We start from the raw sequence: 115,343 nt of genomic DNA, 5'->3' as shown, positions 1-115,343 counted from the left end.
GCCCAGGACCCAGGCATGGCAGCGGAAATGTACCTGGCCAGCGTAATGCTGGTGGATGACCAGCAGGACGCAGAGCGGGCCTACCTTGACGAACTGGCCGGCGCGCTGCAGATCGATCCGGCCTTGCAGGTGCATCTGGAACAGCAGGCCAAGGGAAACGCCTGACGCCGCTCAACTGATGAAGATGATCTTCGACACCAGCTCTGCGCTGTTCTTGGCCTGAAGCTTCTTCATTAGCCGGGCGCGGTGGACTTCCACGGTGCGGTGGGAGATACCCAGCTTGCGCGCCACCTCTTTGCAGGTCAGGCCGTTGACGATATGCAGCGAGATCTCGCGTTCGCGCGGGGTCAGCTGGATGGTCGGCGCCGGCTGGCGGTCCAGGCGCTCGAAATGCCAGACCATCAGTTTGAACGGGTCCTCGACCGTCAGCGAAAAGCCGTGGGCCCGGGCCCAGAACACCTCGCCATTACGATGCTGCATGAAGCGCTCGTCGGAGTAGAAGGCGCCGGGGCCGTTGCGCAGCCAGTGCTCGCTGCGTTCGCCGATGCTCTGGTAGTCGGCGTGGGAGGGGTACAGCAACAGGGTCAGGTTGCCTTGCAGATGCTCGCGCTCGTAGCCGAACAGGCGCTCAAAGGCCTGGTTGCAGTCGAGCATGCGCCGATGGCCGGTGATCATCTGCGGCGCGGGGGAAACCTGGAAGGCCAGGCGCTCAAGGTCCTGGAAGTGCGGGGCGTCTTCGATCATCGGGCGTCCTGCCTCGGGTTTGTCGGTGTGCACCGGGTTGGCGGGCACTACTTACTGGCGTAAGTAGTTGCCCCAACTAGCGTGGGATTCGGGCGCTGAATCATTGTATGGAATACGCGCTTCAAGGACAGAAGAAAATCACCATGACACACGATTCCGTATCCATCGTCGCGGCTGCCCACAGCCCTTTTGGTCGCCTGGATGGCCTCAACCTCGAAGACCTGATCGTCAAGGTCACCCGCGAAGCCCTGGCAGACGCCGAGATCGACGCCGGTGAGATCGACGCGCTGTTTCTCGGGCACTTCAACTCAGGCCTGGTGGCCGACGGCTTTCCTGCCTCGCTGATGCTTCAGGCCGACCCGCAACTGCGCTTCAAACCCGCCACCCGCTGCGAGAACGCCTGCGCCTCGGGCTCGGCGGCGATCCAGGCCGGCATCAACGCGATTCGCAGCGGCGCCGCCGACCTGGTGCTGGTGGTCGGCGCCGAGAAAATGACCGGCAACAGCACCGTCGAAGTCACCCGCGCCCTGGCCGGTGCCGGCTACCAGAACGCCATGCAGGAGGCCGGCCTGAGCTTCGCCCAGCTGTTTGGCCAGGTGGCCCAGCAGTATGCCGAGCGCTACCACAGCCCGTTGGCCTCGATGGCCGCGATTGCGGTAAAGAACCACGCCAATGCCATGGCCAACCCGTTGGCGCAGATGCACCGGCTGATGGATTTCGAACACTGCAACAATGTTTCCTCGGGCAACCCGCTGATCGCACCGCCCCTGCGCCTGACCGACTGCTCGCTGATCAGTGACGGCGCGGCGGCGATCATCCTCGCCTCGCCGCAGCGTGCACGTTCGATGCGCCGCCAGGTGGCGATTCGTGCCATGGTCCAGGTCAACGACTTCCTGCCGCTGTCGCGCCGCGATGTGCTGGCCTTCGAGGGGCCGCAGCGGGCGATTCAGGGTGCCTTGCGCGAAGCCGGGGTGACCCTAGGCGACCTGAACTTTGCCGAGGTCCACGACTGCTTCACCATCGCCGAGTTGCTGATTTACGAAGCCATGGGCCTGGTCCCCCGCGGTGAAGGCCATCGCGCCCTCGACGACGGTATCGTGCGCCAGGGCGGGCGCCTGCCGGTCAATCTGTCCGGTGGGCTCAAGGCCAAGGGCCATCCGGTCGGTGCCACCGGGGTTTCGATGCATGCCCTGGGCTTTGCCCAGCTGACCGGCGAACCCATCGGCCTGGGCGTACCCGGTGCTGAGTTCGGCTTGCTGTTCAACATGGGCGGCATGGCCGTGGCCAACTACGCCAGTGTCCTGCAAGCGGTCAAGGCCTGAGGATGAACATCGCCCATTGGCTGCGCGATGCGGCCCAGCGCTGGCCGCAGCGCCCGGCGTTGTTCGAGGGGCAGCGCCAGGTTGCCGACTACCAGGCGTTCGCCGCCCAGGCCCGGGCCCGCGCCGTGCAACTGCGCGAGCAGTACGGCATTGCGCCGGGCGAGCGGGTGGCGCTGTTGATGAAGAACAGCTGCCGCTATCTCGAACTGCTGTACGCCATCTGGTGGAGCGGCGCGGTGGCGGTGCCGATCAACAGCAAGCTGCACGCCCTGGAAGCCGCCTGGATTGCCGCCAATGCCGGCGCCCGGCTGGTCTACACAGATGACGGCCAGGTGTTCGCCAGCAGCGCGTTGCCGAGCGGCTGCCAAGAGCTGGCGGCGCACACGCCGAGCCCGCAAGGCCCCTTGGCGGATGAGCAACTGCCCGAGCCGTACCCGCGCCAGGACAGCGACCTGGCCTGGCTGTTCTACACCTCCGGCACCACCGGGCGCTCCAAGGGCGTGATGCTGTCCCATGGCAATTTGATCGCCATGTCCCTGTGCTATCCACTGGACGTCGATGCGGTGGCCGCTGGTGACGCGGTGGTGTACGCCGCGCCGATGTCCCATGGCGCCGGCCTGTACAACTTCATTCATGTGCGCTGTGGTGCCCGCCATGTGGTGCCGGCCTCGCGTGGCTTCCAGGCGGCGGAGCTGTTTGAGCTTGCGCAGCAACTGGGCCAGGTCAGCCTGTTTGCCGCGCCGACCATGGTCAAGCGCATGGTCGACCAGGCGCGCCTGCAGGGGTATGCCGGCGAAGGCATCAAGACCATCGTTTACGGTGGCGGGCCAATGTACCTGGCCGATCTTGCCCAGGCCCTGGACACCTTTGGCCCGCGTCTGGTGCAGATCTACGGCCAGGGCGAATGCCCGATGACCATCAGCGCCCTGTCGCGCCAGGCCATCGCCGATCGCGGGCACGCCGACTGGGCGCAGATCGCCGCCTCGGTGGGGCGTGCCCACGCCTGCGTCGAGGTGCGCGTGGTGGATGCCCAAGGCCAGCCGGTGGCCGCGGGCGAGCCGGGGCAGATCGTGGTGCGCGGGCCAGTAGTGATGCTGGGCTACTGGGACAACCCGCAAGCCACCCAAGAGGCCCTGGTAAACGGCTGGCTGCTGACCGGCGACATTGGCTTTTTCAACCAGCAGGGCTACCTGACCCTCACCGATCGTTGCAAGGATGTGATCATCTCCGGCGGCAGCAACATCTACCCACGCGAAGTCGAGGAAGTGCTGATGCAGCACCCCGAAGTGTTCGAGGTGTGCGTGGTCGGCGAGGCCGATGCCGAATGGGGCGAATCGGTGGTAGCCTTCGTGGCCTTGCGTTCACCCGATAGCCTCGATGCGCAGGCCCTCAACCAGTGGTTTCTGGGGCGCATGGCCTCGTTCAAAAAACCGAAAAAGTTCGTCTTTTGCCCCGAGCTGCCGAAGAACAGCTATGGCAAGATTCTCAAGACCCGCTTGCGCCAGTGGTTACAGGAGCCTTCGCAGCCTCTGATCAACCTTTGAAGCGCGGTATTTCATGGATAGCACTACGACAGGAGTCCCCACTATGGGTGTGCCAGCTTCCAACCCCCAGCGCCAGCGGCGCCGGGCCTTTATCGGCGCCACCTCCGGCCACTTGATCGAGTGGTACGACTATGGCGTCTACGGCTTTCTCGCCGTGTACATCGGCAAGGCGTTTTTTGTTTCTGACGACCCTACCAGCAGCCTGCTGGCAAGTTTTGCCGCCTTTGCCCTGAGCTTCTTCATCCGGCCCTTGGGCGGGCTGTTCTTCGGCCCCCTGGCCGACAAGATCGGCCGGCGCAAAACCCTGATCACCGTGCTGGTGATGATGGCCGGCTCGACCTTCCTGCTCGGCCTGTTGCCATCCTACGCCAGCATCGGCATTGCCGCGCCGATAATCCTCGTGTTGATCCGCTGCGTGCAGGGCTTCTCGGCCGGTGGCGAGATCGGCACCATCACCAGCTTCATTTCCGAATACGCCGGCCCCGGCCGCCGCGGCTTTGCCACCTGCTGGCTGATGGTCACCGCGGTGCTCGGCCTGCTGCTGGGCGGCGCCGTGGCCAATGGCATGACCTGGGCCCTGGGCGCCGAGCTGATGCAGGAGTGGGGCTGGCGTATTCCGTTTCTGGTTGCCGGCCCACTGGGCTTCATCTCGATGTACATCCGCCTCAAGCTTGAAGACAGCCCGGAGTTCCTCGCCCTGGTCGAGGCCGGGCAGACCTCCAAGGCGCCGCTGCGCGAAGTCTGGCAGTGGAAGCGGGCGATCGCCCTGGTGTTCTTCATCATCACCCTGCACAGCTCGATCTTCTACCTGGTGCTGACCTTCGCCTCGACCTACATGTCCAACACCCTCAAGTTCGACAGCGGCACCACCTTGCTCTACGTCTTCGTCGCCAGCCTCTCGGCGGCGCTGGTGATGCCCCTAGGCGGTGCCTTCACCGACCGTTACGGGCGCAAGCCGTTCTTGCTGGTGATCGGCACCCTGGCAACCCTGGCCATGTACTGGTTCTTCAAGACCGCGCCGGGCGCCACGCCTGCGACCCTGTTCTGGCCGCTGATGGCCGTGGCGATTTTGTTCGGTTTGTACGCGTCCTCGACCTACGCCTTGATGAGCGAGTTGCTGCCCACCCGCATCCGCTCCACCGGCATCGCCGTGGCCTATAACATTCCGGTGGCGGTGTTCGGCGGCAGTGCGCCGCTGATTTCTACCTGGCTGATCAAGCTGACTGGCGACATCACTGCGCCCTGGTATTTCTATGTGGGCACCGGGGTGGCGTCGCTGCTGGCGTTGGTGGTGTTGCGCAAGGAAGATTTTGTCGCGGGTGGGCATGCGGTTGGCAAGGAGGAGGGGGTGCCTGTTTTAGTCTGAGCGGGTTATCGATCCGTTTACTGCTTAAAATCAGTTTCTCGCGAACCACGTGGGCAGCCACTAATTTGCAGGGTTCATGGCCAACTGCTATTAGTTGTTAAAGCCTGCTGGGAGCGAGCCATGGCCAGAGCACTCATGCTTCATCAGATTCCCCTATCGTTTTTCGTTAAAGGCGGGGGAATCGCCATAAGCATGGCATGTTGTGTTCTGGCGATCAGCCCAGCTTACGCTGCCGAGGGATCGCTGCAGACCCGTGTAGTCTGGCAGTCAACGTGCCCCAGTGACCCTCCCCCTCCCATCGTGAAAGACAGTGATCGGTCCGGAGTGATCGCCCTGATTGCTGCAGCTATGGCCCCGAAGCTGATAGAGGGGGCAGTCGATATGGCTGCCGAGGCATTGAAGGCTGCTGGTCAAACAAAGACTACGGCATCGACAGCGAAATCCGCGGACTATTTTTATAAAGTCAGCCAAGAGGCTGACATACTCAGCCGAACAAACTGCCTAGTGGTTGTTCGTGGTGAATTTGAGCCGAAGTCGATAACCCGGCATGAGTTTGCAGCCAAAGTCGAGGCGTTCCACGGCTTAACGAAATTACATTTTTACTACGAAGCAAAACTTAATCGCCTCAGAGGACTGCAGTACTTTCAGCTGACGCCAAACTATCTGGAGGTAACCGAGTTTGACCATTGGCGATTATTTGGTACCAGGAAACGCGACTTCATCGTCGCCGTTACCTTGACCGTTCCTGGGGGCGCTGCGCCGTTTGGTTCCGCTGAGATGACGTTCAAGGACATTCGTCGGGGCGAGAAAATAAAGGCAGGCGATTGGCGCCTGAGCTCAGCGTCGACGCTTCCCATTGCATTCCCACCAGCGTCCGCAGATGCCACTAAGGCTAAGGAAAAACAGGAAGCCAGGGTGGCTCGCTATTTGTTGGCGCTCGATATTCTAAACCCCAAGGACCCAACACCTTCTCAGCCGGAAAGTGTCTACCTGGACAAACGTGTTGTCGCGGCGGTCGATACGTACTGTGCGGCCATGAGCGCCCAGAACCTCAAGCTGGGTAAAGACCATCAGTTGCATGATGATCGATGCAATTACTCATTGACGGCTGATCGTGAACGCCTGGACAACGCCATTGAGGCTGCCAACTCAAATAAACACCGCAAAAAGTGGGCTGGAACGGTGTGTGATTATAGACCCGCGCGCACAGCCGATAAAAAACCCGCTACGTGTGAAAGCATGGGCGAAGACGTTGATCTTGAAGACAAGGTCTTCACCTACTTTGTAACGCAGCTAACGTTAAGTGAGACCAGTGAGGGAAGCAAGTTCGCGTTGTATCTGGGCAATGCCCTATCCTCTTCAAAGGAAGAGGTAAGTACGGTGCTTAAAGGCTATTTACCTAAATCTGCAGACGCTAAAGATGCGGATAAAGCATCCCGGCGAGCGGCGCGCGAAGATGCTTTGCTTGCCGACCTCGAAGTGCAGAAGGCAGAGGAAGCCCTGGCTGATGCGTTGCTTCCCGAAACCCCTGTGGCGGTGGACGTTACGTCGGCTCGAATTGCGTTGCTGAAGGCCAAGATTGCTGCTAACGAAGCACATCGCAAAGCGGGAACCAGTGTTCCATTTCCGTTGATACCTGGCGTGTAGGTCTGCGCTAATGAACTGCGTTCGAGCGTGGGCCGTGATTGCCGTTGTCGCACTGGCGACGGTTGGCTATGGCAACACATCGGCAGGAGCGTTGAAACAGATCAGCGACGAATTAAAAGCCTGGATAGAAAAATACGCTGAGCCGACGATCTATAACGGTAAGCCGGTCAAAATTGAGTTTTCGCCCTGGCAGGTTGCGCTGCTGCAGTTTGGTGCAGCCGATACCAGGTCTGCAGTCGTCTGTGGTGGGGTGTCGATTGATTCGGTTTGGGTATTAACAGCTGCACACTGCTTTTTCGATCCGACCACAAAAAGTAGAAAGCCGGATTCGAAGTTTTATGTGGGGTACAACGCTGACGACCTTACAAAAGCTGTTGCGAAGGTCAAGATAAAGAGAGTGGTGGTGAATGAGAAGTATGATCCCAGGGGGAAAGAATTTGATGTGGCATTAGTTCGCTTGGACACACCCATACCGGTGCGAGGATTTATGCGCTTGCCCAGTCAGGCAGAGGCGACGGCCCTGATCAAGCCGGGGACGCGCCTAACGACCACCGGCTGGGGCTTGACCGAGGCTGGCGTTAAATCAAATCTGCTGTTGGAAGTTGAGGTGCCGGTTGTAGGCTTTAGTGATTGCAGCAAGCATTACAACGCTACATTACCGGCAAATGCTATTTGTGCGGGAGAACAGGGTAAAGATGCGTGCTCGTGGGACAGTGGTGGGCCACTTTTCAAGCGGGCTGAAGATGGGCAGTCAGTCCAGATTGGAATTGTCAGCTACGGCAATGTGTGTGGACGCGAGTCGCCGGGGGTTTATACGCCTGTTGCTGCACATCTCGACTGGATTGCGAAAACACGTTCTGCAAAATGATTGACCACGCACTATGCGCTGTCTGCTTCGGGCGCACGCAACGCCTTACTGTAATAGCCGGACGAATCGAAACAGCACACCTGCTTCTTGCCGGATGCAAGCATATCGCAGGCATCGCTTATGCGTTTTGCCCGGGTCTTGAGTTGCTTGGCTGACGTGATCCAGTGGATCCAGTCGACGCGTGCGAGGGTGGTCGTACTGTTCCAGACTTCACGCGCCTCGCCAGCGCTGGCCAGGGCCTGCTGAAAGTCGGCCGGGATGTTGGGCTCGGGCTCCTTCTTCACCGGGGTCAGCTCCAGTGTAACGACATCCCCCACGGCCGCGCCTGCGGCTTCGAGCAAGGCGCTGTTTACCTGCAGCCAATGGCTCAGTTGGCCATCGGGCTCAAGCGTTGCCTGGAAAGGCTGCCCGTTGATGGTGCCGTCAACGCTGGTGCGGCCGCGCCGGGGAAGCTGTTCGCTTGCCTCTCTTGGCAGGACGACGAACGCCCACGAGGCATCGTCGCCAGGCTTTGCCGGGCGCAGAAGCTTTGCTTCGAAGCGGGATTTCACAGCGCTTGTTGTCATTGCCACGCCTTGCTGTCCACTCACTGTCGCGTGCACACGCGACAGTGAGAATAGATTCAGTACAGAAGGTCTAGCTATTGGCCACGGGTCTGTCCAGCGGCTAGGCGGGTTGGGCTGCCAGGCGATTGCTGACGTTACGCCCCAGCACCAGCACCGTGACGAAACCGCAGCCCACCAGGGCCGTGGCCAGGCTCAGCAGCACCGAGCTGCCCAGCTGGTCGACGATCTGCCCGCCGAAGAACGAGCCCAATGCGATGATCACCTGGAACATGGCGACAAACAGGGGCATGCCGCGTTCGACATCCTTGGGTGCGACCACAAACATCCAGATGCTGGCGCAGGCCGGGAAGGCGCCGAAGGCGAAGCCCCAGAGCGCGATCAGCAGCGCTGCGCCGGTCATGCCGGTGGCGAAGTAGGGGAACAGCGCGGTGCTGATGGCGATCATCAGGGCGACCAGCATCAGGGTGTGACGCACGCTGCGGTTGGCGGCGAAACCGGCAAAGATATTGCCCGCCACCCCGGCCACGCCATACAGCAGCAACAGTGAGCCAATGGTCGGCCCATCGAAGCCGGCACTCTGTTTGAAGAACGGAGCGACATAGGTGTAGGCGGCAAAGTGCGCCAGGCCAATCAGCAATACCGCAATCAAGCCAACCCGGGCCTGTGGATTGATAAACAGGGCCGGCAGGTCACTGATGCGAATGGCCTTGTCAGGATTGAGCCGCGGCAGCAGGAAGACCTGCGCCAGCAGCACCGGCACGCCGACCAGCGAAGTGACCAGGAAGGTCATGCGCCAGCCCATCAAGCCACTCAGCCAGGTGCCGACGGGCACGCCCAGCACGGTGGCCAGGGTCACACCGACCATGATGATCGACGTGGCCTGGGCCACGCCCACGCCCTTGGGTGCCAGGCGGCCGCTGAGGGCAATGGCCGTCGCCCAGAAACCGCCGATACTCACGCCCAGCAGAACGCGGCCGAACAGCAGCAGACTGAAGTCGCTGGCGTAGGCCACCACAGCGTTGGCGATGATCATGATCAGCGTCAGGCCGATCAGCAGATAACGCCGGTCCAGCGCGCCAATGCCCACCGACAGCAAGGGCGCGGCGAGGGCGGCCATTATACCGGGCAGGGTAACCATCAGGCCGGCCTGGCCGGCACTGATGCCCAGGTCGCTGGCGACATCGTTGAGCACGCCCACCGGCAGAAACTCACTGGTTACCAGGGCGAAGGCACCCACGGCGACCGAGAGAATCGCCAGCCACTGCTGCTTGACGCTCTGTTGATTATGTTCGGGAAGGCCGTGACGGCCTTGGCTTGCGCTTGGCATGGTGCGGGGTTCCAAGGGGGGATATCGCCTGGGGCAGGCGGGGGCAGCGGGGGAAATCTGTGGGCGATTATAGGGGGTGGTTGTGGCAAGCAGACAGGTGGGGTACTCGATAGTAATCATTAGTGTGATTGATGAGGGCGTCGTTCAGGCAAGGCGTGGCCTTGTACTCACTCGGGTTGCGAGTGCGTTGAACAGCTGGCGCAGGTTCTGAAGTGCTTTCAGAGGCTGTCCGGATCGCCAAAGAACATCTGAATCCGCGACCGCAACCACCGCTCCCCCGGATCATTGTCCTGCGACCCGCGCCAGGCCATGTGCAGTTCGAAGGTCTGCACCTCGAGCGGCGGGTCTTCGGCGCGCAGGCCGCCGGCGGCGGTCAGCACTTCGGCGGTGTAGTCGGGGACGGTGGCGATGATGTCAGTACCGGTCAGCAGGCTGCCCAGGCCGTTGAACTGCGGTACGGCAAGGACCACGTGGCGCTTGCGCCCGACCTTTTCCAGGGTTTCGTCCATGAACCCGCCCAGGTCGCCGGCAAACGACACCAGGGCGTGGGGGCGGGCGCAGAAGTCGTCCAGGCTCAGGCTGCCGGGCATGCTGTCGGCACGCAGGACCTTGGGCTTGCTGCGCCGCAGCACCTTGCGCTTGGCGTTGGCCGGCAGGTCGTTGGTCCAGCTCACGCCGACCGAGATTTCCCCCGAGGCCAGCAATGCCGGCATCAGCAGGTAGTTGACCCGGCGCACCACCAGGACGATACCCGGGGCTTCGGCGCGCACGCGCTTGAGCAGTTGCGGCAGCAGGGCGAATTCGGCATCGTCCGACAGGCCGATGCGAAACACCGCGGTGCTGGTCGCCGGGTCAAAATCCGCTGCGCGGCTGACTGCGGTGGAGATCGAGTCCAGCGCCGGCGACAGCAGGGCGAAGATTTCCACCGCCCGCGCCGAGGGTTCCATGCTGCGCCCGGTGCGCACGAACAACGGGTCGTCGAACAGGTTGCGCAGGCGCGACAGGGCGGCGCTGATGGCCGGCTGGCCGAGGAAGAGTTTTTCCGCCGCGCGGGTCACGCTACGCTCGTGCATCAGGGTCTCGAAGACGATCAGCAGGTTCAGGTCGACGCGGCGCAAGTCGTTACGGTTCATCGGCTCGGCTTCACAAGGCGGATGGGGCAGGGGTGAATCTTACGGGTAAAGGCTGCTACCCTGCACCGCATAATTTGATGGACGCTGCATTACCATCAATCAATGACAAGCATGTTGACTATTAATGGCCACTGATGGTCTAACCGTCAAAGCCCGGATAGAGTTCAGGGCATTAGAGGTTCAATTGGCGAGGTTTGCGATGTCCCGCATGATCCGTTTCCACAAGTTCGGCCCGGCCGAGGTGCTCAAGATCGAAGAGCAGGCCCCGGCGCAACCGGCGGCTGGCGAGGTGCAGATTCGCGTTGAAGCGATCGGCATCAGCTGGTACGACGTGCTCTGGCGGCAGAACCTGGCGCCGTCCCAGGCGCGTCTGCCTGCCGGTATCGGACACGAGATGGCGGGTGTGGTTACAGCCGTGGGCGAAGGTGTCGATGACCTGGCCATTGGCGACAAGGTTGCCAGCTTTCCGGCCAGCAGTGCCAACGAGCACCCGGTGTACGGCGAAGTCATCGTCATGCCGCGCAATGCCCTGACCCGTTACCCCGAGATTCTCTCGCCGGTCGAGGCCAGCGTGCACTACACGCCGCTGCTGATCGCCTACTTTGCCTTCGTCGACCTGGCGCGGGCCAAGGCCGGGCAAACCGCGCTGATCACCGACGCCAGCCACTGCGCAGGCCCGGCCTTCGTGCAACTGGGCAAGGCCCTGGGCCTTAAGGTGTTTGCCGCGACCAAAGAGGCCGAGCAGCGCGACTACCTGATCAAGCTCGGCGCCGACAAGGTGATCGTCACCGAAGAGCAGGACCTGCTCATGCAGATCAACAAGTACACCGACAACCGCGGTGTCGATATGGTCCTCGACGGCCTTGGCGGGCCGCAGATGGCCTTGCTCGGTGATGCCCTGGCACCGCGTGGCAGCCTGGTGCTGTATGGCCTGCAAGGCGGCAACCAGACGCCGTTCCCTGCTTGTGCGGCGTTCCAGAAGAACATCCAGTTCTTCGTGCATTGCATCGGCAACTTCACCGGCAAGCCGGAGCTGGGCATCAGCCAGGACCAGGTGGCGCTGCAGCGCGCCCTGCGCGATATCAACCAGTTCACCGCCGACAAGCTGCTGACGCCGCTGATCATCAAGACCTACCCGTTCGAGAAGGTGGTCGAGGCGCACCGCTACATGGACGAATGCCCTTGCGGTGGCCGGCTGGTGCTGGACTTGTCGCAGGCGGAGTAAACGCAGCACGACCGTTCATCACGGCAAAAGCCCGAGCATTGACTCGGGCTTTTTTGTGGTTTTTCACGTTCTCCTGGGTTTGGGCGCGAGCTTATCCATTCGCTGTGGCGCTGCTGCTGGCCCCTTCCGCCTTTACGGCGGCCTACTTTTCTCTTGGGAAAAGGTAGGCAAAACCGCCTGCTCCTGCATACGGCCCTACGCTGCGCTTCGGGTCCCCTCGCTACGGCACCTTCCGGGGCATCGCGGCCTACGACTTGCTTCGCAAGTCTACATCTCGCGTCTTCGGCTGCCGCCGAAGGTGCTGCGCACCGCCCCTACAGGCACCTACGCTCGGCCTCCTGAAGTCGCCTTTCGCGGCGCCTGGAAGTACGTGCATGAAGATCAAGAGCAAAACCAAAACCAAGCAAGTCGTTCCTAGCTTTGGCTTCAGTATGACCGCGCCAGAATCTGCTTTCGCAGATACGTCAGTGCAGGCGCCGCCCGTAACTTCGCGACGTCAGGAGGCCGAGCGTAGGTGTCTGGAGGGGCCGGCAGCGGCGCCACATCGAATGGATATGCCCGCAGCCGTAGCCTCAACATCCGATCCCAAGGACCATAAACCCGGAAATCCGTGAAGAACCTTTTTTGTGGGTATTTCCCAGGGTTGTTTAGGATGTTTCCGAGGTAACTTTGCCTGCTGACGCTTGCCTGCTTGCGCTATGTTTGTGCAATAGGAAAAAGCACAGGCAGCCTGTCTGATTATCGGTATTGTCGAAGATGAATCTGAATGGTTTTTTTACCGTGATCTGTATCTTTTATTCGCGGGGCAACGCCCGATAATAGTTCTTCAATAGTCGTCTCACGGAGCGAGGCATGATGGGTCGTAAGCCAGGGGTTAAAGGCGCTGTGCTGCCGGGCTGGGGGAGGGAAGAACGATGGTGAGCAAGAGCTTCTGAAGTTATTTCCGTAGGAAGTTGTAGGAAGTTTCTGAGGATAAACTTATTTATCCTTCTTTGCTGATTGAAAGTTCTTCGATGGAATCTTTTTCTTTCAGGTGGCCGTTTATTGAAATCGGGTAGGCGTTATGAGCAGCATTCACGATCAAGCCATGCAGTATATCTACCAGCAAGTATTGGCGCGCTTGCTGGAGCATTTGTCCCAGGCCCAGCGGGCCTCTTTGCAGTTATTGATTCAACGCTTGATTGTCGCGGCGGGCGGCGCCGAGCGCATCAACGGCTTCAGGCTGATGTTCGCCCATGATGGCAGCCAGAATGCCAGCCATGCCCTGGCCTGCCTGCGCGCGGCGCAACTGAGCATTGCCGCACGCTCGCCGGGCACCTTCGAGCTGCGTATCGCCGTGGTGCGCCAGGCCGGCATGAGTACTACGGCCTTGAACAATATCGAGCAGGGCTTCTCGGCGCTGTTTCTGCACGATGATCCGCGGGTCGAGCTGCTGATGCTCGATGACCAGCAGTTGCTGCCATTCGACCGCCGCCACGCTATTTCCCAGAGCCAGCAACTGGCCGAGCGTCACGAATTGCTGTTGTTCGGGCATTTGCTCGCTGGCGGGCCACGGGCCGGTTTCGGTAGCCATGGCACCCTGCGCCTTGCCGAGCTGTGCCGCCAGGCCATCGGCTGGCGTGGCGGTGTCGATGCCATCATCACCGCCCAGCCGCTGCCCGAGCGCCGGCGTCTGCTGGCCTGGAGCCGCCGCGCCCTGCGCGAGGAAGACCTGCTGTGCATCCGGCCGATTCACAGTTGTGCCACGTCGCTGTGCGAGGGCATGAGCGAGTTGCGCCAGCGTTACCTGCAGCAGCTGTACGGCCAGGCCCGGCCCATGGCCACCGGGCCCAACGGCGATTACTGTGCGCCGGCGATGCGCTTCATCATCATCGATGACCTGGTGCATGACCCCGACCTGCCGTATGACGAGCGCCTGAACCGCTTTCTGGGCTGTCGCTTCGACGAGCAGTATTTTGCCTGCGCGCAGGCGGGCACCGCCAACCCGCTGTTGCTGGCGCACCTGAGCGGGCTGCACGGGCAGTTCATCGAAGACAGCGACTACCGCGAAGGCGTCGATGCCTACCTGCGCCAGGCGCGCCAGCGCATGCAACGTAAGGGCCTGCCGCGCACGTTGCAGGTGCGCCTGCTGGGCCGCTGGCAGCACGCCGAGCAGTTACAGCAACGCCGTAGCCAGGCCAGCGATTTCGCCTTGCAGGCCTACGGCTTGAGCGAAGCGCAGCTGGTCTGCCAGTTGTTTGCGCCGTTTGTTTCCCGGGGCCTGCGCCTTGAGGTGTTTTTGCGCCGCTGTCACCCCGGCATGCTGGTGGCCTTGCCTTACCTGCACAAGGCCCTGCAACGATTGCCGGCGCCAGAGCCGGTGGTGCAGTGGATGGTCGACATCAGTGGCCTGGACTTGCCACTGCTGCAGATGCTCTATCTGCGTGAACCGGAAAGCTGGGCCCGGCCGCGTTCGTTGCTGGCGCGAATCCAGGGCCGCGGCGCCGACCTGCGCCACCTGCGCGTGCAGCCGCCGTCCTGGGCCTGGCTCAAGGCAGAGCAGCCAGGCCGGTACTGATGAAAGCCCCGCACAGTAGCGAGTTCGCCTACCGGGCGGTGTATCGCTACCTGGTTGAGCTGATCGAGCAGATGGCGCCGGGCAGCTACAGCCGGATGCCGTCGTTGCGCGACCTGGCCCAGCGCCTGAACGTGTCGATTTCGACGGTCCAGTACGCCTATTCGCTGCTTGAGCACGAAGGGCGGGTGCAGCCGGTGCCCAAGTCGGGCTACTACGCCAGGGGGCCGGCCCTTGAGCCGGCACGGCCCAGCGCTGGCGATCTGCTCCAGGATTTGCAGCAGCACGCCAACTCGGCGCGCATGCTGGTGCTCAGCGGCGGCCAGGAGCAGGCGCTGCAGTCACTGGAGGCAACCTTGCTGGGCATCGAGCGCCAGTTGCTGCGCCAGTACCCGCGCCTGGGCGGCGCCCCCCAGCCCTGTGGCGAGCTGGAACTGCGCACCGCCCTGGCGGCGCGCTATACCCGCTCGGCGCAGTTGTACTGGAGCGCCGAGGACGTCTACCTGGCGCTGGACCTGCGCTCGTTGCTGGAGACCACCCTGGCCGCCCTTGAGCTGCACAACAGCGCCGTGGTGGTGACCACGCCCTGTTCCTGGCGTTTGCTGCGGGTGTTTCAGGCGGCGCGGATACGGGTGCTCGAAGTGCCCTTGCAGGCCGACGGCGGCCTTGATCTCGAGCGCTTTGCCCGGCTGCTGCGCGACGAGCCGGTGCGCCTGGCGATGCTGGCCTCGCGCCTGAGCCTGCCCCATGGCAGCATCATGCCCGAGGCCGCGCGCCAGGCCGTGGCCAGGTTGCTCAACCAGCACGGCGTGTGGCTGCTGGAAAACGACCTGGACAGCGAACTGTGCCTCAGCCCAGGCTCTGGCGCTGACCTGCGCGAACTGGTCGACCCGCAGCGCCTGCTGGTGTTCTCGTCGCTGGAGCGCAGCGTTGGCGCCGAAGCGCCTTACGCCTTCCTGCTGTCGCGCCAGTGGCACGGGCCCTTGCTGCGCCAGTTCCTGCTGCGCGGGTTTCGCCTGCCGCCGTTGCGCCAGCAAGCCGTGGCCAGGCTGTACAGCAAGGGCCGTGTCGATGTGCACCTGGAGCAACTGCGGGCGCGTCTGCACGAGCGCCTGGGCCTCCTGTACCGGCAGATGCAGCTGTACCTGGGCTCGCAGCTGGAGTTCCAGATGCCCGCCGGCGGTGGCTGCATCTGGGCCCGGGTATGCGCCCCGGTAGAGACCCGGCCGTTGTTCCATCGCCTGCTGCAGCAGGGCCTGGTGATTGCCCCGGGCGAGCTGTTCAGCCTGCAGGGCGATTTTCGCCAGCACCTGCGCCTGGGCTGGCCCGCCGGGCCGCAAGGGGACTTGCCCTACGGCTTGAGTGTGCTCAGTGATGAGTTGCGGCGCAGCAACGGTTTAAATTAGTATTGAAAATCGTTATCAATTACAAAAAACCGCCACCCCATGAGCGATGCGCTGCCTTCTGCCGACTCCCACCTGCGTACTGTCGAGGCGCTGTACAGTGGCCATCACGGCTGGCTGTACGCCAGGCTGCGCAAGCGCCTGGGCAATGCGCTGGATGCGGCAGACCTGGCGCAGGATACCTTCACCCGCATCCTCGCTTCGAAGGTGGCGGTGTTCGACAACCCGCGGGCGTACCTGAACTGCGTCGCCGGCGGCATTCTTGCCAACTGGTGCCAGCGCAAATCGCTGGAGCGCGCCTACCTGACGGCGCTGGCGCAACTGCCGGTGCCCGAGGCGCCGTCCCCTGAGCAGCGCCTGCTGGTGCTCGAGACCCTGCACGAAATCGATGCCATGCTCGATGCCCTGCCGGCGGTGGTCCGGCGCACCTTTTTGCTGTCGCAACTGAACGGCATGAAGTACGCCGAGATTGCCGAACAGCTCGGCGTTTCGCTGATCAGCGTCAAACGCTACATGAAACAGGCCTTCTTGCAGTGCCTGACGCTGGTGGAGTGATGACGTCAACCGCGATTGACCCGCAAGCGCTCGATGAAGCGGCGCAATGGCTGATGTGCCTGAGCGAAGGCGAGGCCTCTGAGGCTGAGCAGGCGGCGTGGGCGGCCTGGCGCACCAGCAGCGTCGAACGAGAGCGCGCCTGGCAGCGCGCCGAATTGTTGCTGGGCAAACTCGGCGGCTTGCCGCCGGCGCTGGCCATGTCGGCGCTCGATCGCCCGGCAGACCCGCGCCGGCGCGCCGCCATCGCCCGCCTGGCGTTGATGCTCGCGGCAGTGCCAGCCGCCTGGGCCGGCTGGAAGGTCAGCGACGAGCAAGCGTGGATGGCCGATTACCGTTCTGCGCTGGGCGAGTGCCGCGAGTTGACCCTGGCCGACGGCACCCGGGTGTTCCTCAACACCGACTCGGCCATCGATGTGCGCTATGACGCGCAGCAGCGCTTCATCCAGTTGCGGCGTGGCGAAATCCTCGTGCACACCGCCACCGACCGCCAGCAGCCGCCACGGCCGTTGCGGGTTGGCACCCGCGAAGGCCGCATGCAAGCGCTGGGCACGCGGTTTTGCGTGCGCGAGCAGGGCGGGCGGACTTACCTGGCGGTGCTCGAAGGGGCCGTCCGCATCGAACCGGCCAATGCACCCCCTGGCGCGGTGCAGGTTGTCCGCGCCGGAGAAAAGACTGACTTCGATGGCCACAGCAGCCGTGCACCACAGGCGGTCGACGCCAGCATCAGCGCCTGGACCCAGGGCATGCTGCTTGCCGACCGCATGCGCCTGGAAGATTTTGCCGCTGAGCTTGGCCGTTATCGGCGCGGTTTCATCCGCTGCGACCCGCAGATCGCCGACCTGCGCGTATCGGGCGCGTTCCCGCTCAACGACAGCCAGCGCAGCTTGAACATGCTGGCAGCGACTTACCCGCTGGCGGTCAAGGCGCACCTGAACGGCTATTGGCTGTTGCTCACGCCGGCCTAAGTCAGGCGCAGGAAAATAAACCTGGCTGGCGCTGATACTTTTTTGCGTTTCGACTGGCAAGGGGAGTGCACACCTCATTTATCCAGTCCAAAGGATCCCTCAGTCATGTCTGTTGCAAGTCGCCCTCGCGCTCAACGTCCCCTGGCCCTGGCCGTGCGTAGCGCCATGCTCGGTCTTACCCTGGTCGCAGGCAGTGGCGCCTCGTGGCTTGCCGCCGCGCAGCCACTGGATGCCGTCGCCGCCCAGGCCTACGACATTGCGCCAGGGCCGCTGGGGCGCGTGCTGTCGAGCTTTGCCATGGCCTCTGGTATGGCCTTGTCGTTCGAACCGGCACTGACCGAAGGGCAGCACAGCCAGGGCCTGCGCGGCAGCTACACAGCGCACGACGGCGCGGCGCGGCTGTTGGCCGGCAGCGGCCTGCAATTGCTTGAGCGCGCCGACGGCAGTTTCACCCTCGCCAGGCTGCCTGCCGGCGCCGACGGCCTGACCCTGGACGCCACCACCATCGAGGCCACCAGTACCCGTGCCGGCGGCCTGCCCGAGGCCTATGCCGGTGGCCAGGTGGCCCGTGGCGGGCGCGTGGGCATGCTCGGCAACAAGGACGTGATGGACACGCCGTTCAGTGTCACCAGCTACACCGCCAAGACCCTGGCCGACCTGCAGACGGTCACCGTCGCCGATGCCCTGGAACGCGACCCGTCGGTGCGCTCGACCGGGCAGACCGGCGGGATCGTCGACTCGTTCTTCATTCGCGGCTTTGCTGTGGGCGAAGGCAACCTGGGTGAGCTGGCCTTCGACGGCGTGTATGGCGTGGCGCCCAACTACCGGGTGTTCACCGAATACGCCGAACGGGTCGAGGTACTCAAGGGGCCCGGGGCGCTGATGTATGGCATTTCCCCCAATAGCGGCGTCGGCGGGGTGATCAACATCGTGCCCAAGCGCCCGCTGGCCGAAGACCTGACCCGTTTTACCGCCAGCTACAGTTCCGACACCCAGGTAGGCGGGCACCTGGACATCAGCCGCCGCTTCGGTAGCGAGAAAGCGTGGGGCGTACGTTTCAACGGCAGTGTCGCCCAGGGCGATACCGCCATTGACGATCAGCAACGCGCCCTGGATATCGGCGCCATTGCCCTGGATTACCAGGGCGAGCGCTTGCGCCTGAACCTTGACTTCATCAGCCAGAAAGAAAAATGGGACGCCTCCTCGCGACCCTTTACCGTGGCTCCAGGCATCGACGTACCGTCGGCGCCGAACGGGCGCAGCAACCTGCCGCAGGACTGGGGCTGGTCCAATACCCGCGAGCAATCGGCACTGCTCGGCGGCGAGTATGACCTGAACGACTCCGTCACGGTGTTTGCCCACGCAGGCGGCGGCAAGGCGGACGTCAAGCGGATGTCCGACCAGGTACCGCGAATCCTCAACGAGGCGGGCGACACCAGCAACATTCCCGGCTACTACAAGTTCAACGTCGACCGTTCGACGGCGGACGTGGGCATGCGCGCGCTGTTCGACACCGGCCCGGTCACCCATACGGCCACGCTGATGGCGACCCGTTATCAGGACGAATTGTCCCGGGGTATCAACAACGGCAGCGAAATCCTCTCCAACATCTACCACCCGATCGATGTGCCCAAGCAGTACATCAGTGCGCCGAAGGTGCTGCGCATCTCCGAGTCGGAACTCTCCGGCGTGGCGTTGACCGACACCTTGTCGGTGCTCGAAGACCGCCTGCAACTGACCCTGGGTGTGCGTCGCCAGGAAATCGAGTCGCGCAACTACAGCGCCACCGGAATAGTGAGTTCACGCTACAAGGACAGCGCCACCACGCCGGTGGTCGGCCTGGTGGTCAAGCCCTGGGACGACGTATCGTTCTACTACAACTACGTCGAAGGCCTGAGCAAGGGCGATATCGCCCCGGCCACGGCGGCCAACGCCGGTGAGGCCTTTGCGCCCTACGAGTCAAAGCAGCATGAACTGGGGGTCAAGTACGAGCACGGCACTTTCATGACCACCCTGGCGCTGTTCCAGATCGAGAAACCCAGTGGCGAACTGGCAAGCGGCAATGTCTTCTCGGTGCAGGCAGAACAACGCAACCGCGGGATCGAGCTGAGCATGTTCGGTGAAGTTGCGCCTGGCACCCGCTTGCTCGGCGGGGTGACGCTGCTCGACGGCGAGCTGACCGACTCGGCCACCGCTGCCAACCGGGGCAATGAGCCGGTGGGGGTGCCGGATGTCCAGGCCAACCTCTGGGCCGAGTGGGACACCCCCTGGGCCGAGGGCTTCACCCTGACCGGCGGGGCGATCTACACCGCCAGCCAGTACATCAACCAGGCCAATACCCAGGAGCTGGACGCCTGGACCCGCGTTGATGCCGGTGCCCGCTACAGCACCCGCATCGACGGGCGCCCGACCACCTTCCGGGCCACGCTGCAGAACGTCTTCGACCGTGAGTACTGGTCGGGGGTAGCCTCTTATGGCGCCATCTCGCCGGGCTATCCGCGAACCTTGCAGCTGTCGGCGACGGTGGACTTCTGATGCGCTAGGCAGCGCGTTGGTCGCCCGCGGGTTGCCAGAGGGCGGCGTCTGTATGTATAACCAGTACTCCAGCCGCCAGCCCGTACCGCGCCGTGATCGCCCATTCCGTCGACGACCCGTTCTACTACCTGCACAACTTCCAGCAAGTGCTCGACTGGATCGAGCTGCGCTATGCCGACCTGCTCGACGACCAGGAGCAAGCCTTCATCAGCCAGTTCCGCCAGCAGCCGCAGGCGGCCCGGGCCTTGTTGGTGCGCATGGTGATGCGCAAGGGCCAGCTGTTTCGCCCGAGCAAGCTCGACTACGCCGAGATCGGCTCGACCCAGGCTGCCCTGGCGCCATTGCTGGCCCTGGGCTGGGTGGTCGATGACGGCGTGCTGAGCCTTGAGCAGCTGTTCCAGCTGCTGCGCAAGGACGAGTTGGCCCAGGGCTTTGCCGACCGGCTCGAACGGCCACGGGCGGCCAAGGGCGAACTGCTTGCCCAGTTGCAGGCCCTTGAGCTGCCGCCGCAGCCGTTGCAGCAATGGCTGCCGGGCTTTGCCGAGCCGATCATCGAGCTACGCCTGCAGGCCTTGTGCGACCGTCTGCGCCTGCTGTTCTTCGGCAACCTCTACCAGGACTGGTCGGAGTTCGTGCTGGCCGACCTGGGCCTGCTGCGCTACGAGCAGGTGGCCTTCAGCGCCGACTCGCGGGCCTTGCGCCAGCGCAGCGACATCGATGTGGCGCTGGCCTTGCACCAGTGCGCCGAGCTGCTGGAGCAGGGCGTGGCGCTTGAACAGGTGGTCGGGCACATCGAGTGCCTGGACAGCGACAACCCCTGGCTGCTGCGCCGTCGCTCGCGGCTGCTGTACCAGCTTGGCCAGCACAGTGAGCGCCTCGGTGACTGGCCGCTGGCCCTGCGCATCTACCCGCGCAGCCAGCATCCGCAGGCGCGCATCCGCCATGTGCGGGTACTGGAGCGTAGCGAGCAGTGGGCGCAGGCGTTCGAACTGGCCTCGCAGATCGCCCGGCAACCGGTCAACAGTCTTGAGGTCCAGGCCCTGGCGCGAATGCTGCCGCGTTTGCAGCGCAAGCTGGGCGGGCCGCCGCAGCCACGGCGGGCCAAGCCCCAGGTCAGCCTGGTCGAGCTGCAACTGCCGGCCGAACTGGCGGCGTTGGGCGTAGAGCAGGCCGTGCAGCTGCACCTGGGGCAGGGCGGCGGGCAGGTGCATTACGTCGAGAACAGCCTGTTCAACAGTCTGTTCGGCCTGTTGTGCTGGGAGGCGATCTTCGCGCCGTTGCCGGGGGCGTTCTTCCACCCGTTCCAGAGCGCCCCGCAGGACTTGCACGACGCCGAGTTCCATGGCCGGCGCAGCGAGCTGTTCGCCCGTTGCCTGGGGCAACTGGACGACGGCAGTTACCGGCAGACCATTCGCCGTCATTTTGTCAGCAAGCAGGGGCTGCAATCGCCCTTCGTCTATTGGCAGGTGCTCAGCGAAGAGTTGCTCGAACAGGCGCTGATCTGCCTGCCCCCGGCACACCTGAAAAGCTGTTTCGAGCGCCTGCTCGAAGACATCCAGGCCAACCGTTCGGGCATGCCTGATTTGATCCAGTTCTGGCCCGAGCAGCAGCGCTACCGCATGGTCGAGGTCAAGGGCCCGGGTGACCGCCTGCAGGACAGCCAGCTGCGCTGGATCGAATTCTGCGCCGGGCACGGCCTGCCGGTAGAAGTCTGTCACGTGCACTGGGCGCCATGAGCTACAGCGTGGCGGTGCGGGCGTTGTGCGAGTTTACCGCCAAGGTCGGCGACCTCGACCTGCGCTTCACCCCGTCGCCCACGGCCCAGGAGGGCATCAGCGGCCACCGGCGGGTGGTGGCCGGGCGCGGCGAGGGCTACGAGGCCGAAGTCAGCCTCGAAGGCCAGTATGCGACCTTGCAGGTGCGCGGCCGCGCCGACGGCTACGACCCGCGGCTCAACCGCCTCGAAGAAATCAAGACCTATCGCGGCGACCTGACGCGCCAGCCCGACAACCATCGCCAGTTGCACTGGGCTCAGGCCTGGGTCTACGGCTGGTTGTTGTGCCAGCAGCGCCAGTTGCCGGCATTGCGCCTGGCGCTGGTGTACCTGAATGTCGACAACGATGAACAGACCCTGGTCGAAGAGCAGCGCAGTGCCCAGGAGCTTGAACAGTTCTTCAACGCCCAGTGTGCGATCTTCCTGCACTGGGCCGAGCAGCAGCTGCAGCGCCAGGCCTTGCGCAATCAGGGCCTGCAGGCCCTGGCATTCCCCCACGGGCAGTTTCGCCATGGCCAGCGTGAACTGGCCGAAACCGTTTACAAGGCGGTCAGCACCGGCCGCTGCCTGATGGCCCAGGCCACCACCGGCATCGGCAAGACCTTGGGCACGCTGTTTCCGCTGCTCAAGGCCATGGTCCCGCAGCAACTGGACAAAATCCTCTTCCTCAGCGCCAAGACCCCCGGCCGCGCCCTGGGGCTGGAGGCGCTGCGCCAGGTGATGGCCAGCGGCACCCAGCCGGCCCTGCGCAGCCTGGAGCTGGTGGCCCGCGACAAGTCCTGCGAATACCCCGGCACGGCTTGCCATGGTGATGCCTGCCCGTTGGCCAAGGGCTTCTACGACCGCCTGCCAGCGGCGCGCCAGGCCGCCCAGGCCGTGGCGGTGCTGGACAAGGCCGCCCTGCGTGAGGTGGCCCTGGCCCATCAGGTGTGCCCCTATTACCTGGGCCAGGAGATGGCCCGCTGGGTCGATGTGCTGGTGGCCGACTACAACTATTACTTTGACCAGAGCGCCTTGCTGTTCGGCCTGGCCCAGGCCAACCAGTGGCGCCTGGCGCTGTTGGTGGACGAGGCGCACAACCTGGTCGAGCGGGCCCGGCAGATGTACAGCGCAAGCCTCGACCAGGGCCAGTTGCTGACCCTGCGCAAGCTTAAGCCGGCCGGGCTGGGCAGCGCCCTGGAGCGCCTCAATCGCCAGTGGAATGCCCTGCACAAGGCGCAGCTGGCGCCTTACCGGGTGGTCGACGGCCTGCCCGACGCCCTGCTCAAGGCCTTGCAACAGTGCATCGGGCTGATCCAGGAGCAACTCAACCAGACGCCGACCGGTATTGACCCTGCGCTGTTACAGTTCTTCTTTCAGGCGCTGCAGTTCAGCCGCGTCAGTGAATTGTTCGACGAGCACTTCCTGTTCGATATCAGCAAGCGCCCGGGCCCGGGCAAGCGCGCCTTGTCGACCCTGTGCCTGCGCAACGTGGTGCCGGCGACGCTGATTGGCCCGCGGCTGACTGCAGCGCGCAGTGCCACGCTGTTTTCCGCCACCTTGAGCCCGCGCCATTACTACGCCGACCTGCTCGGCATGCCGGCCGATTGCGCCTGGCTCGAGGTCGCCTCACCGTTTGCCGCCGAGCAACTGCAGGTGCGGGTGATCAGCAGCGTCTCGACCCGTTACCAGCACCGCGAGGCGTCGCTGGCGCCAATCGTCGAACTGATCGCCGAGCAGTATGCCCAGGCGCCGGGCAACTACCTGGCGTTCTTCAGCAGTTTCGACTACCTGCAGCAGGTCTCGAGCCTGTTGGCCGCGCGCCACCCGGCCATCAGCCAATGGAGCCAGGCGCCGGGCATGGACGAGCAGCAGCGCCAGGGTTTTCTTGAGCGTTTTGTTCCCCAGGGCCAGGGCGTCGGCTTTGCCGTGCTCGGCGGCGCCTTTGCCGAAGGCGTCGACCTGCCGGGCACGCGCCTGATCGGCGCCTTTGTCGCCACCCTCGGGCTGCCCCAGGTCAACCCGGTCAACGAACAGATCAAGCAGCGCATGGCCCGGCTGTTCAGCGCAGGCTTCGACTACACCTACCTGTACCCCGGGGTGCAGAAGGTCATCCAGGCGGCCGGCCGGGTGATTCGCGGCAGCGACGACCGTGGCACGCTGTTGCTGATCGATGACCGCTTCGCCGAAGCCCGCGTACAGCGCATGTTTCCGGCCTGGTGGGCGCCTGAGCAGAAATAATCGCCGGCGCGGGGATAGTCACGGTCGCTTGCTGGTCAAACTGCCAGTAAACTGCGTGTTTTCATCACCCTGAACATCCTTTCTTGAGGTTTTGCATGAAGCTCAGTCCTTTGGCGGGCAAACCGGCCCCGGCCTCCGTGCTGGTGGATATCCCGCAACTGTTGACCGCCTACTACACCGGCCAGCCCGATGCCAGCATCGCTACCCAGCGCGTGGCCTTCGGCACCTCCGGGCACCGTGGCAGCTCCCTGGACCTGAGCTTCAACGAAAACCACGTGCTGGCCATCAGTCAGGCCATTTGCCTGTACCGTCAGGCCAAGGGCATCGACGGTCCGCTGTTCATCGGCGCCGACACCCATGCGCTGTCGACCCCGGCCGCAGCCAGCGCCCTGCAGGTACTGGCGGCCAACGGCGTTGAGGTGATGTTGTCCAAGGACGACGAGTACACCCCGACCCCGGCGGTGTCCCACGCCATCATCTGCTACAACCGCGGGCGCAGTAGCGGCCTTGCCGACGGCATTGTCATTACCCCGTCGCACAACCCGCCGCAAAGCGGTGGCTTCAAGTACAACCCGCCCAACGGCGGCCCGGCCGACAGCGATGTCACCAAGTGGATCGAGGCCAAGGCCAACGACCTGCTGGCAGCGGGCCTCGACGGCGTCAAGCGCATGGCCCATGAGCAGGCGCTGGCGGCCAGCACCACCCACCGTCATGACTATGTCGCCAGCTACGTCGCCGACCTGGAAAACGTCATCGACTTCGACGTGATCCGCGGCGCCAACCTGCGCCTGGGCGTCGATCCGCTGGGCGGGGCAGGGGTGCGCTACTGGTCGGCGATTGCCGAGCACTACAAGCTCAACCTGGAAGTGGTCAACACCGAGGTCGACCCGACCTTCCGTTTCATGTCGGTCGACTGGGACGGGCAGATCCGCATGGACCCATCCTCGCCGTACGCCATGCAGGGCCTGATCGGCCTGCGCGAGCGCTTCGACGTGGCCTTTGCCTGCGACCCGGACCACGACCGCCACGGCATCGTTACCAAAAATGGCCTGCTTGCCCCGAACAACTACCTGGCGGTGGCCATCGACTATCTGTTCCAGCACCGTCCGCAGTGGCGCAGCGACGCCGCCGTGGGCAAGACCGTGGTCAGCAGCGGCCTGATTGACCGCGTCACCGCGCGCCTGGGCCGTCGCCTGTTCGAGGTGCCGGTGGGCTTCAAGTTCTTTGCCGACGGTTTGTTCGATGGCTCCCTGGGCTTTGGTGGCGAGGAGAGCGCTGGCGCCTCGTTCCTGCGCAAGGACGGCAGCGTCTGGACCACCGACAAGGACGGCCTGATCCCGGCCTTGCTGGCGGCAGAAATCACCGCGCGCACCGGCCGCGACCCGAGCCAGGCCTATGCCGAGCTTACCGCTGCGCTGGGCGAGCCGTTTGCCACCCGCGTCGAGGCCAAGGCCAACCCGCAGCAAAAGGCCCTGCTGAGCAAACTGGCACCGGAGCAGGTCAAGTCGACCATGCTCGCCGGCGAGCCGATCGAGCAGATCCTCAGCCATGCGCCGGGCAACAACCAGGCCATTGGCGGCCTCAAGGTGATGACTGCCAACGGCTGGTTCGCCGCGCGGCCGTCGGGTACCGAGGACATCTACAAGATCTACGCCGAAAGCTTCATCGATCAAGCGCACCTGCAGCGCCTGGTGGCCGAAGCCCAGGAACTGGTGGACGCGGCGATTGCCTGACCGCTAACAGCATCGCGGGTCAAGCCCGCTCCTACAGATGGGTGTAGGAGCAACTGTCTTGATCAGGCTGTTTGCACTCGCCAAGGGGTATTGTCCCGCAGCATTGCATTCAGCCTGACGATCAGCACCCGCATACAGGCTACGAGGGCGACTTTGGCGCACTTGCCACGCTCCCGAAGTGCTTCGTAGCGTGCTTTAAATTCCGTGTTGTGACGGATGATGATCCAGCTCGACATGTACAGGACTCGCCTTACATGCGCCCGGCCACCCCATATCTGGCGGTGCCCTTGATGGCTACCGCTATCGTTGTTGTAAGGCGCTACGCCCACTAGCGCGGCGATCTGACGGCGGTCCAATTGCCCCAGCTCTGGCAGTGAGGCGAGCAGATTTGCGGCGGTTACCCGACCAATTCCGCTCACCGCCAACAACTGACGCGCCCTGGTGTCGTCCAGTTGCACCATCGCCTGGTCAATTTCTTCGTCAAGGCGTTTGATCAGCACTTTCAGCTGCTCTATGTGCTCATCAAAGTGAGCCATCACCATTGCCGAGCGGCATTGCAGGCGGCGCCGTTTGTAGTCATCACGGCTCTGCACAAATTGGGCGCGCTGCTTCACCAACTCGCGCAGCTCTTCGCGTTCCGGGCTGATTAGTTGGTCTTGAGGAGCGCTGAGGTGTGCAGCGAAGTCCGCAAGGACCTCGGCGTCGATCTTATCGGTTTTGGCTTTTTTACCCATCGCCTCGGCGAATTTCCGGGCACGGGCTGGGTTGATGCAGATGGTTTCGAAACCGGCCGAGCGCAATGCAATCAGCACGTCTTTCTCGTAGCCGCCGGTCGCTTCAATCAACACTCTGCTGATCTTGAAGTCCTTCAGTCGCCCGATCAGCACATCAAAGCCTGGGCGCTCATTGATTACTTCGAAGCGGATTTTCTGAGGTTTGATGCAGATTTCCAACGTGGCTTTGGCAGTGTCGATTCCAACAGAAGACAACATGGCTGAACCCTCTTACACTCAGTTGTGAGAGCGCTCTGGCTTGGCCCACGCTTGTGATTCGAGAGGCGCTCAATCAACTGTTCGGGCTCGGGCCAGAGTGGAGAGGTGAATGGCAGCTTTGCTCCCACACGTGCTTTAAGCACTACCGGCGTACAGCTTGCCATTCACCGCTCTCACTTCTGATTCTATTCCAACCTCAAGACACAAGCGGCGGTGCGGCGATCCGACTTGACCTGCGATGGCCCTCACGCGATATCAACCAGCACTATCTCGCTGTCCTGCACCGCCATCACCCTGAGCACCTGCTCATCCTCGATCGCCAGCCCGTCACGGGCTTCGACGCTCACGCCGTTGACTTCAACCAGGCCCTTGGCCGGCACCAGGTAGCCTCGACGCCCGGCTTCGAAGCGGTATTCGGCGCTTTCCCCGGCGCGCAAGGTCGCCGCCACCAGGCGTGCATCGGCACGAATCTGCAGCGCCTGCTCATCGCCTTCACGGCCGCTGGCCAGGGTCACGAAGCCTTCGCCGCGCTCGCCTTTGGGGAACGGCCGGGTGCCCCAGGACGGCGCCTGGCCAACGCGCTGCGGGATGATCCAGATCTGGAAGATGCGCGCATCGACCTGCTCCAGGTTGTACTCGCTGTGGGTGATGCCGGTGCCAGCGCTCATCACCTGCACGTCACCGGCTTCGGTACGGCCCTTGTTGCCCAGGTTGTCCTGGTGGCTGATGGCGCCTTCACGTACATAAGTGATGATTTCCATGTCGCGGTGCGGGTGCGGCGGGAAGCCGCTGCCGGCGGCGATCAGGTCGTCGTTCCAGACCCGCAGGGTGCCCCAGTGCATGCGCGCCGGGTCGTGGTACTCGGCGAACGAAAAGTGGTGATGGGCGTCGAGCCAACCATGGTTGGCATGGCCAAGGCTCTTGAACGGGCGCAGTTGCAGCATGATGGTTGTCCTCGAAAGTGAGTGGATGGAGCAGATGATCCATCAATCAATGATCGAAAATAAGCGTAAATTTCGGCTGATAATAATCATGTTTGTCGATATATATAGCTGCGGTAATTTGTACGCTTCATCGCCTAATTCACTGATCTGCAAGTAATCGGCTGGTGATTTTTGCCCGATGGAGCGAACATGGCCGCTGGTTTTCATTCTGTTGGAGTCGGTGTGTCTGAAGAGCGTCCCAAGCTACCCCTGGAGTTGATTGCGCCGGCGCAGCTACCGTGGCTGCGTCGCCTCGCTGCGCGCCTGCTGGGTCGAGGCCTGAGCCGTTTGCAGGCGCAGCACCGCGACTCCTGGTTCCAGGGCCATGCCAATGGTCAGCGCACCGGTCACGCCGATGGCTTGCGCGAAGGCTACGAAGAAGGGCGGATTGATGGCTACGAAGCCGGGCGCCAGGTTTTGGTGATCCGTGACACCCGCCCCGACGGCCATGGCGTGCCCGGGCTCGACGACGCCCTGTTCGACGACTGGCGCCTGGCGCTGACTGCCGAGCTCAAGAAGCGCTTCAAGGCCGACGTCGCCCAGCGCCTGCCAGCCCACGCCCAGCCGAGCGCGGCGCAGTGGAAGATGATCTTCAGCGACACGCCGTCGACCTGCGTTATCGCCGGTGCCGGCGCCGGCAAGTCGACTTCGCTGGTACTGCGCATCCTGCTGTTGCGCCATTACCTGGGCTACGAGCTGGACGCCATGACCGTGGTGACCTTCACCCGCGAATCGCGCAAGGACTTCATCAACCGCCTGGTCCAGGTCTTTGCCCTGTGGCAACTGGAACTCAGCCAGGTGCAGGCGCGCGAGCTGGTGCGCACCTTCCATTCGCGTATCCTGCCGCTGGTGCGCAGCCTGCCGGGTTTCAGCCAGGTGCGCGCGTTCGAGACCCTGGGCAGCGAAATGCCCGGCGGCAGCGAAGCCAACGCCGACAGCAACCCGTTCGACCTGCGCATCAACGATGCCCAGCGCCAGCAACTCAACCTCTGTTACCGCGACCTGCTGGGCAGCAGCCCGCGCTTTGCCGAGCTGATCGCCGGCCTGCGCCGCGAGGCCCTGCAGCTCAAGGCGCTGGACCGCGATCACCCCGATGTGCAAAAGCGCGTGGCGGTGACCCAGCTGTCGGCCAGCCGCGACGAAGAACTGTGCGACACCCTCGAAGACCTCTGGTTCGGCGCTGGTGCCTGGCCGATCAAGGGCATCGAGCCGAGCCGCGAAACCGTCGAAATCAACGGTAGCCGCTTTCATTTCCATGGCCATATCGCTGAGCTGGACGCCTACGTAGTGCTCGGTTTCGACCCCAAGGAAAACCAGCAGTACAAGCGCCCCGGGGCCAAGCTGCCGGTGTGGGCGGAGTGGGTGATCAAGCGCACCCTGTTTCAAGCTTTCTGCGATAAGCCTGTGATTTGGCTGGAAAACTACGCTGCGGCCAAGCGCCTGACATCGTCCCTGGCCGGTGATGCCGTGGCCGGGCCGGGCTTTGATTACAAGGTCAAGGGCGAGCTGGGCGCAGCGCCGCTGCTGGATGCCTTTGTTGGCGCTGCCGGCTTTATCGAGAACCTCGGGCTTGAGGTCAACAAGGCGGTCGGTGCCATGAGCTTCCCGGCCGGCGACACCGACGCCCTGTTCTTTGAAGCCCTGGGCCTGTACTGGAAAGCCCTGGAGGCGCACCTGCTGGGCCAGTCGCCGCCGATCATGAGCTACAACCGCATGTTCGCCCTGTTCGGCGAGAACAACCCGCAGAACCTGCAACTGTTGCCCGACCCGCTGTTGCGGCCGTTGGCACACCTGATGATCGACGAGTTCCAGGACGTCTCGCCGCAGATCGTGTCCTGGCTGCGCGCCTGCCTGCGCGAGATCCGCCGCCGTGGCCCGGCCATGCAGGTCGGGCGGGTGGCGCAGCATTCGTCGCTCTTGTGCGTGGGTGATGACTGGCAGTCGATCTACGGCTGGCGTGGCAGCTCGCCCAAGTACTTCATGGAGTTTGCCAAGGAGTTCCCGGCGCCGAGCAGCACGCGGGTGATGCTCGCCGACAACTACCGCAGCCACCAGCACATCATCGATGCGGCCGAGCATATCGTCAAATCGGCGCCGGCCATCAGCGGCAAGAAGGCCAGGGCTTGCGGCCCGGCGGCCGAGACGCCGCTGCCGGTCAAGGTGCTCGAGCGTGACGAGGCGAGCCTGGCCGAAACCCTGCTCGAGCACTACCGCAACGGCGAATCGGTCATGCTGCTGTACCGCAAGAGCAGCGACAAGGCGGCGATTGCCGAGCACCTGCAGGCACTGGTCAACCACGAAGCCGGTTTGCCGGCGGCGCAACGGCGCCTGCGCCAGCTGACCTATCACAGCGCCAAGGGCCTGCAGGCCGACGCGGTGTTCATGCTCGGCGACTGCCAGCACCTGACCCATTCGCCGTACAAGAACCAGGTCTATCGTCAGGCGGGCCTGGGCCGCAGCGGCGATGCCCAGGCGTTCGACAACGCGCAAAAGGACGAAGTCCTGCGCCTGGCCTACGTGGCCATTACCCGCGCGGCGAAACACTGCTACTGGTATGTCGAGAAGCCCACGGCAGAGGCGGCCAACCTGCCTCGCGCCTCCAGCCAGGTGGATGGGCGCAAGGCCTTTTTTGCCGACGAGCGCGTGCCTGGCTAGGGCCGCTTGACCCGGCACCAGGCGGCGTACAGCGCCGGCAGGAACAACAGGGTGAGGGCGGTGGCGACGATCAGGCCGCCCATGATGGCCACCGCCATGGGCCCGAAGAAAATGCTGCGCGACAGCGGAATCATTGCCAGCACCGCCGCCAGGGCGGTCAGCACGATGGGCCGAAAGCGCCGTACCGTGGCCTCGATGATCGCCTGCCAGCGGTCCATGCCGGCCTTGATGTCCTGTTCGATCTGATCGACCAGGATCACCGAGTTGCGCATGATCATGCCCGACAGGGCGATGGTGCCCAGCAGCGCGACAAAGCCGAACGGCTGCTGGAACATCAGCAGAAACAGGGTGACGCCGATCAGCCCCAGCGGGGCGGTGAGGAACACCATGATCGAGCGCGAGAAACTGCGCAACTGGACCATCAACAGGGTCAGTACCACCACCACGAACAGCGGCAGGCCAGCCTTCACCGACTGCTGGCCGCGCGCCGAGTTCTCTACCGTGCCGCCGACTTCCAGCAGGTAGCCGTCAGGCAGGCTGGCGCGGATCGGCTCCAGGGTCGGCTGGATCTGCTTGACCAGGCTCACCGGTTGCTGGTCGCCCTGGATATCGGCGCGAATGGTCACTGTCGGCAGGCGGTTGCGGTGCCAGATCACCCCCTCTTCAAAGCCGTATTCAAGAATCGCGATCTGCGCCAGGCTGACGCTATGGCCCTGGGCGGTCGGCATCGACAGGCTGGACAGTTGCGACAGTTGCTGGCGCTCCTGCTCGCTGCCGCGCACAAGAATCTCGATCAGTTCGTTGTCTTCGCGGTACTGGCTGACCGCAGCGCCGGTCAGCGAGCCCTGGAGGAACCGCGACAGGTCGGCGGTGCTGGCCCCCAGAGCCCGGGCGCGGTCCTGGTCGATGTTCAAGCGCACCACCTTGCTTGGCTCTTCCCAGTCGAGGTGGACGTTGAGCACATGGGGGTTCTCGCGAATTTTATCGGCCACCTGGCGGGCCAGGGCGCGGACCTCCTGAATGTGTTCACCCGATACCCGAAACTGCACCGGGTAGCCCACCGGCGGCCCGTTCTCCAGGCGTGAGACCCGTGTGCGCAGGGCCGGGAATTGTTCATTGAGGGTCGCGACCAGCCACTGGCGCAGCGCTTCGCGGTCTTCGATGGTTTTCGCCAGCACCACGAACTGGGCAAAGCTTGCCGCCGCCAGTTGCTGGTCCAGGGGCAGATAGAAGCGCGGCGAACCGGTGCCGACATAGGCCACGTAGTTGTCGATGCCGTCATGCTCGGCCAGCAGGCGCTCCAGGCGATGGACCTGTTGTTCGGTCGCGGTCAGCGATGCACCCTCGGCCAGCTTGATATCTACCATCAGCTCCAGGCGCCCCGAGGCCGGAAAGAACTGCTGCGGGACGAAGCGAAACAGCAGGATCGAGGCGACGAACAACCCCAGGGTCAGGGCGATCACGGTTTTGCGATGGTCCACGCACCAGGCCACCAGTGCCCGCACCCGGCGGTAGAAGGGCGTGTCGTAAGTGGCCTGGGCGCCGTGCGCCTGGGCTTGCGCGCCGGTGTGGCTGCGCTGGGGCAGCAGCCGTGCGCCCAGGTAGGGGACGAACACCACCGCGGCGATCCACGACATCAACAGTGCCAGGGTCACCACCTGGAAGATTGAGCGGGTGTATTCGCCGGTGTCCGACTGCGCGGTGGCAATTGGCAGAAAACCTGCGGCGGTGATCAGGGTGCCGGTGAGCATCGGAAAGGCCGTGCTGGTCCAGGCGTAACTGGCCGCGGCCAATCGGTCGAGGCCTTGCTCCATCTTGATCGCCATCATTTCCACGGCAATGATCGCGTCGTCGACCATCAACCCCAGCGCCAGCACCAGTGCCCCCAGGGAGATCTTGTGCAGGCCGATGCCCAGGTAGTACATGGCGGTAAAGGTCATGGCCAGCACCAGCGGGATCGACAGGGCCACGACCAGGCCGGTGCGCAGCCCCAGCGACAGGAAACTGACCACCAGCACGATCACCAGGGCTTCGCTCAGCACCCGGACAAACTCGCCGACGCCGGTCTTTACCGCCGCCGGCTGGTCAGAGACCTTGTGCAGTTGCATGCCCGCCGGCAAGTGCTGCTGCAGGCGGGCAAACTCGCCTTGCAGGGCCTGGCCGAGGACCAGGATGTCGCCGCCGGCCTTCATCGACACGGCAAGACCGATCGCCGGCTCGCCCATGAAGCGCATCCGCGGCGCCGGCGGGTCGTTGAAGCCGCGCTTGACCTCGGCAACGTCACCCAGGCGAAAGGTATTGCCGGCCACCTGCAGGGGGAAGTTACGGATCTGCTCGACGGTCTCGAAGCGCCCGCTGACCCGCAATTGCACGCGGTCGGTCGGGGTCTCGACGAAGCCGCTGGCGGCCACCGCGTTCTGCTCCTCTAGGGCCTGGCGCACCGCGCCCAGGCTCAAACCGAGGTTGACCAGCTTGGTGTTCAACAGCTCGATCCAGATCTTTTCATCCTGCAGGCCCAGCAGCTCGACCTTGCCGACGTCCTTGACCCGTTGCAGCTGCAACTGGATGCGGTCGGCGTAGTCTTTGAGCACGGCATAGTCGTAGCCCTGGCCGGTTAAGGCATAGATGTTGCCGAAGGTGGTACCGAACTCATCGTTGAAGAACGGCCCGAGCGTGCCCTGGGGCAGGGTGTGGCGGATATCGCTGACCTTCTTGCGGACCTGGTACCACAGCTCGGGCAGTTTCGCCGAGTTCAGGGTCTGGCTGGCGGTGAAGATCACCTGCGATTCCCCCGGGCGCGAGAACGAGGTGATGCGTTCATACTCGCCGGTTTCCATCAGCTTCTTTTCGATCCGTTCGGTGACCTGGCGCGCCACCTCTTCGGCGCTCGCCCCGGGCCACAGGGTACGGATGACCATGGCCTTGAAGGTGAAGGGCGGGTCTTCGCTCTGGCCCAGCTTGGTGTAGGCCAGGGCGCCGGTCACGGCCATCAGCAACATCACATAGAGGACGATCTGGCGATTGCGCAGCGCCCAGGCAGACAGGTTGAAATTCATCCGGGCTACTCCTTGCCGGCCAAGGCAACCTGACGGTTCTGGTTATCGACCGGCTGGACCTTCTGCCCCTCGCGCAGCACCTGAACCCCGGCGCTGACCACCCAGTCGTCCGGCGCCAGCCCCTGCAGCACCGCGACCTGCTGTTCGCCAAAGCTGCCGATGCTGACGAAGGCACGGCGCAGGGTCGATTGCTGCGGGTCGACCACCCACACAAACGGCCGGTTGGCTTCAGCGCTGAGCGCCGACAGCGGCACTGCCAGGGTCGCGCTGGCTTCATGGGCGATGAACACTCGCGCGCTTTGCCCCAGCTCCACCGGTACGGCGTTGTCGGTGAAGGTCACCCGGGCGGCAAAGGTCCGTGAGCGGGGGTCGGCCGACGGTGACATCTCGCGGATCTGGCCGTTGAAGCGCCGTTGCGGTTGCGACCACAGCTCGATGGATACCGGCTGGCCAATGCGAAAACGCTCGAAGGCTTGCTCCGGCAAGTTGATCAGCACTTCACGCTCGCCGTCGGCGGCCAGGCTGAACACCGTGCGCCCGGCGCTGACCACCTGCCCGACTTCGAGCATGCGCCGGGCAATCACCCCGCTTTGGGTGGCGCGCAGCACGGCATAGTCGGCCTGGTTGCGGGCACTGTTGAATTGCGCGGTGGCCTGCCTGAGCTGGGCTTCGCCTGCGCGGTAGGCGTTGTCGACATTCTCGAATTGCGAATGGCTGACCATATTGCGCTGCAACAGCCGCTGGTAGCGATCACGCTCGGCCTGCACCAGGCGCAGGTTGGCCTGGGCGGCGGCCACCTGGGCGCGGCGGGCGTCGAGCTGAAAATGCAGGTCTTGCGGGTCGAGTTGCGCCAGTGGCTGGCCCTCGCGAACCTTCTGGCCAACCTCGACCAAGCGCTTGCTGACCTTGCCATCGATGCGAAAGGCCAGCTCCGGCTCGAAGCGTGCGCGCACTTCCCCCGGGTAGGCATCGGCCAGGTCGGTCGCCGCCTGCGGATGGACAATCAGCACCGCAAGGGGAGGGGGCGAAGGCGGGGCAGGGGCGTCACAGGCCGCGAGCAGAGCAATGAGGCTGACAGGCAATACCATAGACAACACGGGGCTGTGCATGCGGATAAACCTTCCCTGGGCGTTGTAATTGTTATGGGCAGCGAAAAGATCCTAGGTCTGCTACCCCCCAGCGTCCAGTAATGAAATGTAAATCCGGGCAACGCTGAAACTGCAATTTCAGCGGGAAAATAGCGTGACCGTTTGGTCACTGTAAGACCGATAGTTATTTATTAAAAAATATCAACTCATTTGAATAGCCGTTATCGCCAAACCCTCTTTATGGTGTGATGCCCGGTCTAGACTTGTTACTCGACGCCGGTGTGACAACTTCTTTACAGGTAAACAGCGCAAGTGCCCGGCGAAGGGATCCAAAAGCGATGAGCGGCATTTTTTTTCGCTTGACGCTCGAAAAGAACCGTGCAACTTTTGGAAACAGTTAAGCGAGGAGCGCGAATATGTCGAACGGAGTCGACCACGTCATTCGGGTTGCAGTTAAACCCATCACCACACGGCTTTTGTCGTCTCGGTCCTGCTCAGATTGCTGGCGTAACCGCTGCTGCTACATGCAGTAGACACGGTCTCGGGCAATCGCTGTCAATGCTGCCGAAGTAGCCTGAATAGTCACAACTGTTTGGGATGTTTCTTACGCTGTATTACGCCACCGTAAAGTAGTCGGTCTGTTATCGTCGATTTGGCCTTGAACCCAGGGCCAACTGTTCAGCCTGCGCGCCGGTGTAGTGGCGGGCGAGCGGCTGGGCATCGGAAAGTTGTAGAAAACCAACAATAAGAAGGTGTGTGCAATGAATCAAGGTCTGATGTTTTATCCGGCGCTGGCAATGATCCTGCTGACCGTCGTGGTGCTGTATCTGATGTTTCGTGGACGGCAAAGTGCCGTGAAGTCCGGAGCGCTGAGTGCCGCTTACTTCAAGACCTATGACACCGGCGAGAAGCTGCCGCGGGCAGTGCGCCAGACCGAGCGCTGCTTTCACAACCTGCTGGAGTCGACGCCACCGTTCTACTTCCTGTGTGTCGCCCTGATCAGCCTGGCCAAGGTTGACTGGGTGTTCATCGGCCTGGCCTGGGCCTACGTCGCCTGCCGGGTGCTGCAGAGCCTGGTGCACGTCACCAACAACAAGGTCGGGCCACGCTCCAAGCTGTTCATGCTGAGCTGGCTGGTGCTCCTGGCGATGTGCGTGCGCCTGGGCTTTCTGATCCTCTGACAGTACGTTTGTTAGTTTCTAATGATAGACCGCGGCTACTACTGGCAATCACCGGAGACCGTTCGAGATGAGCACAACAATAACAACAACAGCGCGTGGCAGTAAAAACAGGCGAATGTTTATAACCGGGGTGTTGTCGGCCATCCTCTACGGCGGCTGGGCCTATTATGTAAACGCCGGGCTGGAAACCGCCATGGCCTCGGCCATGGTACAGGCGCTGGGCAGTTTTATTGGCGGCTACCTGGTTGCCGGCCTGGTAGAGTTTGCCTTTAGCGTCACGCCCAGACCCTGGCGCTTTCCAATTGCTGCATTTGTCCCCTATGGCTTGACCCTGCTGACCTATGCCGCTGCGCATCGATTGGTCGGTACGCCGGAAATTCTCAAAACCATCATGCTCAATATTATTGTCGGGACACCCTACTTTGTTCTTTATTGCGTGAAACTTGAACGCAATGAAGCGCAGCGTTTGATAGTGAGCAGTTGAGTCTCGCACGTCACAGCTAATAACACTGTTTCAATAACATGTCGGTCGCGCGCGAGTGCGCGCGAGTCAGGGCTGTGCGCTGTATAAAAATAATAACGAACCAGAGCCGTTAATCATGAATATGAACGTTGAGCGGAGCGCCTCACTGGTGAAACCGTCGGCCGCTGCATCGGTAGTTGCAACGCTGGTGGATCTCGCCCGTCATCATGCCCGGGTACAACCCGATAAACAGTACCTGTTGTGGCTCGACAAGGGCCGCGAAGAGGGCAAGGCCTATACCTTCGCCGAGTTGGATTACGCCGCCAGGGCACTGGCGGTCGAACTTCAACAGCAACTGGCCCTGAAGGCCGGCGCCGAGCGGCAACCACCGGCGGCGATCATCGCCACGCAACCCGGGCCGCAGTTTGTATTGGCGTTTTTCGCCTGCCTGTATGCCGGCATTGCCGCAGTGCCGGTCTACCCGCAGAAAAAAAATGAAAGCAGTGAACGCTTGTGCCGGGTCATCAGCGATGCCGGGGCGCAGTTGCTGATCACTGACCGGCTGTCGCTGGCGGCGCTGCTCGCGCATGAGGCCATCACCGGCCTGGTGCAGGTGGTCGACGTCGACCAGGCCGACCCCGCGCTTGCCGGGCAATGGCAGGCGCCGGCCATCGATGCAGACTCAGTGGCCTTCATCCAGTACACCTCGGGCTCCACCGGCATTCCCAAGGGCGTGGTGGTCACTCACGCCAACCTGATGAGCAACGAGCAGATGATTGCCGAGTCGCTCAATCACGACCACAACACCGTGTATGTCAGCTGGCTGCCGGTGTTCCACGACCTGGGCCTGATCGGCCTGCTGCAGGCGTTCTACCTGGGCGTGCGCTGCATCCTTATGTCGCCGCTGGCTTTTGTCGCCAACCCGTTGCGCTGGCTGGAGGCGATCTCCCGCTACCGCGCAACCACCAGTGGCGCACCGAACTTCGCCTACGACCTGTGCCTGCAGCGCACCACGCCGGAGCAACGCCAGCAGTTGGACCTGAGCAGCTGGACGGTCGCCTACAGCGGCGCCGAACCGGTGCGCAAGGGCACCCTCGAGCGCTTTGCCGAAGCCTTTGCCGACAGTGGCTTCCGGGCGCAGGCGTATTGCCCCTGCTATGGCATGGCCGAAAGCACGCTGTTCGTCACCGGCGTGCCGCAAGGCATCACGCCGCTGACCCTGACCCTGGACAAAGCGCAGCTCAACCTCGACCGCGCGGTGCTGGTCGACGCACAGCACGCCGGGCCACAGAGCATTCACTTCGTCAGCTCCGGGGTACCGGCGCAAAGCTGCCAGGTACGCGTGGTCGACCCGCAGCGCTGCGTGGCGCTGGCGGACGATCTGGTCGGTGAAATCTGGGTCAGCAGCCCGAGCGTCAGTGGCGGCTATCGCAACCGCCCGCAACTGTCCCAGGAGGTGCTGCAGGCAACCCTTGAAGGCGAGCCGCAGCGGCGCTTCCTGCGCACCGGCGACCTGGGCTTCATGCACCAGGGCGAGCTGTTCGTCACCGGCCGGCGCAAGGATCTGATCATCATCGATGGCAAAAATCACTACCCCCACGACCTTGAACAGACCATCGAAAGCACCCTCGCCGAGCTGAGCATCAGCATCGCCAATGCCTTTTCCATCGCGGCGTTTTCCGTCGATCGCGACGAGCGCGAGCAACTGGTGGTGGTGATCTCGCTGCACAAGAGCCAGGCGCAGATCTTCTCGGTCGAGCAGACCAGCCGGGCGATCAGCGCGGCAGTGTCGCGTGCCCATGGCGTGGCCCTGGATGAGCTGTTGTTCGTCAGCAGCCGCTTGCCCTTGACCTCCAGTGGCAAGTTGCAGCGCGCGCAGTGCCGCAGCCTGTACCTGGACGGGCAGTTGCAGGCGGTGGTCTCGCCGTTCGAGCTCAACCACCAGGGCACCAGGGAGGTGACGTCATGAGCCAGCAACAGATCGCCCAATGGCTGCGCGAACACCTGGCAAGCCTGCTCAAGCTTGACCTGGCCCAGGTCGACAGCGCCCTGGCGTTCGATGAGTACGGCGTCGCCTCGCGCGATGCCGTGGGCATGATCGGTGAGCTCGGTGAATGGCTTGAGCGCGAGCTCGATCCTGCCCTGGTCTACGACTACCCGTCGATCGACGAACTCAGCAACCACCTTTCCACGCTCACGAGGGCTGAACCATGAACCCAGTACCGCAGCACGGCGCGCGCGTCGATTGCGAGGACGAGTTTCGCCGCCTGATGACCCGCCCGCGCTTCGCCTGGCCGACCATCATCCTGTTCGTGGTGATCATGCTGGCCTTCATCCTGTCCACGGCGCTGGCGGTCAGCGACCGCCTGGCCATGGGCTGGGCATTCGTCATCAACACCTTGTGTTCGTACCTGGCCTACACCGTGTTGCACGAAGCGTCCCACGGGCTGATCTGCGCCAACCGCTTTGCCAATGACGTCATTGGCCGCCTGGGGTTCCTGCTGGTGACCCTGACGCCGTTCTTGCGCACTTACCGCTTCCTGCACATGGCCCACCACCATCACACCAATGATCCGCGCCTGGACCCGGATTATTCCTGCGGTGGCGGCCGCGCCTGGACCCTGCCGCTGCGCTGGCTGATGATGGACAGTGCCTACATCACCACCTACTTTCGCAACGGCTCTTATCAGTCCCGGCCGACCGCCGAGAAGGTCGAGTTCTGGCTGGCCTGGCTATTTGCCGTGGCGGTGGTGGTGACCGTCTGCCTGATGGGCTGGATCGTACCGTTCCTGGTGCTGTACCTGCTGCCGACCCGGGTCGCGCAGTTCTTCCTGGCGATCACCTTCGACTACTTGCCGCACTTTCCCCACGCCACCAAGGCGCACGACAACAAGTACCAGGCGACCAACAACCGGGTCGGCATGGACTGGCTGTTCTTCCCGCTGTTCGTCGGCCAGAACTATCACCTGTCGCACCACCTGTACCCCGGCGCGCCGTTCTATCGCTACAAGAAAGTCTGGCTGTCGAGAAAGACCCGCCATGAAGCCCAGGCGCCGGCACTGGTGCCCGGGCACCGCCTGGCACCGATCAAGCAACCCCTTTCTCTGGCTGAGTAACTGAAGGCAGGTGATGGACATGAACCATTCGATTTCCAGTGTTGCCGACCCGGCCCAGGTGCGCCCTGTGTCCTTGAGTGATCAGCCACAGGCGCCAGCCTCGGCGCTGCAGGCGATTTTCGAGCAACAGACGGCAGCCTTTCTCGAACAGCCGATGCCCAGCCTTGAGGAGCGCCTGCGCGCGCTGGACGACCTCGAGCAACTGGTGCGCAGCCACATCCCGCAGATCCAGGCGGCGCTGGACAAGGACTTCGGCCACCGCTGCGAAGAAGAAACGCTGATGGCCGAGATCGTCGGCAGCCTCAAGGCCTGCACCTACGCCAAGCGTCATCTGAAGCGCTGGATGAAACGCCGGCGCTGCGCGGTGGACATCAACTTCAAGCCCGCCCGCGCCTGGGTGATGCCGCAGCCGCTGGGGGTAGTGGGAGTCATGTCGCCGTGGAACTACCCCTTTGGCCTGGTGATCAAGCCGCTGATCGCCGCATTGGCCGCCGGCAACCGGGTAATGATCAAGCCCAGCGAAATGGCCCCGGCAGTCGGCCGCCTGCTGCAGGTGATGCTGGCCAAGGCGTTCAAGCCGTCGCACGTGTGCGTGGTCGAAGGCGACCAGCAACTGGCCCGGCAGTTTACCGAGCTGCCGTTCAACCACCTGCTGTTTACCGGCAGCACTTCGGTCGGCAAGCAGGTGATGGCGGCCGCGGCGGCCAACCTCACGGCGCTGACCCTGGAGCTGGGCGGCAAGTCGCCGGTGATCATCGACGAGCACTTCGACATGCGGCGCGCAGTCAAGTCGATCGTGACCGGCAAGCTGCTCAATGCCGGGCAAACCTGTACCGCACCGGACTATGTGTTGGTGCCCAAGGCGCGCCAGGCCGAGTTCGTCGAGGCGTTCAGCGCGCAGGTCCGGCACATGTACCCCGACCCGCTGCACAGCCCGGATTACACCAGCATCATCAACAGCCGCCACTTCGAGCGCCTGCAGGGTTACTGCGACGATGCCATTGGCCGTGGGGCGCAGCAGCACCCGGTGTACCCGCAGCAGCTGTCTTGCGCGCAGAGCCGCAGGTTGTTGCCGACGCTGTTGATCGACCCGCCCGAGGATGCGCGGATCATGCAGGACGAGATCTTCGGCCCGCTGCTGATTGTCGTGCCTTACGAGCAGCTTTCCAGCGCCGTTGGCTACATCAACCAGCGCCCGCGGCCACTGGCCCTGTATGTGTTCACCGACGACCATAACGTCGAGGACTACGTGCTCAAAAGCACAGTGGCCGGTGGCGTGACCATCAATGACACGCTGCTGCACTACACCCAGGAATCGCTGCCGTTCGGCGGCGTCGGCAACAGCGGTTTCGGTGCCTATCACGGCGAACGCGGGTTCCAGGCCTTCAGCCATTTCAAGCCGGTGTTCCGCCAGTCGCGCATCAACTTCCTTGATGCGGTGCGCGCGCCCTATACCAGCAGTTCACGCTGGTTCCTGAAGAAAATGATCGGGATGGCCTGACCATGAACGCACCCCTGCACACTTCTAACCCGGCGCGCGTGCCTGACTGGTACGTTGAGCACATGCGCCCGGCTTGCGAGTTCGTCGCCAGCCTCGACCCGTTCCCGTTCTGCCAGCCGAGCGACCTGAGCGGCTACATCGCCTTGCACCAGAACGACTACCTGCGCCTGGGCAATCACCCGGCCGTGAGTGCCGCCCGCGCCGGGGCCAATGCCCAGTTGCGCGACGAGTCGTTCATGTCGAGCATCTTTGGCGGCAGCGCCGATGAGTGCGAGGCGTTCCGCGCACAGATGGCCCGCTGCATGCGCGCCGACGACGCGATTCTGACCACCTCCGGCTGGGCCGCCAACGTCGGCCTGCTCGAGGCGATCACGCCGCTGTTCAAGCCGGTGTACATCGACAGGCATGCCCATGCGTCGCTGTATGACGGCATCAAGTTGTCGCTGGGCAAGAAGATCGTCATCGAACACAACGACACCGACGACCTGCTGCGCCGGCTGGAGAAGAACGGCCCGGGCATCGTCGTCATCGATGCGGTGTACAGCACCGACGGCTCGATCGGCGACATCCGCCGCTACCTGGAAATCTGCGAAGCCCACGAGTGCCTGCTGGTGCTCGACGAGGCGCATTCCTTCGGCATGTTCGGCAACGGCGGCGGGCTGGCGGTGGAACTGGGCCTGGCCGAACGCGTGCACTTTCGCACGGTGAGCCTGAACAAGGCGCTGGGCGGGCACGGCGGGCTGATTGCCGGCAATGCCCAAGCCATGCAGCTGGTGCGCGCCGGCTGTCGCTCGGTGATTTTCAGCTCGGCCACCTCCAGCGTCTCGGCGGCGGGGCACCTGGCTGCGCTGAACATCATCATGCACCAACCCGAGCGCGCCCGGCGCTGCCTGGACAACGCCAGCGAGTTTCGCCGCCAGTTGCAGGAGGCCGGGGTGGCGGTGGGCGACAGCCAGTGCCAGATCGTCTCGCTGTTTTTCGACGACGAACAGCAAGCCTGCGTGTTCTACGGCAAGTTGCAGCAGCGCGGGGTGTTGACCTCGGTGTTCCTGCAGCCGGCAATCCCGGCGGGCATGGGTGTGGTGCGCTATTCGATCCACTCCCAGCTCAGCGCCGCGGAGCTGGACAAGGCGGTCGCCGCCACCCTGCAAACCCTGATGGAAATGGACCTGCTCGATGCACCGCAGGCCAGCGCGCAACAGCGCGAAGGCTGAGCGTGTCTGCGCATAACTATAAAAACAAGGGAGTCATCATGAGCGATAAGAAACAAGGCAAGCTGTCGGTGCATCCGTACATCGGCGGCAGTGCCAGCAACCTGATCCGCAATGTCATCAAGCATGGCGGCGTCAGCCGCGACAAGCTGGCGACCTTCACCCTGACACTGTGCGGCACGGCGCTGACCTTGCCGCTGCGCCTGGTGGAAACCCTGCGGTTCAACAAGGCCATCGAGCGCAGCCGCCTGCAGGAAGACCCGATCTTCATCCTCGGCCATTGGCGCAGCGGCACCACCCATTTGCACAACGTCATCAGCCAGGACAAGCGCCTGGGCTACCTGACCACCCTGCAGGCGATCTTCCCCACCTGCGCGGTAATCCTCAGCCGCCACAAGCTGCTCAAACGCATGGTTGCCAGCCTGCTGCCGGCGCAGCGGATGATGGACAACATGAAGATCGGCGTCGACCTGCCGCAGGAAGAAGAGTTCAGCCTGTCGTGCCTGATGACCACCTCGCACCACTGCAACCACTTTCCGCGCACCATCCGCGAAAGCTTCGACAAGTACGTGCTGTTCCAGACCAGCCCCGACGAGGTGGCGAACTGGGAAAAGGTCTACCAGCAGGTGATCAAGAAGGCCTCGTTCCTGGCCAACGGCAAGCGCCTGGTGCTGAAGAACCCCTACAACACCGCACGGATTCCGATGCTGCTCAAGCTCTATCCCAACGCCAAGTTCATCCACATCTCGCGCAACCCCTACAACATTTATGTGTCGGCACTGCATGACTTCGTCAAGGAAGCCGAGGAAATGGCCCTGCAGGAGTTCACCAACGAGGACTTTTCCGAGCTCTGCTACAGCCTGTACGGGAAGATCATGAATGCCTACTGGGATGCGCGCGACCTGGTGCCGCCGGGCAACCTGGTCGAGGTGAGTTACGAGGACTTCGACGAAGACCCGCTCAACGAAGTCAAGCGTATCTACCAGACCCTCGACCTGCCGCTCGAGCCTGCCGTGCTCAAAGACATCGAGGCCTACCTGGCATCGATCGCCGGCTACAAAAAGAACAAATACACCTACAGCGAGCAGCAGGCCCGGGCCATCGAGGCCAACTGGGGCTTTGCCCTGGAAAAAATGAAATACAGCCTGCCGCCCGACATCGTCGTCGATAACAGCCGCGACTGGTCCTGTGACATGAACTACTGAGTGCCCTGGTTCACCCGTCAATGTCCGCGTGGGCCACAGGCTCACCCCTCTATAGCGCAGGAAGTGTGTTCATGAGCATGGCTGAAGATATCCACCAAACGGTTGCCCAGGGTCAGCAGGACTGGGCGTTCAGTGTCGGTGTGCAACTGGTGGTCTGGGGGCTGCCGATCGTCGAGTGCTGGAAGTATCGCCTGGGCAAGGTGGTCGGCCACGGCGCGCAAGCGCAGGGGCAGGCGATCAACGCCTTCCAGCATATGCGCAGCCTGTCGACCCGGGCGTCGAGCAAGTTCGTCAACTCGGCCACCGATTTTCTCTATTCAACCGCGGTACTGGATTTGCACCAGGGCCCGCTGGTACTCACGGCGCCAGATTTCCAGGAGCGCTGGTATGGCCTGCAGGTGCTCGATCCGTACATGGAGACCCTGGCCAACCTCGGCACCCGCACCTATGGCCGACAACTGCCCAGCGTGGTGATTGCCAACCGTCGCGATCAGCATCGGGTGCCGGCGCAGGCCACGGTGATCTACAGCGACAGCGACTTTCTGTATGTTGTCGGGCGCATTGCCGCGGGCGATCATGAAGACCTGAGCGCGGTTAACGCCCTGCAGGACGGCCTGCGCCTGACACCGCTGCACGGCGCCGACCACCCGGGCTTTGACCTGACGCAGGTTACCCCGGGGTCTTGTGCGCCGCTGCGTGCGGGCGATTCCAGTTGCCCGGCGGAGCTGGCGTTCTTCGAAGAGCTGGGCGCGGTGCTCAAGTTTGTCCCGCCCAGCGCCAGCGAAGGCATGTTGCTCGGGCTGATGGCCGACGTCGGTATCAGCGTTGAAAACGGCTTCGCCCACCAGAGCCTGGCACCTGCAGTGCGCGAAGGCCTGGCGCGCGCGGTGGTGCAAGCCACGGCGATCCTGCAAGGCAAGGTGTTCGAGCGTGGCGAGCTGAACAACGGCTGGAAGTTGCCGGGGGCGATCGGCAACTACGGCCATGACTACATCCTGCGTGCGCTGGTGTCGTTGCACGGCATCTGGGCCAACGTAGCGGAAGAAAGCCTGTACTTCATGGCCTGGACCGATTGCGAAGGCAACCTGCTGCATGGCGACAACCAGTATGAAATCCGCTTTGAAGCCGGGCAGTTGCCACCGGTTGAAGCCTTCTGGTCGATCAGCTACTACGACGACCAGGGCCGCCTGACCGACAACCCGCAGGACAAGTACACGGTCAATTCGCTGTATCACCAGTTGCAGGCCAATGCCGATGGCTCGACCTCGGTGTTCATTGGCAAGGCGCCGGTGGCGCCGCCGTTCGCCGGGAACTGGCTGCCTTCGCACAGCGGCTACTTCAACCTCAACCTGCGCTGCTACAACCCGGGGCCAGCCTTGCTCTCGGGCCAGTACCGGGTGGCGCCGATCGTCCGCATACAGGGGCAGTGAAGCCGATGAACAAGATCGCATTGATTACCGGCGGCTCATCCGGCCTGGGCCTGGAGCTGGGCGGGCAACTGGCCAGAAAAGGCTATGACGTGCTGCTGCTGGCCCGCGACGAGGGCCGGCTGCAGGCGGCCAAGGCCAGCCTTGAGGCGCTGAACAGCCGGATCAACGTGCACACCTTCGTCTGTGATGTTGCCGACGAGCAGGCCATGTGCAGCACCTTTGCCACGATCAGCCGGCGCTTTGAGGCCATCGACTTTCTGATCGTCAACGCGGCGATTGCCACCATCGACCTGCTGGGCGATTACAAGAGCCTGCAGGAGGTCAACCGCAACCTGAAGATCAACCTGCTCGGCGCGGTGTCGTCCACCTACCTGGGCATCCCCTTGCTGCGCCGCGGCGCCCATGTGCTGTTCATCTCATCGGGCTTTGGCCTGGTCGGCGCGGCCGGTTATTCGTTGTACGCCGCCTCCAAGGGCGGCCTGAACAACTTTGCCGATGCCATCCGCCGCGAGCTGTTGCCGCGCCAGGTGCACGTGCACCTGGCCTGCCTGGGCGACCTGGACACGCCGATGTACGCCGGTGAGCTTGAGCATATGCCGGCCTGGATCAAGGCCAAGATGGGCCGTGGCAAGCCGATGCCCGCAGGCCAGGCGGCCGCGGCGATTCTCAAGGGCTGCTTCAGGCGCCAGTTTCGCATCAACCTGTCCAGTGACGTCAAGCTGCTGATCCTGGTGCAGAAGTTGTTACCGCAAAAACTGTCTACCTATGTCATCGACCGGGTGCTGCCGTTCCCGCCGGTTTGAACCGCCGGGCAGCCGATGACACAGCGTGAAGTGGAACTTCAACCGTTATTGCATGAGGTCGATGGACATGGGAAAAGTCGGAACCAATATCGTCTGGCATCCACAAGCGGTCGAGAAGCAGGCACGGGCCAGGCTCAAGCGGCAAAAGCCGTGCATCATCTGGCTCACCGGGTTGAGCGGGGCAGGCAAGTCGACCATCGCCAATGCACTGGATCAGTTTTTGATCGACCAGGGCTTTCATACCTACCTGCTCGATGGCGACAACGTCCGCCACGGGCTGAACAAGGACCTGGGTTTCAGCGAAGCCGACCGCATCGAGAACATCCGCCGCGTGGGTGAGGTCTCGCGCTTGTTTGTCGATGCCGGGGTGATTGTGCTGTGCTCGTTCATCTCGCCGTTCTGCGCCGACCGCCAGCTGGTGCGCGAGCTGGTCAAGGGCGACGAGTTTGTCGAGGTCTACGTCAAGGCCAGCGTGGCTACCTGCGAGCAGCGCGATGTGAAGGGCTTGTACAAGAAGGCCCGGGCCGGGCAGATCAAGAACTTTACCGGTATCGACTCGCCCTACGAGGCGCCGCAGCAGCCGGAGCTGCTGCTGGACACCGAAAGCCAGGATGTCGACGCCTGCGTCGCGCAGCTGGTGGCAGTGCTGCGCGGGCAGGGCTACCTGGGCGCCTTCTGAGCCCGGCGCGGTTCAGGCCTTCAGGGCCGCATCCGGCGCCACTGCCGGCACCGGCTTGCCGGTGGCGGCCTCGACCCGGCGGGCCACCGCCGGGTCATCGGCGAAGGGTATCAGGCTGGCCTGATCGTCCACTTCGCCGCTGTGACGCTGCAGGCAGGCGCTGGTGACCAGGTAGAAGAACAGTACGCCGCTCAGGCAATACAGTGCATACAGCCAGTCATCCATGGTCGGGCCTCCTAGGCCAGGCTGGCGTTGTTCAGCGCCAGTTTTTCATCGGCCACACGCACGGTGCGCCAGGTGTTGTAGGCCATCAGCAGCATGCCGCTCAAGAAGCACACGCCGCCGACAAAGCGCACGATAAAGCCCGGGTGGCTGGCCACCAGCGCCTCGACGAACGAGTAGGTGAGGGTGCCGTCGTCGTTGGTGGCGCGCCACATCAGGCCCTGGGCAATGCCGTTGACCCACATCGAGGCGATGTACAGCACGGTGCCGATGGTCGCCAGCCAGAAGTGCAGGTTGATCAGGCCGACGCTGTACATCTGCTCGCGGCCGAACACTTTCGGGATCATGTGGTATAGCGAACCGAAGGTGATCATCGCCACCCAGCCCAGGGCACCGGCGTGTACGTGGCCGATGGTCCAGTCGGTGTAGTGCGAGAGGGCGTTGACGGTCTTGATCGCCATCATCGGGCCTTCGAAGGTCGACATGCCGTAGAACGCCAGCGACAGCACCAGAAAGCGCAGGATCGGGTCGCTGCGCAGCTTATGCCAGGCGCCGGAGAGGGTCATCATGCCGTTGATCATGCCGCCCCAGCTGGGTGCCAGGAGGATCAGCGACATGGCCATGCCCAGCGATTGCGCCCAGTCGGGCAGGGCGGTGTAGTGCAAGTGGTGCGGGCCGGCCCAGATGTACAGGGTGATCAGCGCCCAGAAATGCACGATCGACAGGCGATAGCTGTACACCGGGCGACCGACCTGCTTGGGCACGAAGTAATACATCATGCCGAGAAAGCCGGTGGTCAGGAAGAAGCCCACGGCGTTGTGGCCGTACCACCACTGGACCATGGCGTCGGTGGCCCCGGCGTACACCGGGTACGACTTGAACCAACTGACCGGGATCGACAGGTGGTTGACCACGTGAAGCATGGCGATGACCACGATGAAGGCGCCGAAGAACCAGTTGCCGACGTAGATGTACTTGGCCTTGCGGCGCATCAGGGTGGCGAAGAAGACGATGCCGTAGGCGACCCAGACGATGGCCATCCACACCGCGCCGGTGAATTCGATCTCGGCGTATTCCTTGGTGGTGGTCAGGCCCAGGGGCAGGCTTACCAGCATGATCACGATGGTCGCCTGCCAGCCCCAGAAGGTGAAGGCGGCAAGTTTGTCGCTGAACAGCCGCACCTGGCAGGTGCGCTGCACGGCGTAGTAACTGGCGGCAAATTGCGCGCTACCGGCAAAGCCGAAAATGACCAGGCTGGTGTGCAAGGGGCGCAGGCGGCCGAACGAGGTCCAGGGCAAGTCGAGGTTAAGTTCTGGCCAGACCAGTTGCGAGGCGATCCAGACGCCCATGGCCATGCCGACGATACCCCAGACCACCGTCATGATGACGAATTGCCGGACCACCTTGTAGTTATAGGCCTGCGCCTGTTGATGTGTGCTCATGGCTAGTTTCCACAGTTCCTGTATGGCTCGCCCTGCCGTGGGGCAGGGGCACAGGCGCAGACTCTAGGAAGCTGCCGACATACAAAACAGACTCAGAAACCTGCGTTAACACCGGATCAGATCAAACCCCCGTATTCATTGGCCGATACGGCACCTGTTATGGGCAAGCTGCAGTGAATTACTGCTGTTCTGCATTGATCGTGCCGGTAAATGCGTGTCGCTGTGTCGCAGCCAAAACCCCGTGGAATTATCTTGACATCACCGCAAATGCGGCCGCAGAATTTCACAAACTTTGCGCGCAAAGTTTTATGCCGGACGCCAGCACACGTCCGGCAGTGGTGCGCAACCAACCTTGACGCCATCCCGCTATTCGCCCCTGTAACGGTGCTTTCGAGCCGGGACGGGGTACGCGCGCAGCGGCGGCACACTATAAGAACGAAGGGAGCAACAGATGAAGCTTTCCAAGGAACTGGTCGTCCAGGCAAAAGCAACGTTCGGGACACCGACCTACCTCTACGATGAAGCCGTGCTGCGCAACAGTTTCAACGAGTTGCGCGATGCATTGCCGGACTGTGTGGACATCTTCTATGCGTTGAAGGTCAACCCGAACCTGTCCCTGGTAAAACTGATCCGCTCCTACGGCGGTAACACCGAAGTCTGCTCGCTGGGCGAGCTGGAAATTGCCCTCAAGGCCGGGGTCGACCCCCAGGACATCATTTTCCTCGGGCCTTATAAAAAGCCTGAAGAACACCGGCGCGCCCTGGAGGTCGGGGTGTTCGCCATCGTCGTCGAGTCCGAGACCGAGCTGCGCAAGCTCTCGGCCCTGGCCGGCGAGCTGAACTGCGTGGCGCCGGTGGCGATCCGCATCAACCCGAATTTCTCCGCCTCCGGCTCGCCGTGGAAGATGGGCGGGCGGCCGACCCACTTCGGTATCGAAGAAGACACCGCGGTGGCCAATTTCGGTGACTACGCAGCGTTGCCCAACCTGAAGATAAAGGGCATTCACGTCTACAACGGCACCAAGATCCTCGATGCGCAATCGGTGTACGACAACGCCAAGTACATCCTCGGCCTGTTCCGCAGCCTGACCCGGCGCTACAACCTGGACATGAGCATGGTCGATGTCGGTGGCGGCCTGGGCATCAAGTACTACGAGAACGAGAACGAACTCGACACCCGCCAGCTCAAGCAACTGCTGGCGCCGCTGTTCGAAGCCTTCAACCAGCAGTTCCCGCAGACCCGCATCATCGTCGAGTCCGGGCGCTTTATCGCCGGCAAGTGCGGCGCCTTGCTGGTGACGGTCGACAACATCAAGGAAAACCACGGCAAGACCTTTGCCGTCACTGATGGCGGTACCAACTGCCATGGCGCCGCCGCCGGCAGCGGCCAGGTGCTCAAGCGCAACTTTCGTATCGTGCATGCCACCGGCAGCACCGGCGCACCGCTGCGCGAATACCATATCTCCGGGCCGCTCTGTAGTCCCGACGACCTGCTGGCCCGCGACCTGCAGATCGAAACCCTGCACGAGGGCGACATCCTCGCTGTCACCGCTTCCGGCGCCTATGGCCCGTCCGCATCGCCCACCCTGTTCCACAGCCATGGCCACCCGGCCGAGGTGATCGTCAGCAACGGCCAGCTGTTCCTCGCCCGCGCCCGGCAAACCGCCCTGGACATCCGCGACAGCCATGCCGACGTACCACTGTCGGCCATGCTCGGCGCCGCACCGGCACCGGCACCTGGCGAGCCGACGCCGATCGCCCAGGCCGCGACCCAGCGCCAGCTTGGCGAGATCCTGCGGGTGGTGCTGAAGCTGCCGGAAAACACCGTGATCAGCGCCGACTCGCACCTGCGCGACGACCTCGGCCTGGACTCGCTGACCTCGATGGAGCTGCTGGTCAACCTCGAAGACGACATCGAAGGCTTCTTCGTCAACCCCGACACCATCGCCCCGGGCCACTTCAACACCGTGGCGACCCTGGCGGGCTACATCGACGCTCATCGTCAGCCAGCGGTCGCGCGCCGGTCGCGTACCGAGGTGCAGCATGAAGGCGTCTGACGTCCTCCTGCAGCAGGTGCTGGAAACCCCCAACGGCCTGCACCCGGACAAAGCGGCGATCATCTACGCCGATGAAACCTACACCTACGCCCAGCTCGATGAAGCCAGCGGGCGCCTGGCTGCCGGCCTGCAGGTCAATGGCCTGCTGCGCCAGGAACGCGTGGTGGTGTGCCTGGGCAACCGGGTCGAAACCGTTTGTGCCTTCTGGGGCGTGCTGCGGGCCGGCGGGGTGATGGTCAACGTCGGCCTGGAAACCCCGGCCGACAGCCTCGACTACATCATTCGCGATGCCGAGGCCTCGGTGCTGATCACCACTTCGGAGAAATTCGCCAGCCTGGCGCCCGGCACCGCCGAGCTGAGCTACCTCAAGGCCATTGTGTTGCTCGACGGCGAAGCCGATGCAGCCGATACCCACACGCTTGAAAGCCTGCTGGGGCAGGGCGCCGGCATTCCGCTGCCGTGCGGCAACCTTGACCTGGACCTGGCGGCGATCATCTACACCTCCGGCTCCACCGGCGCGCCCAAGGGCGTGATGCTCACCCACCGCAACATGCTCGCGGCGCTCAACTCGTTGCACACCTACCTGGGCTACCAGGCCAGCGACAATGTGCTGTGCTCGCTGCCGCTGTCGTTCGACTACGGCCTGTACCAGATGATCATGGCCCTGAGCGCCGGGGCCACGCTGGTGCTGGAGAAGGAGTTCACCTGGCCGATCTTCCTGATCAAGAAGATCCGCCAGTACCAGGTCACGGTGATCCCGTTCGTGCCGACCATGCTCATGCTCCTGCACGAGTATGCGCACAAGCGCGAGGCGACCTTCCCGCAGGTACGCATGGTCACCAACACCGGCGCGGCCTTGAAGGCCAACCATATTGCGCAGATGAAGGGCCTGTTCCCCCAGGCGCTGATCTTCTCGATGTACGGCCTGACCGAGTGCAAGCGCTGCACCTACCTGCCGCCCGAGGACATCGACGACAAGCCGGGCAGTGTCGGCATCGCCATCCCCAACACCGAGCTGTGGCTGGTGGACGATGAGGGCCGGCGCATCGACACGCCGCATCAGGTCGGCCAGCTGGTGATTCGCGGCGCCACGGTGATGGCCGGCTATTGGCGCAACCCCCAGGCCACCGCGCAAAAACTCAAGCCGGGCCCGTACCCGGGGGAAAGCGTGCTGTACACCGGTGACTATTGCAGCCTCGACCAGGATGGCTACCTGTACTTCCAGGGGCGCATGGACCACATGATCAAATCGCGCGGCATGAAGGTCAGCCCCAGCGAGGTCGAGAGCTTTCTGTATGCCATCGACGGTGTCGAAGCGGCGGCGGTGGTCGGTATCGAACATGCTTCGGTCGGCGAGGGGCTATGGGCGTTCGTCACCTTGGGCCAAGGTGTCAGCCTGAGTGCCGAGCATTTGCTCGAACGTTGCCGCCATGGCCTTGAAGCGCACAAGGTGCCGCTGTCGATCAGCATCGAGGGCAACCTGCCGCGCACCGCCAATGGCAAGTTCGACTTGCAGCAACTGCAACAGACAGCGCGCCATGCGCAACTGGCCGTGGCCGGTTGAGTGGCGCTTTTTTATCGGTGATTCAGGCATACAGGATGTGCGGATATGAGTCTGGGCAACAGAGGTCGCGAGCAATCGCTGGACGTCAACGGCAACCATTTCGCCTTGCGCATCTGGGGCAATGAGCGCGGCCACCCGGTGCTCGCCGTGCATGGCTGGCTGGACAACGCAGCGTCGTTCGAACGGATCGCGCCGCTGCTCGAGGACTGCTTCGTGGTCGCCCCGGACCTGGCCGGTCACGGCCGCTCCGAGCACCGCCGGGGTGACAGCGGCTATTACCTGTGGGAACACGCCGACGACATGAACGCCCTGGTCGAGTGCCTGGGCTGGAAGCGTTTTTCGGTCCTGGGGCACTCCATGGGCACCGGGGTTGCATCGATTCTGGCGGCGATGAACAAGTCGATCGACAGCATGGTGTTCATCGATGGCATGGGCGCGCCTTTTACCATTGCCGAAGAGGACACCGTCGAGCACCTGAAAAAATCCCAGCGCCTGCTGCGCCTGGCCTTGCGTACCCGCTTGCATGGGTTTTCAGCGCCGCAATCGGCACAGTTTGGCAGCCTTGAAGCGGCCATCGGCGAGCGGCGCAACAGCATCGACGGCACCCTGTGCGCCGAGGGCGCGCGGCTGCTGGCCATGCGCGACCTGCTCAGTGTCGGCGACGGTTACCGCTGGCGCCACGACCCACGCCTGGTGCTGCCTGAGCCTATGCAACTGACCGAGCGCCAGGCCTGCGACTTTTTGCGCCAGATCAGCTGCCCGCTGCACCTGCTGCTCGGGCGCCAGGGGCTGTTTGCCGGTGCCCAGTTCGATAAAAGAAAAAACGCCTTGCCCTGGGCCACCCAGGTGCACTGGCATGAGGGTGGCCATCATTTTCACCTGGAGGAACCCGGCACGGCCTTGATCGCGCAGATCAACGCCGCGCTGCTTCAGCGTGAACCCGGGCCGCGGCAACGATTAGTCAATGAGTAATGGAGTACACCCGTGAAAGAGTTCTGGATTGCACCGTCGATTCTGGCGGCCGATTTCGCCCGCCTCGGCGCTGAAGCCGAGCAGGTACTGGCCGCCGGTGCCGATGTCATCCATATCGATGTGATGGATAACCACTATGTGCCCAACCTGACCATGGGCCCGCAGTTCTGCAAGGCCCTGCGCAGCCACGGGATCACCGCGCCGATTGACGTGCACCTGATGGTGACGCCGGTGGATGCGATGATCCAGGCCTTTGCCGAAGCCGGCGCCGACTACATCTCGATTCACCCCGAGGCGACCCTGCACCTGGACCGCTCGCTGCAACTGATCAAGGACCTGGGCTGCAAGGCGGGCCTGGTGTTCAACCCGGCCAGCGGCCTGGACGCCGCGCAATACGTGCTCGACAAGCTCGATCTGATCCTGCTGATGTCGGTCAACCCGGGCTTTGGCGGACAGAAGTTCATCCCTGCGGTATTGCCCAAGATTGCCGCAGCGCGCAAGCTTATCGACGACAGTGGCCGGGCGATACGTCTGGAGGTGGACGGTGGCGTCAACCTTGACACCATCGGCCAGGTGGCCGCCGCCGGCGCCGACATGTTCGTGGCCGGCACGGCGATTTTCGCCCAGGGCGATTACCGCGCCAGCATCGAGGCCTTGCGCCGCGAGATTGCCCACGCTTTGCCCAACCGCCACTGATAGGCGGTCTTTCCAACGATTCTCGCGAATCCAGTACGAGTTACCTGTCCTTGCACACTACAACCCTAATCAAGGCCTTGCTGCGTCAGCCGACAACGCATACGCCGGTCTGGCTGATGCGCCAGGCCGGGCGCTACCTGCCCGAGTACCGCGAGCTGCGGGCCCGGGCCGGGTCGTTCCTGAGCCTGGTGAAAACCCCGGACTACGCCACCGAAGCCACCTTGCAACCCTTGCGGCGTTTCAACCTGGATGCAGCCATCGTCTTTTCCGACATCCTCAGCGTGCCCGATGCCATGGGCCTGGGCCTGTATTTCGGCCATGGCGAAGGCCCGCGCTTTCGCCATCCGCTGCGTGACGAGCAGGCCATCAAGCGCCTGCGCGTGCCAGAGCCCGAAGCGCTGGACTACCTGTACCAGGCGGTGGCCCAGAGCCGCCGCGAGCTTGACCCCAAGGTGGCACTGCTCGGCTTTGCCGGCAGCCCCTGGACCCTGGCCTGCTACATGGTCGAAGGCGGCCCGCCGGGCGATTTCCAGCTGATCAAGAAGATGCTCTACCGCCGCCCGGAGCTGCTCCAGCGCATTCTCCAGGTCACCAGCCAGGCGGTGGCGGCCAGCCTCAATGCGCAGATCGAATCCGGTGCCCAGGCGCTGATGATCTTCGACACCTGGGGCGGGGTGCTGGCCGACGGCGCCTACCAGCGGTTTTCGCTGTTCTACATGCGCGAGGTGCTGGCGCGCCTGCACAAGACCCACCACGGCCAGCGCGTACCGTCGATCATCTACACCAAGGGCGGCAGCCCGTGGCTGGCGGAGATGGCCGACAGCGGCGCCGATGCCCTGAGCCTGGACTGGACCTGCGACCTGGGCATGGCCCGGCAACTGGTGGGTAACAGTGTTGCCCTGCAGGGCAACCTCGACCCCAGCGTGTTGCTGGGTGATGAGGCCTGTATCCGCCATGAAGTGCAGCGTACCCTGCAGGCCTTCGGGCCGCCCGCTGCGGGCTTTGGCCATGTGTTCAACCTGGGCCACGGGATTTCCCCGGCGACCTCGCCCGAGGCGGTGGCCACGCTGGTCAATGCCGTGCATGAACTGAGCCGTGTGCGCGGAGGTGCCTATGCTTGACCCGACCTTCGACTTCGACCGGATGCTGTGCTTCTCGCTGTACTCGACGGCCAACGCCATGGTTCGCGACTACGCCGAGCCGCTGAAAAAGCGCGGCGTAACCTACCCGCAACTGCTGGTGATGGCCGGCCTGTGGGGCCAGGACGATGTCTCGATCAGCGCCCTGAGCGAGCTGACCCTGTTCGACCTTGGCACCCTGACGCCGATCGTCAAACGCCTGGCCGACAACGGCTTCATCACCGTGTACCTCGACCCCAACGACCGTCGCCGGCGCAACCTGTTGCTGACCGACAAGGGCCGTGAGCTCAAGGCCGAGGCGGCGCAGGTGTTCAGCAACATGGCCTGCAAGATCGACCTGGGCGAGGGTGAGGTGGAGCAGGTGCTGGATGTTTGCCACCGGATCAGGGCGCGTTTGCGCTGAGCCCGCCGCGCGGGGCAAGTCCGCTTGCCCCGCGAAAGGGGATTGTGCAATCACTCCAGCATCATGATAATGAGAGTAATTACCATTAATGTGTGATCACCCTCGTGCCGAGCTCTGTCGACTCCAAGGCTATCGTCGCCCACCTCTACAGTGACCATCACCGCTGGCTGCGAGCCTGGCTGTACCGGCGGCTGAACTGCCCGGACGATGCCGCGGACCTGGCCCAGGACACCTTTGTGCGGGCCATGACCAGCAGCGCCTTGCCCGCCCTTGACCAGCCGCGGGCGTTTCTCGCCACTGTCGCCCGCCGCCTGCTGAGCAATCTGTTCCGCCGCCGGGCGCTGGAGCAGGCCTATCTCGACGAGCTGGCGAGCCTGCCCGAGCAGTGCATGCCTTCGGCTGAAGACGTGCTGCTGGTGCGCGAAGCCCTGGCTGAAATCGACCGCCTGCTTGACGGCCTGCCGACGCGGGTGCGCCATGGGTTCATCCTGCATCGTCTCGAAGGCCTGAGCCAGCCGGCCATCGCCGAGCACCTGGGGGTGTCGCTGGCCACGGTCGAGCGTGACCTGCGCCGGGCCTTCCTGCATTGCCTGGGCGCCAGGCTAGAATGAGCAGCACACCACTGGACCGCGCTACCCACGAAGCGGTGGACTGGCTGCTCAAGCTGGAGAATGCCCCGGCCGGCAGCCCGTTGCTGCTGGCCTTCAACACCTGGCTCAAGCAATCGCCCGGCCATCAGGCCGCCTGGCAGCGGGTCAACGCCTTGCTCGGCGAACCCCTGGCCGACCTGCAGCAGGCCGAGCAGCGTAGCCCCGGCCAGTTGGCCATGGCCAGCCGCAGCCTGCGCGCCTTGCCGTCGCCGTCGCGGCGCAAGGCCCTGGGCGGCGGCCTGGCAATGCTGTTGCTGGGTTTGGGCGCCGGCGCGCTCGGCAATCGCATGACGCCACTGGGCGACCTGCTCGCCGACCTGCGCACCGGCACCGGCGAGCGGCGCACTTTCACCCTGGCCGATGGTTCACGGCTGTGCCTGAATGCGCGCAGCGCGGTGGATGTGCGCTTCAGCGCCGGGCAGCGGCTGGTGCTGCTGCGCGACGGCGAGCTGCAAGCCGAGGTTGCTGCAGAGCCGGGCCGGCCCTTTGTCGTCGCCACCCGCGAAGGCCAGGTGCAGGCCCTGGGCACGCGCTTCAGCGTGCGCCAGGAACAACAACAGAGCCTGGTCTCGGTGCAGCAGCACAGCGTGCTGCTCAGAAGCGGCAGTGCGCCCGCCTTGCGTGTGGAGGAGGGCCAGGCTTTTCGTTTCGATGGCCACGCCAGCCAGCCGCTGGCCGCGTCGCTGCGTACCCGGGCGAGCTGGACCGAGGGCCGCGTGGATGTGCGCGACGAACCCCTGGGCGAGCTGATCGAAGCCTTGCGCCCGTACCGCGCCGGGCTGCTGCGCATCAGCCCGCAGGCCGCGCAGGTGCGGGTCTATGGTAGCTTTCCGCTGGATGACAGTGAACGCACCCTGCGCTCCCTGGCCGAGACCTTGCCGATCCGGGTCGACAGTTTTGCTGGCTGGCTGACCCGCATCGATGTGATCTAAATAAAAATAATTGCGATTTCTTTGAGGGGGTTTGTTGCGTGGCGTGTCCTCGTTATCGACAACAACTTTGAACGAGCCAACACCTCCATGCCCGACTCCATGATCCGTCCCAGCCTGCTGGCCCTTGCCATCGCCCTGGGCAGCGGCGCGCCGTTGTACACCGTGGCGCAAACCGACAGCAGCGTCAGCGCCAGCCAGCGCTTCGATATCCCGGCCGGCGACCTGGGCGAAGCCCTGAGCCGCATCGCCCGTCAGTCTGGGCGGGTGCTGTCGGTCAAGCCGGCGCTGCTGCAAGGCAAGCGCTCGGCGGCGGTCAGCGGCCAGTTCACGCCCGAGCAAGCGGCCAGCCAGGCCCTCAATGGCAGCGGCCTCAACCTCAATATCACCGCCGGCGGCACCTGGAGCCTGGTGCCGGCCGAGCACAGCGGGGCGCTGGAGCTGGGCCTGACCCAGATCGTCTCCAACGCCAGCGAAGACGCCTGGGGCCCGGTGCAGGGCTATGTGGCCAAGCGCACCGGTACCGCGACCAAAACCGACACCTCGGTGCTGGAAGTGCCGCAGACCATCAACGTCATCACCCAGGATGAAATCACGGCGCTGGGTTCGCAGACCGTTACCCAGGCCCTGCGCTACACCCCGGGCATTACCGGTGGCGGTTTCTCCGACCGGGTGGGGATTTTCGACGAACCGACCTCCCGCGGCTTCAGCCCGACGCCGCTGTACCTGGACGGCCTGCACCTGCCGTATGGCGGTGGCAGTACCGGTGGCGCCCTGCAGATCGACCCCTACGCGCTGGAGCGCATCGAGGTGATGAAGGGCCCGGCCTCGGTGCTCTACGGCCAGAACCAGCCAGGCGGGCTGGTCAACATGGTCTCCAAGCGCCCGACCGCGACGCCGCTGCATGAGGTCAAGATCGGTGGCGGTAGCCAGGACCGCCGCTATGGCGCCTTCGACTTCGCCGGCCCGGTGGATGACCAGGGCGAGTACCAGTACCGGGTCACCGGCATGGGCCTGGATAAGAACGGCGAAATCGACTACGTCGAACAGCAGCGCTACATGATCGCCCCGAGCCTGACCTGGAGCCCCAACGAGCAGACCCGCCTGACCGTCTACGGGCATTACCAGCGCGACAACGGCGTGCCCGAAGCCCAGGGCTTGCCGGCGGTGGGCACGGTGTTCGCCAGCGCCAACGGGCGGATCAAGCGCAGCCGCTTCATCGGTGAACCGGGGGTCAACGCCTATGATCGCGAGCAGTACACCTTCGGCTACGAAGTCAGCCATGAGCTGGACGATGTCTGGACCCTCAAGCAGAACACCCGCTACGCCTACGTCGATGACAAGTTTCGGGCGCCATTGCACGGCTACGCTTTCGTGCCCAACCCGGTCACCGGCGCCGACGACCAGAGCGCCATGACCCGCTTTGGCGTCGACTGGGCCCAGCGCAACAAGGTGTTCGGCATCGATAACATGGCCCAGGCCAAGTTCAACACCTTCGACCTTGCCCACACCCTGTTGATCGGTGTCGATTACTACCACTCCAACTCCCGATTCCTCGGCCTGTATGACCGCAATCCGCCGATCATCGACCTCTACAACCCGGTGTATGGCAAGCCTATGAACTTCGGCCAGCCGTTCAAATGGGACCGCACCATCAACCAGACCGGCCTGTACGTGCAGGATCAGCTCAAATGGGATAACTGGTTCCTGACCCTCGGTGGTCGCTATGACTGGGCCGAGGCCGATAACAAGGAGCCGCTCGCTGGCACCCATACCACTGTCAAGGACGAGAAATTCACCGGCCGTGCCGGCCTGGGCTACGCCTTCGATAATGGCGTCACGCCTTACCTCAGCTACTCCGAATCATTCCTGCCGCTGGCCGGCGCCGACTACGCCGGCAAAGCGTTCGAGCCGTCCACCGGCAAGCAGGTCGAGGCCGGTATCAAGTACCAGCCGCCTGGCCAGGACAGCTTCATCCAGCTCTCGGTGTACGAGATCAAGCAGCAGAACATCCTCACCGCCGATGTCGGCAACCCCGGCTTCAACAGCCAGGTCGGCGAGCTGCGTTCACGCGGTGTCGAGCTTGAGGGCAAGGCCAGCCTCACCGACAACCTCGGCCTGATCGCCTCGGTGTCGCGCAACGACGTGGTCTACACCAAGGACAACGACGGCCGCGAAGGCCGTCATCCGTCCGGCACGCCGCCGATGACCGCAGCGCTGTGGCTGGATTACCACTTCACCGGCGACACGAAGGTCGCCGGCCTCGGCATGGGCCTGGGCGCGCGTTATGTGCGCGGTAGCGACGGTACCGATTTTGCCGACGGGCATTTCAGCATCCCGTCCTACACCGTGTACGACGCCATGCTCTCCTACGACCTGCAGCAATCGCCGCTGCGCCTGAAGGGCGTGAAGGTGCAGATGAACCTGCAGAACCTCGAAGACAAGACCTACGTCAGCCGCTGCACCAGTGACGTGGACTGCTACTACGGCGAAGGGCGGACCATCACCACCGACCTGACCTACAACTGGTAAGCCTTCAGGTATCGCGCAACAAGTCATGGGCATCCAGCAGCCGGTAGGCAATCTCCGGCTGCTTCTCCAGTGCCCGGCGAATCGCCGCCGGAATGTTCTGCCGGGTCTTGCGGCACAAGCCCGGCAGGTCTTCGATCTGGATGCTGATGCCGCGCATGGTCCGCACCTCGTTGAAGCTCGGGGTGATCTGCAGCCGAATCCCCAACTGCTCATACAAGCGCCGCTGCATGTGCTCCAGGTCGTCCAGGCTCTGCAGGTTTTCCAGGCGTTCGAGCAGGCGCCTTTCTTCCTGGCGCGTCAGCAGCAGGATGCGCGGGTCCTGCAGCGTCTCGCGGCCGCAGTCGCAAGCGCCGGGCGGGCAGGGGGTGCGGGTGGGCAGGGTGGCGTTCATGCCTTGCAGCATAGCGAGGCTCGAGGACTTTTGCCCATGCCTGGCAGATAGCTATTGAGCACTGGTGCGGGCGGCGCTCAGTGATACCCTTTCACTTCGCCGAACTTCACCAGGAGCGAGTCGCCCATGCTGGCGCAACAACTGCAACTGCAAAGCGTATTGACCGGGCGCGCCGTGCCTTTCACCCGTCCGGGCTCATCCAGTGCCATCGCCAAGATGCCGCGTGACGGCGAGGTCGCGGTCACCGAACTGGGCCTGGTTGGCGACGAGCAGGGCGACTTGCGCGTGCATGGCGGGGTCGAAAAGGCCATCCACCATTACCCCCGCGAACACTATGCCGCCTGGGCTGCAGAGCTGGGCGAGCATCCGCTGCTGCAGGCTCCGGGCGCCTTCGGCGAAAACTTAAGCACCTGCGGCTGGACCGAGCAGACCGTATGCCTGGGCGATCGCTTTCGCGCTGGCAGCGCGCTGCTGGAGATTTCCCAGGGGCGCATGCCGTGCTGGAAACTCAATGACCGCTTCGGGGTAAAAGACATGTCGTTGCGGGTCCAGCAAAGCGGCCGTACCGGCTGGTACTACCGGGTGCTGGAAGAAGGCATATTGGCTGCCGGCATGAACATCGAGCTGATCGAACGGCCGCATCCGCAGTGGTCGGTAGCGCGCTTGTCGTCGGTGCTGTTCGACAGGCAGGTCGACCTCGAGGTGATTCGCCAGTGCCTGGAACTGCCGTTGGCGGCTTCCTGGCGCCGGACCCTGTCACGACGTTTGGAAAAGGCCGAAGTCGAGGACTGGGCGCCGCGTTTGCAGGGGTCTGGCGTCGAAGTGCAGGGGTGAGAAACATTGCAAACCGGGGACACGGTTTACAGGTCTTGCCTTAGCCGAAGAAACAGGATCAATCCTTCCTCAATGTCAGAGTAATCTCAACTCTGACGGTCGCAATTGCGACTAGGATCGATATCCCTTGCCATCGACCCAGGTTGGTCCTTCCATGTCGCCTTCAGAGACCGTGACCCGCAAACCTGACCAAACAACAGGCAGGAGCAATACGCTGGCAATCATCGCTGGGATGGGCGCCAATATTTGGTTAGGGGGCTCGGCGCTGTACTGGAAGGCGCTGCGGGAGGTTTCACCCTCGGTGCTCGTTGCTTACCGGGTGTTGCTCTCGCTGGCTGTGTTGATGCTGGCGCTGGTGCTGCTGGGTAAGCTGGGTGCGCTCTACCGGAATTTAACGCTGAACAGCGTAGTCGTTCACGGGGTGGCTGCATTGCTCCTGGCGACGAACTGGGGCTTATTCATTTACGCCTCTATTCAGGGTTTCGTCCTGGAGTCTGGTCTGGGGTATTTGATTGCTCCTTGCATCACGGTCGCAGCCAGCGTGCTGATGCTGAGTGAGCGTTTGAGCAGCCTGCACACAGTTGCTTTCGTTCTGATTGGCATCGCACTGGCCTATTTGGCGGTGTACGCACAGGGGCTGAATCATGGCATCTATCTGGCGATAGCGCTTACGTGGGGCGGGTATGTGTGTTTGAAGAAGGTATCGACGATTGATGCCTTATGCGCAACTGCACTGGAAACTTTGCTGTTATCGCTGGTTTGCCTGGTAGCACTGCTTTTTACTTCATGGGAGATGGCGTTGCCCGTGAGGATGCCCACGTCGATGTCGATTGTCCTGCTGTTTGCCGGGCTGGTATCGGTGGTGCCGTTACTGCTGATCGCGTTTTCGGCCAGACGCTTGGCGTTGACGACAATGAGTACATTCCAGTTTCTTTTACCGACTACTCAGTTCGTACTGGCTGTAGTTGTATATAAACAGTCGATCAACATGACCGTTGCGACAGTCATATCGTTTGTCTGGTTATTGTTAGCGCTGCTCGTGGCCTTGCCGGCAATGAAAAACATGCTTCGCCAGTAAACCAAACTGGCTCCAACGAATCTCGAAGGAACCAGTTCAATCAACAATCAGGCAGCGGTACCCAGCTTCTTCACCACCTGACCCTTGGCAGCCTGCTTGCGGCAGGCTTCACCGAAGGCCTGGAACATCTTCACCGAGTCGGGGTTTTTCGCCGCTTGCCATTCCGGGTGCCATTGCACCGCGAAGAGGAACGGCGACAGGCTCGGGGCGTGGATGGCTTCGACCAGGCCGTCTTCGGCACGGGCCAGGGGTTCGATGCCTTCGCCGAGGTTTTTCAGGCCCTGGCCGTGCAGCGAGTTGACGCAGATTTCATCGCTCTGCAGCAACTTTTGCAGCCAGCTGCCTTGCTCCAGTTTGACGCTGTGAACCGCACTGTACTGGACATCGACCGGATCGTCCGGGTTTTCCCGGTGGTCGTTGAAGCCTGGCTCGGCGTAGACCTTCTGGTAGATGTCACCACCCAGGGCCACGTTGATTTCCTGCATGCCACGGCAGATGCCGAAAATCGGCAGGCCACGGGCGATTGCCAGTTGCACCAGCGGCAGGTCGAACAGGTCGCGGTCGCGGTCCTGGGCCTTGCCCGGGGTTTCGTTCTCCTGGCCGTACAGGGCCGGGTCGATGTTGCTGCCGGCGCCGGTCAGGTAAACACCGTCGGCCATGTCCAGGTAGGCTTCGAGGTCGTCAGTACCGCAGCAGGTCGGCACCAGCACCGGTACGCAGCCGGCGTGTTCTACCAGCGGGACGATGTATTTGTGGGTCATTACCTGATAGTCGTGGCCTTTGCGCTCCTGGGAGCCCATGGTCATCAGCACGACGGGTTTGCGAAGGGTTTGATTCTTATTGCCAATGTTGCTGTTGGGCATATGTCACCTTGGGACAGGCGCAGCCTGTCATTATTGTGCAGGCGCGCAGCTGGAACCTTTGCGCTGCCTGAGGTTTCGAGCACTGCCGGTACGCCAAGCAAGGGGCTGTATCCGGTCGAAACCTGTCATATAGCTTGCCAGAGCCGTTTAATATGTCAAACGACTTCAGATTGCACGGGCGAAGCTTGAGATTGCCTGGATGCAATTATCAGCCTGCAGCCCCCGATAACCGGCAAGGCGCCTGCTGCGGCCAGTTCATTATATTTAACAAGCGTCCGGTGTATGGCCGAACCAGCGCCTGCGCGGCTTTGCTGCATCGCGCGGTTTCTCTTAAGCTGGCTGTCACCGATGACTACCAGCCTGAATCATGCCCACTCCAAGACCGTCCCTGACCCTGACCCTGTTGCAAGCCCGCGAAGCCGCCATGGCCTTCTTCCGCCCCTCGCTCAACGCCCATGGCCTGACCGAACAACAGTGGCGGGTGATCCGCATCCTGCGCCAGCAAGGCGAACTGGAAAGCCACCAACTGGCCGAGCAGGCCTGCATCCTCAAGCCGAGCATGACCGGCGTGCTGGCGCGCCTGGAGCGTGACGGCCTGGTGCGGCGCAAGAAGTCGACCCAGGACCAGCGCCGGGTGTTTGTCGGCCTGACCGAACAGGGCCAGCAATGCTTCGTCGACATGAGCGAAGACATGGAACACAACTACCAGCGCATCCTTGAGCAATTCGGCGAAGACAAACTGCACGAGCTGCTGGGCCTGCTCAACTGCCTGAAGAACATCAAGCCCTGAGCGCCGTTTTGGCGCACTGGCCGCTGGCTACCTATACTGTGCCTATCCGCAACAGTGTGCCGTCGTTGACCGGAGCGCGGCGTCTCTGTTCCCGTGGTCGTGACTTTCTGAAGTAGCAGGACGCGAGTCGTCAATTGATAACGCTACAAAGGGGTTGGATCATGGATATTGTCAGTCTGATTATTCAGATTGTTGCCGGTGTGGTGGGCGGCAACGCAGCCGGTATGAGTAAACAAAGCATGGGCCCGCTACTCAACTCGATCTTCGGTGGAGTGGGTGGGGTGATTGTCGGGCAGATACTCGCAGCCTTTACCGGTGAACCCGGTGCGGCGGTGGCCGCGGGCGGTTCGCTGGACCTGCCGGCACTGATCAGCAGTATTGTCGGCGGCGGTGCAGGGGGCGCGTTGCTCGCCTTCATCGCCGGCCTGATCAAATCAAAAATGCACCCGCAGTAAGCCTTGCCAGGCCTGCCCCTGATTGCAGGGGCGGGCCTGTTCAGAAGTACTTCAGCCAACCGATATCGCGGCGCCGGGCCTTGAGGACGGCGAACCAGCGCACCGGCGGATAGAGCGCAACGCTCAAGACCATCGCCGTCAGCCATACCGACCAGACCCCGTCGAAACCAAAGTAGCTGCCCTGGTTCAGGCCAAAGCAGGCGACGCCGATCAGGTACAGCACTTTCAGTGCGTACAGGTGCAGCAGGTAGAAGAACATCGGCGCGGCACCGAATACGCTCAGCACCCGGATCGCATGGCTGCCTTGCAGGTGCTCGAACCTGCGCAGCAGCAACAGGCCGACGCCCAGGGTCAGGGCCAGGAACAGCAGCGATGGCGGGTATTTGGTGATGTTGAAAAAGCTCATCAGCGTGCGCAACGTGGTTTCGCCAACCTGCCACCGGGCTTCGCCGTAACCGTTGAGCAAGCGCAGCAGCAGGAAGCCGGCGAGGGCACCGAGGCCGGCCAGCAGCAACGTGCGCTGACGTGCCTGCGCATCCGCACCTTGGGCAAACCAGGGGGCCATGGCATAGCCCAGGGCAATCACGCCGATCCATGGCAGCAACGGGTACGAGGTACGCAGGCGCAAGTTGTCGGCTACCTCGATCCAGCCACGGTCATGCAGGATCGCCCAAGGGATATGCAGCGCCGAGCCCGCAGCGAAGTGCAGCGGGTCGAGCAGGTTGTGCCCGGCGACAATCAGCACGCCGACTACCACCAGCAGCGGGCGCGGCAGCCACACCAGGCCGGCCAGGGCGATCATGCTCAAGCCAATGGCCCAGATCACCTGCAGGTAGATCACCTTGGGCGGCAGTTCCAGGGTCCAAGCCAGGCTGACCAGGGTGAACTCCAGCAGCACCAGGACCAGGCCACGCTTGAACAGGAAGGCCGAGACCGCAGCCTTGCCCTGGTGCTTTTCGCCATACAGGTAAGCCGACAAACCGGTCAGCAGGACAAACACCGGCGCACACAGGTGGGCGAGGGTACGGCTGAGGAACAGCCAGGGGTCGGTGCTGGCGACATCCATCGGGTCGCTGACCTGGCGGTGCAGAAAGAAGGTTTCGCGTACATGGTCAAGGAGCATGAAGACAATGACCAGGCCGCGCAGGGCGTCGATGCAAAGCAGGCGTTGGTTGGCGAGTGGCATGGGTGAGGTAGCGCCGGAAGGATGAGGTTGTGCGTTATAACATAACCAATATTGTTGCGCTGGCCTCATCGCGGGACAAGTCGAGGCGTCGCACCGCCGCTCCTACAGGTTCGTTGTAGGAGCGGCGGTGCGACGCCTCGACTTGACCCGCGATCGAGCGCGCAGCGCTCGTAATCCCAGGTTAGTGCAGTATCTGCGCCAGAAAGCCCTTGGCCCGCGCACTCTGCGGGTTATTGAAGAACGCCTCGGGCGCTGCGTCTTCAATGATCTGCCCGCCATCGAGAAACAGCACCCGCTCGGCCACCTGGCGGGCGAAGCCCATTTCATGGGTAACGCAGAGCATGGTCATGCCGGTATCGGCCAGTTTCACCAGCACATCGAGCACTTCGGCGACCATCTCCGGGTCCAGCGCCGAGGTCGGCTCGTCGAACAGCATGATCTTTGGCTTCATGCACAGCGCCCGGGCGATCGCCACCCGTTGTTGCTGGCCGCCAGACAACTGGCTGGGGTATTTGCCGGCCTGGCTTTCGATCCCGACCTTGTTCAGGTAAAAGCGCGCGCGGTCTTCGGCCTCCCTGCGCGACAGGCCGCGCACGCTCATCGGCGCCAGGGTGCAGTTGTCGAGCACGCTCATGTGCGGGAACAGGTTGAAATGCTGGAACACCATGCCGATTTCGCTGCGCACCTCGGCGGCCTGGCGGGTGGTCAGGGCAAGATCGGTGTCGTTGACGCGGATGTTGCCCTGTTCGGCGATTTCCAGGCGGTTGATGCAGCGGATCAGCGTCGATTTGCCCGAACCGGAAGGGCCGCACAAGACGATACGCTCGCCCTCGCGCACCTGCAGGTTGATGTCGCGCAGCACATGGAAGGCGCCGTAGTGCTTGTTCAGGCCTTCGATGGTCACCACGACCTTGCGCGGGTCAGCCGCAAGGGCAGGGGTTGGGGTAGCAAGGCTCAGTGAAGCGGTCATGTTGTTATTCTCCCGCGATCAGTTGAAGCGGTCCGCGCGGTACGGCGCAGGGTCGGTAAAGGGTGTTTCGCCGGTGATCATTTGCGCCAGCAGGCGGCCGGTCACCGGGCCCAGGGTCAGGCCGTGGTGGGCATGGCCGAAGTTGAACCACAGGCCCTTGTGGCGCGCGGCCGGGCCGATCACCGGGCGCATGTCCGGCAGGCACGGGCGGCGGCCCAGCCAGGGTTCGGCATCGATCCGCTCGCCCAGCGGGAAGACCTTGCGCGCCAACGCTTCGCAGCGCTGCAACTGGATCTGGTTGGCGGCATCGCTGCTGGCGGCGAACTCGATGCCGGTGGTCAGGCGGATGCCCATGGCCATCGGCGCCAGCACGTAACCGCCCTGGGCATCGCAGATCGAATGCTTGAGCTCGGCGCCGTCACGGGCACGATAGTGCATGTGGTAGCCGCGCTTGATTTCCAGCGGAATGCGATAACCCAGCGGCTTGAACAGCTCGGCCGACTGCGGACCGAGGGCGATCACCACTTCCGGCGCGCTGATCGGCCCCTGGCGGCTGTCGACCTGCCAGTCGCTGCCGATCTGGCGCAGGGTGCGGGCATCGCCGTGGATGAACTGGCCGCCACGCTGGACGAACAGCGCCGCATAGCCGCGGGTCAGGCCGCCGGGGTTGCTGACGGTCTTGGGGTCGAGCCAGTGAATACCGCCGACCACCTTGTCGCTGAGGTCCACTTCGCGCGCGTGCAGTTGCTGGCGGTCGAGAATTTCGTACTTCAAGCCATAGGCTTTCAGGGCATGGGCGTCGGCCACGGCTTTGCGGTAGGCCTCTTCATTGCGGTACACCTCGATCCAGCCGCTGGCCTTGACCAGCTCGCCGAGGCCTGCGGCATCGATCAGCGCGTCGTGTTCCTCGACACAGCGCTGCACCAGCGGCAGCATGGCCTGGGTGGCCACGGCAAGGCCGGCGGGCGAGGAGTTCTGCCAGTACTTGAACAGCCATGGGGCGATCCTGGGCAGGTGGGTGAAGCTGTAGCGCACGTCGGGTTGGCGGTTCAGGCCGTAACGCAACAGGCTCGACAGCTCGTGGGGGAAGGCATAGGGGATGACGCTGGAGCGCTCGATCAGCCCGGCGTTGCCATGGCTGGTGCCGCTGCCGGGTTCTTCACGGTCGATCAGGATCACCTTGCGCCCGCGTGCCTGCAGGTGCAGGGCCGTGGACACGCCGACGATGCCGGCGCCCAGAACGATGGTTTGACAATGCATTGGAGCGGTCCTCACAAACAGGCGATCAGCGCAGGTGGCGGCCCAGGCGGGCTTCGATGTGTTTCAGGCTGCGCCGCACGATCTCGACGATCAGCAGGTAGAGCACGGCAGCCCACAGGTAGATCTGGAAGTCGAAACTGCGCGAGAACGCAAGCTTGGTCACGCCCATCAGGTCGTAGATGGTCACCAGCGAGGCAATCGCGCTGGCCTTGATCATCAGGATCAGTTCGTTGCCCAGCGGGCCGATGGCAACGATCAATGACTGCGGCAGGATCACTTTGAAGAAGGTGGTCGAGCGCTTCAGGCTCAGGGCCTTGGCGGCTTCGTACTGGCCGGGGGCGACTGCCAGCAGGCTGCCCCGGAAAATCTCCGCCTGGTAGGCGGCGGTGTTGAGGGTGAAGGCCAGCACCGTGCAGTACCAGGCATCGCGGAAGAACCACCACAGGCCAACCTCTTGCCAGAAGCCCTTGAGCGACCCCAGGCCGTAGTACAGCAAGAACAGCTGGGCCAGCAGCGGCGAGCCACGAAAGAAGTAGATGTAGCCGGCGCTCAGGCGTTGCAGCACCAGCTTGTCCGACAGCCGGGCCAGGGCCAGGAGCATGCCGAGCAGGGCGCCGAGGGTAAACGACAGTGCCACCAGCTTGCCGGTGACCAGCAGGCCGTCGATAAAACGCGGGCCGTAGCGTTCCAGCAGGTCGGGGTCGAGTACCAGCGCCAGCAGTTGTTCGAAGCTCATGTCCGTGCCCCCCGCAAATGGCGGCTGAAATACTGTTCGATGAAGCTGAACACCCGTCCCGACAGCGCCGAGAACAACAGGTAGCCCAGGCAGGCGACGCCGTAGAAGAACATCGGCTCCTTGGTCACGCTGACCGCGAGGTTGGTCTGGCGCATCAGGTCGACCAGGGAGATGGTCGATACCAGCGAGGTGTCCTTGAGCAGCGACAGCCAGTTGTTCGACAGGCCCGGCAGGGCGATGCGTACCAGTTGCGGGAAGACCACCTTGCGAAAGGTCGTGGCCTTGCTCAGGCCCAGCGCCGCCGAGGCTTCGTACTGGCCCTTGGCGACGGTCTTGAACGCAGCCAGCCAGATCTCGCTGGAGAACGCGGCGAACACCAGGCTGAAGGCGATCATCGCCGCCAGGAAGGTGTTGATCAGCACTTCGCCTTCATAGCCCATGGCCAGGAGGATTTTCTGCGCGGCAATCTGGCAGCCGTAGTAGATGATCAGCAGCGTGAGCAGTTCCGGCAGGCCACGAAACACAGTAGAGAACACCGTCGCCGCAGCACGCGGGAAGCGCCTGGAGGAGCGGGCGGCGAGGGCCACGCCCAGGCCCAGCGGCAGGCCGATGGGCAGGCAGGCCAGGGCCAGGGAAATGGTCACCAGGGCGCCGGCCAGCAAAGCCTGGCCCCAGCCGCCGCTGGCGAAGGAAAGCAGTGACAGTTGTTCGAGCATGGGCGAACCCTCTCGGTTCAAGAGTGATGGTGCTTTGGAGGGCCTCTTCGCGGGTCCAGTCGGGACGCCGCACCGCCGCTCCCACAGGGTATTTGTGGGAGCGGCGGTGCGACGCTTCGACTGGACCCGCGATCAGTCACTGATAGATATCGAAGTCGAAGTAGCGACTGGCGATCTTCTGGTAGGTGCCGTTGGCGACGATTTCGTCCAGGGCCTTGTTCAGGCGTTCGCGCAGCGCTTGGTCTTCCTTGCGCACGGCAATCGAGGCGTCGGCCTTGGTGCCGTTGACGTCGCCAAGGATCTTGCAGCAGTCCTTGCCGGCCTTGCCCAGCCATTCGGTCAGCGGGAACTTGTCGGCAATCACCCCGTCCAGGCGCCCGGCGGCGAGGTCGGCGTTGGCTTCATCAAGGGTCGGGTAGAGTTTGACGTCGGCGCCGGCCTTGCCATAGACGTCTTCGGCGTAGATGGCCTGGGTCGAGGAGGATTGCGCGCCGACCGTGTAGCCTTTGAAGGTGGTCTGTGCGTCGGTGATGTCGCTGTCCTTGGCCACGGCCACCGACAACGGGGTCTTGTAGTAGTGGTTGGTGAAGGCGATCTTCTTGCGCCGCTCTTCGGTATTGATCATCGACGCCACCACGGCGTCGTACTTCTTGGCCATCAGGGCCGGGATGATGCCTTCCCAGTCCTGGGCCACCAGGGTGCATTCGACCTTCATCTGTTCGCACAGCGCGTGGCTGATGTCGACGTCGAAGCCATGCAGTTTGTTATCCGAATCAACGTAGTTGAACGGTGGGTAAGCGCCTTCGGTAGCGATCTTCAGGGTTTCGGCCTGGGCCAGGGTCGAGCCGGCGAGCAGCAGGGCGCAAGCCCCTGCGAAGCGGATAACAGGTTTCATGACACACCTCGATCTGTTGTTGTTTGCACTCTTGCTATTGTTTGCTCGTTGACGTGTAGCCAACGAATTCGTTGTGTAGAGCTGCAGTTGCTTCCAAGCGTTTTTCAACATCCGGTCCTAGCTTTTTGCAGACCTCGTTGACCATCAGGTGTACCCACGACAGCATCGTCGCGGTGGACTCCCAGAACAGATTGAATTCGGTGGGGATGCGAAACACCTCACTGGCGTTGGCATCGGCCCAGTCACAAAAAGTGTCGGTCACCAGGGTGACGGCAATGCCCGCGGCATGCGCCTTGCGGCACAGGTTCAGGGCATGGCGGGAATAGCGGCGGGCCTCGAACACCACCAGGGCGCAGTCGGCCGGGTCACTGAGCAGCACTTCGCCAAAATGCCCGGCACTGCCATCGACCACCTGCACGCCGTCGCGCAGGTATTGCAGCAGGTGCGCCATGCACTGGGCGATGCCGCGCTCGGTCTGAAAACCGGCGATAAACACCTTGCGCCGTTGCGCCAGGCGCTGGCTGACGGTATTCCATGCCGGGGTGCGGCTGTATTCGTAAACCCGCACCAGGGCGCCGACCTCCTGCTCCAGGCTGCGTGCCAGGCCGGCGGCATCCTGGCCATGGCGTTGGCGAAATTCTTGCAGGCGATCACCGACCAGCCACGGGCCTTCGCCGAGGTCGTCTTTAAGATCGTGCTTGAGGGCTTTGAGGTGCTCGTAACCCAGCGAGCGGCAGAAGCGCCCGACACTCGACTCGCTGACGCCGATTTTCGCCGCCAGGCTTGCGGAGGTTTCGAACGGCAGGTCGGTGAGGTGGGCGAGCATGTAGCTGGCGATCTTGCGCCCCGACGCCGCTGCGTTGTGCAGGCTGTGTTCCAGGCGCTGTTTGATCGGTTGGCTCACAGGGCGATACTCGAAGGCGGTGGTCCGTGGAAACAGAAAATGAATGTTTTCTGTCATCAAGTCAACATTTGACAGTTTGCTGTCACTGGAGGAAAGTCTGGCCATTGCCCATCGCTGTCGCCCATTCCAAATCCAATAAGGGAGCTTCAGATGTCCGCACGTCCCGACACTGCTGTCGCGCAGATCGCCTTTGCCGACCTGCAGGCCTTGTTGCAGCGTATTTTCGTCCGTCATGGTTGCAGCGCAGCGGTCGCCCAGGCCCTGGCCTTCAACTGCGCCAGCGCCCAGCGCGATGGCGCTCACAGCCACGGTGTGTTCCGTATTCCCGGTTATGTCTCGACCCTGGAAAGTGGTTGGGTCGATGGCCAGGCCGTACCCGCTGTCGAAGACCTCGCCAGCGGTTATGTGCGCGTCGATGCCAAGGGTGGTTTTGCCCAGCCGGCGCTGGCCGCGGCTCGCGAGCTATTGGTGGCCAAGGCCCGCAGCGCCGGCATTGCCGTGCTGGCGATCCATAATTCGCACCATTTTGCCGCCCTCTGGCCGGATGTCGAACCCTTTGCCGATGAAGGTCTGGTGGCCCTGAGCGTGGTCAACAGCATGACCTGTGTGGTGCCCCATGGCGCCCGGCAACCGCTGTTTGGCACCAACCCGATTGCCTTTGCCGCGCCGTGCGCCGGCAGCGACCCGATCGTCTTCGACATGGCCACCAGCGCCATGGCCCATGGCGACGTGCAGATCGCCGCGCGCAAGGGCGAACTGCTGCCCGAAGGCATGGGCGTCGACAATAAAGGCGAACCGACCTGCGACCCGCAGGCGATTCTCGATGGCGGCGCGCTGCTGCCGTTTGGCGGGCACAAGGGCTCGGCGCTGTCGATGATGGTCGAACTGCTGGCGGCGGCGCTGACCGGCGGCAACTTCTCGTTCGAGTTCGACTGGTCGCAGCACCCAGGGGCGAAAACGCCCTGGACCGGGCAGTTGATCATCGTCATCGACCCGGCCCGCTCAGTAGGTAACCGCTTTGCTGAACGCAGCCGCGAGCTGGTGCGGCAGATGCAGACGGTGGGCCTGCAGCGCCTGCCGGGTGAGCGGCGTTTTCGCGAGCGCGAGCAGTCGGCGAAGCAGGGCGTGACCCTGACAGTGGCGGAGCTTGAGCAGCTACAGGGCTTGGCGGGGTAGGGCAGCCAGCCGATTACTGTGCACACATGCACTGATCAGTTGCACCAAGGGTAATGTTCCTCGGCCGCCACTACAGGTATCCTCGACACAGCTTTTAGTCCGAACTGTCCTGACCCAAGGAGCTGTGCGCTGTGTTCAAACATGTCGATGCCTATGCCGGCGATCCGATTCTCTCCCTGATGGAGACCTTCAAGGCCGATCCGCGCGGCGCCAAGGTCAACCTGAGCATCGGCCTGTATTATGATGCCGCAGGCGTGGTGCCACAGCTGGCCGCGGTGCGCGAAGCCGAGCAGCGCTTTGCCGCCCAGCCTCACGAAGCCTCGATGTACCTGCCGATGGAAGGCCTGAACAGCTACCGCCAGGCGATCCAGGCGCTGTTGTTCGGTGCCGGCCACCCGGCGGTCGAGGCCGGTCGTGTGGCCACCGTACAGACCGTCGGCGGCTCCGGCGCGCTGAAAGTCGGTGCCGACTTCCTCAAGCGCTACTTCCCCGAGTCGCAGGTGTGGGTCAGTGATCCGACCTGGGACAACCACCGGGCGATCTTTGAAGGCGCAGGTTTCAAGGTCAACACCTACCCGTACTTCGACCCGGCCAGCCGCGGCGTCGACTTCGACGGCATGCTTGGCACCCTCAACGGCCTGCCGGCCAACAGCATCGTCCTGCTCCACCCGTGCTGCCACAACCCCACCGGCGTCGACCTGAGCCAGGCGCAGTGGCAGCAAGTGATCGAAGTGCTCAAGGCGCGCAACCTGATCCCGTTCCTCGACATCGCCTACCAGGGCTTTGGCGAAGGCCTGGACGCAGACGCCTACGCCATCCGTGAAGTGGCCCGCGCCGGCGTGCCGTGCCTGGTGAGCAACTCGTTCTCGAAGATCTTCTCGCTATATGGCGAGCGGGTCGGCGGCCTGTCGGTGGTCTGTGACGACAGCGATACTGCACAAAGCGTGCTCGGCCAGCTCAAGGCCACCGTGCGCCGCAACTACTCCAGTCCGCCAAGCTTTGGTGCACAGCTGGTGGCCGCGGTGCTCGGTGATGCTGAGCTCAATGCCCAGTGGGAGGCGGAAGTGGAGAAGATGCGCCTGCGTATCCTCGACATGCGCCAGGCCCTGGTCGATACCCTGGCCGACCTCTTGCCGGGCCAGGACTTCCAGTTCTTCCTGCGCCAGCGCGGCATGTTCAGCTACACCGGCTTGAGCGTCGAGCAGGTGCGTCGCCTGCGTGACGAGTTCGGTGTATACCTGATCGACAGCGGCCGGGTGTGCATGGCCGGCCTGCGTCCGGACAACCTGCAGCAGGTGGCCAAGGCGTTCGCTGCGGTTCAATAAGTAACTTCAATCGCGGGTCAAGCCCGCTCCCACAGCGACTCAGCTGATTTCAAGGATGGGGTAACTCCTGTGGGAGCGGCGGTGCGGCGATCCGACTTGACCCGCGATGCTTTCAACCCAAGGTGCAACCACTCCTCGGCCAGGGCTTTGCAAGTGCAACCAATCGGCGCACAATCGCGCCCCTCTTTGTATGGTCAAGAGGGGCGAAGCGTCTGTTTAGCCACTCCTGGCCCTGTTGCAGTCTTGCGAGTGGAGTTGCACCCGGATGAATGAGCAGGCCCCAAGCGTTGAACAACGCTTCGAATCGACCCCCGCCGCCCTCGGCAGCTGGGCCCGTCAGGACACCACCTGGATGCTGGGCCTGTTTGGCACGGCGATCGGCGCCGGGACCCTGTTCCTGCCGATCAACGCCGGCCTCGGCGGCTTCTGGCCGCTGCTGATCCTGGCGCTGCTGGCGTTCCCGATGACCTTCTACGCCCACCGCGGCCTGACCCGCTTCGTGCTCTCCGGGCGCGACGGCGCCGACATCACCGACGTCGTCGAAGAGCATTTCGGCCTGAGTGCCGGTGCCCTGATCACCTTGCTGTACTTTTTCGCCATCTTCCCAATCCTGCTGATCTACAGCGTGGCCCTGACCAACACCGTCGGCAGCTTCATGGAGCACCAGCTGCACATCGAGCCGCCACCGCGCGCGCTGCTGTCGTTCGTGCTGATCCTCGGCCTGCTGGCCATCGTGCGCTGCGGCGAGCAGGCCACGGTCAAGGTCATGAGCTGGCTGGTCTATCCGTTCATCGTCGCCCTGGCGTTCCTCGCGGTGTTCCTGATTCCGCACTGGAGCGGCGGTATCCTCAGCACCGCCACTGAAATGCCTTCGGGCTCGGCGTTCCTGCATACCCTGTGGCTGGCGATTCCGGTGATGGTCTTCTCGTTCAACCATTCGCCGATCATCTCGGCCTTTGCCGTTGACCAGAAGCGCCGTTATGGCGCGCATGCCGATGAGCGCAGCGGGCAGATCCTGTGCCGCGCCCACCTGCTGATGGTGGCCATGGTGATGTTCTTCGTGTTCAGTTGCGTACTGACCCTGACCCCGGCGCAACTGGCCGAAGCCAAGGCGCAGAACCTGTCGATCCTGTCGTACCTGGCCAACCATTTCAGCAACCCGACCATCGCCTTCGCCGCGCCGCTGATTGCCTTCATCGCCATCGCCAAGTCGTTCCTGGGCCACTACATCGGTGCCAGCGAAGGCCTCAAAGGCCTGGTGCTGAAGACCGGCAAGCGCCCGGGCGCCAAGGCCCTGGACCGCATGACCGCAGCCTTCATGCTGATCATCTGCTGGATCGTCGCCACCCTTAACCCGAGCATCCTCGGCATGATCGAGACCCTCGGCGGCCCGGTGATCGCCGCGATCCTGTTCCTGATGCCGATGTACGCCATCCGCAAGGTGCCGGCGATGAGTAAGTACCGCGGGCAGATGTCCAACGTCTTCGTCGTCGCCGTGGGCCTGGTGGCCATCTCGGCACTGGTGTACTCGCTGCTGAGCTGAAATGCCTGATTCGGGAGCCGGCAATCGGCTCCCGGACAACTAAAGATTGTCCACAAAAGTTGTCTGGCAATTCAACAATTTAACATTCGCCCATAGGTAGACGGGCACTTTCATGGTTAACTCTGGTCCTTTAATCACCCCCGCATAAGGACTTCGTTCATGGCTCAAGTGACTCTTAAAGGCAACCCGGTTCAGGTCAAAGGCGAACTGCCGAAAGTCGGCGCCCAGGCACCTGCGTTTTCCCTGGTTGGTGCAGGCCTTGCCGACGTGACCCTGGCTTCCCTGGCCGGCAAGCGCAAAGTGCTGAACATCTTTCCAAGCGTCGACACCCCGACCTGCGCCACTTCGGTTCGCAAGTTCAACGCCCAGGCCAACGAGCTGAACAACACCGTCGTCCTGTGCATCTCCGCCGACCTGCCGTTCGCGCAAGCGCGTTTCTGCGGTGCTGAAGGCCTGGAGAACGTGCAGAACCTGTCGACCCTGCGTGGCGCTGAGTTCAAGGAAGCCTATGGTGTTGCCATCGCCGACGGCCCGCTGGCCGGCCTGACTGCCCGCGCCGTTGTTGTGCTGGACGAGAACGACAAAGTGCTGCACAGCGAGCTGGTTGGCGAAATCGCCGAAGAGCCGAATTATGAGGCTGCCCTGGCTGTTCTGAAGTAACAGTGACAGCCGATCGCGGGGCAAGCCCGCTCCTACACCATCCCCGTAGGAGCGGGCTTGCCCCGCGAAGAATTGCTAAGAGTTGTTGCGGCCTGGCCCTCGTCCAGGCCGTTTTTATTTATAGTTCATTACGTTAGCTACGTAAGCTCAAGGTAAAGTGCCGGTAAAGGCGCTTTGCTTATCTGTCTGCAGTGCTTATCGTTCAGCCTCCTGAAAAGAATTCTTTCCCGCACAATGGTCGATCAACCGATGCTTTCTCGTTCCCGTTCCTCCCGTCGCTGGCTTGTCGGCCTGCTGATCCTGCTGCTGGTCGCCGGCCTGTGCTGGTGGCTGTGGCCGTCGCCGGCGGCGCACAAGGCCGGTGCCGCGCCGGGCGGCAAGGGCGGGCGGCCGGGTTTTGGCGCGTTCGGCGGGCCGGTACCGGTACGGGTCGAGCCGGCCACGGTTGGCGACTTCCCGGTATACCTCAAGGCCCTGGGCACGGTGACCGCGACCAACACGGTGAATGTGCGCAGCCGGGTCGGCGGCGAACTGGTCAAGGTCAACTTCCAGGAAGGCCAGAAGGTCAAGGCCGGCGACCTGCTGGCCGAGATCGATCCGCGCAGCTACCAGATCGCCCTGCAACAGGCCGAAGGCACCCTGGCGCAGAACCAGGCGCAACTAAAAAACGCCCAGATCGACCTGCAGCGTTATAAAGGCCTGTTCGCCGAAGACAGCATCGCCAAGCAGACCCTCGATACCCAGGAGGCACTGGTCGGCCAGTACCAGGGCACGATCAAGACCAACCAGGCGGCGGTAGGCGACGCCAAGCTCAACCTCGACTTCACCCGCATCCGCGCGCCGATCAGCGGCCGTCTGGGCCTGCGCCAGCTGGACGTCGGCAACCTGGTGGCGGCCAACGACACCACCGCGCTGGTGGTCATCACCCAGACCCAGCCAATCACCGTGGCCTTCACCTTGCCGGAAACAGAGCTGAACACGGTGCTGGCGCGCTATCGCAGCGGCGCGCAGTTGCCGGTCGAGGCCTGGGACCGCAGCGACAGCAAGCAACAGGCGGCAGGCGTGCTGCGTAGCCTCGACAACCAGATCGACACCACCACCGGCACCCTGAAGTTCAAGGCCTTCTTCGAAAACCAGGACGAAGCGCTGTTCCCCAACCAGTTCGTCAACGTGCGCCTGCTCGCCGATACCCTCAAGGATGTGGTGATGGCGCCGTCGGCGGCGATCCAGTTCGGCACCGACGGCTCGTTCGTCTATGTCATGGAAGGCGACAACAAGGTACGCATCCGCAAGCTCACGCTGGGCGCCAGCGATGGTGATCTCACCGTGGTCAACGAAGGCCTGGCCAAGGGCGAGCGGGTGGTGCTTGAAGGCACCGACCGCTTGCGTGATGGCAGCGAGGTGGAGGTGGTCAACGACAGCGCCGAAGTGCCGGTCACCCCTGGCCAGCACCTGCAGGGCCAGGACAAGAAAGAAGCCTCCGCCGCTGACGGCGCACAGGGCAAGGCCGGCGCATGAACCTCTCGCGGCTGTTCATCCTGCGCCCGGTGGCGACCACCCTGAGCATGCTGGCCATCGTCCTGGCCGGCCTGATCGCCTACAAGATGCTGCCGGTGGCGGCGCTGCCCCAGGTCGATTACCCGACCATCCGGGTGATGACCCTGTACCCCGGCGCCAGCCCCCAGGTGATGACCAGCGCGGTTACCGCACCGCTTGAGCGCCAGTTCGGGCAGATGCCCGGGCTGACCCAGATGGCCTCGACCAGCTCCGGTGGCGCCTCGGTGCTGACCCTGCGCTTCAGCCTGGACATGAACATGGACGTTGCCGAGCAACAGGTGCAGGCGGCGATCAACGCAGCCAGCAACCTGCTGCCCAGCGACCTGCCGGCGCCACCGGTGTACAACAAGGTCAACCCGGCCGACACGCCGGTGCTGACCCTGGCGATTTCGTCGAAAACCATGCCGCTGCCCAAGCTCAACGACCTGGTCGACACCCGCGTGGCGCAAAAAATCGCCCAGATCGGCGGCGTCGGCATGGTCAGCATTGCCGGCGGCCAACGCCAGGCGGTGCGGATCAAGGTCAACCCCGAGGCCCTGGCCTCGGCCGGGCTCAACCTGGCCGACGTGCGCACCCTGATCGGCGCTTCCAACGTCAACCAGCCCAAAGGCAACTTCGATGGCCCGACGCGGGTGTCGATGCTCGACGCCAACGACCAGCTGCGTTCGCCCGAGGAATACGCCAACCTGATTCTCGCCTACAACAACGGCGCGCCGCTGCGCCTCAAGGACGTCGCCGAAATCGTCGACGGCGCCGAAAACGAACGCCTGGCGGCCTGGGCCAACCAGAACCAGGCGGTGCTGCTGAACATCCAGCGCCAGCCCGGGGCCAACGTCATCGAGGTGGTCGACCGGATCAAGGCGATGCTGCCGTCGATCACCGACAACCTGCCGGCGGGCCTGGATGTCAGCGTGCTCACCGACCGCACCCAGACCATCCGCGCCTCGGTCAAGGACGTGCAGCACGAGCTGCTGATCGCCATCGCCCTGGTGGTCATGGTCACCTTCATCTTTTTGCGCCGCTTCAGCGCCACCATCATCCCCTCGGTGGCTGTGCCGCTGTCGCTGATCGGCACCTTTGCGGTCATGCACCTGGCCGGGTTCTCGATCAACAACCTGACCCTGATGGCCCTGACCATCGCCACCGGCTTTGTGGTCGACGATGCCATCGTCATGCTGGAGAACATCTCGCGGCATATCGAAGAGGGCGAGACGCCGATGCAGGCGGCGCTCAAAGGCGCGCGGCAGATCGGCTTCACCCTGGTTTCGCTGACCTTCTCGCTGATTGCGGTACTGATCCCGCTGCTGTTCATGGCTGATGTGGTCGGCCGGCTGTTTCGCGAATTCGCCATCACCCTGGCGGTGGCCATTCTGATCTCGCTGGTGGTGTCGCTGACCCTGACGCCGATGATGTGCGCGCGCTTGCTCAAGCGCGAACCGAAGGAGGAAGAACAGGGGCGTTTCTACCGTGCCAGCGGCGCCTGGATCGACTGGATGATCGACTACTACGGCCGTGGCCTGCAGTGGGTGCTCCGCCACCAGCCGCTGACCCTGCTGGTGGCCGTGGCGACCCTGGGCCTGACCGTGCTGCTGTACCTGGTGGTGCCCAAGGGCTTCTTCCCGGTGCAGGACACCGGGGTGATCCAGGGTATTTCCGAGGCGCCGCAGTCGGTGTCGTTCAGCGCCATGAGCCAGCGCCAGCAGCAGCTCAGCGCGGTGATCCTCAAGGACCCGGCGGTGCAGAGCCTGTCGTCGTACATCGGCGTCGATGGCGACAACGCCACGCTTAACAGTGGTCGCCTGCTGATCAACCTCAAGCCCCATGGCGAGCGTGACCTCACCGCAGCCCAGGTGATTGCCCGCCTGCAACCGGAGGTCGACAAGCTGGTCGGCATCCGCCTGTTCATGCAGCCGGTGCAGGATTTGAGCATCGAAGACCGGGTCAGCCGCACTCAGTACCAGTTCAGCCTGTCCTCGCCGGATGCCGAGCTGCTGGCGCAGTGGAGCGCCAAGCTGGTCGATGCCCTGCAGCAACGCCCGGAACTCACCGATGTCGCCAGCGACCTGCAGGACAAGGGCCTGCAGGTATTCCTGGTGATCGACCGCGACGCCGCCAGCCGCCTGGGCATCAACGTCGCCGACATCACCAACGCCCTCTACGATGCCTTCGGCCAGCGGCAGATCTCGACCATCTACACCCAGGCCAGCCAGTACCGCGTGGTGCTGCAGGCCGAGGCGGCGTCGAGCATCGGCCCGCAGGTGCTCGAGCAGATTCACGTCAAGGCTGCCGACGGCGGCCAGGTGCGGCTGTCGAGCCTGGCGCGCATCGAGCAGCGCCAGGCGCAACTGGCGATTGCCCATATCGGCCAGTTCCCGGCGGTGATGATGTCGTTCAACCTTGGCGACGGCGTGGCCCTCGGCGAGGCGGTCAAGGTCATCGAGCAGGTGCAGCAGGACATCGGCATGCCGGTGGGCGTGCAAACCCGCTTCCAGGGCGCGGCCGAAGCCTTCCAGGCCTCGCTGTCGAGCACCTTGCTGCTGATCCTGGCGGCGGTGGTGACCATGTACATCGTGCTTGGCGTGCTCTACGAGAGCTACATCCACCCGGTGACCATCCTCTCGACCCTGCCGTCGGCGGCGGTGGGCGCCTTGCTGGCGTTGATCCTCTCCGGTAACGACCTGGGCATGATCGCCATCATCGGCATCATCCTGCTCATCGGTATCGTCAAGAAGAACGCGATCATGATGATCGACTTCGCCCTGGAGGCCGAGCGCAACCAGGGCATGGCCCCGGAAGCGGCCATCTACCAGGCCGCGCTGCTGCGCTTCCGGCCGATCCTGATGACCACGTTGGCGGCACTGTTCGGCGCCATCCCGCTGATGCTCGCGAGCGGCTCCGGCGCCGAGCTGCGCCAGCCCCTGGGCCTGGTGATGGTTGGCGGGCTGCTGGTCAGCCAGGTGCTGACGCTGTTCACTACGCCTGTCATCTATTTGTACTTTGATCGGTTGTCGAGGCGCCTTCGCTCCCGTGGCCTGACTGGAGACTTGGTGTGATCGGGGCCAGCTCCAAGCCGCAAGCTGCAAGCTGCAAGCGGTCTGGTGCCGGACCGCAGTTGCAGAGGTCACCTCAAACTGCTTGCAGCTTGCAGCTTGCAGCTTGGAGCTACCGCCCATGAACCTCTCAGCTCCGTTCATCGCCCGCCCAGTGGCGACCATGCTCCTGAGCCTGGCGATCATGCTGCTTGGCGGTGTCAGCTTCGGCCTGTTGCCGGTGGCGCCGCTGCCGCAGATCGAGTTCCCGGTGATCGTGGTCCAGGCCAACCTGCCGGGCGCCAGCCCCGAGGTCATGGCCTCGACCGTGGCCACGCCGCTGGAGCGCTCGATGGGCGCGATCTCCGGGGTGACCACCCTTACCAGCAGCTCGAGCCAGGGCTCGACGCGGGTGATCCTCGGTTTCGACCAGGGCCGTGACATCGACGCCGCCGCGCGCGAGGTGCAGGCGGCGATCAATGCCTCGCGCAACTTGCTGCCCAGCGGCATGCGCAGTATGCCCACCTACAAGAAATACAACCCGTCCCAGGCGCCGATCATGGTCCTGGCGCTGACCTCGAGCGTGCTGCAGAAGGGCCAGTTGTACGACCTGGCCTCGACCATCCTGTCCCAGAGCCTGTCGCAGGTGCCGGGGGTCGGCGAAGTGCAGATCGGCGGCAGTTCGCTGCCGGCGGTGCGGGTCGAGCTCGAGCCGCACTTGCTCAACCAGTACGGCGTGTCCCTGGACGACGTGCGCCAGACCATCGCCAACGCCAACCAGCGCCGGCCCAAGGGCTTTATCGAAGACAGCCAGCGCAACTGGCAGGTGCAGGCCAACGACCAGCTGGAGAAAGCCAAGGACTACGAGCCGCTGGTGATTCGCTACCAGGATGGCGCGGTGCTGCGCCTGAGCCATGTGGCCAGGGTCAGCGACGCGGTGGAGAACCGCTACAACAGTGGTTTCTTCAATGACCAGGACGCGGTGCTGCTGGTGATCAACCGCCAGACCGGCGCCAACATCATCGAGACCGTGAACAAGATCAAGGAGCAGTTGCCGGCCCTGGAGTCGCTGATGCCGGCCAGCGTCAAGCTGGACGTGGCCATGGACCGCTCGCCGGTGATCAAGGCGACCCTCAAGGAAGCCGAGCACACCCTGATCATCGCCGTGGTGCTGGTGGTGCTGGTGGTGTTCCTGTTTCTCGGCAACCTGCGCGCCTCGCTGATCCCGACCCTGGCGGTGCCGGTGTCGCTGGTCGGCACCTTCGCGGCCATGTACCTGTGCGGCTTTTCGCTGAACAACCTGTCGCTGATGGCGCTGATTCTTGCCACCGGCCTGGTGGTGGATGACGCCATCGTGGTGCTGGAGAATATCTCCCGGCACATCGACGAAGGCGTACCGCCGATGCGCGCGGCGTACATGGGTTCCAAGGAGGTGGGCTTCACCTTGCTGTCGATGAACCTGTCGCTGGTGGTGGTGTTCGTCTCGATCCTGTTCATGGGCGGCATCGTCGGCTCGCTGTTTCGCGAGTTCTCGATCACCCTGGCAGTGGCGATCCTGGTCTCCCTGCTGGTGTCGCTGACGCTGACGCCGATGCTCTGCGCGCGATGGCTCAAGCCCCACGCCGAGGGGCAACAGACCCGCCTGCAACGCTGGAGCGAGCAGCTCAACCAGCGCATGATGGCCGGCTACGGGCGCAGCCTTGACTGGGTCATGCGCCACCGGCGCCTGACCCTGTTGAGCCTGCTGGTGACCATCGCGGTCAACATCGCCCTGTACGTGGTGGTGCCCAAGACCTTTTTGCCGCAGCAGGACACCGGCCAGCTGATGGGCTTTGTCCGCGGCGACGACGGCCTGTCGTTCCAGGTCATGCAGCCGAAGATGGAGATCTTCCGCCGCGCCTTGCTGGCCGACCCGGCAGTGGAAAGCGTTGCCGGTTTCATCGGTGGCAACAGCGGCACCAACAACGCCATGGTGCTGGTGCGCCTCAAGCCGATCAGCGAGCGCAAGGTCTCGGCGCAGAAGATCATCGAGCGCCTGCGCAAAGAGATGCCCAAGGTGCCCGGCGGGCGGCTGTTCCTGATGGCCGACCAGGACTTGCAGTTCGGCGGCGGTCGCGACCAGAGCAGCTCGCAGTTCCTCTACACCCTGCAAAGCAGTGAGCTCTCGGCCCTGCGCGAGTGGTACCCGAAGGTGGTCGCGGCGTTCAAGAGCCTGCCGGAACTGACCGCCATCGACGCCCGTGAAGGCGGCGGTACCCAGCAGATCACCCTGGTGGTCGATCGCGAGCAGGCCAAGCGCCTGGGCATCGACATGAGCATGGTCACCTCGGTGCTTAACAACGCCTACAGCCAGCGGCAGATCTCGACCATCTACGACAGCCTCAACCAGTACCAGGTGGTGATGGAGATCAACCCCAAATATGCCCAGGACCCGCGCACCCTCGAGCAGGTCCAGGTGATCACCGCCGATGGCGCGCGGGTACCGCTGTCCACCTTCGCCCATTACCAGAACAGCCTGGCCGATGATCGCGTCAGCCACGAAGGCCAGTTTGCCTCCGAGAGCATCAACTTCGACATTGCCGAAGGCTACAGCCAGGACCAGGCTTTGGCCGCTGTGGAGCGGGCAGTGGCCAAGGTCGGCCTGCCCGAGGACGTGATCGCCAAGCTCGGCGGTACCGGCGATGCCTTCACCGAAAGCCAGAAGGGCCAGCCGTTTATGATCCTCGGCGCCTTGCTGGCGGTGTACCTGGTGCTGGGCATTCTCTACGAAAGCTACATTCACCCGCTGACCATCCTCTCGACCCTGCCATCGGCCGGGGTGGGGGCCTTGCTGACCTTGTATGTGGTCGGTAGCGAGTTCAGCCTGATCTCGCTGCTGGGCCTGTTCCTGCTGATTGGCGTGGTGAAGAAGAACGCGATCATGATGATCGACCTGGCCCTGCAGCTGGAGCGCCACGAGCACCTGAGCCCGGAGGAGTCGATCCGCCGTGCCTGCCTGTTGCGCCTGCGGCCGATCCTGATGACCACCCTGGCGGCCATCCTCGGCGCCTTGCCGCTGCTGCTCAGCCACGCCGAAGGCGCCGAGATGCGCCAGCCGCTGGGCCTGACCATCATCGGCGGGCTGGTCTTCAGCCAGATCCTCACGCTTTACACCACCCCGGTGGTCTACCTCTATCTGGACCGCCTGCGCCATCGCTTCAACCGCTGGCGCGGCGTGCGTACCGACGCTGCTTTGGAAACCCCGCTATGACCCGACGTCCGCTTCTTTCCGACCGTTCGCTGCAGCCGCTGCTGGCTGCCCGCGGCTCGCGCCTGCTGGCCTCGGCCCTGTGCCTGGGGATGCTCAGCGCCTGTACCCTGAGCCCGGACTACCACCGCCCCGAAACCCCGGCGCCGGTGGCCTTCAAGCACGCCGAAGGCTGGACCCAGGCCAACCCCTCGGACGCCATCGCCCGCGGCGCCTGGTGGGAGCTGTACGGCGACGCCCAGCTCAACGGCCTGGTCGAACAGCTCAACGCCGGCAACCAGACCGTCGCCCAGTACGAAGCCCAGTACCGCCAGGCCCAGGCTCTGGTGCGTAGCGCCCGCGGCGCACTGTTCCCAAGCCTCGACCTGTCGGCCGGCAAGACCCGCTCCAGCCAGGGCACCGGCAGCTCAAGTTCGAGTCTGAGCAACAACAGCAGCGGCATCCGCAACACCTACAACACCCAGCTGGGGGTGAGCTGGGAGGCCGACCTGTGGGGCAAACTGCGTGACGGCCTGGCCGCCAACCAGGCCAGCGCCGAGGCCAGCCTCGCCGACATGGCGGCGATCCGCCTGAGCCTGCAGTCGGAGCTGGTGCAGAACTACCTGCAACTGCGGGTGATCGACGAACAGAAGCGCTTGCTCGAGGCCACCGTCGAGGCCTATGAGCGTTCGCTGAAAATGACCGAGAACCAGTACCGTGCCGGGGTCTCGGGCAAGGACGCCGTGGCCCAGGCGCAGACCCAGCTGAAAAGCACCCAGGCCGACCTGATCGACCTGGTGTGGCAGCGCGCGCAGCTGGAAAACGCCATTGCCGTGCTGCTCGGCAAGGCCCCGGCCGAGTTCGCCCTGGCCGACAGCAAGGACATTCCGGCCCTGCCGCAAGTGCCGCTGGCCTTGCCTTCGCAACTGCTGGAACGCCGCCCGGACATCGCCAAGGCCGAGCGTAACGTGATGTCGGCCAACGCCAGCATCGGCGTGGCCCGCGCCGCCTACTTCCCGGACCTGACCCTGAGCATGAGCGGCGGCTACAGCAGTAGCAGCTTCAGCGACTGGATCAGCCTGCCGAACCGCTTTTGGTCGGTTGGCCCGCAACTGGCCATGACCCTGTTCGACGCCGGCCAGCGCGCGGCAGAAGTCGACCGCAGCGAAGCGGTCTACGACCAGACCGTGGCCCAGTACCGGCAGACCGTGCTCGACGGCTTCAAGGAAGTGGAAAACTACCTGGTACAGCTCAAGGTCTATGAAGACGAAGCGCGGGTGCGCAGCGAAGCCCTGGCCTCGGCCCGCGAATCCCTGCGCCTGACCAACAACCAGTACAAGGCCGGGCTGATCGCCTACCTGGACGTGGTCAACGTGCAGACCACCGCCCTGAGCAACGAGCGCAGCGTGCTCAACCTGCTACAGGGGCGGCTGGTGGCCAGCGTGCAGTTGATCGCGGCGCTGGGCGGGGGCTGGGAGGCGCAGGCGGCGTTTGCCGAGCAGTAAAGCGCGAGCACTCAGCCAGAAGGCTTCAGCTGAAATACTGCTGGGGGCCTGAGCCGCCCTGCAATTACGCTTGGCTCGCAACAAAACTCGCTCAATGGTTCATCCGGTATCCGCCGCCGGGTGTACCTTCGTGCAGCGCCGCCTGAATGCGTTCGTAAAGCGCATTGGCCTCTTCGGTTGCGATAGATCGTGAGCTGTCCCGTAGCACTACGCTGAGTAATACGTTTTCTTGCCCCGGCAACAGGCCGAGACGATCGATTGCCTGAGTTGGCAAGTCGCTTGCCGCCCAGCGTCCTTTTATTTGCATTTCTTCGATCCAGTTTGCCCTGTCCGCAGCAGCCACCAGCATTTTTTCAGTGAGCTCTTCTTCACTTTGGCCGGGCGATACGGCAAGGGAAATATCACGCGTGATGGAAGGCAGGCGGGAGACGGGGCTCCAGGGAAGAAGGTCGTGCATCTGCGCTTGCACGCGGGGATGCTCGTCTCTGAGCAGTCGTATATCGGGAATCCCTTTACGCAGCATGGTCAGGCGATCCAGGCCCATGCCCAGTGCCAGTCCGCCATGTTGATTCGGGTCGATACCCAGGCGTTGAAGAAGCGATGTGGCAATGCATCCGCATTCAAGCACTTCTACTGGCTGTTCTTCTGCAAGAAGGTTCACCTCGATTCCGCCTTCGGTGTAGTGATGCGGACTGTCGCTGTAAATCCAGGCCATGTCCGGCACCGCAATGTGAAGGATATCGCGGACCAGTCGCAGGAGTTCGGTTCGGGATGACAGGGCAGGTTCGCCGAGGACCCAAATGTCCATCTGATGGGGTTCTGCGCAATGCCAGCGATCGCGCGTGTCGCGCCGGAAGGTGATGCCGGGCGCAGCAATCATGATGAGTTCTTCAGGGCCCCGGCATCTCGCTGCGGCCTGCAGCGCTGCGGGAATCTGGCTGGTGGTCTGAGTTCGCAACAAGGTCAATTCATCTACCCAGCGAGTGTGCGCACTACCAAGCGTTATTTCGTCAGGGCTGTATCCCAGCAAGCCGTAGTTTTCCTCTGCGGTCACGACTCTGGGCCCGGTAACAAGTTGAGCCTCTGGCCATCCTTTGTGGCGCAGGCCTGAAATTATTTCCTGCTGCAGCAAATGAATTGCGTGAGAAGGCGATGACTTTTCCGATAGGTCTTTAAGTTCTAAAGAATATTTTAGTTTTTCTGTCGGAATTGTACGGTTTGTAGGCATGCGCTGTAGTTCCTGGGCTAAGGGTGGCGTGATGTTTAACTGTTTTTCATCGGGAGATCAAAAAACGTACTCTTGGTTTTTTTCTTCGGCAAGTGGTTCTCAGAGAAAAGGAAGGTTCTTTCGGTGTTCGGCTACATGTGGCGCTATGTATTAAGCGGCTGACTAAACATCTGCAGAAAGGCGTAGTTGAAATTAATCTAAAGAAGTTGATGAAAATAATTGCATCGGCTTTATTGAAGGCCTAAGAATAGATCGCTCCTCATTTGGAGGGGTGCCATCGTAACTTACTGAAGGAGAATGCGATGAAAGCTACAACGTCCACGTTAAAGCGCATGGCGCCGGGTCCTGACAATTTCGGCTGGGCACCACTTGCCTGGGCTCATGTTGAAGACTAAACCGTGAGTCATGGTAGAGAGGCGCGCCTCTCTACCATGAAACAAAGGAGGTGACAGATGTCTGCTGATCTATCCGGGTTTGACTGGGTTCGCAATGGCGAGGCAGTCATCGTTACCGACTCGTCTGAGCTTCAATCAATTTTGCAACGGCGAGGGGTCGCCACACAGAGCCTGCTGGAACTGGCCGAGTTGCCGCCAAGAAGCCTGGTGATCTCGTTTTCGAAAGAGGCATCCAGGCATACCTTTGAAATTGCCACACACGGGGTCGGCAGGAAGTGCATTTTTTGTGCGTTGCATGTTTTTGAGGCGTCTGTGCAGCATGCGGAATATGCGATCAAAGCAATCGTTGGAAGTGATTTCAGTTCTTCGTTGGCTCAACAAGAAAAGCTCTTGGCCAAGCTCGACGATGCGAATGTCATTGTTGTTTCAGGCGGCATTAACACAGGGCAAGCATTGATCCATTCAGACGCTGTGCCTTACGCCATGATAAGGGATGATGCAGAAGGGGACTACATTCATTCTGTCGCTGAGTTTTTTGAGGTTCACTACGCTCATATGCAAGCGGAGGCGCCTTGCCCATTTAGTTTTACTGGGCAGTTGCAAGTGGCAGGAATGCTGAGTGTCATAAGGAATGAGGGCTGGGCGCTACGCTCCGAACTCAAGGGTGAACTCGAAGGTCTTGATCGCTCGGTGGCTGAATGTGGTGCGATTCTGGAAGTTATGGACAATGCTATTGTATCTTTTTTAGTGGCGGGGGAAGAGTGTTCTGATTTATTGGCAGTTGCCGCAGGCAGAAGAGGTCTATAACTTACCGAGTTTGCTATCGGTGTGAATCAATCGATTGCTCGTTTTATCGACTATAAGCTCAACTCTCAGCTCAATGAAGGTGTCGAGGGCATTCATGTTGCCATTGGCGACGGAGCGTCTGGGTACCACATTGACCTGTTGGTTCCTGAGGTCGAGTTAGCGTTTTCCAGCAAATGTCAGCATTAAGGGCGAGACGGGCGCTGCGCAACCGTCTTTGGCCTTGAGTCACCCGCGTTAGTGAGGGAAATCCAAAGGTTATCCGCTGTCTTTTACTGGCTGGGTCTGGTTTTCCAACCCACCGAAAACTCCGTGCGTTTCGCCAAAGGTTGAGTACAATCATCGGCTTTTATCCGGGCCTCGCCAGTGCCCGGTCTACGGGTTGTGGAAGGCCTCATGCTGATCGGTAGTTACTCTTCGTCGCTGGTATTGATTTCGCTGTGTGTGGCCATCCTTGCTTCGTATACCGCCCTCGACCTGGCCGGGCGGATCAACACCGCCAAGGGCCGTGCGGTGTACCTGTGGATCGGTGGCGGGGCGCTGGCCATGGGCATCGGGATCTGGTCGATGCACTTTATCGGCATGCTCGCCCTGAACCTGCCGATCGAGCTCGGTTATGACATTACCCTGACCCTGCTGTCGCTGCTGATCGCCGGGTTGTCGTCGGGTTTCGCCCTGTGGCTGGTCAGCCAGCCGACCTTGCCGTGGCTGCAACTGGGCGCTGGCGCGCTGATCATGGGCACCGGCATCAGCAGCATGCACTACACCGGCATGGCCGCGCTGCGCATGACCCCGGGCATCGACTACGACCCCGCGCTGTTCAGCGCCTCGCTGCTGATCGCTGTCGGCGCTTCAGCAGCGGCGTTGTGGATCGCCTTTCGCCTGCGCCAGCAAACCCTTTACGTGCGCCATTTGCGTGGCGGCGCGGCGATCATCATGGGCGTGGCGATCGTCGGCATGCATTACACCGGCATGGCCGCGGCGAACTTCCCCGAAGGCAGTTACTGCGGCGCACTGGGCGGCGGCCTGAGCGGCAACGGCCTGGATTACCTGGTGCTGATCACCACCCTGGCGGTGCTGGCCGCAGCCTTGCTGACCTCGGTGCTGGATGCGCGCCTGGAAGCGCGCACCGCCGAGCTTGCCCGCTCGCTGACCCTGGCCAACCAGGAACTGACCCAACTGGCCCTGCACGACACCCTCACCAGCCTGCCCAACCGTACGCTGCTGGCCGACCGTATCGACCAGGCGATCAGCAAGGTGGCCGAGCAGGGCGGTTGTTTTGCGCTGATGTTCATCGACCTGGACGGCTTCAAGCCGGTCAACGATGCCTTCGGTCACCACATGGGCGACCAGTTGCTCAAGGAAGTCGCCCTGCGCCTGCGCGGCCACCTGCACAGCCAGGACACCCTGGCGCGGATCGGCGGCGATGAGTTCGTGCTGCTGGTCGAGCTGCAGGAAGCCGACGACGCCGTGGGCGTGGCGGCCAAGCAGGTCAACCTGATCTCGCGCAGCTTCCGCGTTGCTGAACAGAACCTGCAGATCTCGGCGAGTATCGGCATCGTCCTCTACCCGGGCAATGGTATCGACCAGCACGAACTGCTGCGCAACGCCGATGCGGCCATGTACCACGCCAAGAGCGCCGGCAAGAACGGCTACAGCTTCTTCGACGTGTCGATGAACAGCAACGCCCGCCTGCAACTGCAACTGCTGCAGGATTTGCGCGTGGCCCTGGAGCAGGGCCAGTTCCGCCTGTACTACCAACCCAAGTTCGACGCCCTCGAGTGCCAGCCGATCGGCGCCGAGGCCTTGCTGCGCTGGGAACACCCGCAACATGGCCTGCTGCTGCCCGACCGGTTCATCATCCAGGCGGAAAAAACCGGCCTGATCATCCCCATCGGCGAGTGGGTGCTGGACGAGGCCTGCCGGCAGATGCGCATCTGGATCGACCGGGGCCACAGCAACTGGCGCATCGCCGTTAACCTGTCGGCCATCCAGTTCTGCCACACCGGGCTGGTCGAGAGCGTTGCCAGGGTGCTGGCGCGTCACCAGTTGCCGGCCAACAGCCTGACCCTGGAAATCACCGAAACCACCGCCATGCGCGATGCCGACGCCAGCATGCAGGTGCTGCAGCGGCTTTCGGACATGGGTGTGGACCTGTCTATCGATGACTTCGGTACCGGCTATTCGAGCCTGATGTACTTGAAGCGCCTGCCGGCCAACGAATTGAAGATTGACCGCGGCTTCGTGCGAGACCTGGAGCAGGACAGCGACGACGCTGCCATCGTTTCGGCCATCGTCGCGCTGGGCCAGGCCCTGGGCTTGCGGATTGTCGCCGAAGGGGTCGAGACCGACCGCCAGCAGAGCTTCCTGACCCGCCTGGGATGTGACTCGTTGCAAGGCTATCTGCTCGGCCAGCCACAGCCGGCCGAGCGCTTCATTGCCGATATCGAGCGCGGGCGCGAGCCCCGGGTTGTCAGCTGATCAGCCGACGGCGCGCAGGTTGCAGGACGGTTCGAAGGCGTCGAGTTCCGCCTCCACCGCTTCGATGATGCGCTCGACGTCTGCCGCGTGCATCAGCGTGGCGCAGGGAATGCCGGCAATCGCCAGCAGGGTTTCGCCGGTGGCCCGGTCGAACAGGCGCGCCACCATGCTGCGCGGGGCGTCCATGCTGGCTTCGAAGCCCAGCGGGTGGAAATGCCAGCGCATCATCTGGCAGGCGTTGGGGAACGTCAGCTTGTTCATGCCGGCCTCCTTGTACGGTGAACCTCACGCAAGAATGGGCGGGTCGGTGCGACCCGGCGGGAAACCTAAACATAGCATTGATGGCGCCAGTGTCGGCCCAGGATGATGACGGTTTGTCGAGAGTTTGACCCAGCTCACGTTCCTCGGCAGGCGCGGCGACCACTTTGGTGTTGGCGGCAAACGTTTGCTGGCAATATTTCCCCGCCTGCTATGGCGCCGCTCTGCTATTTTTACCGACAGTCGGCTGGGATGCTTGCCTGGGAGTTTCAGACCAATGGCGCGTCCAGGTTCAGTCAAGGAGACCGTCAATGCGTTATTCCGCGCTCACCCAACGTATCGCCGGTGACGGTGCTGCTGCCTGGAACATCCACTACCGCGCCGTCGAACTGCAAGGCCAGGGCCGGGATATCATCCTGTTGTCGATTGGCGACCCGGACTTCGACACCCCGCAACCAATAGTCGACGCCGCCATCGACAGCCTGCGCGGTGGCCACACCCACTATTCCGATGTGCGCGGCAGCGAGGCCCTGCGCCGCGCCATCGCCGCCCATCACACCCGCCACAGCGGCCAGCCGGTCGACCCGCTGGAAGTGGTGGTGCTGGCCGGGGCGCAATGTGCGTTGTATGGCGTGGCCCAGTGCCTGTTCGACCCGGGCGACGAGGTGATCGTCGCCGAGCCCATGTATGTCACCTACGAAGCGGTGTTCGGTGCCTGCGCCGCAAGTCTGGTGCCGGTGCCGGTACGCCCCGAGCAGGGCTTCAGGGTCGACCCTGACGACATCGCCCGGCGTATTACCCCGCGCACCCGCGCCTTGCTGCTCAACAGCCCGCACAACCCCTCTGGCGCCAGCCTGCCCAAGGCCACCTGGCAGCGCCTGGCGCAGCTGTGCATCGACCACGACCTGTGGCTGATCTCCGATGAGGTCTACAGCGAGCTGCTGTACGAGGGCGAGCATTTCAGCCCGGCGTGCCTGCCGGGCATGGCTGAGCGCAGCGCGACCATCAACAGCCTGTCCAAGTCCCATGCCATGTCGGGCTGGCGGGTCGGCTGGGTGATCGGCCCGCAGCAGTTGACCGAGCACTTGAGCAACCTGGCGCTGTGCATGCTGTATGGCCTGCCGGATTTTATCCAGGACGCCGCCCGGGTGGCCCTGGAGCAGGACCTACCCCAGGTGCGGCAGATGCGCGAGCGCTACCGCGAGCGGCGTGACCGGGTTTGCGCAAGCCTTGACGGCTGCCCGGGCATCCGCGTGCACAAGCCCGATGGCGGCATGTTCGTGATGATCGATATCCGCGAGACCGGCATTGGCGCCCAGGCCTTTGCCGAGCGTCTGCTGGAGGAGCATGGGGTGTCGGTGCTCGCTGGCGACGCCTTCGGCCCCAGCGCCGCCGGCCACCTGCGTTTTGGCCTGGTGCTCGACAGCGACCGTTTGGAGCAGGCCTGCCAGCGCATCGCCCGTTGCGCCATGCAGGTGCTTGAAGGCGTGCCGTCAGTTCAACAGGCCGGCGGCGATGTTGATGGTAAAGCCCAGAATCGCGGTGTTGAACACGAACCCCACCAATGAGTGGGCGAGGACGATACGGCGCATCTGCCGGTCGGCAACGCCCACGTCCGAGGTCTGCACGGCGACGTTGAGGGTGAACGAGAAGTAGTGGAAGTCCCAATAGTCGGGGTTCAGCTCGCCATCGGCAAAGCGCAGCAAAGGCTCCTTGCTGCCGGCGGTGTAGAACAGCCTGGCGTAGTGCAGGCTGAAGATGGTGCCGATCATCAGCCAGGAGCTGGCAATGGTAAAGCCGGTGTAGGCGTAGTGCAGCAGTTGCGGGCCACCGGCAAGGCCGCGGCTGGCGGCCAGTTGCAGGGTCACTGCGGCAAGGCTGGCGATCGCTGCGATGCTGACGGTGAGCAGCACCAGGCCGGCGTTTTCATCTTCGACACAGGCCACTTCGCGTACCTTCTCGGGGCTGGCGCGCAGGGTCAGCCACAGCACCAGCAGCAGGTACAGCCAGACGCCGATGTTCCAGCCAGTGAGGATGTGCTGCACCAGATTGTCGGCGGGAATCAGCCAGCCGCCCAGGCAGCCGGCAACGGCAGAAAAACTCAGGCGCGGGTGGGTGCGGGTCAGTCGATGGAAAGCCATGGGGCCTCGGGGCAGGGGGTTCCTCGGCAACTGTAGCCCATCGTTGCCGCCTGCGGGCGCGGAAATGCTTGCTGGCGGGCGCGGCCTTGGGCATTCTTGCGCGCCTCGCTTGCTCATGGATGACGCCCCTTTGTTCGCCCCCTCTTTACGCCTCGCCGCGTGCGCCCTGGGCGCTGCGCTAGCGCTTGGCGGTTGCAGCCACGGTATCGAGTCGATGCCGCTGGAATTCACCTCGTTCACCTATCACGATGGTTCTTACTCCCTGCGCTTTCGCAGCGACGAAGAGATTATCAGCCTGTTCGAACGGCATACCGGCGACGGGCAGATCGGCGAGTGGTTTACCTGCGCCCTGGACGATGACCAAGATTTCACCGTTGGCCATGCGATGATCTACAGCCTGGTTGGCGGTGTCGATTTCGAGGGCATCTCCGAAATCAAGGGCTACAACTACGTGGTCAACGCGCATTTCTACAAGACCACCCCGGACCGCAGCACGCAGACCGAACTGCTCAAGCCGGCGATCCAGCGCCTGCTGGCGGACAAGGCGCATGTCCCCTGCAAACTGAGCATTACCGCGTTTCTTTACGATGCCTACTATTCGAAAACCCTGCAGTTGCCGGTCGACCAGGTGCTCACCGAAGTGGCCCGGCACCGCGAGCGCCTGGTGCAATGGCAGCCCGAGCCGATTGTCATCGGTCGTTCGCCGCTGGTGCCGCGGATCGAGCCGTTGCCGCTGTACAGCGACCGCCTGCAAATCATCGATAACGACACCGGCCGCCCACGCGGCCACGTGGCCTATGTGGTCAAGCGCAGTGACGGCTACCTGGAGCATGGCGAGACGGATTTCAACGGTTTGACCCATGAAGTCATGTCGCTGACCCGCGAAACCGTGAAGCTGTACCTGGATGACTCGGTGCCATGAAAATGCCCTCAATCGATTCCGGGGGCGTCGATGAGGTACTATCGGGATTCTTGCCGTGGCTAAAAAGACTTGCCAATCAATGACCTGATTGTGATGCAGGTCAGTGGCCACGGTGTTGTCACGAGTCAGACTGGCCCGTTGCAGGCCCCTGACCTCAGCTGCGCTCTACAGGATTCCCGGTTTGTCCGATTCACTGCAAAACCCCTTGCTGCAATACCTCGCCCGCCTGGCGCCGTCCAGCCAGCTGACCATGAAGTACATCCTCCAGGATGCTGCCGACCGCCTGGGCTTCGAGGATTGCGACATCGCCGAGGTGCCCTGGCACCAGCTCGAGCCCGGGCATGTCACCGCGCTGGTGGCGGCCTTGCGCGCCGATGGCTATGCGCCGAACACCTCGTCGCTGTACGTCAACGCGGTACGCGGGGTAATGAACGAGGCCTGGCGCCTGAGCCTGATCAGCCAGGAGCAGTTGCTCAAGATCCGCACGGTCAAGCCGACCCAGGGCACGCGCCTGCCGGCCGGGCGCAACCTCAAGCGCAGCCTGATTCGCGAGCTGATGGACGCCTGCGCTGCCGACCCGCGCCCGCAGGGGTTGCGCGATGCGGCGGTGATCGCCTTGCTGTACGGCACCGGCATGCGCAAGTCCGAGTCGGTCAACCTGACCCTCAGCCAGGTCGACTTCAGCGAACGCAGCCTGCAGGTGCTGGGCAAGGGCAACAAGCAACTGATCAAATACGCGCCGCCCTGGGCGTTTGCAAAGCTCAATGCCTGGCTGGCGTTTCGCCGCGAGCAGTTGCCTGAAGGGCAGGCCGACGACGAGTTCCTGTTCAACCGCATCCGCCGTGGCAGCCACATCACCCGCGAGCGCATCACCAAGCACGCGATCTACTACATCGCCCGCCAGCGTGGCACCCAGGTCGGGGTAAAGATCATGCCCCACGATTTTCGCCGCTCGTTCATCACCCGGGTGATCGAAGAGCATGACCTGTCGATCGCGCAAAAGCTGGCCCACCACACCAACATCCAGACCACCGCCAACTACGACATGCGCGATGACAACGAGCGGCGGCGGGCGGTGGATCGCTACGATTACTGACCTGTGGAATCTTTAACCCTTACTGTCCAGCCGCATCCAGCCCCATCTGCCAGAAGTCGGCTTCCAGCCGCGAGGCCTGGGCGAAGACCTTGACCAGTTCCTCGAAGCGGCGCTCGGTCATGGTTCGCGCGGCCAGGTCATCCAGGTGCGCGCGGGCAGCCGTGGCCACGCCCTGGTAGCCGGCGCCTGCGTATTCGCCAATCCACTCGCGGTAAGGATGATCGCCCAGTGCCTGAACGCCGTCGGGGGTCAGGTTGCGGCCGATTTCAGCGTAGCCGATCACGCACGGCGCCAGGGCCACGTGCAGGTCCAGCAGGTCGCCGGCGGCGCCGCAGTCCAGCACGAAGCGGGTGTAGGCGACAGTGGCCTGGTGCTCGGGTGTCGCCGCGAGGTCGTCGGCCGACAGCCCCCAACGCTCGCACAGGCGCACGTGCAGCTCGGTTTCGTCGAGAATCGCCGCCAGCCCCGCCTGGGCGGCGCGGATGTCGGCGAGGGTGCGGCTCTTGTAGGCGGCCAGGGCCCAGGAACGGGCGAACTGGATCAAGAACAGGTAGTCCTGCACCAGGTACTTGCGAAACGCCGGTTGCGCCAGGGTGCCGGCGCCCATCTGGCGAACGAAGTCGTGCTCGACGTAGCTGTGCCAGTCGGCGCTGGCGGCCTGTTTCAGGCGCTCGAAGATATCCATGGTTTAGCCCTCAATGTCGTAGGCGGCGTCGAAAAACGCCTGTTCCAGCGCCACGCTGCGCAGGAAGAAGTCGCGGCTGACCTGTGCGTGTGCAGGCCCGACGCGGTCCAGCTCGGCGCGCAGGAAGGCGACAAAGTCCTGGAACGCCGGGTTGTCGTGCAGGGTGATCCACTCGGCGTGCTCGAAGCGCGGCGGCAGTTGCTTGTTGGCCCGCAGCGCCCAGTCCAGGTACAGGCCCTCGGCGACGTTGAGCACCGCCAGGGCGGCGGCGTAGGAGCGGGTGGCCGCGGCTTCGCGCATGATCGCCTTGAAGCCTGCGGTCGGCGCTGAGTCCGGTGCCTCAAGGCGCTGCGCCTCGCTGACGCCCAGGGCTTCGAAAGCGCGCAGGAAGTAGGTGTTCTCTTCACCGGCGATCACCCCGGTAAAGCGCCCCAGGCGAATCCGCGCCTCGAAGGTATCGGCGCTGGCGATGGCGGCGCCGAGCAGGGTCAGGAACGCATCGATGAAACGGTGATCCTGGATCAGGTAGTTGACCAGCACAGGGTCGGCCAGGCTGCCGTCGAGCAGCTCATCGACGAAGCGGTGTTCGATGCACTGGGTCCAGCTCGGCTCGCTTTGCTGGCGAAGGCTGTCGGTGAAGCGCGCGGTCATGCTGTTGTCCTTTTTATCGTGACGACAGCGGGGCCGGTGATGGCTGGCATGGTCGGCCCCGCAGTGAGGCCGGCAAAAAGGCAGGTGCACAATACCCATCCCTTCGCCGGCATGATCCGGATCAGGTTCGAAGGGTCACCGCGCTGCACATGCCAGCGGTTTCTCAGCCCGTTGCCGGGCTCCCCTTGGTGGCCGAATCTATACAGCAAGGGCCCTGGATTGTCACGCGTTGCGCTAGTGGATGCTCGAGGCCAGCTCGAAGATCGGCATGTACATGAGGATCACGATCAGGCCGATCAGCAGGCCGATGAAGGTCATCAGCAGCGGCTCGAACAGGCGCACGAACCACTCGATCCAGCGGCTGATCTCCTCGTCGTAGAAGTCGGCGCTGCGCTCCATCATCTGCCCGAGGTTGCCCGACTGCTCGCCAGCGCGCAGCAGGCGCAACGACACTGGCGTCACCAGGTGCCCGGCCTCCAGCGCCGCCGACAGCGACTGGCCTTCCTTGACCCGTTCACAGGCCTGCTCCAGCCGCAGGCCACTGGCCGCGCCGAGCAGGCCGCGGGCCATGGCCATGGCGGTGAGAATCGGGATGCCGCCCTGCAGGAGGATCCCCAGCGAGCGGTAGAACCGCGCCAGCTCATACATCACCAGGCGTTTGTGCAGGGCCGGCAGGCGTTCCAGCTGGCGGTTCAGCCAGCGCCGCACCCGCGGCTCGCGACGCAGCATGAACAGCAGCGCCATGAGTAGCCCAAAGCTGCTGGCCATGGCCAGCTGATGCGCGTGCAGGAACATCCCGGCCTGCATCAGCCAGCGCGACATCCACGGCAGCTCGGTGCCCAGGCCTTCGAACACCAGGCTGAAACGCGGTACCACATAGCCGAGCAGAAACAGCACCACGCCGCCGCCGACCAGCAACAGCAGCAGCGGGTAGATCGAGGCGCTGATGATCTTCTGGCGCACTTCGTCCATGCGCTGGCGGTAGGCAACATAGCGGCCGAGGGCATCGCCCAGGGCGCCGGTCTTCTCGCTCGATTGCACCAGCGCCACGTACAGCGGCGGGAACACGCTGGGCAACTGCGCCAGGGCCTGGGAGAACGACTTGCCTTCATACAGCAGGCGCACCAGTTCGCCGAGGGTCTTGCGTGCCTGGGGCGCGGTCTCTTTTTCGGCCAGGCTCTCGAGGGCGTCGATCAGCGGCAGGCCGGCATTGAGCAGGGTGGTCAGCTCCTGGCTGAACAGCACCAGGTTGAACACCTCGCCACGCCGCCAGCGCAGACCGGCCAGGCGCTGGCAACTGCGCACGCTGACCACCCGCAAGCCCTGTTGCTCGACCTGCTCGCGGGCCTGGCCCGGGTCCTGGGCGTCGACCTGGAGCAAGACTACCCCGGCCTTGCCCAGGGCCTTGAGTTCATAGCGCATGCGCAAGCCCTCCGGTTATTGCCAACTGGTGATCTCGGCATTCTCGCCATCGCCACCGGGCTGGCCGTCCTTGCCCATCGACAGCAGGTCGTATTCGCCGTTTTCACCGGGCTGGCGGTAGATGTAGTTACGCCCCCAGGGGTCTTGCGGGACCTTTTTCTGCAGGTACGGGCCCGACCAGCGGGTTTCGTCACTGGGTGCCGCCACCAGTGCCTGCAGGCCTTGCTCGGAATTGGGGTAGTGGCCCACTTCCAGCCGGTACAGGTCCAGGGCCTTGCTCAGGCCTTCGATCTGCGCCCGGGCGACCTTGGCCTCCGAGCGCCCCAGCTGGCTGAAGTACTTGGGGGCAACGATGCCGGCCAAGAGGCCCAGCACGACCAGGACTACCAGCAGTTCGAGCAGGGTGAAGCCGCGTTGCGCGCGATGGTTGTTGTTCATAGCCAGGCCCTCCACAGGTGCGCTGCAAGGCCTTATGCAATTGCCGTGCGCGTCTGCGCCGGGCCTTTGCCGCACGGGCCTGGCAAGGCGGCACAGTGCTTGCGTCACAAGGGTAACGCCCTGGCAATCGGGGCATATGCCCCACTTTCTGGGGGACGCAACGGGGAGGGTGGCACGATGCGCTGGCTCACTGCGGCAATCCTGGCCTGGCTGGCCATAGTCAATCCGGCTCAGGCCGATGTGTACATCTCGATCAAGGCCGATGGCAGTTATGTGTTGAGCAACGTCCACCGGCCGGGGCGAACCTACCAGCGGGTCATCAGCGAGGCCGTGAGCCTGGCCAGCAACGGCCCGCAGCTGATCACCGGCATGCCCTACGCCGAAGTGGTGGCGGCAGCGGCGCAGGCCAACGACCTGCCGGCGGCCTTGCTGCACGCAGTGATCCAGGCCGAATCGCGCTACGACCCCAACGCCCGCTCGACCAGCGGCGCGGCCGGGCTGATGCAGCTGATGCCCGACACCGCCAAGGAAATGGGTGTGAAGAATGTTCTCGACCCGGCCGCCAACGTGCAGGGCGGGGCGCGCTACCTCAAGCGCATGCTGACCCTGTTCGACAACGACATCACCCTGGCCGTGGCCGCCTACAACGCCGGGCCCGATGCGGTGCTGCGTCGCGGTCGGGTAGTACCGCCGTTTGCCGAAACCCAGCGCTACGTGCCCAAGGTGCTGCGCCAGTATCGGCGGCTGCAGGGCCTGGCGGTGGATGCGCCTTTGTAATCGCAAAACCTGTGGGAGCGGGCTTGCCCCGCGATGAGGCAACCCCCGATTAGTGGGGAATACCGGGGAATCACCCCCAATCAAGATTCATTCAGCTTTATAAGCTACTGAAAAACAACAATAAAAAATTTGGCATAGGCTTTGCTCAAGCCCCTCCAGAGTCCCCTTGCACCACCGAGGCACGCCATGATGACTCCAATCAAAGGCTCAGTCCTGACTTCACTGCTGCTTGCGGCCGCCAGCCTTGCCTGGCAACCGCTCAGCGAAGCTGCCGTGCGCTGCGAGCGCAATCTGGTGGCCAATGTGGTGGCGCTCGATCAGCCACTGATGTTCAACCGCCTCGGTGCGCAGAATGCCAACGGCATGATGTTCGCCCTGCGCCGCGACGTGGTCGACGAGCACCAGGTGTCGCTGGCCACTGGCGGCGCCGCGGTACCGGGCAAGGTCAGCCTGCGCCCGGACAAACGCCCGCGGCCGATCGTGCTGCGGGTGGCGGCGGGCGACTGCCTGACCATCAACCTGCAAAACCTGCTGGCCTACCAGGCCAACCCGAACAAGCACGGCATCGACCACGAGCAAGAGAACGAGGTCGAAGAAAACGAAGGCGCTGAAAACGAAGCCGGCGAGGGCAACGAGCAGGGCGGCGAGCATTTTGTCGCCGACGAGCAGGTCAGCGACCGTCATGTCGGTTTTCAGGTCAACGGCATGCAGGCGGTCAACAGCATCGGTGACATCGCCGCCAATACCGGGCGCAACGGCAACTTCCTGATCGCCCCCGGCGCCAGCCGTTCCTACACCCTTTACGCCGAGCGTGAAGGCGCGTTTGCCGCCACCAGCCAGGGCGCGACCTTTGGCGGCGAGGGCGGTGCCGGCAACGTCGCCAATGGCCTGTTCGGCCAGGTGGTGGTGGTGCCCAAAGGTGGGCGCACCTTCCGTAATACCCTGACCGAAGAAGAGATGCGCCTGAGCAGCAGCGGCCGCACCCCCACCGGCCAGCCGATCGTCGACTACCAGGCGCGCTACCCGCAGCAGGAGCCGTGGATCCGCGAAGGCAAGGCCGGTTCGCCGATCATTGCCATGACCGATGGCAACGAGATCATCTCCAGCGAATCCGACGCAATTGTCATGGGCCCCAACGCCGATGGCAGTTTCCCGGCCTCGACCTACCCGCTGGAAAGCATCGGCAAACGCAACCCGGCGATCCCCAACCGTCTGGAGCCGTTCCGTGATTTCGCCGCGCAGTTCACCGACGAAGCCGCCTCGACCCAGGCCTTCCCCGGTTACTGGGCAGACCCGGTAATGGGCCATGTGCTGGAGCCGACCCGCGACTCGTTCATGATCAACTATGGCTCCGGCGGCATGGGCGCCGAGGTTGTGGCCAACCGCCTGGGCGTGGGGCCGATGCATGACTGCCTGTCATGCGCCTATGAAGAGTTCTTCTTGAGTTCGCACACCGTCGGCGACGTGGCGATGCTGGTGGACGTACCGGCCAACGTCGGCCTGGAGAACATCCGCCCGGGCCAGACCCCGAGCGCCGAGCAGGTCGGGGTCAAGGCGACCATGGCCCTGTACCCGGCGGAACCGGCCAACGTCAACCACAGCTACATCGGTGACATGGTCAAGTTCCGCAACACCCACAACGGCCACGAGCAGCACATCTTTCACCTGCACGGCCACCAGTGGCTGTTCAACCCCAATGACGACAACTCCGACTATGTCGACGCCCAGGGCATCGGCCCGGGTGTCGGCTACACCTACGAAATCGCCAACGGCGGCTCGGGCAACCGTAACCGCGTGGCCGGCGATGCGATCTATCACTGCCACTTCTACCCGCACTTTGCCCAGGGTATGTGGAGCATGTGGCGGGTCCACGATGTGTTCGAAGAAGGCACCCGCCTGGAAGTCTCCGGGCAGAGCGAAAACGGCTATCACAGCGTGCCGTTCGCCTTGCGCAGCGGCAAGCCGGCCGCGGGCGCCCGGGCCTTGCCGGACGGCGAGATCGTCGCCGGTACGCCGATCCCGGCCATCGTGCCGTTGCCCGGCAAGGCCATGGCGCCGATGCCCGGCAAGGTCGCGGTGATTCCCAAGCTGGCGCAAACCCTGGTTGCCGCAAACCATGACGACGATGAGCAAGAAGAGGGCGATGATGACGCTGGCCATGACGACGCCGCGCCGCGCGCAGTCGGCTCGCTGGCCCTGGTCGATCGCAGCGAGGCCAACCGCAACGCCGACGGCAGCCTGAAGAACCCGGGCTTCCCGTTCTGGATCGGCGGCATGGAAAACACCGTCGGCCAGCGCCCGCCAACCCCGCCGCTGGACATGCTCGACCCGGCCAAGGCGCAACAGTTGAAAAACTCCGGCAACGCCCTGTGGGCCAACCTCGACCCGGCCCAGGTCGGTGGCTGGGACGGCGGCCTGCCACGCCATGCCCTGGACGGCCTGTCGGCCGGCGGCGAGGCGCTGGTGACCACCACTGCGCTGGACTTCACCAAGGCCATCACCAAGGCCAAGGCGGTGTTTTTGCCCGAGGAGGGTACCGACGTCGAACAGGCGGCGATGAGCTTTCACTCCAAGCTGGAGCACCCAAGCTACGCCGTGCTGCCCGGCAAGCAGACCGTGGCGCGCAACTTTCGCACCAACGGCGCCGCACCCACCGCCGGTGCGCCGTACTACGAGCCGTGCATGGACGACCGCGCCAAGCGCCTGACCCAACTGTCCGGCGCCGGTGAGTTCAACAGCGGCGAGCGTCTGGACGGCATGAGCTTTACCGGCAGCTCGACTTTCACCGCCGACCGCCCGCGCATCTACAAGGGCGCCAACATCCAGTTCGACGCGGTGTACAACAAGGTCGGCTACCACTTCCCGCAAGCGCGGATCATCAGCCTCTGGGAAGACGCCTGGGCGGTGATCAACAAGCAGCGCCCACCGGAGCCGCTGGTGATGCGCATGAACACCTTCGACTGCGTGATGTACCAGCACACCAACCTGATCCCCTCGTACTATGAAATGGACGACTACCAGGTGCGTACGCCAACCGACGTTATCGGCCAGCACATCCACCTGCCAAAATGGGACCTGACCGCCGCCGACGGGTCGGCCAACGGCTGGAACTACGAGGACGGTATCCTTTCCCCTGGCACCGTGGTCGAGCGTATCCATGCGATTCGCGAGTTCAACGAGTGCCGCGCCGGCGACCCGCGCGAAGGCACGGCCGAGTGCCCGGTGGCCAAGGCGCACCCGTTCTTCGGCCGCTACGGGCGCGCCGACTGGCTGGGCGCACGCACGGCCATGCAGCGCTGGTTCGTCGACCCGGTGGTCAACGTGCATAACGTCGACCGTGGCCTGGGCACCATCTTTACCCACGACCACCTCGGCCCATCGACCCACCAGCAACTGGGCCTGTACGCCACCGTGCTGGCCGAGCCTGCCGGCTCTACCTGGTACCACGCCGAAACCGGCGAGCTGCTGTACAACAGTGCCCTGCGCGAAGACGGCGGGCCGACCTCGTGGCAGGCGGTGGTGAAAACCGGCGACCTTGACGGTGACGGGCGCAACGACAGCTACCGCGAGTTTTTCCTCGAGTACAGCGACTTCCAGCATGCCTATGAGGCCGGCGTTTACGTGGGTGCCGGCCCGGACGGCATCCCCAATGCCCAGGCTTACCCGGCCAGCGCCGACAGCTTCCGCTATGCGATCAACCCGCCGGTGCGGCAGAAGGCTTCGAACCTGCTGGAATCGGTGGTCGAGTCGCGCGGCGGGCTCAACCCGGGCTGCCCGAGCCGGCCTTGCCCGCAGGCAATCTCGGTGGATGACCCGGGGATGTTCGTCGTCAACTACCGCAACGAGCCGCTGGCCCTGCGTGTCTACGACCCCAACAAGGTCGCCCCCGACGGCAAGCGCGGCATGCAGGCCGACGGCCTGGCCGGCGATCTCGCCTATGCCATGCAGAGCCGCACCGACCGCGCCATCCCGGCGATGAACCTGTCGCCGGCGGCTGTTACCTCGGCTGTGGGGCCAACCGGTGGCACCACCTTGTTCCCGCCGCACATCAACGCCGCCGGGGCCGAGCCGGGCGACCCGTTCACGCCGATGCTGCGCACCTACTCTGGCGACAACGTGCGCCTGCGCATGCATGCCGGTGGCCATGAAGAGGAACACAACGTGACCCTGCATGGCGTCAAATGGCTGCAGAACGGCTCGGGCTTCGGCAACAGCTCGAACTCCGGCTGGAAGGCCTCGCAGATGGTCGGGATCTCCGAGCAACTGGGCTTCATGGCACCGGTGTCGATGATCTCCAGCGCGGCGGCGCCCAACGGTGACTACCTGTATTCGCTGGACGCCGCCCACGAAGGCTACTGGAATGGCATCTGGGGCGTTATGCGCAACTACAGCAACAGCCGCAACGACCTGTTTGCCCTGCCCAACAACCCGTTGCCGATGGCGGCGCGCAATACCGTGGCATTCGACGGCATCTGCCCGCGCTTTACCGCCAACACCAATGGTATCGGCACCCGGCCAACGGTGCAGCGCAGCTATGAAGTCGTCGCCGCCCTGGCCAACGATATCCTCGGCAACTCGCTGGGTGTGAGCATCACCGACCCGGCCAGCGCCGGCCAGCACGTCGGCGGCCCGCTCAAGGCCAGCGGCGGCACCCTGGTGTACAACAGCCGGCGCACCAGCATCCCGCAGGTGACGGTGACCGACCCCGAAGATGGCGAGACCTTCACCATCGGCGGCCACAGCGGCCCGCTGCACGATCCGACGGCAATCCTCTATGTGCGCAAGGCCGACCTCGACCCGGGCACCGGCAAGCTCAAGCCCGGTGTGCCGATCGAGCCGCTGGTGCTGCGCGCCGCTGCCGGTGAGTGCCTGAAGGTCACCCTGGAAAACCGCCTGCCGCAGGTAATGCCCGACCTGCCGAGTACCGCCGTGATGCAGAACGTGGTCAAGCGCGACCGCAATGGCAGTGAAGGCTCCACCGCCTTCAACAACAACCTCATGCGGCCCTCCAGCCATGTCGGCCTGCATGCCCAGTTGCTGGCCTACGACATCACCAAGTCGGACGGCGCCAACGTCGGCCAGAACCCGGTGCAGACCGTGCCGCCACGGGCCGGCAACAGCGGCGCCTACCCGAGCAAGGTCTACCAGTACTACGCCGGGCACCTGGAGCGCGAAGGCAAGCCGGTGCTGCAGATGGGCCGTGCGGTGGACAACATCAACACCACCGCCATCGAGTTCGGCGGCCTGAACATCACCCCGGCCGATGTCATCAAGCAGGGGCAAAAGGGCCTGATCGGCGCCATGAGCATCCTGCCGCTGGGTGCCACCTGGAGCGAAGACACGGCCAGCCGCGCCTCGGCCACCGTGCAGGTGCCGGGGCAAACCGCCTACCGCGACTTCGCCACCTTGTGGCAGCGCTCGCTGAACATGCGCTGGGCCGATGGCCGGCCGGTGGAGGGCATTGCCACTGAAGGCAACGGCGTGCCGGGCGATCCGAAGGACAACTCGAACATGGCCATCAACTACAAGACCGAGCCGTTGTGGTTCCGCTTCGGCCTGGCCCCGGATGCGCCGTTCGGCCATGCCGATGGCAATGGCTGGGCCGATGTAGCCAATGCCCACATGGCCTACAGCAACGCCCTGGTCGGCGGCGATCCGCAAACCCCGGTGCTCTGGGCCAAGCCTGGCCAGCCACTGCGCAACCACGTGCTGATGCCCACCGGTGGCAGCCGCGGCATTACCTACCAGCTCGACGGGCACCTGTGGCCGCTGCACGCCTACCAGCCGGAGAAGGCCGACCCCGGTGGCTACCCGATGTACCAGCCCGGTATCGGTTCGGTGCGCTTTGGCTACAACCCGCAGGCCATGTACATCGGCGCCCAGGAGAGCGTGCTGCCGGCCGCGCACTTCAGTTTCATGCTGCCTAGCGCCGGCGGCAGCAACGCGGTGCCGGGTGACTACCTGTTCCGCGACTACGCCGCCTACGGCAACGCCTCCGGGTTGTGGGGGATCCTGCGGGTGACCAACGAAACACCACCGGCCACGCCGCCAGCACAGTGAGTGAGGGGAAGGTCATGAACAACAAGAATCGACCGCTGTACCTGGGCCTGCTGGTGGGCCTGACTCTGATCGGCCTGGGGGTGAGTTACGAAAGCCTGTGGTGCGACCCGCGCAGCGAGCAGGCCGAAGGTGACCCCCAGGGCCTGCATAGCTTCAGCCGCGACGGCGTCAGCGTCGAGTTCGAGGCGCGGCCGCTGGGCAGCGGCGGGACCTTGACCGAAGGCAGCTTCGCCAATGTGCGCTTCAAGATCACCGACCAGAACAGCGGCCAGCCATTGTCGGGGGTATCCCCCGGCGCCTGGCTGGACCCGGCGCTGACCGGCGAAGCCGCCAAGGACCGCAGCACCAGTTGCAAGGCACGGGTGGCGCTGTTTCTCAAAAGCAGCATCGGCGCACGGCCCTTGCTCGATTTGAACAGCTACTTCCTGCTGGTGCTGAACAAGGACGCCAGCCTCACGGTGATTGATCCGTCGGTGTCGGTGGGCGGGGTCACCAGCACCCTGGCGCGCATCGAACTGCCGGGCACGCCGATGGACTGGGTGGCGAGCAAGGATGACAAGCAGGTCTACGTGTCGATGCCGGAGCGCGGCGAAGTGGCGCTTATCGACACCGAGACCTTCCAGCGCGTCGCCAACCTGCCGGCCGGCAAGCAGCCGCTGCGCCTGGCGATGCAGCCCGACCAGCGCCTGCTGTGGGTCGGCAACAATGCCCGCGACGCCCAGAGCAGTGGGGTGACAGTGATCGACGTGCCCAGCCGCAAGACTCTGAAGTTTTTCGCCACCGGCGCCGGTCACCACGAAATCGCCTTTAGCAGCGATTCGCGCTACGCCTTTGTCAGCAACCGCGACAGCGGCACCCTGAGCGTGATCGACGCCAGCGAGATGCGCCTGGTGAAAACCCTCAAGGTCGGCTCGCACCCTTTGTCGGTGGCTTATTCGCCGCTGTCCCAGGCGGTGTACGTGGCCGATGGCCGCGACGGCAGCATCAGCGTCATCGATGCCCGCAGCCACACCCAGCGCCACCTGATCGAAGGCAAGCAGGGCCTGGGGCCGATGCGCTTCAGCAATGACGGGCGCTTCGGCATCGTCCTCAACACCCTGCAAAGCCAGGCCATGGTCATCGATGCCAGCAGCGACCGGCTGATCCACAGCCTGCCGGTGGCCGCCGAACCCTACCAGCTGACCTTCACCCAGGCCTATGCCTATGTCCGCGGCCTGGCCTCGCCCAAGGTCAGCATGATCAACCTCAGCAGCCTCGGCGAAGGCCGCCAGCCGATCGTCCAGGGCTTCGAAGCCGGGCCCGCGGCGCCGCGCCAGGCCGGTGACCTGCCGCTGGCCCAGGGCCTGACCGTGGCCCGCGACGAGAACTCGGTGTTTGTGGTCAACCCGGTGGACAACACCACCTACTTCTACGCCGAAGGCATGAACGCGCCGATGTCCGGCTACGCCAACCGCGGCCACAGCGCCCGCGCCGCGCTGGTCATCGACCGCAGCCTGCGCGAGGTGGCGCCGGGGGTGTACAGCTCGACCATCAAGCTGCCAGCCGCCGGTACCTTCGATGTCGCCTTTTTGCTCAACCAGCCGCAGATCATTCACTGCTTCAGTACCGAAGTGGCGGCTTCCAGCAGCGCCCCGCACCGGCAGACGCCACGGGTGGAGTTCCTTATCGGCCCCTCGGTGGTCGACCAGGGCCGGCCGCTGATCGCGCGCTTTCGCATCAGCGAGGGCAACGGCACGCCGCGCACCGGGATCAAGGACCTGAGCCTGCGCTACTTTCTCGCGCCCACCTCGCGGGCCCGGACCAGCGTGGTCCGCGAAGTGGGCGAGGGCATCTACGAGGCGCCGCTGGAACAACTTGAAGCCGGCGCCTGGTACCTGCACGTGCAGGCGCCGTCACTGGGCAAGCGCTTTGCCGAGAACAACTACACCAGCCTGCGGGTAATGCCCGCCGGCGCACAGCAAGCATCCGACGCCGGACCAAGGAGTGTGCAATGAAACTGCTCGATCGCTGCAGACTGTTCAGCCTCTGCCTGCTCGCCGCCAGTTGCGGTATCGCCCAGGCCCACAACGGTGTCGACCACAGCGGCCATGGCGCGCCCGCCGCCCACCAGGAAAAGACCTCGGTGCGCTTTGCCGATGTCTCGTTGCTCGACCAGAACGGCATGCCGGTGCGCCTGGAAAAGGACCTGGTGGCCGATCACCTGGTGGTCATGGGCTTTATCTACACCAGTTGCACCACGGTGTGCCCGGTGGTTTCCTCGATCATGGCCAAGGTGCAGAAGCAGCTGGGCGGCCGGGTCGGCACCGAAGTACAACTGGTGTCGATCAGCGTCGACCCGCAGCGCGATGATCCCAAGCGCCTGCTCGGCTACGCCCAGACGTTCCAGAACGGCCCGGGCTGGAGCTGGCTGACCGGCACCCCGTATGCCATCAACGAAACCCTCAAGGGCCTGGGCAGCTTCAGCGCCGACCTTGGCCAGCATCCGCCGCTGATCCTTGTCGGTGACGGCCACAGCGGCCACTGGACGCGCTATTACGGCTTTACCGACCCACAGCTGCTGATCAGCGAAATCGACCGCCTCAGCGCCCGCCGGGTGCACGCCAAGCACACCGCCATTGCCCAGGAGGTGCAACCATGAGCGCCGTCAGCCGTGGCATGCGCAGCACCGACTGGCTGGCCCTGGCGCTGTGCCTGTGGATCCTCAGCTCAGTGGCCCTGGCCCATGAAGGCCATGGCGCACCACCGCCCAACGCCACCCCGGCGACGGCCGAGGGCGGGACCCGCGACGCCCGCACGTACTTCACCGACACCGTGCTGCAGGACCAGAACGGTCGCAACCTGCGCTTTTACGAAGACGTCCTGAAAGACCGCGTGGTGCTGCTCAATGTGATCTTCACCCACTGCAATGACGCCTGCCCGCTGATTACCCGCAAGCTGCGCGAGGTGCGCGAAGCCCTGGGCGAAGACGCAGCCAGCAAGGTCACGTTCATTTCCCTGAGCAGCGACCCGCAGAACGACACCCCGGCGGTGCTCAAGGCCTTTGCCGAAAAACAGGGGGTGGACAGCGCCAACTGGCTGTTCCTCACCGGTGACAAGGCGCAGATGGACCTAGTCTTGGCGCGCCTGGGCCACTTGATTCCAAGCCCCGAGCAGCATTCGACCCAGTTGATTGCCGGCGACGTGGCCAACAAGCGCTGGAGCAAGATCCGCCCGGACGCGCCGGCGCAAGCCATCGCCCAGCGTCTGCAACTGCTGTCGCAACCCTTGGCGGGGCGCTGAGCCATGGCCGCGCGCCTGGCTATCGGCCTGCTGCTGAGCGTGCTGCTGGTCAGCCCGCTGGCCAGCGCCCTCGAGCTCAGCCCGCAGGAGCAGGCCGGCAAGCGCCTGTACCGCGAAGGCCTGTCGAGCAGCGATGCCCAGGTGTCGGCGCGGGTCGGCGCCGCCGACATGCTGGTGCCGGCCAGCGTCGTACCCTGTGCCAGTTGCCACGGCAACGATGGCCTGGGCCGGGCCGAGGGCGGAGTGCGTCCGCCGTCGTTGAACTGGCAGCGCCTGGCCGGCGGGCAGGGCATGCGCGAGGTCAATGGCCGCCGCTATCCGGTTTACACCGAGGCGAACCTGGCCCGCGCCATCCAGGAGGGCCGCGACCCGGCCGGCAACCGCCTGGACCCGGCGATGCCGCGCTTTGTCCTGAGCATGGCCGACCAGCGCGACCTCAGTGCCTACCTCAAGCGCCTGGCCGATGACCGCGACCCTGGGCTGGAGGAACAGATCCTGCGCCTGGGCACCTTGCTGCCGACCCAGGGCGCTCTGGCCGAGCCTGCGCGGGTGGTGGCGGCGGTGTTGGCCGACCGTATCGAGCAGATCAACCGCCAGGGCGGCATTCATGGCCGCAGCTTGCAGCTGGTCAACCTCGACCCCGGCCCCGACCAGGCCAGTGCCGAGCAGGCGCTGGCGCAACTGATCGACCAGCAGCGGGTATTCGCCCTGGTCGCGCCGATGGCGCCAGCCCTTGATGCCACGCTGGGCGAGCGCCTGGAGCAGGCGCGCCTGCCGTTGATCGGCGCCGCCCCGCAGCTGGCCGGCAGTCGCCAGGTGTTCGACCCCTTGCCCGGGCTGCGTGAGCAGCTGCTGAGCCTGGCCGACTACGCCCAAGGCAGCCTGTCGTTGCAGCAGGCCCAGGTGACTATCGTTTATGCCGAGGCCAACCAGGCCGCGCTGGCGGCCAGTTTGCGCGAGGCCTTGCTGGCGCGCGGCTGGAGCCAGGTCAAGGTCGAGGCCTTCGAGCAGCAGGCGCCGACCGGGCAGGCGCTGTTCTATCTCGGCAAGGCCTCGGCTTTCAGCCGCCTGACCGACGCCTTGCAGCAGGCCGGGCGCACGCCTTACCTGTTCGCCGCCTCAAGCCAGGTCGCCAGCGAGCTGCTGCTGGTGCCGCAGGCGTGGTCGCGGCGGGTGTTCCTGGCCTATCCGTTCATCCCCAGCGACTGGACCGCCCAGGGCCGCGAGGCGCTCACCGCGCTGCGCCAGCGCCAGGGCCTGGATGGCCGCCAAGGCTTGTTGCAGGTCAGTACCTGGTGCGCCATGCAATTGCTTGAAGAAGCGCTCAAGCGCGCCGGGCGTGACGCCAGCCGCGAGAAACTCACCCAGGCCCTCGAAGGCCTGCACGACGTGCACACCGGCCTGACCCCGGCCCTGGGCTTTGGCCCGGGCCGGCGCCAGGGCCTGAACGGTGCGCATGTGGTCACCGTTGAAATGCCCGGCCCGGTGTTCTATCCGGTTGCCGCCTACCAGAGTGTCCTTGAGACGAGGTCGCCATGAACCGCCTGATGCCGTTGCTGCTGTGCCTGTTGGCTGTATCGCTGCACGCCGCGGACGGGCCGCCGGCGGCGCGGGTCAACGGCGTGGAGATCAGCCAGATGCGCCTGGAGCGCTATTTTGCCGAGTATCTTGAGGACCAGGGCAGGGCGCTGACCAGTATCCGCAACCCCAGCGTGTACAAGCGCCTGCGCGAACAGGCGCTGAACGACCTGATCGACCGCGAGCTGCTGTGGCAGGAGGCCCAGCGCCAGGGCGTGGCGGTCAGTGATGCCGAGGTCGAGGCGCGCATCGGCCACCTGCGCCAGGCGTTCGGCAGCAATGAAGTGTTCGAGCGGCGCCTGGCCGATGCCGGTTTCGACCCCCAGAGCTTTGCCGCTTACACCCGTCAGGAGATGGCCGCGCAGCAGGTGTTCGTGGCTGCCAGCCGCGTGCCGGAGCCAAGCGCGGCGCAGGTGTCGGCGTTCTATCAAGCCAACGCGAAAACCTTTGCGGGTGGGCAGAACCAAAGCCAGGGCGACCCTGTCCAACGGGAGCAAGGACTTGCAATGGCTAAAACCCTTCTTATCGATCAACTGCAGACGCAGGCGCGTCAGGCGTTGTTGCAACGCTTGCGCGACAGCGGTCAACTGCAGCGTATCGACTGAGCGCCGCGCCGCCCCCACTATTGGGGGCAGCACTAGGGGCAAAACGCCATCTGTCCCCCGGGATTGGGGAAGGGGCTAGCACCCGTTTGCGTCTATGCTCACAGAATCAACGACATAGCACAGTGATTTGCGCCGTATCACGCCTGGCACGAAGCATGCGTAAGCCTCTACAAGGCCGCACTCGTGCCGGGCCGGGAAACCGGGCCAGCGATGCTTCAGGGAGTGGACCTTGGTGAACAGAGTATTGGTAGTCGATGACGAACAGACCCTTGCCGGCAATATCCAGGATTACCTGGTTCTGCAAGGCCTCGACGTCCATGTTGCCCACGACGGAGCCAGTGCCATCGGCGCTGCCGAACGCACCCGGCCCGAAGTGGTAGTGCTGGATTATCGCTTGCCCGATATGGAGGGGTTTCAGGTTCTGGAGTCTGTGCGCCAACAAGGTACGCGCTGTCATTTCGTGCTGATCACCGCCCACCCGACCGCCGAGGTCCGTGAGCGGGCCAGCCAACTGGGTGTCAGCCATATCCTGTTCAAGCCTTTTCCCCTGGCGGAACTGGCCCGCGCAGTCCTCGACCTGATGGGCATCAAGCGAGAAAGCCGGCGCGCAGCCGACAAGGACACAGGGTTCGTCGAACGACGCCAGAGCAGGAGTGAGAGTTTCCCCCTGCAGTTGTTCGACGGTAGCTGGGTCCTGGCCGATCGCCGACGTAATGGCGCACGGCCGCCGGGGCCCGACGACGACCAGCTGCTCACCGGGGAATAACGCGCGAGCAGGGCTGAACCAGGCTCTCCGCGCCCCGCGTCGGAGAGCATGCCATGGAACCGTTGTCGCTCGTTCCTCCCGTTGTAGCCAGCACCTCGGCGCCCCTTGGCCGCGCGCTGCTGGCCCAGGCCAGGGCCAGTGCCGAACTCAGCGGCGAGCGTCTGCTCGATACCCTGCAATCGCTCAGCGGCCTTGAGCCGGCAGCGTTTGTCCAGTGCCTGGGCGCCACCCTGCATTACCCGCTGCTCGACGGCCCGGCGCTGTTCGCCGCCACGCCGCTGTTCGAGCGGGTCAGCCTGGCCCAGTGCCTGAAACGCGAATTTATCCTACTCCAGCATGACGGCCAGACCCTCGGGGTGTTCGCCGACCCCTTCGACGACGCCCGCCTGGCCTGGATCGACGACTGCCTGCAAGGCGCACCGCTGTACCTGGTGCAAGCCGCCGAGCTCACGGGCTTTCTGGCCCGCCACGAAGAGAGCTTCCACGCGGTCGATTCGCTGGACACCGAGAACGAAACCGCCAACGAGCTCGACAGCCTGCAGAGCCTGTCGCTGGCGAGCATCAGCGAAGACCAGAGCCGGGTGGTCAAGCTGGTCAACTCGACCCTCTACGATGCCCTGAAGATGCACGCCAGCGACATTCACCTGGGCGTGACCGGCAGCGGCCTGGTGATCAAGTACCGCATCGACGGCGTACTCAACAGTATCAGCAAGGTCAGTGGCAGCGAGTTCGCCGACCAGGTGATCTCGCGGATCAAGGTCATGGCCGAGCTTGACATCGGCGAGAAACGCGTACCCCAGGACGGCCGCTTCAAGATCGGCATCAGCGCCCGGCAGATCGATTTCCGAGTCTCGATCATGCCGAGCATTTTCGGCGAAGACGCGGTGCTGCGGGTGCTCGACAAACAGGACCTGGCCGATCGCGTCAGCGGCGTGCAGTTGCAGGCCCTGGGCTTTGAACAGCAGACCTTGCGCAGCCTGCGCCGGCTGGCCAGCGAACCCTACGGGATGATCCTGGTCACCGGCCCCACCGGCAGCGGCAAGACCACCACCCTTTACGCCATGATCAGCGAGATCAACCACGGCGTGGACAAGATCATCACCATCGAAGACCCGGTGGAGTACCAGTTGCCGGGGGTGCTGCAGATCCCGGTCAATGAAAAGAAAGGCCTGACCTTCGCCCGCGGCCTGCGCTCGATCCTGCGCCACGACCCGGACAAGATCATGGTCGGCGAGATCCGCGACCCGGACACCGCGCAAATCGCCGTGCAGTCGGCACTCACCGGGCACCTGGTGTTCACCACCATCCATGCCAACAACGTCTTCGATGTGATCGGCCGCTTCAGCCAGATGCAGGTCGACCCCTACAGCTTTGTCTCGGCGCTCAACGCCGTGCTGGCCCAGCGCCTGATTCGCCTGGTTTGCCCGCATTGCGCCGCTGCCCAGCAACCCAGCCATGAAGAGCTCGTCGCCTCGGGCCTGGAGCCCGGCCAGGTCGGCCATTACCGCTTCGTTCACGGCAGTGGCTGCGGCCAGTGCCGGGGCAGCGGTTATCGCGGGCGCACGGCGATTGCCGAGCTGCTGCACCTGGATGACGACCTGCGCCAGATGATCGTCGAGCGCAAGCCCCTGGCGCAAATCAAGACCCTGGCCTGCCAACGCGGCCTGCGCCTGCTGCGCAACTCGGCGCTGGAGCTGGTGCGTGATGGCCGGACCACCCTGGAGGAGATCAATCGTGTCACTTTTATCGCCTGATCGCTTTATCGCCGTGTTCGGCGCCCAGGGTGTGGGCCTGTGCCAATGCCAGGGTCAACAGCAACGCTGGCTCGCCAGCCTGGACTTTATCGCCGAGCGCAGCCAGGCCTGGGCCGTGGCCCTGGAGTCGCTGCAGCACCTGCTGGTTGAACATGCCGGCAAGGGTGCGCAGTTGCAGGTGTTGCTCTCGGCCCAGTACAGCCGCTTCTGCCTGGTGCCCTGGAGCGCCGCCATCAGCCGCCCGGACGAGTTGCAGCAGTACGCCCGCGCCTGTTTCGAGGCGCATTACGGGCAGAGCCTGGAAGGCTGGCGCATTGTCGTATCCCCCGAAGCCGGCGGTTGCCCGCGCATCGCCAGCGCCACGCCGCAGGCCTTGCTCGATCAGCTTGAGGTCCTGTGCCGCAACCTCGGGCTACGCCTGCGCTCGACGCGGCCTTACCTGATGGCGGCCTACAACCACTTTGCCGAGCAACTGGGGCAGGGCGACTTTCTCTTCGTCCTGGCCGAGCCGCAACGCAGCGTCTGCCTGCTGGCGCAAAACGGCGTCTGGCAGCACGTCAGTGCCCAGGGCTGTAGCGACAGTGACCAGGCCCTGCAAGCCTTGATCGCCCGCCACAGCGAGTTGCACCACGGCGAGGGGCAACTGCCGGTGTACCTGCATGCGCCCGGGCGCCTTGAGCCAGTACCGGCGCTGGCGGGCGTGCAACTGTGCGAGCTGGCGCCAGCGCCGCTGGCGGTACGCGACGTGCTGTGCAGCATGTCACGGGCGGTGGCCTGAAATGCGCCGCCTGATGCTGGACCTGCAACCCGCCCGCACAGGTTGGCCCGCCTGGGCGCTGCTGGCATGCGCACTGAGCCTGCTGCTCGGCACTGCGCTGCTGCAGCAGGGCTTCGATCAACAACAGGCCGGGCTTGAACAGCAACTTGAACAGCTCGACCGGCAACTGGGCAAACGGCCCCAGGCCGAGCCAGCGCTCAATGCCGCGCAAAGCCGCGAGCAGGCCGAGAAACTGGCACAGATGCGCAGCGTCTCGCAGCAACTGCAACGGCCGTGGGAGCGCCTGTTCAACATGCTTGAAGGGCTGCCGCAAGACGACGTTGCCTTGCTCACCCTGACCCCCGACGCGCGCAAGGGCCAACTGCGTATCAGCGCCGAGGCCCGCGACCTGGAGGCCATGCTGGCCTTCCACAAGCGTCTGGAAGCCAGCGACGAGCTGCGCGATGTGTCGCTGCTCAACCACGAAATCATCGCCAAGCAGGCCGAGCATCCGGTGCAGTTCAACCTGTCGGCCACCTGGGAGAACGGCAATGCGCATCCCTAGCCTGATCCTCCATGAACGCGCCCGCCAGCTCGGCGTAGTGGGCCTGGCCGGTGCCGGGTTGCTGGCCCTGGCCCTGCTGTATGGCGTTACTGCCTTGCTCGGCCAATGGCAGCAGTTGCAACAGCTGGAGCAGCAGCGTGATCAGGCCCTGGCCCAGGTCGCGCAGTTCAAGCAGGGCACGCTGAAGCTGGCGCAGGTGCCCAGGCACGAGCTGGAAGACTTTCACAAACAGCTGCCGGCCCAGCCTCAGGCCACTGTGGCCATCGACCGCATCTACGCCCTGGCCAAGGCCGAGCAGATCACCCTGGCCCGCGGCGAGTACGCCCTGGGGGTGGATCCCAAGACTCAGCTGGCGCGTTACCAGATCCTCCTGCCGGTGCGCGGCAGCTACCCGCAAATCCGCCGCTACGTGCATGCCTTGCTCGGCCAGTTGCCGGCACTGGTGCTCGAAGACATTGACCTGCAGCGCAAGAAGATCGGCGACCGCGAGCTGACCGGGCGCATCCGTATGACCCTTTACCTGTCGAGGTCATGATGAACACTCAACGCAGCCTGGCCTGGCTGGCTTTTCTCGGCACCGCCGCAGTGCTGGCCTGGGCGCCGGGGTATTTCTTCGACGACGTAGCTGAAGACGCCGAGGCGGCTGTTGAGGTCGCCGGCAAGGCTTCTGCACCGCTGACGGCGACCGCGCAGACGGCGGCAAGGCCGGCAGCCCTGCAGCCGCGCGACCTGTTCCCGAGCAAGAGCTGGAAGCCTGCGGTGCAGGTCACCACCGTCACCGAACAACCGGTGGTCATCGCTCCGGTGGCCGTGGCGCCTGTCGCCCCGGCACTGCCATTCCAGTTCGTTGGCCGCCTGGATGATCGCGACGACCAGCAGGTGTTCCTGCAAAGCGGCGAAAAACTCTACGTCGTGCGCCGCGGCGACGTGATTGATGACACCTACCGGATCGAGCAGATCTCCGCTACGGAGCTGAGCCTGGTCTACCTGCCATTGCACCTGTCCCAGACCTTGTCTGTAGGGAGCGCACCATGAATTCGCCAAGGCTCAGCCACAAAGCGCCGTACCTGATGCTTGCCCTGTGTGTCGCCCTGGCCGGATGCGGCACTTCGGGTGTGCGCAAGGACGCCCAGGCCCTGATCGGTGAGGGCCAGTACGAAGCCGGAATCGCCCAGCTCGAAGACGCGCTCAAGGAACACCCGCGCGACACCGAACTGAACATCGCCTTGATCCAGGGCCGGCGCCAGGCGGTGGAGGCGCTGCTGACCCAGGCCGACAGCGACCGCAGCCGCCATGACTTCGGCGGTGCGCGCACAGGTTACGGGCGGGTGCTGACCCTGGAGCCGAACAACCGCCGGGCCCTGGATGCGGTGCGCCAGATCGAGCAGATGCGCAACCTCGGCGAGCGCATTGCCCTGGGCCAGGCGGCGTTGCGCAGCGGCGACCTGTTCGGCGCCGAGCGGCACATGCGCGAAGTGCTGCTGCTTGACCCGCAGAACGAAGGCGGCCTGGCCCTGCGCAAGGACATCGAGCTGGTGCAAAGCCGCACCGCCCAGCCCAACCCGCAACTGCGCAGCAAGCTCGAACGGCCGGTGACCCTGGAGTTTCGCGACGCCAACCTGAAGACCATCTTCGAGGTGCTGTCGCAGGTGGCGGGGCTGAACTTCATCTTCGACAAGGACCTGCGCCCGGACATGAAGGCGACCATCTTCGTGCGTGACGTGCGCATCGAAGACGCCGTGGCCCTGCTGCTGGAACAGAACCAGCTGCACCAGAAGGTGGTGAACGACAACACCCTGCTGATCTACCCGGACTCGCCGCAGAAGATCAAGGATTACCAGGAGCTGGTGATGCGCACCTTCTACCTGACCAGCATCGACGCCAACACCGCGCTGAACATGGTCAAGACCATGCTCAAGACCCGCGACGTGTTCGTCGACGAGCGCCTCAACACCCTGACCATGCGCGACACCCCCGACGCCGTGCGCATGGCCGAGAAACTGCTGCAGTCCCAGGACCAGTCCAACCCGGAAGTGGTGCTGGAGGTGGAAGTGATGGAGGTTGCCCGTTCGCGGATCCTCGAGCTTGGCCTGCAGTGGCCCAACACCTTCGGCATCCTCAACGCCGATGGCAACCCGGTGGGCACCCTCGACCAACTGCGCGGCATCAACTCCTCGCGCATCAGCATCGCCCCGGCACCGCAAGCCAAGATCAACGCCCAGGACAACGACATCAACACCCTGGCCAGCCCGGTGATCCGCGTCAGCAACCGTGAACAGGCGCGCATCCACATTGGCCAGCGGGTGCCGATCATCAGCGCCACCTCGGTGCCCTCGACCCAGGGCCCGGTGATCACCGAAAGCGTCACCTACCTGGACGTCGGCCTCAAGCTCGAAGTGACCCCGGTGGTGCACCTGAACAACGAAGTGGCGATCAAGGTGGCCCTGGAAGTCAGCAACGCCAAGCCGCTGGAGCCGACCCGCCAGGGCACCATCCCGGTTCAGGTCGACACCCGCAACGCCCAGACCAGCCTGCGCCTGCACGACGGCGAAACCCAGGTGCTGGCCGGGTTGATGCGCAACGACCAGGGTGGCAGCGGCAACAAGATCCCGGGGCTTGGCGACATTCCCGGCCTGGGCCGGCTGTTCGGCAGCAACCGCAGCGACAACAGCCAGTCGGAGCTGGTGCTGTCGATCACCCCGCGGATCATCCGCAACCTGCCGTACCAGAGCCCGTCGGACATGGAGTTTGCCACCGGCACTGAAACCAGCATGCAGATCCGCAACCTCAACCGCAGCATCGAGGTCGACGACGAGCAACCCATTGCGGCGGTACCGACCGCGGTGAGGCCGTAAATCATGAAACGCCCGATGGCAGGTTTCAGCCTGATCGAAGTGATGCTGACCCTGGCACTGCTCGGGTTGCTCGCCTCGATTGCCGCGCCGCTGACCGAAACCCTGGTGCGGCGCAACAAGGAGCAGGAGCTGCGCACCGCGCTGTACCAACTGCGCGATGCCATCGACGCCTACAAGCGCGCCTTCGACGCCGGCTATATCGAGAAGTCCCTCGACGCCAGCGGCTACCCGCCGAACCTGCAGGTGCTGGTCGATGGCGTGCGCGATGTGCGCAGTGC

General features: G+C 63.8%; 94 protein-coding genes and 1 riboswitch (2 of these 95 cut by a window edge). Of the genes, 68 read left to right on the top strand and 26 right to left on the bottom strand.

Translation table 11 applies throughout. The features are described 5' to 3' along the window. A protein-coding gene (locus tag LOY37_RS14950) for a tellurite resistance TerB family protein (RefSeq protein WP_258715107.1) crosses the window boundary here: on the top strand, window positions 1–165 show its 3' end. 549 nt of this gene lie to the left of the window's left edge; only the last 165 of its 714 coding nucleotides appear in the window; the start codon falls outside the window, past its left edge; its stop codon occupies window positions 163–165. Between the two features lie 6 nt (window positions 166–171). On the opposite strand, the gene LOY37_RS14945 is transcribed toward LOY37_RS14950, so the two are convergent. Next, the gene (locus LOY37_RS14945; protein WP_213604280.1) at window positions 172–744 is read right to left on the bottom strand and encodes a LuxR C-terminal-related transcriptional regulator; all 573 of its coding nucleotides are present in this window, start codon (window positions 742–744) and stop codon (window positions 172–174) included. A gap of 143 nt (window positions 745–887) precedes the next feature. Between LOY37_RS14945 and LOY37_RS14940 the strand changes: the two genes are divergently transcribed. From LOY37_RS14940 to LOY37_RS14920, 5 genes are all read left to right on the top strand, one after another. Next, window positions 888–2,066, top strand: a complete 1,179-nt coding sequence (locus LOY37_RS14940; protein WP_045198156.1) for an acetyl-CoA acetyltransferase — start codon at window positions 888–890, stop codon at window positions 2,064–2,066. Between the two features lie 2 nt (window positions 2,067–2,068). Then, a complete protein-coding gene (locus tag LOY37_RS14935; RefSeq protein ID WP_258715106.1) occupies window positions 2,069–3,610 on the top strand; it encodes a class I adenylate-forming enzyme family protein in 1,542 nt (513 codons plus the stop codon). Between the two features lie 43 nt (window positions 3,611–3,653). After that, entirely contained in the window at window positions 3,654–4,976 is a 1,323-nt protein-coding gene (locus LOY37_RS14930; RefSeq protein ID WP_258715105.1) for an MFS transporter, read from the top strand. Between the two features lie 120 nt (window positions 4,977–5,096). Next, window positions 5,097–6,623, top strand: coding sequence for a hypothetical protein (locus LOY37_RS14925; protein WP_213604283.1), 1,527 nt, complete (start codon window positions 5,097–5,099; stop codon window positions 6,621–6,623). Window positions 6,624–6,657: 34 nt separating this feature from the next. Continuing rightward, window positions 6,658–7,491: a serine protease gene (locus LOY37_RS14920; protein ID WP_176794250.1), complete on the top strand. Its 834-nt coding sequence runs from the start codon at window positions 6,658–6,660 to the stop codon at window positions 7,489–7,491. A gap of 11 nt (window positions 7,492–7,502) precedes the next feature. Here LOY37_RS14920 and LOY37_RS14915 read toward each other — a convergent pair whose 3' ends face one another. The 3 genes from LOY37_RS14915 to LOY37_RS14905 form a co-directional block, all read right to left on the bottom strand. Then, the gene (locus tag LOY37_RS14915) at window positions 7,503–8,057 is read right to left on the bottom strand and encodes a YdeI/OmpD-associated family protein (RefSeq protein ID WP_258715104.1); all 555 of its coding nucleotides are present in this window, start codon (window positions 8,055–8,057) and stop codon (window positions 7,503–7,505) included. Window positions 8,058–8,157: 100 nt separating this feature from the next. Next, on the bottom strand, window positions 8,158–9,384 hold the full coding sequence (locus LOY37_RS14910) for an MFS transporter (RefSeq protein ID WP_258715103.1): 1,227 nt from the start codon (window positions 9,382–9,384) through the stop codon (window positions 8,158–8,160). 218 nt (window positions 9,385–9,602) lie between these two features. Next, entirely contained in the window at window positions 9,603–10,517 is a 915-nt protein-coding gene (locus LOY37_RS14905) for a LysR family transcriptional regulator (RefSeq protein WP_093382064.1), read from the bottom strand. Window positions 10,518–10,716: 199 nt separating this feature from the next. On the opposite strand from LOY37_RS14905, the gene LOY37_RS14900 reads away from it, so the two are divergent. From LOY37_RS14900 to pgm, 9 genes are all read left to right on the top strand, one after another. After that, window positions 10,717–11,742, top strand: coding sequence for a zinc-dependent alcohol dehydrogenase family protein (locus LOY37_RS14900; RefSeq protein WP_045198168.1), 1,026 nt, complete (start codon window positions 10,717–10,719; stop codon window positions 11,740–11,742). 1,063 nt (window positions 11,743–12,805) lie between these two features. Next, the gene (locus tag LOY37_RS14895) at window positions 12,806–14,299 is read left to right on the top strand and encodes a hypothetical protein (RefSeq protein ID WP_052676520.1); all 1,494 of its coding nucleotides are present in this window, start codon (window positions 12,806–12,808) and stop codon (window positions 14,297–14,299) included. Next, window positions 14,299–15,702, top strand: a complete 1,404-nt coding sequence (locus LOY37_RS14890) for a PLP-dependent aminotransferase family protein (protein WP_258715102.1) — start codon at window positions 14,299–14,301, stop codon at window positions 15,700–15,702. The genes LOY37_RS14895 and LOY37_RS14890 overlap by 1 nt, the downstream gene beginning before the upstream one ends. Before the next feature lie 39 nt (window positions 15,703–15,741). Beyond that, on the top strand, window positions 15,742–16,254 hold the full coding sequence (locus tag LOY37_RS14885) for a sigma-70 family RNA polymerase sigma factor (RefSeq protein ID WP_123566563.1): 513 nt from the start codon (window positions 15,742–15,744) through the stop codon (window positions 16,252–16,254). Beyond that, complete coding sequence (locus tag LOY37_RS14880) at window positions 16,254–17,219, top strand: FecR domain-containing protein (RefSeq protein WP_258715101.1); 966 nt, start codon at window positions 16,254–16,256, stop codon at window positions 17,217–17,219. The genes LOY37_RS14885 and LOY37_RS14880 overlap by 1 nt, the downstream gene beginning before the upstream one ends. 105 nt (window positions 17,220–17,324) lie before the next feature. Further along, entirely contained in the window at window positions 17,325–19,754 is a 2,430-nt protein-coding gene (locus tag LOY37_RS14875; protein ID WP_258715100.1) for a TonB-dependent receptor, read from the top strand. A gap of 92 nt (window positions 19,755–19,846) precedes the next feature. After that, window positions 19,847–21,490 (top strand): VRR-NUC domain-containing protein, encoded by a 1,644-nt coding sequence (locus LOY37_RS14870; RefSeq protein WP_258715099.1) that lies wholly within the window; start codon window positions 19,847–19,849, stop codon window positions 21,488–21,490. Further along, entirely contained in the window at window positions 21,487–23,748 is a 2,262-nt protein-coding gene (locus LOY37_RS14865; RefSeq protein ID WP_258715098.1) for an ATP-dependent DNA helicase, read from the top strand. The genes LOY37_RS14870 and LOY37_RS14865 overlap by 4 nt, the downstream gene beginning before the upstream one ends. A gap of 95 nt (window positions 23,749–23,843) precedes the next feature. Next, complete coding sequence (gene pgm, locus LOY37_RS14860; RefSeq protein ID WP_258715097.1) at window positions 23,844–25,481, top strand: phosphoglucomutase (alpha-D-glucose-1,6-bisphosphate-dependent); 1,638 nt, start codon at window positions 23,844–23,846, stop codon at window positions 25,479–25,481. 62 nt (window positions 25,482–25,543) lie between these two features. On the opposite strand, the gene LOY37_RS14855 is transcribed toward pgm, so the two are convergent. Both LOY37_RS14855 and LOY37_RS14850 read right to left on the bottom strand, forming a co-directional pair. Further along, a complete protein-coding gene (locus tag LOY37_RS14855) occupies window positions 25,544–26,473 on the bottom strand; it encodes a transposase (RefSeq protein ID WP_258715096.1) in 930 nt (309 codons plus the stop codon). Window positions 26,474–26,718: 245 nt separating this feature from the next. Then, window positions 26,719–27,417, bottom strand: coding sequence for a pirin family protein (locus LOY37_RS14850; RefSeq protein ID WP_093382094.1), 699 nt, complete (start codon window positions 27,415–27,417; stop codon window positions 26,719–26,721). 189 nt (window positions 27,418–27,606) lie between these two features. Here LOY37_RS14850 and LOY37_RS14845 point away from each other — a divergent pair, with 189 nt between their 5' ends. Further along, complete coding sequence (locus tag LOY37_RS14845) at window positions 27,607–30,111, top strand: UvrD-helicase domain-containing protein (RefSeq protein ID WP_258715095.1); 2,505 nt, start codon at window positions 27,607–27,609, stop codon at window positions 30,109–30,111. On the opposite strand, the gene LOY37_RS14840 is transcribed toward LOY37_RS14845, so the two are convergent. Together LOY37_RS14840 and LOY37_RS14835 are read right to left on the bottom strand one after the other, a co-directional pair. After that, on the bottom strand, window positions 30,108–33,167 hold the full coding sequence (locus tag LOY37_RS14840) for an efflux RND transporter permease subunit (RefSeq protein ID WP_045198189.1): 3,060 nt from the start codon (window positions 33,165–33,167) through the stop codon (window positions 30,108–30,110). The genes LOY37_RS14845 and LOY37_RS14840 overlap by 4 nt on opposite strands. 5 nt (window positions 33,168–33,172) lie before the next feature. After that, the gene (locus LOY37_RS14835; protein WP_283817204.1) at window positions 33,173–34,276 is read right to left on the bottom strand and encodes an efflux RND transporter periplasmic adaptor subunit; all 1,104 of its coding nucleotides are present in this window, start codon (window positions 34,274–34,276) and stop codon (window positions 33,173–33,175) included. 740 nt (window positions 34,277–35,016) lie between these two features. Here LOY37_RS14835 and LOY37_RS14830 point away from each other — a divergent pair. From LOY37_RS14830 to cysC, 11 genes are all read left to right on the top strand, one after another. After that, window positions 35,017–35,436, top strand: a complete 420-nt coding sequence (locus LOY37_RS14830; RefSeq protein WP_045198192.1) for an MAPEG family protein — start codon at window positions 35,017–35,019, stop codon at window positions 35,434–35,436. Between the two features lie 67 nt (window positions 35,437–35,503). Beyond that, a complete protein-coding gene (locus tag LOY37_RS14825; RefSeq protein WP_258715094.1) occupies window positions 35,504–35,920 on the top strand; it encodes a hypothetical protein in 417 nt (138 codons plus the stop codon). A 115-nt stretch (window positions 35,921–36,035) separates the two neighbouring features. Further along, a complete protein-coding gene (locus LOY37_RS14820; protein WP_258715093.1) occupies window positions 36,036–37,868 on the top strand; it encodes a fatty acyl-AMP ligase in 1,833 nt (610 codons plus the stop codon). Continuing rightward, on the top strand, window positions 37,865–38,113 hold the full coding sequence (locus LOY37_RS14815) for an acyl carrier protein (protein WP_045198198.1): 249 nt from the start codon (window positions 37,865–37,867) through the stop codon (window positions 38,111–38,113). Before LOY37_RS14820 ends, LOY37_RS14815 begins: the two co-directional genes overlap by 4 nt. Then, a complete protein-coding gene (locus LOY37_RS14810; protein WP_052676521.1) occupies window positions 38,110–39,015 on the top strand; it encodes a fatty acid desaturase in 906 nt (301 codons plus the stop codon). Before LOY37_RS14815 ends, LOY37_RS14810 begins: the two co-directional genes overlap by 4 nt. 19 nt (window positions 39,016–39,034) lie before the next feature. Continuing rightward, entirely contained in the window at window positions 39,035–40,516 is a 1,482-nt protein-coding gene (locus LOY37_RS14805) for a coniferyl aldehyde dehydrogenase (protein ID WP_258715092.1), read from the top strand. 2 nt (window positions 40,517–40,518) lie between these two features. Then, window positions 40,519–41,730, top strand: coding sequence for an aminotransferase class I/II-fold pyridoxal phosphate-dependent enzyme (locus LOY37_RS14800; RefSeq protein ID WP_052676522.1), 1,212 nt, complete (start codon window positions 40,519–40,521; stop codon window positions 41,728–41,730). A gap of 38 nt (window positions 41,731–41,768) precedes the next feature. Beyond that, window positions 41,769–42,932 carry a sulfotransferase gene (locus tag LOY37_RS14795; RefSeq protein ID WP_052676523.1) on the top strand — a complete coding sequence of 388 codons (1,164 nt, stop codon included), beginning with the start codon at window positions 41,769–41,771 and terminating at the stop codon, window positions 42,930–42,932. A gap of 71 nt (window positions 42,933–43,003) precedes the next feature. Next, window positions 43,004–44,362 carry a DUF1254 domain-containing protein gene (locus LOY37_RS14790; RefSeq protein WP_258715091.1) on the top strand — a complete coding sequence of 453 codons (1,359 nt, stop codon included), beginning with the start codon at window positions 43,004–43,006 and terminating at the stop codon, window positions 44,360–44,362. Between the two features lie 5 nt (window positions 44,363–44,367). After that, window positions 44,368–45,165, top strand: coding sequence for an SDR family NAD(P)-dependent oxidoreductase (locus tag LOY37_RS14785; RefSeq protein WP_258715090.1), 798 nt, complete (start codon window positions 44,368–44,370; stop codon window positions 45,163–45,165). 67 nt (window positions 45,166–45,232) lie between these two features. Then, window positions 45,233–45,844 (top strand): adenylyl-sulfate kinase, encoded by a 612-nt coding sequence (gene cysC, locus LOY37_RS14780; protein ID WP_045198205.1) that lies wholly within the window; start codon window positions 45,233–45,235, stop codon window positions 45,842–45,844. 12 nt (window positions 45,845–45,856) lie between these two features. Here the strand turns inward: cysC and LOY37_RS14775 are convergent, their stop codons facing one another. Both LOY37_RS14775 and ccoN read right to left on the bottom strand, forming a co-directional pair. Continuing rightward, window positions 45,857–46,069: a hypothetical protein gene (locus tag LOY37_RS14775; RefSeq protein ID WP_038994976.1), complete on the bottom strand. Its 213-nt coding sequence runs from the start codon at window positions 46,067–46,069 to the stop codon at window positions 45,857–45,859. Between the two features lie 11 nt (window positions 46,070–46,080). After that, window positions 46,081–47,508, bottom strand: coding sequence for a cytochrome-c oxidase, cbb3-type subunit I (gene ccoN / locus LOY37_RS14770; RefSeq protein WP_258715089.1), 1,428 nt, complete (start codon window positions 47,506–47,508; stop codon window positions 46,081–46,083). A gap of 451 nt (window positions 47,509–47,959) precedes the next feature. Here ccoN and LOY37_RS14765 point away from each other — a divergent pair, with 451 nt between their 5' ends. The 9 genes from LOY37_RS14765 (at window position 47,960) to LOY37_RS14725 (ending at window position 58,449) form a co-directional block, all read left to right on the top strand. Then, window positions 47,960–49,564, top strand: coding sequence for a phosphopantetheine-binding protein (locus LOY37_RS14765; RefSeq protein ID WP_258715088.1), 1,605 nt, complete (start codon window positions 47,960–47,962; stop codon window positions 49,562–49,564). Continuing rightward, on the top strand, window positions 49,551–51,128 hold the full coding sequence (locus tag LOY37_RS14760; RefSeq protein ID WP_052676524.1) for a class I adenylate-forming enzyme family protein: 1,578 nt from the start codon (window positions 49,551–49,553) through the stop codon (window positions 51,126–51,128). Before LOY37_RS14765 ends, LOY37_RS14760 begins: the two co-directional genes overlap by 14 nt. A 45-nt stretch (window positions 51,129–51,173) precedes the next feature. Then, on the top strand, window positions 51,174–52,100 hold the full coding sequence (locus LOY37_RS14755; protein ID WP_045198213.1) for an alpha/beta fold hydrolase: 927 nt from the start codon (window positions 51,174–51,176) through the stop codon (window positions 52,098–52,100). A 12-nt stretch (window positions 52,101–52,112) separates the two neighbouring features. Further along, window positions 52,113–52,796 carry a ribulose-phosphate 3-epimerase gene (rpe, locus tag LOY37_RS14750; RefSeq protein ID WP_045198215.1) on the top strand — a complete coding sequence of 228 codons (684 nt, stop codon included), beginning with the start codon at window positions 52,113–52,115 and terminating at the stop codon, window positions 52,794–52,796. A 44-nt stretch (window positions 52,797–52,840) separates the two neighbouring features. Then, the gene (hemE, locus tag LOY37_RS14745) at window positions 52,841–53,917 is read left to right on the top strand and encodes a uroporphyrinogen decarboxylase (RefSeq protein ID WP_195886004.1); all 1,077 of its coding nucleotides are present in this window, start codon (window positions 52,841–52,843) and stop codon (window positions 53,915–53,917) included. After that, window positions 53,910–54,338 carry a MarR family winged helix-turn-helix transcriptional regulator gene (locus LOY37_RS14740; protein ID WP_038994982.1) on the top strand — a complete coding sequence of 143 codons (429 nt, stop codon included), beginning with the start codon at window positions 53,910–53,912 and terminating at the stop codon, window positions 54,336–54,338. The genes hemE and LOY37_RS14740 overlap by 8 nt, the downstream gene beginning before the upstream one ends. 104 nt (window positions 54,339–54,442) lie before the next feature. Further along, on the top strand, window positions 54,443–54,949 hold the full coding sequence (locus LOY37_RS14735) for a sigma-70 family RNA polymerase sigma factor (protein WP_258715087.1): 507 nt from the start codon (window positions 54,443–54,445) through the stop codon (window positions 54,947–54,949). Then, entirely contained in the window at window positions 54,946–55,920 is a 975-nt protein-coding gene (locus LOY37_RS14730) for a FecR domain-containing protein (RefSeq protein WP_258715086.1), read from the top strand. The genes LOY37_RS14735 and LOY37_RS14730 overlap by 4 nt, the downstream gene beginning before the upstream one ends. Window positions 55,921–56,007: 87 nt before the next feature. Continuing rightward, window positions 56,008–58,449 carry a TonB-dependent siderophore receptor gene (locus LOY37_RS14725; RefSeq protein ID WP_258715085.1) on the top strand — a complete coding sequence of 814 codons (2,442 nt, stop codon included), beginning with the start codon at window positions 56,008–56,010 and terminating at the stop codon, window positions 58,447–58,449. Window positions 58,450–58,453: 4 nt separating this feature from the next. Here LOY37_RS14725 and LOY37_RS14720 read toward each other — a convergent pair whose 3' ends face one another. Continuing rightward, window positions 58,454–58,840, bottom strand: coding sequence for a hypothetical protein (locus LOY37_RS14720; RefSeq protein WP_176794330.1), 387 nt, complete (start codon window positions 58,838–58,840; stop codon window positions 58,454–58,456). Between the two features lie 126 nt (window positions 58,841–58,966). Between LOY37_RS14720 and LOY37_RS14715 the strand changes: the two genes are divergently transcribed. Then, complete coding sequence (locus LOY37_RS14715) at window positions 58,967–59,674, top strand: MOSC domain-containing protein (RefSeq protein ID WP_258715084.1); 708 nt, start codon at window positions 58,967–58,969, stop codon at window positions 59,672–59,674. Between the two features lie 154 nt (window positions 59,675–59,828). Further along, complete coding sequence (locus tag LOY37_RS14710) at window positions 59,829–60,752, top strand: EamA family transporter (protein ID WP_258715083.1); 924 nt, start codon at window positions 59,829–59,831, stop codon at window positions 60,750–60,752. 47 nt (window positions 60,753–60,799) lie between these two features. Here LOY37_RS14710 and LOY37_RS14705 read toward each other — a convergent pair whose 3' ends face one another. Beyond that, window positions 60,800–61,615: a gamma-glutamyl-gamma-aminobutyrate hydrolase family protein gene (locus tag LOY37_RS14705; protein ID WP_258715082.1), complete on the bottom strand. Its 816-nt coding sequence runs from the start codon at window positions 61,613–61,615 to the stop codon at window positions 60,800–60,802. Between the two features lie 367 nt (window positions 61,616–61,982). On the opposite strand from LOY37_RS14705, the gene hpaR reads away from it, so the two are divergent. Together hpaR and LOY37_RS14695 are read left to right on the top strand one after the other, a co-directional pair. Continuing rightward, window positions 61,983–62,405, top strand: coding sequence for a homoprotocatechuate degradation operon regulator HpaR (hpaR, locus tag LOY37_RS14700; protein WP_045198230.1), 423 nt, complete (start codon window positions 61,983–61,985; stop codon window positions 62,403–62,405). A 161-nt stretch (window positions 62,406–62,566) separates the two neighbouring features. Continuing rightward, window positions 62,567–62,860, top strand: a complete 294-nt coding sequence (locus tag LOY37_RS14695; RefSeq protein ID WP_258715081.1) for a hypothetical protein — start codon at window positions 62,567–62,569, stop codon at window positions 62,858–62,860. A gap of 40 nt (window positions 62,861–62,900) precedes the next feature. Here the strand turns inward: LOY37_RS14695 and LOY37_RS14690 are convergent, their stop codons facing one another. The 7 genes from LOY37_RS14690 to LOY37_RS14660 form a co-directional block, all read right to left on the bottom strand. After that, entirely contained in the window at window positions 62,901–64,046 is a 1,146-nt protein-coding gene (locus LOY37_RS14690; RefSeq protein WP_258715080.1) for a DUF1624 domain-containing protein, read from the bottom strand. A gap of 181 nt (window positions 64,047–64,227) precedes the next feature. Next, window positions 64,228–65,016 (bottom strand): amino acid ABC transporter ATP-binding protein, encoded by a 789-nt coding sequence (locus LOY37_RS14685; RefSeq protein WP_309475523.1) that lies wholly within the window; start codon window positions 65,014–65,016, stop codon window positions 64,228–64,230. An 18-nt stretch (window positions 65,017–65,034) separates the two neighbouring features. After that, complete coding sequence (locus LOY37_RS14680; protein WP_093382165.1) at window positions 65,035–66,276, bottom strand: FAD-binding oxidoreductase; 1,242 nt, start codon at window positions 66,274–66,276, stop codon at window positions 65,035–65,037. A gap of 25 nt (window positions 66,277–66,301) precedes the next feature. Next, window positions 66,302–67,012: an ABC transporter permease gene (locus LOY37_RS14675; protein ID WP_045198238.1), complete on the bottom strand. Its 711-nt coding sequence runs from the start codon at window positions 67,010–67,012 to the stop codon at window positions 66,302–66,304. Continuing rightward, complete coding sequence (locus tag LOY37_RS14670; protein WP_045198240.1) at window positions 67,009–67,728, bottom strand: ABC transporter permease; 720 nt, start codon at window positions 67,726–67,728, stop codon at window positions 67,009–67,011. Before LOY37_RS14670 ends, LOY37_RS14675 begins: the two co-directional genes overlap by 4 nt. A gap of 136 nt (window positions 67,729–67,864) precedes the next feature. Beyond that, window positions 67,865–68,623 carry a transporter substrate-binding domain-containing protein gene (locus LOY37_RS14665; protein WP_258715079.1) on the bottom strand — a complete coding sequence of 253 codons (759 nt, stop codon included), beginning with the start codon at window positions 68,621–68,623 and terminating at the stop codon, window positions 67,865–67,867. Between the two features lie 34 nt (window positions 68,624–68,657). Next, entirely contained in the window at window positions 68,658–69,527 is an 870-nt protein-coding gene (locus LOY37_RS14660; protein WP_045198460.1) for a MurR/RpiR family transcriptional regulator, read from the bottom strand. A gap of 150 nt (window positions 69,528–69,677) precedes the next feature. On the opposite strand from LOY37_RS14660, the gene LOY37_RS14655 reads away from it, so the two are divergent. The 8 genes from LOY37_RS14655 (at window position 69,678) to LOY37_RS14620 (ending at window position 83,548) form a co-directional block, all read left to right on the top strand. Continuing rightward, window positions 69,678–70,703: an Ldh family oxidoreductase gene (locus LOY37_RS14655; protein ID WP_258715078.1), complete on the top strand. Its 1,026-nt coding sequence runs from the start codon at window positions 69,678–69,680 to the stop codon at window positions 70,701–70,703. 131 nt (window positions 70,704–70,834) lie between these two features. Beyond that, window positions 70,835–72,028: an amino acid aminotransferase gene (locus LOY37_RS14650; RefSeq protein ID WP_258715077.1), complete on the top strand. Its 1,194-nt coding sequence runs from the start codon at window positions 70,835–70,837 to the stop codon at window positions 72,026–72,028. Between the two features lie 265 nt (window positions 72,029–72,293). Further along, window positions 72,294–73,571, top strand: a complete 1,278-nt coding sequence (locus LOY37_RS14645; protein ID WP_045198247.1) for a serine/threonine transporter — start codon at window positions 72,294–72,296, stop codon at window positions 73,569–73,571. Between the two features lie 159 nt (window positions 73,572–73,730). Continuing rightward, window positions 73,731–74,231: a thiol peroxidase gene (gene tpx / locus LOY37_RS14640; RefSeq protein ID WP_045198249.1), complete on the top strand. Its 501-nt coding sequence runs from the start codon at window positions 73,731–73,733 to the stop codon at window positions 74,229–74,231. A gap of 234 nt (window positions 74,232–74,465) precedes the next feature. Further along, window positions 74,466–75,749, top strand: a complete 1,284-nt coding sequence (locus LOY37_RS14635) for an MdtA/MuxA family multidrug efflux RND transporter periplasmic adaptor subunit (RefSeq protein ID WP_045198251.1) — start codon at window positions 74,466–74,468, stop codon at window positions 75,747–75,749. Then, complete coding sequence (locus tag LOY37_RS14630) at window positions 75,746–78,841, top strand: MdtB/MuxB family multidrug efflux RND transporter permease subunit (protein WP_258715075.1); 3,096 nt, start codon at window positions 75,746–75,748, stop codon at window positions 78,839–78,841. The genes LOY37_RS14635 and LOY37_RS14630 overlap by 4 nt, the downstream gene beginning before the upstream one ends. A gap of 118 nt (window positions 78,842–78,959) precedes the next feature. Then, window positions 78,960–82,067, top strand: a complete 3,108-nt coding sequence (locus tag LOY37_RS14625) for an efflux RND transporter permease subunit (RefSeq protein WP_258715074.1) — start codon at window positions 78,960–78,962, stop codon at window positions 82,065–82,067. After that, a complete protein-coding gene (locus tag LOY37_RS14620; RefSeq protein WP_093382187.1) occupies window positions 82,064–83,548 on the top strand; it encodes an efflux transporter outer membrane subunit in 1,485 nt (494 codons plus the stop codon). Before LOY37_RS14625 ends, LOY37_RS14620 begins: the two co-directional genes overlap by 4 nt. 91 nt (window positions 83,549–83,639) lie before the next feature. Here LOY37_RS14620 and LOY37_RS14615 read toward each other — a convergent pair whose 3' ends face one another. Beyond that, window positions 83,640–84,776 carry a hypothetical protein gene (locus tag LOY37_RS14615; RefSeq protein WP_258715073.1) on the bottom strand — a complete coding sequence of 379 codons (1,137 nt, stop codon included), beginning with the start codon at window positions 84,774–84,776 and terminating at the stop codon, window positions 83,640–83,642. 452 nt (window positions 84,777–85,228) lie between these two features. Between LOY37_RS14615 and LOY37_RS14610 the strand changes: the two genes are divergently transcribed. Then, window positions 85,229–85,978, top strand: coding sequence for a hypothetical protein (locus LOY37_RS14610; RefSeq protein ID WP_258715072.1), 750 nt, complete (start codon window positions 85,229–85,231; stop codon window positions 85,976–85,978). A gap of 393 nt (window positions 85,979–86,371) precedes the next feature. Beyond that, window positions 86,372–88,456, top strand: coding sequence for a bifunctional diguanylate cyclase/phosphodiesterase (locus LOY37_RS14605; protein ID WP_093382198.1), 2,085 nt, complete (start codon window positions 86,372–86,374; stop codon window positions 88,454–88,456). Here LOY37_RS14605 and LOY37_RS14600 read toward each other — a convergent pair whose 3' ends face one another. Further along, entirely contained in the window at window positions 88,457–88,717 is a 261-nt protein-coding gene (locus LOY37_RS14600) for a DUF1652 domain-containing protein (protein WP_045198261.1), read from the bottom strand. A gap of 308 nt (window positions 88,718–89,025) precedes the next feature. On the opposite strand from LOY37_RS14600, the gene LOY37_RS14595 reads away from it, so the two are divergent. Beyond that, window positions 89,026–90,282: a pyridoxal phosphate-dependent aminotransferase gene (locus tag LOY37_RS14595; protein WP_258715071.1), complete on the top strand. Its 1,257-nt coding sequence runs from the start codon at window positions 89,026–89,028 to the stop codon at window positions 90,280–90,282. Here LOY37_RS14595 and LOY37_RS14590 read toward each other — a convergent pair. Continuing rightward, window positions 90,208–90,855, bottom strand: a complete 648-nt coding sequence (locus LOY37_RS14590; protein ID WP_258715070.1) for a DUF1345 domain-containing protein — start codon at window positions 90,853–90,855, stop codon at window positions 90,208–90,210. The genes LOY37_RS14595 and LOY37_RS14590 overlap by 75 nt on opposite strands. Window positions 90,856–90,970: 115 nt before the next feature. Between LOY37_RS14590 and LOY37_RS14585 the strand changes: the two genes are divergently transcribed. Both LOY37_RS14585 and xerC read left to right on the top strand, forming a co-directional pair. Then, window positions 90,971–91,777: a hypothetical protein gene (locus tag LOY37_RS14585; RefSeq protein ID WP_258715069.1), complete on the top strand. Its 807-nt coding sequence runs from the start codon at window positions 90,971–90,973 to the stop codon at window positions 91,775–91,777. 181 nt (window positions 91,778–91,958) lie between these two features. Next, window positions 91,959–92,873 carry a tyrosine recombinase XerC gene (xerC, locus tag LOY37_RS14580; RefSeq protein ID WP_093382210.1) on the top strand — a complete coding sequence of 305 codons (915 nt, stop codon included), beginning with the start codon at window positions 91,959–91,961 and terminating at the stop codon, window positions 92,871–92,873. A gap of 19 nt (window positions 92,874–92,892) precedes the next feature. Here xerC and tenA read toward each other — a convergent pair whose 3' ends face one another. The 4 genes from tenA to gspG form a co-directional block, all read right to left on the bottom strand. After that, a complete protein-coding gene (tenA, locus tag LOY37_RS14575) occupies window positions 92,893–93,558 on the bottom strand; it encodes a thiaminase II (protein ID WP_258593641.1) in 666 nt (221 codons plus the stop codon). 3 nt (window positions 93,559–93,561) lie between these two features. Next, on the bottom strand, window positions 93,562–94,209 hold the full coding sequence (locus LOY37_RS14570; RefSeq protein WP_258715068.1) for a TenA family protein: 648 nt from the start codon (window positions 94,207–94,209) through the stop codon (window positions 93,562–93,564). 81 nt (window positions 94,210–94,290) lie between these two features. Then, a riboswitch (TPP riboswitch) is annotated at window positions 94,291–94,405 on the bottom strand. A 38-nt stretch (window positions 94,406–94,443) separates the two neighbouring features. After that, entirely contained in the window at window positions 94,444–95,631 is a 1,188-nt protein-coding gene (locus LOY37_RS14565) for a type II secretion system F family protein (RefSeq protein ID WP_093382220.1), read from the bottom strand. Between the two features lie 15 nt (window positions 95,632–95,646). After that, complete coding sequence (gspG, locus tag LOY37_RS14560; RefSeq protein WP_045198278.1) at window positions 95,647–96,069, bottom strand: type II secretion system major pseudopilin GspG; 423 nt, start codon at window positions 96,067–96,069, stop codon at window positions 95,647–95,649. 177 nt (window positions 96,070–96,246) lie between these two features. On the opposite strand from gspG, the gene LOY37_RS14555 reads away from it, so the two are divergent. From LOY37_RS14555 to LOY37_RS14485, 15 genes are all read left to right on the top strand, one after another. Beyond that, entirely contained in the window at window positions 96,247–96,846 is a 600-nt protein-coding gene (locus LOY37_RS14555) for a lytic transglycosylase domain-containing protein (RefSeq protein ID WP_258715067.1), read from the top strand. A gap of 186 nt (window positions 96,847–97,032) precedes the next feature. Continuing rightward, window positions 97,033–102,906, top strand: a complete 5,874-nt coding sequence (gene mnxG / locus LOY37_RS14550) for a manganese-oxidizing multicopper oxidase MnxG (RefSeq protein WP_258715066.1) — start codon at window positions 97,033–97,035, stop codon at window positions 102,904–102,906. A 14-nt stretch (window positions 102,907–102,920) separates the two neighbouring features. Then, a complete protein-coding gene (locus LOY37_RS14545) occupies window positions 102,921–104,900 on the top strand; it encodes a YncE family protein (protein ID WP_045198292.1) in 1,980 nt (659 codons plus the stop codon). Next, window positions 104,897–105,544 carry an SCO family protein gene (locus LOY37_RS14540; RefSeq protein ID WP_258606896.1) on the top strand — a complete coding sequence of 216 codons (648 nt, stop codon included), beginning with the start codon at window positions 104,897–104,899 and terminating at the stop codon, window positions 105,542–105,544. Before LOY37_RS14545 ends, LOY37_RS14540 begins: the two co-directional genes overlap by 4 nt. 17 nt (window positions 105,545–105,561) lie before the next feature. Continuing rightward, window positions 105,562–106,185: an SCO family protein gene (locus LOY37_RS14535; protein WP_258717194.1), complete on the top strand. Its 624-nt coding sequence runs from the start codon at window positions 105,562–105,564 to the stop codon at window positions 106,183–106,185. A gap of 3 nt (window positions 106,186–106,188) precedes the next feature. Further along, window positions 106,189–107,724 (top strand): ABC transporter substrate-binding protein, encoded by a 1,536-nt coding sequence (locus LOY37_RS14530; RefSeq protein WP_258715065.1) that lies wholly within the window; start codon window positions 106,189–106,191, stop codon window positions 107,722–107,724. Continuing rightward, window positions 107,721–108,368: a SurA N-terminal domain-containing protein gene (locus LOY37_RS14525; protein ID WP_123566611.1), complete on the top strand. Its 648-nt coding sequence runs from the start codon at window positions 107,721–107,723 to the stop codon at window positions 108,366–108,368. Before LOY37_RS14530 ends, LOY37_RS14525 begins: the two co-directional genes overlap by 4 nt. 229 nt (window positions 108,369–108,597) lie before the next feature. After that, window positions 108,598–109,134, top strand: coding sequence for a response regulator (locus LOY37_RS14520; protein WP_258715064.1), 537 nt, complete (start codon window positions 108,598–108,600; stop codon window positions 109,132–109,134). A 53-nt stretch (window positions 109,135–109,187) separates the two neighbouring features. Then, the gene (locus tag LOY37_RS14515) at window positions 109,188–110,888 is read left to right on the top strand and encodes a GspE/PulE family protein (RefSeq protein ID WP_258715063.1); all 1,701 of its coding nucleotides are present in this window, start codon (window positions 109,188–109,190) and stop codon (window positions 110,886–110,888) included. Next, window positions 110,839–111,666 carry a hypothetical protein gene (locus tag LOY37_RS14510; protein ID WP_258715062.1) on the top strand — a complete coding sequence of 276 codons (828 nt, stop codon included), beginning with the start codon at window positions 110,839–110,841 and terminating at the stop codon, window positions 111,664–111,666. The genes LOY37_RS14515 and LOY37_RS14510 overlap by 50 nt, the downstream gene beginning before the upstream one ends. A gap of 1 nt (window position 111,667) precedes the next feature. After that, entirely contained in the window at window positions 111,668–112,210 is a 543-nt protein-coding gene (locus LOY37_RS14505) for a pilus assembly protein (protein ID WP_045198305.1), read from the top strand. Continuing rightward, complete coding sequence (locus tag LOY37_RS14500; protein WP_093382258.1) at window positions 112,197–112,745, top strand: type 4a pilus biogenesis protein PilO; 549 nt, start codon at window positions 112,197–112,199, stop codon at window positions 112,743–112,745. Before LOY37_RS14505 ends, LOY37_RS14500 begins: the two co-directional genes overlap by 14 nt. Continuing rightward, on the top strand, window positions 112,745–113,245 hold the full coding sequence (locus LOY37_RS14495) for a hypothetical protein (RefSeq protein ID WP_258715061.1): 501 nt from the start codon (window positions 112,745–112,747) through the stop codon (window positions 113,243–113,245). The genes LOY37_RS14500 and LOY37_RS14495 overlap by 1 nt, the downstream gene beginning before the upstream one ends. Continuing rightward, window positions 113,242–115,065, top strand: a complete 1,824-nt coding sequence (locus LOY37_RS14490) for a secretin N-terminal domain-containing protein (RefSeq protein ID WP_045198310.1) — start codon at window positions 113,242–113,244, stop codon at window positions 115,063–115,065. Before LOY37_RS14495 ends, LOY37_RS14490 begins: the two co-directional genes overlap by 4 nt. Before the next feature lie 3 nt (window positions 115,066–115,068). Further along, on the top strand, window positions 115,069–115,343 hold the 5' portion of the coding sequence (locus LOY37_RS14485) for a prepilin-type N-terminal cleavage/methylation domain-containing protein (protein WP_045198311.1). 202 nt of this gene lie beyond the right edge of the window; the window shows 275 of its 477 coding nt (coding positions 1–275); it begins with the start codon at window positions 115,069–115,071; the stop codon falls past the right edge of the window.

Origin of the sequence: Pseudomonas sp. B21-012 (assembly GCF_024749305.1) — a bacterium.
GTDB lineage: Bacteria > Pseudomonadota > Gammaproteobacteria > Pseudomonadales > Pseudomonadaceae > Aquipseudomonas.
This window is presented reverse-complemented; position numbering and strand designations above follow the sequence as displayed.

Bases quoted from the DNA above. Each gene is read 5' to 3' on its own strand.
- LOY37_RS14945 (WP_213604280.1), bottom strand. From the start codon at position 744: ATGATCGAAGACGCCCCGCACTTCCAGGACCTTGAGCGCCTGGCCTTC.
- LOY37_RS14940 (WP_045198156.1), top strand. From the start codon at position 888: ATGACACACGATTCCGTATCCATCGTCGCGGCTGCCCACAGCCCTTTT.
- LOY37_RS14935 (WP_258715106.1), top strand. From the start codon at position 2,069: ATGAACATCGCCCATTGGCTGCGCGATGCGGCCCAGCGCTGGCCGCAG.
- LOY37_RS14930 (WP_258715105.1), top strand. From the start codon at position 3,654: ATGGGTGTGCCAGCTTCCAACCCCCAGCGCCAGCGGCGCCGGGCCTTT.
- LOY37_RS14925 (WP_213604283.1), top strand. From the start codon at position 5,097: ATGGCCAGAGCACTCATGCTTCATCAGATTCCCCTATCGTTTTTCGTT.
- LOY37_RS14915 (WP_258715104.1), bottom strand. From the start codon at position 8,057: ATGACAACAAGCGCTGTGAAATCCCGCTTCGAAGCAAAGCTTCTGCGC.
- LOY37_RS14910 (WP_258715103.1), bottom strand. From the start codon at position 9,384: ATGCCAAGCGCAAGCCAAGGCCGTCACGGCCTTCCCGAACATAATCAA.
- LOY37_RS14905 (WP_093382064.1), bottom strand. From the start codon at position 10,517: ATGAACCGTAACGACTTGCGCCGCGTCGACCTGAACCTGCTGATCGTC.
- LOY37_RS14900 (WP_045198168.1), top strand. From the start codon at position 10,717: ATGTCCCGCATGATCCGTTTCCACAAGTTCGGCCCGGCCGAGGTGCTC.
- LOY37_RS14895 (WP_052676520.1), top strand. From the start codon at position 12,806: ATGAGCAGCATTCACGATCAAGCCATGCAGTATATCTACCAGCAAGTA.
- LOY37_RS14890 (WP_258715102.1), top strand. From the start codon at position 14,299: ATGAAAGCCCCGCACAGTAGCGAGTTCGCCTACCGGGCGGTGTATCGC.
- LOY37_RS14885 (WP_123566563.1), top strand. From the start codon at position 15,742: ATGAGCGATGCGCTGCCTTCTGCCGACTCCCACCTGCGTACTGTCGAG.
- LOY37_RS14880 (WP_258715101.1), top strand. From the start codon at position 16,254: ATGACGTCAACCGCGATTGACCCGCAAGCGCTCGATGAAGCGGCGCAA.
- LOY37_RS14875 (WP_258715100.1), top strand. From the start codon at position 17,325: ATGTCTGTTGCAAGTCGCCCTCGCGCTCAACGTCCCCTGGCCCTGGCC.
- LOY37_RS14865 (WP_258715098.1), top strand. From the start codon at position 21,487: ATGAGCTACAGCGTGGCGGTGCGGGCGTTGTGCGAGTTTACCGCCAAG.
- pgm (WP_258715097.1), top strand. From the start codon at position 23,844: ATGAAGCTCAGTCCTTTGGCGGGCAAACCGGCCCCGGCCTCCGTGCTG.
- LOY37_RS14855 (WP_258715096.1), bottom strand. From the start codon at position 26,473: ATGTTGTCTTCTGTTGGAATCGACACTGCCAAAGCCACGTTGGAAATC.
- LOY37_RS14850 (WP_093382094.1), bottom strand. From the start codon at position 27,417: ATGCTGCAACTGCGCCCGTTCAAGAGCCTTGGCCATGCCAACCATGGT.
- LOY37_RS14845 (WP_258715095.1), top strand. From the start codon at position 27,607: ATGGCCGCTGGTTTTCATTCTGTTGGAGTCGGTGTGTCTGAAGAGCGT.
- LOY37_RS14840 (WP_045198189.1), bottom strand. From the start codon at position 33,167: ATGAATTTCAACCTGTCTGCCTGGGCGCTGCGCAATCGCCAGATCGTC.
- LOY37_RS14835 (WP_283817204.1), bottom strand. From the start codon at position 34,276: ATGCACAGCCCCGTGTTGTCTATGGTATTGCCTGTCAGCCTCATTGCT.
- LOY37_RS14830 (WP_045198192.1), top strand. From the start codon at position 35,017: ATGAATCAAGGTCTGATGTTTTATCCGGCGCTGGCAATGATCCTGCTG.
- LOY37_RS14825 (WP_258715094.1), top strand. From the start codon at position 35,504: ATGAGCACAACAATAACAACAACAGCGCGTGGCAGTAAAAACAGGCGA.
- LOY37_RS14820 (WP_258715093.1), top strand. From the start codon at position 36,036: ATGAATATGAACGTTGAGCGGAGCGCCTCACTGGTGAAACCGTCGGCC.
- LOY37_RS14815 (WP_045198198.1), top strand. From the start codon at position 37,865: ATGAGCCAGCAACAGATCGCCCAATGGCTGCGCGAACACCTGGCAAGC.
- LOY37_RS14810 (WP_052676521.1), top strand. From the start codon at position 38,110: ATGAACCCAGTACCGCAGCACGGCGCGCGCGTCGATTGCGAGGACGAG.
- LOY37_RS14805 (WP_258715092.1), top strand. From the start codon at position 39,035: ATGAACCATTCGATTTCCAGTGTTGCCGACCCGGCCCAGGTGCGCCCT.
- LOY37_RS14800 (WP_052676522.1), top strand. From the start codon at position 40,519: ATGAACGCACCCCTGCACACTTCTAACCCGGCGCGCGTGCCTGACTGG.
- LOY37_RS14795 (WP_052676523.1), top strand. From the start codon at position 41,769: ATGAGCGATAAGAAACAAGGCAAGCTGTCGGTGCATCCGTACATCGGC.
- LOY37_RS14790 (WP_258715091.1), top strand. From the start codon at position 43,004: ATGAGCATGGCTGAAGATATCCACCAAACGGTTGCCCAGGGTCAGCAG.
- LOY37_RS14785 (WP_258715090.1), top strand. From the start codon at position 44,368: ATGAACAAGATCGCATTGATTACCGGCGGCTCATCCGGCCTGGGCCTG.
- cysC (WP_045198205.1), top strand. From the start codon at position 45,233: ATGGGAAAAGTCGGAACCAATATCGTCTGGCATCCACAAGCGGTCGAG.
- LOY37_RS14775 (WP_038994976.1), bottom strand. From the start codon at position 46,069: ATGGATGACTGGCTGTATGCACTGTATTGCCTGAGCGGCGTACTGTTC.
- ccoN (WP_258715089.1), bottom strand. From the start codon at position 47,508: ATGAGCACACATCAACAGGCGCAGGCCTATAACTACAAGGTGGTCCGG.
- LOY37_RS14765 (WP_258715088.1), top strand. From the start codon at position 47,960: ATGAAGCTTTCCAAGGAACTGGTCGTCCAGGCAAAAGCAACGTTCGGG.
- LOY37_RS14760 (WP_052676524.1), top strand. From the start codon at position 49,551: ATGAAGGCGTCTGACGTCCTCCTGCAGCAGGTGCTGGAAACCCCCAAC.
- LOY37_RS14755 (WP_045198213.1), top strand. From the start codon at position 51,174: ATGAGTCTGGGCAACAGAGGTCGCGAGCAATCGCTGGACGTCAACGGC.
- LOY37_RS14740 (WP_038994982.1), top strand. From the start codon at position 53,910: ATGCTTGACCCGACCTTCGACTTCGACCGGATGCTGTGCTTCTCGCTG.
- LOY37_RS14730 (WP_258715086.1), top strand. From the start codon at position 54,946: ATGAGCAGCACACCACTGGACCGCGCTACCCACGAAGCGGTGGACTGG.
- LOY37_RS14725 (WP_258715085.1), top strand. From the start codon at position 56,008: ATGCCCGACTCCATGATCCGTCCCAGCCTGCTGGCCCTTGCCATCGCC.
- LOY37_RS14720 (WP_176794330.1), bottom strand. From the start codon at position 58,840: ATGAACGCCACCCTGCCCACCCGCACCCCCTGCCCGCCCGGCGCTTGC.
- LOY37_RS14715 (WP_258715084.1), top strand. From the start codon at position 58,967: ATGCTGGCGCAACAACTGCAACTGCAAAGCGTATTGACCGGGCGCGCC.
- LOY37_RS14710 (WP_258715083.1), top strand. From the start codon at position 59,829: ATGTCGCCTTCAGAGACCGTGACCCGCAAACCTGACCAAACAACAGGC.
- LOY37_RS14705 (WP_258715082.1), bottom strand. From the start codon at position 61,615: ATGCCCAACAGCAACATTGGCAATAAGAATCAAACCCTTCGCAAACCC.
- hpaR (WP_045198230.1), top strand. From the start codon at position 61,983: ATGCCCACTCCAAGACCGTCCCTGACCCTGACCCTGTTGCAAGCCCGC.
- LOY37_RS14695 (WP_258715081.1), top strand. From the start codon at position 62,567: ATGGATATTGTCAGTCTGATTATTCAGATTGTTGCCGGTGTGGTGGGC.
- LOY37_RS14690 (WP_258715080.1), bottom strand. From the start codon at position 64,046: ATGCCACTCGCCAACCAACGCCTGCTTTGCATCGACGCCCTGCGCGGC.
- LOY37_RS14685 (WP_309475523.1), bottom strand. From the start codon at position 65,016: ATGACCGCTTCACTGAGCCTTGCTACCCCAACCCCTGCCCTTGCGGCT.
- LOY37_RS14680 (WP_093382165.1), bottom strand. From the start codon at position 66,276: ATGCATTGTCAAACCATCGTTCTGGGCGCCGGCATCGTCGGCGTGTCC.
- LOY37_RS14675 (WP_045198238.1), bottom strand. From the start codon at position 67,012: ATGAGCTTCGAACAACTGCTGGCGCTGGTACTCGACCCCGACCTGCTG.
- LOY37_RS14670 (WP_045198240.1), bottom strand. From the start codon at position 67,728: ATGCTCGAACAACTGTCACTGCTTTCCTTCGCCAGCGGCGGCTGGGGC.
- LOY37_RS14665 (WP_258715079.1), bottom strand. From the start codon at position 68,623: ATGAAACCTGTTATCCGCTTCGCAGGGGCTTGCGCCCTGCTGCTCGCC.
- LOY37_RS14655 (WP_258715078.1), top strand. From the start codon at position 69,678: ATGTCCGCACGTCCCGACACTGCTGTCGCGCAGATCGCCTTTGCCGAC.
- LOY37_RS14645 (WP_045198247.1), top strand. From the start codon at position 72,294: ATGAATGAGCAGGCCCCAAGCGTTGAACAACGCTTCGAATCGACCCCC.
- tpx (WP_045198249.1), top strand. From the start codon at position 73,731: ATGGCTCAAGTGACTCTTAAAGGCAACCCGGTTCAGGTCAAAGGCGAA.
- LOY37_RS14635 (WP_045198251.1), top strand. From the start codon at position 74,466: ATGGTCGATCAACCGATGCTTTCTCGTTCCCGTTCCTCCCGTCGCTGG.
- LOY37_RS14630 (WP_258715075.1), top strand. From the start codon at position 75,746: ATGAACCTCTCGCGGCTGTTCATCCTGCGCCCGGTGGCGACCACCCTG.
- LOY37_RS14625 (WP_258715074.1), top strand. From the start codon at position 78,960: ATGAACCTCTCAGCTCCGTTCATCGCCCGCCCAGTGGCGACCATGCTC.
- LOY37_RS14620 (WP_093382187.1), top strand. From the start codon at position 82,064: ATGACCCGACGTCCGCTTCTTTCCGACCGTTCGCTGCAGCCGCTGCTG.
- LOY37_RS14615 (WP_258715073.1), bottom strand. From the start codon at position 84,776: ATGCCTACAAACCGTACAATTCCGACAGAAAAACTAAAATATTCTTTA.
- LOY37_RS14610 (WP_258715072.1), top strand. From the start codon at position 85,229: ATGTCTGCTGATCTATCCGGGTTTGACTGGGTTCGCAATGGCGAGGCA.
- LOY37_RS14605 (WP_093382198.1), top strand. From the start codon at position 86,372: ATGCTGATCGGTAGTTACTCTTCGTCGCTGGTATTGATTTCGCTGTGT.
- LOY37_RS14600 (WP_045198261.1), bottom strand. From the start codon at position 88,717: ATGAACAAGCTGACGTTCCCCAACGCCTGCCAGATGATGCGCTGGCAT.
- LOY37_RS14595 (WP_258715071.1), top strand. From the start codon at position 89,026: ATGCGTTATTCCGCGCTCACCCAACGTATCGCCGGTGACGGTGCTGCT.
- LOY37_RS14590 (WP_258715070.1), bottom strand. From the start codon at position 90,855: ATGGCTTTCCATCGACTGACCCGCACCCACCCGCGCCTGAGTTTTTCT.
- LOY37_RS14585 (WP_258715069.1), top strand. From the start codon at position 90,971: ATGGATGACGCCCCTTTGTTCGCCCCCTCTTTACGCCTCGCCGCGTGC.
- tenA (WP_258593641.1), bottom strand. From the start codon at position 93,558: ATGGATATCTTCGAGCGCCTGAAACAGGCCGCCAGCGCCGACTGGCAC.
- LOY37_RS14570 (WP_258715068.1), bottom strand. From the start codon at position 94,209: ATGACCGCGCGCTTCACCGACAGCCTTCGCCAGCAAAGCGAGCCGAGC.
- LOY37_RS14565 (WP_093382220.1), bottom strand. From the start codon at position 95,631: ATGCGCTATGAACTCAAGGCCCTGGGCAAGGCCGGGGTAGTCTTGCTC.
- gspG (WP_045198278.1), bottom strand. From the start codon at position 96,069: ATGAACAACAACCATCGCGCGCAACGCGGCTTCACCCTGCTCGAACTG.
- LOY37_RS14555 (WP_258715067.1), top strand. From the start codon at position 96,247: ATGCGCTGGCTCACTGCGGCAATCCTGGCCTGGCTGGCCATAGTCAAT.
- mnxG (WP_258715066.1), top strand. From the start codon at position 97,033: ATGATGACTCCAATCAAAGGCTCAGTCCTGACTTCACTGCTGCTTGCG.
- LOY37_RS14545 (WP_045198292.1), top strand. From the start codon at position 102,921: ATGAACAACAAGAATCGACCGCTGTACCTGGGCCTGCTGGTGGGCCTG.
- LOY37_RS14540 (WP_258606896.1), top strand. From the start codon at position 104,897: ATGAAACTGCTCGATCGCTGCAGACTGTTCAGCCTCTGCCTGCTCGCC.
- LOY37_RS14535 (WP_258717194.1), top strand. From the start codon at position 105,562: ATGCGCAGCACCGACTGGCTGGCCCTGGCGCTGTGCCTGTGGATCCTC.
- LOY37_RS14530 (WP_258715065.1), top strand. From the start codon at position 106,189: ATGGCCGCGCGCCTGGCTATCGGCCTGCTGCTGAGCGTGCTGCTGGTC.
- LOY37_RS14525 (WP_123566611.1), top strand. From the start codon at position 107,721: ATGAACCGCCTGATGCCGTTGCTGCTGTGCCTGTTGGCTGTATCGCTG.
- LOY37_RS14515 (WP_258715063.1), top strand. From the start codon at position 109,188: ATGGAACCGTTGTCGCTCGTTCCTCCCGTTGTAGCCAGCACCTCGGCG.
- LOY37_RS14510 (WP_258715062.1), top strand. From the start codon at position 110,839: ATGGCCGGACCACCCTGGAGGAGATCAATCGTGTCACTTTTATCGCCT.
- LOY37_RS14505 (WP_045198305.1), top strand. From the start codon at position 111,668: ATGCGCCGCCTGATGCTGGACCTGCAACCCGCCCGCACAGGTTGGCCC.
- LOY37_RS14500 (WP_093382258.1), top strand. From the start codon at position 112,197: ATGCGCATCCCTAGCCTGATCCTCCATGAACGCGCCCGCCAGCTCGGC.
- LOY37_RS14495 (WP_258715061.1), top strand. From the start codon at position 112,745: ATGAACACTCAACGCAGCCTGGCCTGGCTGGCTTTTCTCGGCACCGCC.
- LOY37_RS14490 (WP_045198310.1), top strand. From the start codon at position 113,242: ATGAATTCGCCAAGGCTCAGCCACAAAGCGCCGTACCTGATGCTTGCC.